We start from the raw sequence: 115,343 nt of genomic DNA on the forward strand, positions 1-115,343 counted from the left end.
TTTTCGAAACGAAAGGTCTTTCGCCGCCCTTGCCATCTGTAAGGTAAACCTTTCTGGGGATCGAACGATTCAGGTCAAAACCGACATGGACCTTGGCTTTTTTGGAACCCTTTCGATAATCGGCCCACAGCATTGAGAGGCTGCCATCAATCAGGGAGCCGTCGATCCCAACCAGTGAGCCGAGTTCAGGATGAGCGTTGGGAAGCAGATCGTGCGCCTGCATCTGAAGGTCCTTGAAAACGTGGAGCATCTGCTCGAGACCTCGGTTATTGATGGCTTCCGAAAAGCTGCTCTTTTCAATGCCCTGTTCCGGGGCGATGAATTGCCGGGCGAAATCGTCTTCTTTAAGGGCCTGAAGCAGATGCTGTGCTGAGCGGTACTCTTTAAGATGGTAATAGACCAAGATGCGAAGTTGTTCTTCGAAATCCATCTTCAGCGGTCGATTTCCACGGGAATTTAGTTCAGGGACATTTTTCAACGATATACCAATGGGTTGCATAAATTGATCGAAATGAACGGATGGTGGCAAACGTTTGGGGATCGGTCTTCGCATTTTGTATAACCTCCTGATATTATTGGCTATACAAAAATGCGGCCCACACTAGCTGCCTCTTGTCAAGTAAAAAATGAGCATTTTTTGAAATAATTTCAAATGGCTACATGCAAAAACCTAACCGGAAATTACTGATCTCACCTCAAAATTCCAATTAGGTGCAACCAGGATATCTGTCAACGGATATGCGAAAAAACCCCAGTCAAAGGAATGATTGCGACAGGTCATGTTGACTGACATTCGAGGTTGTGGATGTATGTTACCATTATTGGATTGCTGGTGAATACCTGCATGGGAAGCCGAAGGCGAAAACCAGAAACCAGGATAGAAAAAAATAAGGGGCTCATCCGGCAAAAGGGTACTTTTCATCTCAAACCCAGCTGCCTGTAGGCATTGTGGAAGCACATCTTCGGGCACACCCAAAGAGAACGAGTACATGGACGCTGTAGCCCCCCTCCCGTAGTTCAGGGAGGGGCTGGGGGAGGGTTTCAAAAAGCTGGAGGAAGGGACCGATAACACGACCCGCCCCTAGCCCCGTCCCGCCCTCATGCATGAGAGCGGGATGGGGGACCTGTTCAACGGCCCCCTCGAAGGTGTTGCTTCTCAAAAGGGACTGACAACTGATGAACTGCAAGTACGTTATTCCCGGATGAACCAAATAAGGGGTTACGCTTGAGCAGCGTAACCCCTTGTTTGTCTTGGTGCGCCCGGCACGATTCGAACGTGCGGCCGACGGCTTAGAAGGCCGTTGCTCTATCCAGCTGAGCTACGGGCGCAACCTTTTGAATTGTCAGCAGATTTTCAAGACGTAACGAGAAAGAAATCCTGCATGACAGAAACGGGCATTTAGGGAAGATCCGGGGAAATGTCAACCTGTTCCATGGATCGCTTCAGGGCCGGCTGTTTTCATCCAATCAACAGTCATGGGAACAAATCGGTCCTGGCGGGGTTGGGTGAAAGGAGAATCGTATTTGACAAACAGGGGGAGTTGGCCAACAAATGCAGGCCGTTTACGATGCGGATGCATCGTATCCAGGCCATTGTCCTGATTGAAGCTCTCATTGTTTGACATCTCTCTTTATCCCCTTTTTGCCCATGTCATCATTTCCTTGTTGCTCCACATGGGAGGCCCTGACCGCCCATCTCGATTCCCTGGGACTTTTTCGCATCAAGCCCGGGCTTGAAAGGGTCTATGCCGGGATCGAGCGCCTTGGCCTTGCCGGCTCAACCATGGGCATGGTTCACATTGTCGGAACTAACGGCAAGGGATCCACTGCAGCATTCCTGCATGCCGTTGCAACGGCCCATGGACGGTCCACCGGGGTTTTCACCTCTCCGCATTTTCTCACTCCCCGTGAACGCATTCGCGTCCGGGGAAAAATGATTTCCCGGGAAACCTGGGTGGATTTGGCCAATGCGGTGTATGGGGCCTGCCCGGGGGTCGATTTTTCCTATTTCGAACTGCTGACCCTCATGGCCATGCTCGCCTTTGTCCGTGAAGGGGTCGATCTGGCCATTATGGAGGCCGGCCTCGGAGGGACCTGGGATGCCACCTCGGCCTTTGGATACGACCTGACCTTGATCACCCCCATCGGGATGGATCATGAGCAAATCCTGGGATCGACCATCGAGGCCATTGCCAGAGACAAGGCCGGAGCCATTCAGGGCGGTGAGGTGGTATGCGGTCCGCAACACAAGAATGTTGCAGACATTCTTCGATCCAGGGCCTGTGAAAAAGGGGCAGGGTTTCATTATCCGGACCTGGATCCGGATGCAGACGCGCCAGGTGAACCCCTTTATGATTCCGAAGGGACCATCATGGATTTGACCCGGGCGTCCCTTGGTCTTGCCGGACCCTTTCAGAAGACCAATGCCCTGCTCGCCCTTTATGGCTGGTCGGTTTTCGCCCGTCTCAAGGGGTGGTCATTTTCGGCTTTGGAATGTATGCAGGGGCTCGCCAATGCTACACATCCCGGCAGAATACAGGTCATTTACAACAATCCGACCTTTCTCCTTGACGGGGCACACAATTTCATGGGGCTCGAAGCCCTTGCCGACTCCCTTGTGCAGATGGATTTTCGTCCTGATATAATGATTTTTTCCTGCATGGAAGACAAAAATATTCTGGACCATCTCTCCATGGTCACTGGATTGTGTGCCGGTCCCATCCTGGTTCCGGCCATCCCAAACAATCACCGGGCCATGGATCCGCAGCGTCTGACCGCCATGCTCGGGAACCGGGCCATTCCCTGCTCGGGTATGCAGGAGGCTCTCGATCGAATAGGGCGGACCGATACAAGGGTGCTGGTGTGTGGATCCCTCTATCTGCTGGGAGAGTTCTTCCGCATCCGGCCGGAAGGGCTCGCGTGTTGAAATGCCCTTTGGCAATGACGGAAAAATTGCAGGCCCAGGCTCCCGGTTCATTCTCACCACTGACGAACAAGGAACGCGACCGTGAACAATCTGTTCAGACTTCTTCCCTCGGTAGACAAACTCCTGCACGCATTCGCCACGCGCAAGGATCTCGATCACATCTCCCAGCCCTTGCAGCGGGAAACCATCAATCAGTTTCTGGATCTGTGCCGCCAGGAAATCAAGGATGCGGTGATCACTGATGCCCGGGATCTGGAATGGGAAAAGATCGCTGCCCGGGCTGCCGCGTTTGTCCGCTCCCAGTCCCGCCCCCATTTTCGCAGGGTACTCAATGGGACCGGTGTGGTTGTGCATACCAATCTGGGGCGTTCCATCCTGGCAGATACCGCAGTTGCAGCGGTAGGCGAGGCCTGCCGCCATTATTCCAATCTGGAATTCGATCTGCATACCGGAAAACGGGGCATCCGCTATGCCCATGTGGAAAAACTCCTGTGCAGGCTCACCGGTGCCGAGGCCGCCCTGGTGGTCAACAACAATGCCGCAGCCGTTCTGCTCATCCTGGATACCTGGGCCAAGGGCAAGGAGGCCATTGTCTCCCGCGGGGAACTGGTGGAGATCGGGGGATCGTTTCGTATTCCCGAGGTCATGGCCAAGAGCGGGGCCACGCTCCGAGAGGTCGGGGCGACCAACAGGACCCATGTGCGCGACTATGAAAACGCCATCACCGAGAACACGGCCGTGCTCATGCGGGTGCATACTTCCAATTATCGGATCATCGGCTTTCACAAGGCGGTCAGCCAGGAGGAATTGGTGGCCCTGGGACACAAACACGACCTGCCGGTCATCGAGGACATGGGCAGTGGAAATTTTTTCGATTTCTCCACCTACAATATGATGCCCGAACCAACGGTTCAGCAGACCGTGGCTGCCGGGCTGGACGTGATCTCCTTTAGCGGGGACAAGCTTTTGGGCGGCCCCCAGGCAGGGATCATCATCGGCCGGAAGAAATACATCGACCCCATCAAGACCAATCAATTGAACCGGGCCCTGCGCATCGACAAGATGACCCTGGCCGCCCTGGAGGCCACGCTGCGCCTCTATCTCGATCCGGAACTGGCCCGAACCCATGTGCCCACCCTGGCCATGATCACGGCCGATCCCGCATTCCTCAAGTCCAAGGCCCGGCGGATGAAACAGCGGCTGGCACGACATTTCAGTGATCGCCTGGAGCTGACTCTTCTGCCCGGTGTGTCGCGAGTGGGCGGCGGGGCCTTTCCCGAGCAGGACATCGCCACCACCCTGATCGGCATCAAGGGGCATTCCTGGTCGGCCGACGAATTGAAGACCGCCTTGCTCAGCACCGATCCTCCCCTTGTGGGACGGATCGAGGATGATTATTTCTGTCTCGATCCCCGGACCATCGATCCCCGGGAGATGGGGTTGGTGATCAGGGCGCTTGAAGAAGCGGTAGAAGAGAGACGGGAGGCAGGAGACGGGAGGCAGGAGACGGGAGAACGGACACCCGTAGGGGCAGATTCCATATCTGCCCTTCAGGGCGGCAGGATGACCGGCGGCGGGAAACCGGAGGCAGGATGACCGGAGGCGGGAAACCGGAGACCGGAGACCGGAGGCGAAAGAACGAATATTTTGGTAGAGACAAGGCATGCCTTGTCTCCGTGGATTCTGGCACATAGTCCGGTTGGCAGCATTTGTTCCAATTTTTTGTCTGTCAGTAAACGCAGTGCCGAGCAGACGCTCGGCGTTCCCAGGAAAAAAAATAGGCGATTCGCCCCCTACAGGTGTAGCCCATGGAATAAAGACACTCCGCCAGACAATCTCACCCCTTAACCCTTAAAACCTAATGCGGCCAAGCCGCAGTTTCAAGTTTTAGGTTTTAGGTTTTAAGTTCAAACGGTTAGAGAATTTTCTTGTTTTTTACAACTGTCGAGTCCTAAAACCTAAAACCTAAGTAACTATTCAGGTGCATTTCTCAAGAATCAGAATTACGAATTTAAGAAATTTAAGAGATTTAAGAAATTACAAGCGGTTAGCGTCCAGGTCCTCAATTTCTAAAATTTCTGAAATCCTTAAATCTCTGAAATTTACGGGCTGGCACTCAAATCTAACGATATATTCCAGCCTGTTGCTCCTGCTAAATTTTGACCTGAATAGTTACAAACTTAAAACCGTATTTCCGGAGAATATATGGAACCAAAAATGAAATGCGATCCCAAGAGCTGCTGGGAGATTTTTGATACCCCCACGCATCGCAAGGCCATGAATGAAATCTGTGACCGGTACAGGGAATTTCTGTCCACGTGCAAGACAGAGCGGGAGGTCGTTGCCTGGGGGAGGAAGATTCTTGAGGAAAAGGGGTTTTCCGAGGATTTCTCAAAGGATCTGGTCATGCGGGATCACCGGGGCAAGACCCTGTTCATGGCCCGCAAGGGCAGACGTCCCCTGGCCGAAGGTATCAGGTTGGTGGGCTCCCATGCGGACAGTCCGCGACTCGATTTCAAGCAGCATCCCCTGTATGAAGAGTGCGAGGTGGGTCTGGCCAAGACGCACTATTATGGCGGCATCAAGAAATACCAGTGGTTTTCCAGGCCCCTGGCCCTGCACGGGGTGGTCGCCAAGACCAATGGTGAGACCGTACACATCGCCATAGGCGACGATCCCAACGATCCGGTTTTTGTGATTTCCGATCTGCTGCCCCATCTTTCCCAGAAGCAGGCCGAGAAAAAGGTCAGCGAGGCCTTTGAGGCCGAGAAGATGAATATCTATCTGGGTCATGCCCCTCTTGAAACAAAGGGAGGTAAGGACGACGAAGACAAGGAACCGATCAAGAGCCATATTCTCCATCTCTTGAACGAGAAATACGGGATCGTGGAGGAAGATCTGTACAGTGCTGAAATCCAGGTCGTGCCTGCGGGGCGTGCCCGGGAGGTCGGGTTGGACCGGTCCATGATCGGCAGTTATGCCCAGGATGATCGCATCTGCGTGTTCACCTCCATGGAGGCCTTTCTGGCGTCGGATCAGCCCGAGTACACCCAGGTGATCCTTTTCTGGGACAAGGAGGAAATCGGGTCGGACGGATCCACAGGAGCCCAGTCTCTTTTCTTCGAGTATTGCATGAGGGATTTGATCGATGCCTGGGAACCTCAAACCAGATTCCGCCATGTCATGCAGGTGACAAAGGCCCTTTCTTCGGACGTTCATGCGGCCCTGGACCCGGATTATCAGGAGGTGCACGAAAAGCTGAATGCCTCGAAACTGGGCTATGGTCCGGTGTTCTGCAAATTCACCGGCCATCGGGGCAAGTACGGGGCCAATGACGCCCATGCCGAATATGTGGCCTGGATGAGAAAGATCCTCAATCAGGCCGGCATTCCCTGGCAGATGGCCGAACTGGGCAAGGTCGATCTGGGCGGCGGCGGCACTGTTGCCAAGCATCTGGCCATCTACGGCATGGACATTATTGATTTCGGCCCCGGCGTCCTGGCCATGCACAGTCCCTTTGAGATCTCCAGCAAGATGGATATCTACGCCACTGTGCAGGCGTACAAGACGTTTCTGAAAAACTGATGCGATTGGGGGTTGAGTGCGCAGTACGCAGTGCGCAGTGCGCAGTGCGCAGTTCGTGTCTGATGTCCTGTGGATCTGTGTCTTGAGCGAGCTTGGGACTGTGTTGACGTACGATCATCTTTGAGATTTCTACATCGACTCACACCTGTTTTTCCTGCGCACTGCGAACTGCGAACTCTATACTGCGTATTGCGAACTGCGTACTTTCATAAAATATCAAGGAGCCTTTCATGCCTGTCATCATGGGCACTGCCGGTCATATCGATCATGGAAAGACAACCCTGATCAAGGGGCTGACCGGGATCAATTGCGACCGGTTGGTGGAGGAAAAAAAACGCGGGATCACCATCGAGCTCGGATTCGCCTTCCTCGACCTGGACACGGATCTGCGTCTCGGGATCATCGATGTTCCCGGGCATGAAAGATTCGTCAAGAATATGGTTGCCGGGGCAGCAGGGATTGATTTCGCCCTGCTGGTCATTGCGGCCGACGAAGGGGTCATGCCCCAGACGCGGGAGCATCTGGAGATCTGCACCCTGCTCGGTATCACGACCGGACTGGTCGCCCTGACCAAAACGGACATGGTCGATGAGGAATGGCTCGAACTGGTCACCGAGGATGTCGAGTCCTATCTGGAGGACACCTTTCTGGAGGGAGCACCGATCATTCCGGTCTCCGCCCATACCGGTGCGGGTATCGACACATTGAAACAGGAGATCGCCCGGCTGACCCGGGAATTCAAACCCAAACGGCGGTCGGATCTCTTTCGTCTCCCCATTGACCGGGTCTTTGTGATGAAGGGGTATGGCACGGTGGTCACGGGAACCAGTTTTTCGGGCCGGCTCAGGGTGGGGCAGGAGCTTGTCCTCTATCCCTCGGGACTGACCACCAAGGTCAGGGGGCTGCAGGTCCACGGCGACAGCCAGGACGAGGCCGAGGCGGGGCTGCGAACAGCCATCAATCTCTACGGTCTGGAAAGGGCGGAGATCACCCGGGGAGAAATCCTGGCCCAGCCGGATTCCCTGTTCCCAAGTACGGTCTGGGACCTGGAGATCACCTGTCTGGCTTCAGCCAAAAAAGGCATCAAACACCGGACCCAGGTGCATTTTCATCACGGCACCCGGGAGATTCTGGCCCGACTCTATTTTCTGGATCGGGACATTCTCGAACCCGGGGAGAAGGCCGTCTGTCAGGTACGCTTTGAAACACCCCTGGCCGGGGTCTACGGAGACCGATGCATCATCCGATCCTTTTCGCCCCTGCAGACCATTGCCGGCGCCTCGATCATCAATCCCCTGGGACGGAAGGTGAAACGGTTTTCCAAGGATTTGAAGATCTTGGAGACCCTGGCCTCGTCCGAGGAAAACGATCTGGTCATCCACCAGCTCGATCTGGCGGGCACGCAGGGCCTCAGTTTCGCCATGCTGCGCATCATGACGGATATCGAATCCAAGGGGCTGGAGAAAATTCTGCAGACACTTGGCGGGCGGCAGCAGGCCTTTCTGGTGGACAAGGAACAACGGATCTACGTGTCCGGGGAATTGGTCCAGACCCTGTCTGAGCAGGCCGTCGAATACTTCACAACCTTTCACGCGAACAATCCCATGCGCCAGGGGCTGTCCCGGGGGGAACTGGCTTCCTCAACCTGGGGAAAAAATCTCTCCCCCAAACTCTTTCACTTCATTCTCGAGCGACTGGTCAAACAGGATCACATCGAGGTGGATCAGGAATTTTTCCATCTCCCCGGGCACAAGGTCTCCCTGGCCTCGGATCAGGACAAGCTGCACAAGGAGCTCACGGCCCTGTATGAAAAGGGCGGTCTGACCCCCCCGACCTTCAAGGTGGTCCAGGAAACCCTGGGCGTTTCTGCCAAGGATATTCAGCCCCTGATGCGCCACCTGGTGGAAGAGAACCAGCTCATCAAGATCAGTGAAGACCTGTATTTCAACGCCAGGGCCATCGAGGGACTCAAGGGCGATCTGACGGATTTTTTTGCCGCCAAGGAGGAGCTCACCCCGGCTGATTTCAAGGAACTGACCGGGTTGTCGCGAAAATTTGCCATTCCCCTGCTCGAATTCATGGACAAGCAGAAATTCACCGTACGTATCGGCAACAGCCGCAAGATGCGGGGCCGATAGGTTGCAGCTCAGCTCACTTCCCAGGACAGATATTCGTATCTGTCCTTTTTTTTGGCACAAAACATGATAGTTACCGGCTTGCGTTCCAGCATGTTTCAAAAAACCAGCTGAAATGATGACATCTTTTCAGCACATAGGATGACGTTTGTGTCAAGTTTTTTGCCGTTCCGTTAAGTTTTTAGCACAGCGGTACATAACATGCTGTCTGACAGCTTGCACAGACGTCATAAAAATATCATAAATACCAACAACTTGATGGTATATTGCAGGGATTCATTCCTTGGATCCCCATCAGCCGGGGGAGTGAGTAGAAAAGGGCTGAAGGCCATCGGGTTCAACCGCAAGCAGGGAGAGCAGTATGAAAAAGGGGATTCACGTATCTTTCCGGGCTCGGGTCATGATCATGATCATACTGGCCATGGTTGCAGTCAGCGTGGGAACCGTGATTTCTGTCGGTTTCGAGATGCAGCGCATTATGATCGATGCAAACAAGGAGAATATCGCTTCCACCAAACAGATCATTGATTCCCGGGTGACCAGGGTCCTTCAGGAAATCGAGGGATATGCCGTCTTGATCTCCAAAGACAACCGGATCATCCAGGGGTTGGTCTCAGATGAGACGGCCGATCTTCAACAATTCGGACGCGATATTGTATCAAAAATGCGTCTGGATTTCATCACCCTGGTCAATGCCGACGGCAGGGTGGTGGCACGGGGGCATTCTTCCAAACACGGAGACAGCCAGTCCAGGAAATATATTGTACAGCAGGCCCTTGAAGGCAATATCGCCGTGGGAATAGCTCGGGGCAATCTCGTCAAGTTTTCCTTCCGGGCTGCGGCTCCTGTGTACGATAACGGTCGTGTGGTCGGTGTCGTTCTTCTGGGCTACAATCTCTCTTCCCTCCCGTTTGTTGACGGCATCAAGAAGGATATGAATGTCCAATGCACGGTTTTCGACAAGAACAAGCGGGTAGCCACGACCATAACCGATGCTTCGGGCAAGCGGGCCATGGGAACGGTTCTGACCAACAAGGATATTGCCCGGACGGTTCTGGATCTGGGCAATCCCTATGTGGGTGAGAATGAACTTTTTGGTACCATGTTCGATACCATCTACTGGCCCATCCGGGATCTCAAGGGGAATATCGAGGGGATGCTTTTCATCGGCAAGGACCGGACACCCATTTCCAACAATATAAAATATTTAATTATGTTTCTGGCTGCGGTCATCTTCGGAATCTCCTTGATTGTGGCCGTGATCACTCTGGTCGTGGCCGGAAAACTGACAAAACCGGTCAAGACGTGTACCGTGTTTGCCAAGGAGATAGCCGAAGGCAATCTCGACAGTACCATCACGGTGAATCGTTCCGACGATCTCGGTGAGCTGGCCCAGGCCCTTCAGACCATGGTGGCCAATCTCAAGAAACTCATTCAGCAGGCGGAAACCGAAAAGGAACAAGCCCACATGGAAAAGGGCAAAGCCGATCAGGCCATGCACGAGGCCATGCAGGCCCGCGAAGAGGCTGAACGTGCCAAGGCCGATGGTATGCGTCAGGCAGCCGAAGCCATCGAGGATATCGTGGACCGCTTGACTTCAGCTTCCGAAGAGCTGGCTGCTCAGAGCGAGCAGATCACCCAGGGTACGCATCTCCAGAGTACGCGAACCCAGGAAACCGCCACGGCCGTGGATCAGATGAACGCCACGGTTCTCGAGGTGGCCAAGAACGCCTCCCGGGCATCCGAGACATCGGATGAGGCCAAGCAGAACGCCCTCAAGGGTAAGGATATTGTTGTCAGTGCGGTGGATTCCATCAACAAGGTACAGAAACAGGCCCTGGCCATGAAGTGCAATCTGGACAAACTCGGTTCTCAGGCCGACGGAATCGGCCAGATCATGAACGTGATCAGCGATATTGCCGATCAGACCAACCTCCTGGCTCTGAATGCGGCCATCGAGGCTGCCAGGGCCGGTGACGCGGGCAAGGGATTTGCCGTTGTCGCCGACGAGGTTCGCAAGCTCGCGGAAAAGACCATGCTGGCAACCAAGGAAGTCGGTGTGGCCGTGAAGAGCATTCAGGAAGGAACCAATTCCAATATCAAGGACATGGATTCCACGGTCGGAGTGGTCACCCAGACCACGGAACTGGCCAACCAGGCCGGTCAGGCCCTGAATGAAATCGTGACCTCGTCCGAGGAGATGTCCGAGCAGATAACATCCATTGCCACGGCATCAGAAGAGCAGTCCGCAGCCAGCGAGGAAATCAGCAGATCCGTGGAGGACATCAACCGTGTGACCAGGGAAACGGCCCAGGGCATGCAGCAGACCCAGGAGGCCACTACAGAACTTGCGTCCCTTGCCGCCCAGCTTGGCGATATTGTCCAGAATTTCAGATCCCAGTAATCTTTGACATTCAGCCCTGTTTGCAACAACAAAACCCTTGTGGGATCGTCACGATTCCACAAGGGTTTTTGCCATCACCGGACCACACGAACCAAGGAGCAATGCCATGCACGACGATACCCCTCAATGGCTCAAATGGGCCCGGGCCATCCAGGCGATCAGCCAGATCGGTCTGACCTACAAGAAGAATCACTATGATGAGGAGAATTTTACCCGGCTCATGCAGATAGCCTCGGAAATGGTCGCCTTTCATTCCCAGCGGTCCCAGGAGGAGCTGGAGGCGAATTTTCTGGCCCAGCCGGGATATGCCACGGTCAAGGTGGATGTGCGGGGAGCGGTTGTCCGGGACGGCAAGATTCTTCTGGTCCGGGAGCGGGTGGACGATAAGTGGACCATGCCCGGTGGATGGGCCGATGTGGGAGAGACTCCGGCCCAGTCAGTGACCAGAGAGGTGTGGGAGGAAAGCGGTTTTGATGTCCGCCCGGTCAAGGTTGTTGCCGTGCTCGATGCCAACCGGAAAGGGCGGCCCATGGAATTCTACCATGCTTTCAAGATCATTTTTCTCTGCGAGATCATCGGAGGTGAGGCCGCTATCAGCGAAGAGACGTCGGACGTTGATTTTTTTGATCTGGACAATCTCCCTGAACTCTCGGTCAACCGGACCTGCCAGGAGCATATCGCGGAGATCAGTAAGCATATTCAGGATCCATGCCGTCCAACCGCGTTTGACTGATCGTATTTCTGCTGCCTGAGCCGCTCCCGGCCGTACACGGCCTGTCCCAGAGAGATGCATCCGTCATTGGGGGGCAGGTGGTCGTGGGTCAGCACGGTCAGCCCCTGTTGTTCCAGCAGGGGAGGCAGTTCCATGCTCAATGTCCGATTCTGCATGACCCCGCCGCTCAATCCTATCACCCTCACGCCGGATCGCTCGGCTCCCCGGCCCGCCCATGCAGCCAGCCCGTGCATCAGCCCGAGATGGAATCTGCGGCTGATGACTCCGGGATCTGTTCCCTTTTCCCAATCCCTGACAACCCGGGCAAAGAGCTCCCGGGTTCCCAGAATCAGCATCCCGTCCTTTTCACGGACCGGGCAGGTGTATCCCGTGGTAACACTCATGTCCTGGATACTCTCGAGAACGATGGCGGCCTGACCTTCATAGGCAATGGTCAGCCTGAGACCGAGCAGGGCGGCCACACCGTCGAAGAGTCTTCCGCAGCTCGATGAAACAGGGGTGTTGATGTTCTTGTCCAGCATCTGGCTGATAAAACGGTCCTGACGCGCATATTCTTTCAGCCACGGCCATGGTCGGGTGCCCGGGTCGTCCCTGCCCAGATCCGCGAGCATACTCCGGGCGATCCGCCAGGGTTCCCTGATGGCCGCTTCACCGCCCGGCAGACGGAGATGATCGAAACGTCCCAGTCGCGTATGCTCCAGGGTCTGGGTGTTCACGCCGAGGAGTTCTCCTCCCCATAAGGTTGTGTCGTCACCGAGCCCGGTTCCATCCAGGGCCAGTCCCAGGGCCTGACCCTGAAAGCGGTTTTCGGCCAGGACCGAATGGATATGGGCGAAATGGTGTTGCAGGGTGAACACGGGAATATCCTGACTCTCATCTGCATACCGCGAAGAAAGATAATCAGGGTGCAGATCCCGGACAACGGCCTGGGGAACGACCTGGAGAATGTCCTGGAGGTGGAGGGCGATCTCCCGGAAAAAGTCATAGGTCTCCAGATTTTCCATATCCCCGATATGCTGGGACACAAAGGCCTGGTTCTCCTTGGTCAGACAGAGGGTGTTCTTGAGCTCCGGGCCCACGCCCAGGACGCAGGGGCCGTCATCCGCGAGAAAGATCGGCCCGGGCGTGTAGCCTCTGGCCCGGCGCATGAACTGGAAACGGTTACCATTGTTCCGGACCACGGAATCATCGCAGCGGATGAGAATGTCCCGGTTGTGGAGCAGAAAGAGGTCGGCAATGGTCGCAAGGCGCGAAAGGGCCTCCCTGTTGCCCAGACAGATGGGTTCGGAACTGAGGTTGCCCGAGGTCATGACCAGTGCCGGCAGCCGGCCGTCCCGGGCGCACAGCGCGCTGTAGTGGCGCAAAAGAATATGATGCAGCGGGGTGTAGGGGAGCATGATCCCGAGAAAATTCGTATCCGGGGAGAGTCCTTCGGCCAGAGGGGCAGCGGTTTTTTGGGCCATGACCACGATGGGCCGGATATGTCCGGTCAAAAGGACTTCGTCTTCTTTACTCACCTCGCAGATGGAGCGAACCGTTTCCAGATCCGGAACCATGATAGCCAGGGGCTTGCCCCAGCGGTTCTTGCGGGTTTTCAAAAGCTCCACGCTTGACGCGCTGGTTCCGTCGCAGGCCAGATGAAATCCCCCGAGCCCCTTGATGGCCACGATTTTACCCTCAAAGAGCGCCTGAGCCGTAGCCTCGAGGGCCTGACCATCCGGACAGATTGGTTCCCCTTTGCTATCGGTCAACCAGACATGGGGCCCGCATGCAGGACAGGCATTGGGCTGGGCGTGAAACCGCCGGTTCAGAGGGTCGCGGTATTCATGATCACACTCGGGACAAAGGGAAAAACAGGCCATGGAGGTGGTGGCCCGGTCATAGGGAATGGAGCGGGTGATGGTATATCGGGGGCCGCAATTGGTGCAATTGGTGAACGGGTAGAGATGGCGGCGGTTGGTCGGATCAAAGATATCCGCAAGACAGTCCGGGCAGGTGGCCACGTCCGGAGAGATGAGCACGTGATGGCCTTCTCCCTGGGTGCTTTCAAGGATGACGAACTCCTGGTCTTCCGAAAGAGGGGAGATCTCCTGTCGGTCGCAGGAGACGATCCGGGCCAGAGGAGGCAGCCGGGTTGCCAGCCCTTTTTCGAACAGGGCTATGGCGGCCGGATGCCCCTGGATCTCGATGATCACCCCTTCAGGGGCATTCAGGACCGAACCGGTGAGATCCGATTCATGGGCCAGACAATAAATGAACGGGCGGAATCCCACCCCCTGAACCTGACCCGTAATGGTCAGGCGGATACGCTTTGTGGACATATCAAAAAGGAGTTATTGAAAGGTTGAAAGCGTTTTGCAGATTCTGTCAGGCAAGGGGTCGTCATCCCGGAGAAGGCGGGGATGCCCCTTGCGAAAAGCCGGACCTGCATGAAAAACAACGAGTTCTGACGTTTAGTGCTTTCCCTACGCAAAGGCAAATGCTTTGGGATGGCGGCAGGAAGGCAGGAACAAAAAAATACGGCCCATGAATCAACGACATCCAAGGCTGATGTGCACGCATTGCCGGCTCACCCCGTTCCGGTCGGATTGAAACTCCCTCGCCGGCCTCGTACCATCAAGCCGTTGCTCAATAAGAGTTTGAAATTCCGAACAATGTCAGGCAACGGCTTGATGAACGATGCCTGGCTCGGTTAGACAGTCAATCCGACCGGAACGGGGTAAGCCGGCAATGCTCCGACCAGAACGGAGTGAGCCGGCCATGCTCCGGGCGGACACAAGGAGCCGCCCCCACGATCCTGCGTTGACCTTTCTTCTCTGACCCTCTAAACGTATCAGCTTTCCTGTGACCCTATTCAAGGACATGCATGCAACTCTATCACCTCGCCCCTGTGGTTTCCGGCCTTTTCAAATTGTGGGGGAGCACCCTGCGGTTCTCCCGCACCAATTATCAGGCCATGACCTCCATGGAAGAGCAGGGGCAGTCGATAATCTTTGCCCTGTGGCATGATGAGCTGTTTCCCCTGACCTATCTGCACAGAAACGAAGGGGTGGTCGCGGTGGTCAGCAGCAGCAAGGACGGGGAACTTTTGGCCAGGGTCATGGAAGGTCTGGGATTCGGTACCGTCAGGGGATCGAGCTCCCGCAAAGGGTTGAAGGCAATGCTCGCGGCCCTCAAGGAGGTTCGAACCAAAGGACGTCATGTGGTCCTGACCGTGGACGGTCCGCGGGGTCCCCGACACCAGGCCAAGCCGGGAGCCGTGTTTCTGGCCTCAAAGGCCGGGGTACCGATTTTGCCGGTCCGGGTTCGCATCAGCCGGGCCAAAATCTTTGAAAAGGCCTGGGATAAATTTCAGCTTCCCCTTCCTTTTGCCCGGTGTGAGGCCATCTACGGAGAACCCTACCAGGTTCCGGAGAAGCTGGATGCATCGACGCTTGCTGCCGAGCAGGATCGGTTGACCGCAAAACTTGAAGCATTGGCCTGATCCTTTATCAGGGAGAAGATGTTTATGCGTGATCTTGTGTATACGGCCATTGGTGCCCTTTGTTCCCGAATGACGCCCGTTGGGATCGAGCGATTCGGATCGGTGGTCGGGTGGTTGTTCTGGCATGGTCTGCCCTCCCGAAGGACAATGGCCGTGCAGACCATTCAGGCTCGACTGCAGGTCTCCCGTAATCAGGCCCGAAAGATCGCGCGGAAAAGTTTTACCCATGCTGCCCGGGCCTTTGGAGAGATTTTTCTCAGTCGCCAGGTGGACCCCCGTTTTCTGCGTGACCACGTGGTGATGACGGATGCAACCAGAAAAAAAATAGACCATGTTTTCAGTCAACAACGTCCTGTCGTGGCAGTGACCGGGCACATGGGCAGTTGGGAGCTTCTTGGAGGAATGTGCAGACTGCTGCTTCCGGATAGATGCTGTCAGGTCGTGGTCAGACTCCCCAAAGACAAGGCTTTGGGACGGCTCATGGTCAGGCTGCGAAGCATCGGCAAGCTTCAGGTTCTTACCCATCGCAATGCCACCCGAAAGGTTCTCAAGTGTTTGAAAACAGGTGGAATGACCGCCTTTCTGGTCGACCATAACTGTTCCCGGGACGAGGCTGTGTTTCTTCCCTTTCTGGGAAAAACCGCAGCCGTGAACATGGGACCGGCATTGCTCGCCCTGCGGTCCAGGGCTGTGATCCTTCCGGTTTTCATGCTTCGTAAAGGGGGGACCATGTATCGTTTTGAAGTGGGTGAATCCCTGGATACAGCCACCCTCACCGGGAGCCGGGAAGAGAATGTCCGGGCCATTGCCGCATTCTATACCCGGGCCGTGGAGCGGATGATCGAGGCATACCCGGAACAATGGTTCTGGATGCACAAGCGTTGGAAAACCAGGCCGGAAAAGGATCTTTCCTGATCCCACACACTAAAAAAAGAGCTTTGGCGGATACCAAGGCTCTTTTTTATTGGGGTGCTACCGCAGTATCTTTTCACCCTTCGTTTTTGCGGAACAGATCCATGATCAATGTTCCATCTTCGGGAGATGCCTCTTTGTCCAGATCCACGGCCTTGCCGAAGCATTCGAAGCCCTCCTGGTTCCGCTTGATGAATCCGGCGGACAGGATGGTGGAATAGGGGATCTGTCTGCGGAGTTCGTCATGGGCGATGCGGTTGGGAAAAATGATGGGCAGGGGTTTGCCGGAAAAATCTTCGAACATGATGTATTTCATGGGACCTCCTTGTGCCAGGTGTTCGTGTGTCCAGGGTGGGTGCGGTTGTGTCTTTGTCCATGCCGTCAGAAAAGGGGCATGGGCAGGGTCTGGGTGTTCTTTTTCAAGCCCTCGCTCACCGAGGCGATGCGGGTTTTGGCGGCCTCTTTCTGGCTCTTGCGGTCGGATTGCTTGAGCACTGTGGTATAAAGACGTTTGGCCGTCTCGAATTCACGCCGTTTTTCATAGATCAGACCCGCCCGGTACATGGCCGTGACCGCCCAGATGTTCTGTTCGGGGTAACTCCAGGCCAGGCGGAGATAATAGGTCAGGGCTTGTTGCGTCTGGCCCTGGGATTGAGCCCCCTCTCCCAGCCAGAACAGAATTTCGGCCCGGATGGGTTCTTTCAGGGTGGCCCGCCGTTCCCACAAAGATTCAAGGATGTTCTGGGCCCATGACCATTGACGTTTCTGCTGGCCGAGAAGGGCGAGTTTGAGCTGCTTTTCCGGGGGGATCCGCTCGGGCCGTTCTTCCATCAACACCGCGTAATCCTTGAGCGCGGCGTCTTCATGTCCCAATTCCATTTCCATGCCGGCCCTGGCCAGAAGAAATTCGATCCGGTCGTAGGGGTCGAGATCCCTGGTCTGGATCTTCTGCAGATAGGACCAGGCCAGGTTGTGATCTCCATCTGCATTGGCGGTACGGGCGAGAAAAAGCAGTGCCTTCTGGGCTGCGGGTGCCTGGGGATAGAGAAAGGCCAGGTGTGCGGCAACAGTCTGGTCGGGTTTGTCTGCCATGTGAGCGGCCAGCCTGCCGTAGCCCGTGAGATAATCCAGGGGATAGATCTTTTCCGGGTCCGGTTGCCCCCAGAAGTCTGCGATCACCTCTCCCTGCGAGGGAACCCCGGCAGCGGCCAGAAGATAACGGGTCAGGATGGCTTCGGATACCGTTTCGGGGCTTTCAGGAGTTCCCCCCAGAACCATGCGGGCAATTTGCAGGAGCAGGGGGGGGGGGGAATGTTCCCGGGAGTCGAGTTGCTTCCACTCCTTTGCAACCCCCTGGCTGTCTCCTTGCTGGAGCTTGAGGGCGCAGGCACAGATCTCAAGGGTCTGACGGACGGATTCCGGCAAAAAGAGCGAGTCTTGTTCAGTGGTTATCATGGCCAGTCCATCTGCGGTATTCAGGGACTGAAGACGACGGGCAAACGATGGCCAGGAGGGGGTTTCCGGAGGTATGAGCACCCAGCGGGTGATTGCTCTGATATCCGGGGCAAAGAGGGAAAAAAAATCGTTGCGCACAGGGTGATCCAAAGACCTTGTGCCAGACGTGCCGGCCGGACGTCCAACCAGGACGGCGAAATGATTCCAGAATCTGGATATATCGGGATGTGATACCTGATTCAGGAACGCATCACCCTGGTCCCAAAATCCCAGCGACCAGGCTGCCAGGGTCTTGCCGATCAGCTCCCGATCCGGTTCCAGGGATACGGGCAGGGCTGGGGACGGTGGAAAGAGTCCGCTTATGTTGGAAAAAATGGGACGAACCTGTTTCCAGAATCCATTTTCAGGCCATGTTGATGCACCCAGGTCGAGCATCTGTTGCATCATTGCCTGTCGGGTATCGTAGAGCACAGGATTCCGGGTGAAAAAGGACTCCCAGAACCATTGCTTCCAGACATCCTCGAACAGGAGTCCAAGGCCTTTTTCAGCCCCCATGATCTCTGGAATGTTTTGTGAATCGCTTCCTTGTGCACGGGCCAGCCAGTTGAAGATACAGGCTTGATAATCGCCTGCAAGCCGGTTGGCCCGGGCCAAAAGAACCTGCCGTCTGTTTTCCAGGGTCGGATCGGAAAAGGAGACGTTCAGCAGAGAAACAACGTCTTCGGGTTTGTTCTGGCGCAGCAGACTCTCACCCCTGGAAAGAAGATTTTCCGGGCTGTTCGTCCGGGTGGACAATTCGTGTTCGTACACGTCCCAGGCATGATACTCCTTGAGCCAGGCCGGGAAGTTCCGGTCAGCCGCCCCTTTTTTTGCAGCCAAACCAGGGACACACACAAACACGGACAGAAGACAGAGTGTCAGGATGAGATAAAACGGGTTAAAGCGCATAGTCGGCATGGGATACGATGTTTTATATTTGAGAAATTCAAAAAATTTATCAGGTAGTTACAAAAGTTTACATAATTATCATTATGGGCCTTCGGGACGATTCCAGAAATCCAAATTCGATCCCCTCTCAATCACCCAACCAGTCCCGGCCTTCAGACAAAAATTCGATATAAAATTCTGCGCACTGCGCACTGAGAACTTTGGTGCACTGCGTACTGAGAACTTTGGCGCACTGCGTACTATGCACGTTATTTTTTCATTTTCCAGTCCGCCAAAAAGGCCTTGAGTCCCTTGTCGGTCAAGGGATGGGCTGCCAGCTGATTGATGACCTTGAAAGGAATGGTCGCAATTTGCGCACCGAGCATGGCGGATTCCAGCACATGGGTCGTGCTGCGCACGCTGGCAACGATCACTTCGGTATCGAACATATAATTGTCATAAATGGTCAGAATCTGGGAAACCAGCTCCATGCCACCGTGCCCCACATCGTCCAGCCGTCCCACAAAGGGACTTACGTAATTGGCCCCGGCCTTGGCCGCGAGCAACGCCTGCAGGGGCGAAAAAACCAGGGTCACGTTGGTGGGAATGTCCTTGGCGTGCAATTCATGAACAGCCTTGATCCCTTCCATGGTCATGGGAATCTTGACCACCACGTTGGGGCCGAAACCCACCAGATCCTTTGCCTCTTCGATCATACCCCCGGCGTCCTGGGCAATGACCTCGAGGCTCACGGGACCGTCCACTTCCCTGCAGATGGCTGCAGCCACCTCACGCCAATCGCCGGCCTCTTTGGCCATGAGACTCGGGTTCGTGGTGACCCCGTCGACCATGCCCAGTTTTTTGGCCTTGCGGATTTCGTCCAGATTTGCAGTGTCGATAAAAAATTTCATGGCCCCCCCTTTTTGATGCGGGTTCAACTGACGGATTTTGGATCCTTTCCGGCCTTGAGCTGCTCCACATATTTATCCCGGCACTCATAGCTGCAAAAACAATGAACTTCTTCACCATTCTTGACCCGGATGTCTGTATCTTTGGGTACAAAGGTGCCGCAAATCGGATCCTTGACCATAACCCCATGAGAGGCAAGATCCTTGTGTTCCTTGGTCTTGACCTGAGCCTTTTTTTTCTTGTCTCCGGTCAGGAGTTTGAACAATACAAATCCGGCAAGGGCGATAATTAAAAATTTCAGCATGTTGTTTCCTTTGTTAAGGTAAAACAATAACTTTTTTGACTGCCTAGTCTTCTTTGTTGCTTTTGGAAAAAATTGTCAATTGCCGGAATCAGCCTGCCGGATAATGTTTTTGTCAACCGTATAGGAAATCATATCCAGGGCATGGGCAGGCCTGGTTCCATCGGGAAGGATCAGATCCGGTTCGATTTCCAGCAGGGGGATGAGCACAAAGGCTCGCTGCTTCAATCGGGGATGGGGCAGGATAAGTTCCGGATCATTGGTCGTCAGGTTGCCGAACAAAAGAAGATCCAGATCGATGATCCGAGGCCCCCACCTGTGGATGCGCACCCTTCCTTGCGCTGTTTCAATGCCGAGCAGGGCCCGGAGCAGGCCGCTGGAAGTCACAAACGGATCGCACTGCAATTGGGCTACCTGGTTGGCGAACCATGGCTGATCTCGAACCCCTTGGGGCTCGGTCAGGTAGACCGATGAGACCAGCGTGCAGGTGATGCCGGCAAGATTTTCAACGGCGCGCAACGCGTTGCAGAGATTGGCCCGCGCATCCCCCTGGTTGGAACCCAGTGATATATAGGCACAGGTCGGCCGGCTGCTCACATATCGTGTGGCCTGGAAATTCATTGTCGGCTCTTAGTACCTTACTCGTGAAAGTCTGCCATAAAAAACAAGAAAATTTTATAACTGCTTGAACTTAAGACTTAAAACCTAACACTGCGGCTTGGCCGCATTAGCGTGTTCTGCTGACTCCTCGTTTGCGGCGGTCCAGGTGAATGGCCAGGATTTTATTCTTGAGGGCTGTGAGATCCTGACCACCATCCTTGATAATATTGATCAGATTCTGCATCCTGTGCGGTTCTTCCTGTGCAAACGCGGAAAGAACATCCAACTGTTCGGGTGTCAATCCATGGGCCATACCATTCTCCTTTTATGAAACCGCTTGAGGGAAGATCGGAAAATATTTGGTGAACAACCGGGTATCCATGGCACATCTGTTCTCATGCAAGTACCTGAAATATGATGGCCGGCCTGGTCCGTCCGGGCGGTTTGACTCTCCGAGGGAGCCGGCCATGCGAACAAATCAACTCCGATCAGGTATCCTTTTCCGCTTGTGCCTGCAAGCATGGAGGTGTATCCGGGCACGATCATTGTCGAAGTCGAACCCTTGTTGACCGGAGCCTGCATCGTGCCGCCTGCCCCTACCGACCCGGAGAATGTGGATCGGTTTCTTGAACATCTCATTGTGGTCAAGGGATTGGCCGAAAAAACCATTGCCGCCTATCAGGCGGATCTGCATTCCCTGATCCAATTTCTTCACGCCCATGAGATGTCCCTTTATGAGGTGGAGGAAAATATCCTGCTGGTCTACCTGCGCCACTTGTCGAATCGCACAGGATCTGCCAAGACCCTGGCCAGACACCTTGCGTCCCTGCGGGGATTTTTTGCATATCTTCACGAGCAGGGAATACTTTCCACGAATCCGGCCCTGATCCTGTCCAATCCCAAAATCGCCCGGACCATACCCGATGTGCTGACCCAGGAGGAAACCGCCCGGCTCCTGGAAGCCCCGGATACGGGAACAAAACTGGGCCACCGGGATAGGGCCATTCTGGAAGTTCTCTACGGGGCCGGACTCAGGGTGTCCGAGCTGACCAACCTGCGCCCTCTTGACTATGACGCCCAGACCGACATCCTGCGTATCTGGGGCAAAGGGGGCAAGGAGCGGATCGTTCCCCTCAATCAAACAGCGGCAACCATGCTCACCAGCTATCTGACAACCAGGTCCGCGCTTTTCACGCCGCGTCAGGATGCCATCTTTTTGAATCGTTCCGGCAATCAACTCACCCGCCAGGGGGTCTGGAAAATGATCAAACGGTACGGGCTGAAGGCCCGGATCACCAAGACGATCTCTCCCCACACCCTGCGCCACTGCTTTGCCACCCATCTTCTCGAGGGAGGAGCCGATCTGCGGACCGTCCAGGTTCTGCTCGGCCATGCGGACATCAGTGCCACGGAGATATATACCCACGTGCAGACCAGACGGCTTCTGGACATCCACCACAAGCATCACCCCCGATCCTCATCATGACCAAACAACAAGCCCACACCATCATCACCTCCCACGCCAACGCGGATTTCGATGCGCTCAGCGCCATTGTCGCGGCTGGAAAACTCTATGCAGATGCGACCCTTGTCTTTCCAGGATCCCAGGAGCGCAACCTCAAGAATTTTTTTATCCAGAGCGCCACCTATCTTTTCAATTTCAAGTCGGCCAAACAGATCGATCTCTCCTCGGTGCGCCGCCTGGTCCTGGTGGATACCCGACAAAGAGACCGCATCTCCCATGTGGCCCAGGTATTGGACAATCCAGGACTTGAGATCCACATCTACGATCATCATCCCGCGTCCGATGATGATCTGGACGGGGACTTCAATGATATCAGACCATGGGGATCGGCAACTGCCATCATGACTCGCATTCTCAGGGACAAGAACGTAACGCTTTCCCCTGACGAGGCGACCATTCTGGGGCTGGGTATTTACGAAGATACAGGCAATTTCACCTTTGCTTCGACCACTTCCCATGACCTGAACGCAGCTGCCTGGCTTGTGGATCAGGGTATGGATTTCAATATGGTCGCGGACATGGTCAATCGGGAACTGAGTGCCGATCAGATCTTCATCCTGAACAGCCTGCTCGAATCGGCCAACACCCACACCATCCATGGAATCGACGTTGTCGTTGCCCATGTCTCCCTGGACCATTATGTGGGTGACTTCGCCCTGCTGGCCCACAAGCTTCTGGAAATGGAAAACATCCGGGTTCTGTTCGCCCTGGGCAGGATGCAGGATCGGGTTCAGGTCGTGGCCAGGAGCAGAACTCCGGAAGTGGATGTGGGAACCATCTGCAGCTCCCTTGGAGGGGGCGGACATCCCTACGCAGCTTCAGCTTCGATCAAGGACAGAACTCTGGAACAGGTCAAGGATGAACTTTTCGGATTGCTCTACTCCCAGATCACCCCGGATATCAATGTACGTACCCTGTGTTCGAGCCCGGCGGTGGTCATTGAAAAGAACAAGCCCCTGCAGCATGCAGCCGATGTCATGACCAGATACGGGCTCAAAGCCATTCCGGTGGTCAAGCCGGGAACCCTCATCTGCGTGGGTATTCTGGAGCATCAACTTGCAGAAAAGGCGCTCATCCACCAACTCGGGAATGTGCTTGTCAAGGAATACATGCTCAGGGATTTTGCGAGCGTGACCCTGGACATGAGCCTCTATCCGGTCATGGAAATTATTCTGGGACAGGGACAGCGGCTGGTTCCGGTTCTCGATGACCAGAAAACCATCTTCGGCGTGATTACTCGTACCGATCTCATCAATACCCTTGTCAGCGAACCGGCCCGGATCCCGGAAACGCTGATTCCTGAACGACACCGGGAACGTCGGATCAAACATCTGCTCAAAGAACGACTTCCTCGGGAATTGTTTGATTTTCTGATTCAGGTTGGAGAACTGGCTCGGGAAAAGGAGGTCAACGTCTATTGTGTGGGGGGATTTGTCCGCGATATCCTCCTCTATCTCCCTAATTTTGATGTGGATCTGGTAGTCGAGGGGAACGGGATCGAGTTTGCAAGGGCTCTGGCGCGAAAATTTGGAGGCCGCGTCAGGGAACACCGCAAATTCAAGACCGCCGTGGTCGTTCTTGAATCCGGGAAAAAAATCGACGTGGCCACGGCCCGACTCGAGTATTATGAATACCCTGCCGCCCTGCCCACGGTGGAGCTCTCATCCATTAAAATGGATCTTTTTCGCCGTGATTTTACCATAAACGCTCTGGCTGTTCAGCTCAATCCCGAAGAGTTTGGCCGATTGGTAGATTTTTTCGGAGGGCAAAAGGATATCAAAAACAAGAATATCAGGGTCCTTCATTCCCTGAGTTTTGTGGAAGATCCGACCCGGATCATCCGGGCCATCCGGTTTGCCCAGCGGTTCGGGTTTTCCATCGGCAGGCAGACCGAACGGCTGATCAAAAATGCCGTGGAATTGAACATTTTTAACAAGTTATCGGGCAATCGAATCTTCCGGGAAATCCGTTACATGCTTGCGGAGAAAAAACCCGTTGCCTGTCTCAAGGAGATGGACCGGTTCAAACTCCTCGCGGCCGTTCATCCCCTTTTGACCCTGGAACCTGCCAAGCAGCAGATCCTTGAGGAAATCGAACAGGTCGTCGCCTGGTACAAACTACTCTATCTTGAACCCTCTCCCCGTCCCTGGGTAGTGTATATGCTTGGTCTGTGCGCCGGTTTCAATGATTCTCAGGTTCAGATCCTGGTTCGCAGGCTCAATCTGACCAAGAAAGAAGCAACACTGCTTATCGAGCTCAGACATGCAGTCAAAAAGACTGTGGAATCCCTTTTTATGTGGGAGCAGAACCAGGGATCTGCAAGTGAGTTTTTCTTTATTCTCGAACCGCTCTGTCTCGAGGGCATTCTCTATCTCATGGCCAGAAGCAGCAAGGAGACCATGCGCAAGCATATTTCTCTTTACCTGACCCAGCTTCGAACCCAGTCTATCGATATCACGGGCAAGGATCTTCGGGATCTGGATATTGCTCCCGGGCCCATTTATGGCCGCATTCTCAAGGAGGTGACTGCTGCTAAATTGGACAATGGATCCCTTACCCGTGAAGAGCAATTGAAAATGGCCGAAGAGATGGCGAAAAACACCGATCAGGCAATCGGGTAATGACAATCAGTGTCCCTACCTGCTCGGTTTTCTTGACCTACCACCCGGAATAACCTAAAAAACCACATTTTGTGTTACCACAACTCTGTGAGGAGGATCACCCACAATGATGAAAAAAGCTTTGCTCACCATGGTAGCTGTTTTGTTGCTTTCCAATGTCGCCGCGGCCAAGACCATCGTCTTTGCTTCCGATGCCACCTGGCCGCCCATGGAAATGGTCGATGCCAACAAGGATATTGTTGGTTTCTGTCCTGATCTGGTCAAGGCCATTGCAAAGGCAGCCGGATTCACCGCTGTGATCAAGAACACAGCCTGGGATGGTATTTTTGCAGGTCTTGCAGCGGGCAAATACGATGCCATCGCCTCCTCAGTATCCATTACAGACAAACGTAAAAAGGTCATGGATTTCAGTGATCCCTATTTCGAGGTCAAGCAGGGGGTTGTCACCAAGAAGGGTGCGGGTATCAAGACCGAAGCCGACCTTGCGGGCAAGAAAATCGGTGCACAGATCGGAACCACCGGTTATTTTGCCTCCAAACGTATCAAGGGTGCCCAGGCTGAATCATACGACGAAGTCGGGCTGGCCATCGAGAATCTGAATAACGGTCGGATCGATGCGGTCATCTGCGACGACGCGGTTGCAGCGGGTTATGCCTTGCAGAACGAGAATTATATCGATTCCCTGACCCTGGCTTTTCTCATTGTTCCCGATGAACCCGAATATCTGGGTATTGCCGTGAACAAGGGCAACTCGGACACTCTTGCCCTGATCAACGACGGGCTCAAAAAGGTCCGGGAAAGCGGCGAGTACGACACCATCTTCAAGAAGTGGTTCCCCACCGAATAATCGAATATTCCCATGTAGTGGAGACAGGAAGCCGCAAATGCGGCTTCCTGTCCTTTCCGGCCAAAGCCAGTTTATCATACATATCCCCGGTCGACAGTATTTTATGAAGGCATTCCCATGACCCAAAAAGAAATCAGCATCAATGTCGGTGACGGTGCAGCCATCCCTTCGAACAAGGACAGGGGGTTGTTCAGTGCCTGGTGGATTTCCTTTATCGGCGCCCTGACGATCATCACCTACCTGTGCATGACCAAACCGGACCCCTATCTGGATATCCTCAAATTTCTTCCGGACGGCATCCTGGTCACCTTTCAGGTAACCGTGTATTCGATCCTCCTCTCCCTTGTCATCGGATTGGTGACTGGACTCGGACGGCTCTCCAAAAACCGATTTTTCAATCTGATCGCATCCACCTATGTGGAGATCATCCGGGGCATTCCCCTTCTGGTTCAGCTTTTCTATATCTATTATGCCTTGGGAAAATTTCAGCTTTTCAGCAATCTGCCCCCGCTTGCGGCCGCGGTCATCGCCATGGCCATCTGCTACGGGGCCTACATGGGCGAGGTCTTCAGGGCCGGTATCGATTCCATTGATCATGGTCAGACCGAGGCCGCCAGAACACTCGGGTTCAACCGGCATCAGACCATGTTTCTGGTCATTCTGCCCCAGGCCTGGCGGACCATTTTACCTCCTGTCGGCAACGAGTTCATCGCCCTGCTCAAGGACAGCTCCCTGGTATCCATCCTGGCCGTTGCGGATATCCTGCGCAGGGGTCGTGAATTCGCCAGCGAATCGTTCTATTATTTCGAAGCCTTCACTATGGTAGCCCTGGTCTATCTGGTCATTACCCTGATTCTATCAAAGGGCGTAAGCCGCATGGAACACAAACTGGATTATTATGAACGCAACTGATCCCATCATCCGCATAGAGAACATCTACAAATTTTTCGGTACGCTCAAGGCTCTGGAAAACGTCTCCCTGTCCATCAATCCCGGGGAAAAAGTAGTCATCATCGGCCCCAGCGGTTCAGGAAAATCCACCCTGCTGCGTTCCATCAACCGACTTGAATCCATTGATCGCGGGACAATCATTGTCGACGGCAAGGATGTCAATTCTCCGCACAACGATATCAATGTCATTCGTCAGGAACTTGGCATGGTCTTTCAGAGTTTCAATCTCTTTCCGCACAAGACCGTGCTCCAGAATCTAACCATGGCACCGATCCGTCTGAAAAAGATTTCTCAGGCAACAGCGGAAAAGACAGCCATGTCCCTGCTTGACAAGGTAGGTATTCCAGACAAGGCAGATGTGTACCCGGCCATGCTTTCGGGCGGTCAGCAACAGCGGGTGGCCATTGCCCGGGCCCTGGCCATGAATCCGAAAATCATGCTCTTTGACGAACCTACATCTGCTCTTGATCCTGAAATGATTGGTGAAGTTCTGGATGTCATGGTCAAACTCGCTCTGGAAGGCATGACCATGGTTGTGGTGACCCACGAAATGGGGTTTGCCAAAGAAGTGGCTGACAGGGTCATTTTCATGGATGAAGGCATGATCGTGGAAACGGGCACCCCGGAACATTTTTTCAATAATCCCGAGCATCCCCGAACCAAGAAATTTTTAAGCCAGATCCTCTAGGAGTACGATCATGCACACGCTGTGGGCTCCCTGGCGAATCGACTATATTCTTGGACCCAAACCCGATAGTTGTGTCTTTTGTCTTCCCGAACATACTCGTGAGGACCGGGAACGGCTCATCCTGTACAGGGCCGAACATTGTTTCGTGATCATGAACAAATTCCCGTATTCCAGTGGACATCTTATGGTCACTCCGTATAGACATGTACATGCGATTACAGATCTTACGGTCGAAGAAAGCCACGAGGTCATGGACTACCTGCGGATCACCAGCGAAATCCTGACCCGGGTCTATCATCCTCAGGGAATCAATATCGGGCTGAATCAGGGCGAGGCAGCGGGTGCTGGAATCCAGGAGCATCTTCATTTCCATCTCGTACCCCGATGGGTGGGCGATCATTCCTTCATGGCGGTCAATGCCTCGACCATGGTTGTTTCGGAGCATCTCAACGTTGCCTATGACAAACTGCTGCCCCGGTTCAAGGCACTCGGAAAAGACAACAGCTCGGATTGAACATCGTTTCGCCTACACGACTGTCGGAGAACATTTCAAGAATGACCTCGTAGTTTGATAGCAATCTTGCACCCTGTATCGTATATCCTTTGATCAACCTCAACGAAAATCAGCACCTGTCATTGACCGTGGCCGTTCTGACGACTACGATCCCCGCTCAATCAACCGTTTTCAGCAAGGAGTACTAGCATGCGTTATCTGAAGGTTCTGAGTCTGGTTGCCCTGTTTTTTGTGTCCATGCTCTTCTTCGTTCAGAACACAGACGTGTTGGTCCAGACCCTCACTCTTCAACTCGGACTTTTCTCCTGGAAGGCCACCAGTGCCCCGGTTCCACACTATCTGCTCATCCTGCTCGCCTTTGTGGCCGGAGCGATTTTGCCCTTGCTCTACTTCATGTGCGAGAAAGTCCGGTTGTCCAAGGATCTGCGTACGGCCCGAAAAACCATTCAGCAGCAGGAAGAAGAGCTCAACTCCTTGAGAAACATGCCCATTCAGGAATCTGATTATCAGACGGAAACGATCTCTACTGATACTGAATCCATTCAGCAATAGCCTGATTTTTTTACGAATTGCTCCTTGCCATCTCCTCGGGGATGTTCATGCGGATGCATTTCGTCACCTGCCCTGATTCTGTTGGGGCAGGTGCCCTTTTTTGCCGAGACCAACCCAATTCCGGTCCCCGTGCCCGCGCATCCGGGGGAAGTTCCGGACGGAGTCATGTGATCTTATGGCATTGTGGAACACGATCCACTCTCTGTTCACCAGAAAACCATCACCTGCGGATGGTTCCCTTTTTCCGCTCGAACTCGGAGACGGCCTGTCGGACAGGGATACCCTGGCCGCCATCGGAGAGCTGAGCCGGGTCGTCAAGAATAATTCCGACAGCGTCGAGACCTATTTGGCCCTGGGTAATTTGTACCGTTCCCAGGGAGAACTCGAACGGGCCATTCAGATTCGCCAGAATCTGATCATCCGGCCGGGTCTTGATAACGACTTCAAAGGGCGGGCCTATTTCGAGCTGGGCAAGGATTACAAGCGGGCCGGATTCATGGATCGTTCCCAGGAGGCCCTGGAGAAGGCCATGAAGCTTTGCGGCAAGGATCCTTCGATCATTCTGGAAATGGTCGATTTGACCGCCAGGACCAATGATTTCCTCTCCGCTGCCAAATACTGCGCCGCCCTTAAATTTTCTCTGGGACAGGCCCACTATCTGGTTCTTCATGCCCGCTCCCTGCTTGCCGGCGAGTCCAACCAGGAACGCGATGAAGCCGGCAAGTGGCTGTCCAGATCAATCAGAATCTATCCCCAATCCATCGAGGCATGGCTTGAGTATCTGCTTCTGGATTACGAACGGGCCGACTGGAAGCATTTCAGCAGACGGCTTGAATCGGGTTTGGAAAACATCTCCAAAGAGCTCCGTTTCGTACTCCTGGAGGGGTTGATCCAGCACGGCCTCAAAAGCACTTCCCAGGACGACCAGGAACATCATGTCCATCCTGAAGCCTGTGCACAGGCCCTGGCCTGCATCGAACCCTATGCTGACGATCTTTTGCTCTACTACTACGGTGCCCTTCTGCACATCCAGGCCGGAGACACCGAAGCGGCCAAAACCTGGCTGGAGAAATCCCTGTTTCTGGACTCGGATTTCTGGCCCTCCCGACTGGAGGTCCTGCTTCTCTCTCTGCCGGAGCAATCTCAGAATCCTGTGTTCAGCGTTCAGCTTGAATTTTTTCTCAAACGGGCCAGAAGGGTCAAACGGTTTGTCTGTTCTCATTGCGGGCTCAAGCGCGAACAGATTTTCTATGTCTGTCCCAGATGTCAGGCCTGGCATTCCATCCGATTCAGAAAATCCCTCAACGACTGATTTGTTTGTATGAACACACCCAAACTCACCCCCATGCTCGAGCAGTATCTGCGCATCAAGGAGGAGTATCCTGATGCCCTGCTCTTCTACCGCATGGGCGATTTTTACGAACTCTTTTTTGAAGATGCGCAAAAGGCTGCCCGGGAATTGCAGATAGCTCTCACCTCGCGCAATCCCAATGCCGAGCAGCCGGTTCCCATGTGCGGCGTACCCCATCATGCTAAAAACGAATATCTCAAACAGCTGATTGAAAAAGGGTATAAAATTGCCATTTGCGATCAGGTCGAGGATCCCAAGGAGGCCAAGGGGCTGGTCAAGCGGGAAGTAACCCGTGTGCTCACTCCGGGAACCATCGTCGAAGACCTGGTCCACGAGCAGGGTGAGAGTCAATATCTTGCTGCCATGATTCTGGATGACACACAGGGCGGCGGTCTGGCATGGGCCGATTGCACCACCGGTGAATGGACCGGGCTCGCTTCCAGAGATCCCGATTTTCTCTGGCAGTGGGTGGCCAAGGTGGCGCCCAGGGAATTGCTCCTGCCTCGGGAAACGCAGGTTCCAAGCCAGTATGGTCAGATCAGGGCCAATGTGACCCATGTGCCTACCGCCGGCTATTTCGACCCGAACGGCTCCCGTGACAGGGTACTCCGCGCTCAGAAGGTAGCCACACTCGATTCTCTCGATCTGGCGGACAAGCCCATGCTTCTTCGGGCCTGCGGGGCTATCGTCGCCTATCTGACCCAGACCCAGAAACAGGATCTGACCTGTCTGGCCCCGTTTTCGCCCCTGAATCTTTCCAGCCAAGTCATGCTCGACGAGGTGACCGAAAAGAACCTTGAATTGTTCACCCGCATGGACGGTCGCAAGGGCAGGGGCACCCTCTTCCATGTCATGGATCAGACCATGACCCCCATGGGCAGGAGGCTTCTGGAAAAACGGCTTCATCAGCCTTTCAAAGAACTCGGTCCCATCCAGGCCTATCAGGATACTGTTCGTCTGTTCTTCAATGATCCCGATTTGACCGGAAAGGTTCGCGAAGCACTGGATAAAGTCTATGATGTCGAGAGGCTGTGTACCAGAATCTATCTGAACCGTTGTTCCCCCAAGGATTTTATCGGACTTCGCCAGAGTCTGAGCCGGTTTCCCACCATCCAGGAATTGCTCGGAACAATCCCCTCTCCGCCTCGACTGCTCAAAAAGATGCTTGCCGCCTGGGACAATCTGGACGCTTTGCACGATCTTCTGCAACGCTCCCTGCTCGACAATCCCAACCATCTTATTACCGAGGGCGGACTTTTCAAACAGGGGTTTGATACCGAACTCGACGAGCTCATCGAACTGACCGAACACGGGGAATCCACCCTGGTTGCGCTCAAAGACAGGGAACAGCAGAAAAACAATCTTCCCAAACTGAAAATCGGGTTCAACCGGGTTTTCGGGTATTATTTCGAGCTGAGCAAAGCCCATACAGAAACCCTTCCCGATCATTTCATCCGCAGGCAGACCCTGGTCAACAGCGAACGATACATCACCGAGGAGCTCAAGGAGCTGGAGGAAAAACTCCTGTCCGCAGCTCAGAAGCGCAAGACCCGGGAATACAATCTGTTCATGGATCTGCGTGAACAGGTTGCTTCCATGCGCGATAGGTTCATGGCCATGGCTGCCATTCTGGCCCGGATCGATTACTGGCAGGGACTTGCTCATGCAGGACGCAGATGGTCCTGGGTGGTTCCCGAACTGCATACCGGCCTGGAATTGTCCATCACCGGGGGCAGACATCCGGTTGTGGAGGCTGTCCAGGGAAGCGCCAATTACATTCCCAATGATCTGCACATGACCGATGAAGGCAGGGTCCTGCTGGTCACCGGGCCGAACATGGCCGGTAAATCCACGGTTCTTCGCCAGACCGCCTTGATCATGATTATGGCCCAGATGGGATCATTGGTCCCGGCAGACAAGGCCTGCCTGGGATTGTGCGACCGGGTTTTCTCCCGGGTCGGGGCCTCGGACAATCTGGCCCAGGGTCAGTCCACCTTTATGGTGGAAATGAATGAAACAGCCAGAATTCTGCGTCAGGCGGGTAAACGAAGCCTGATCATTCTGGATGAGATTGGTCGGGGCACATCCACCTTTGACGGCCTCTCCCTGGCCTGGGCGGTCGTCGAAGAACTGGCCCGGCGGCAGGGAGGGATCAGGACCCTGTTCGCGACCCATTATCATGAACTGACCGCCCTGGAGGGGGATATCCCCCAGATCAGGAACATGAACATCGCTGTCAAGGAATGGAAGGGAGAGATCATCTTTCTGCGGCGCCTCGTGCCGGGCCCTGCGGATCGCAGTTACGGGATCGAGGTGGCCAGGCTGGCCGGGGTTCCCATGTCCGTTGTCCAGCGGGCCCGGGAGATACTCGATCATCTGGAACGCTCCTCCAAACGCCAGCATGGACAGGCGGTCAGGGAGATAACCACCCGGGAACCCATGCTGCCGGGATTGGTCCCGAAACAGCCGACCGCCAAAGAAACCGAATATGAACCCTCCGCTCTCCACCCCATTGTCCGGGAATTGCGCGACATGAACATCGACGGCCTCACCCCGCTGGAGGCCTTGACACTCTTGAACAAATGGAAACAGGATGCCTACAACGCCTAATGCATACCGATTGTTCGGTACCTTCGCAGTAATCCTTGTGCTTTGCGTGACTGCAGGTTGCGGACTCAAGCTCTGGCCCGAGCCCCGGGCCGAAGAAGACCGGTTCGCATGGGAAGATATCGCCTTTACCTCCAGGGAGACCTGCCTGGAAATCCGGGCCGGTCTCACCGGTGCCTATGGCAATCTGGTCCGGGTCGAACTCGAACTCGCCCCGAGCGATGAAGACTGCCCCTCCTGTCCCTTCCAGCCGCAGCAGACCCTTGCCTTTGAAATGGATGACCCCGAAATCACCCGCACGGGATCGTCCCTGACCCTGCTCTATTGTCAGCTTTCCGAATCCACGGGCTTTCGATGGCGCATCGTCGGGTACAACGTGCATTCGTCGCTGCAGCCGGTTCCGTCAAAGGTGATGTATGTCGGGGAGAAGGAATAAAAAAAAGAGTGCGCAGTGCTCAGTACGCAGTGCGCAGATGGTATGATCCCGATTCATATCGCTAGAAATTACGTATCCCTTGACCGGTGAACGCTTTCACACAGAATAATGCGTGAATTGCATCCACGCGGCAACGTCCGGGAACACAGGCAAGCAAACATCATAACCTGCGCACTGCGTACTGAGCACTGCGCACTTCCCCCTGGAGAATGTATGAATTATTTTGAGTATAAAGACGGCGAACTCTATGCCGAAGATGTACGGATCAGGGATTTGGTTTATGAGTACGATACTCCTTTATATGTCTATTCTGCCAAGACATTGCGGCGGCATTACAAGGCCTTTGATTCGGCCTTCGAGGGCATCGACCACCTGATCTGTTATTCGGTCAAGGCCAATTCCAATTTGTGCGTGCTGGATCTGCTCAAAAAAGAAGGCTCCGGAGCGGACATCGTTTCCGGCGGAGAACTTTTCCGGGCCCTTCGGGCGGGCATGGACCCGAAGAAAATCGTCTATTCAGGGGTGGGTAAATCGGTCAGTGAGATCCAGGAGGCTTTGTTCGCTGGCATTCTCATGTTCAATGTGGAATCCGAACAGGAGCTCGAACGGATCAGCGAGGTGGCCAGTGAACTGAAATTCGAGGCCAAGGTGAGTCTTCGGATCAATCCGGATGTGGATCCCAAGACGCATCCCTATGTGGCCACAGGACTCAAAAAAAGCAAGTTCGGCATTCCCATGGACCAGGCAATGGCCCTGTACGTGAAGGCAAGGGATCTCCCCGGAGTCGATCCCGTGGGCATCGATTGCCACATCGGATCGCAACTGACGACCATTGAACCCTTTTTGGAGAGTATCGAACGGCTTAAAAAACTGCACATTGAACTGGCGGACAATGGAATCACCATCAAGTACCTCGATCTTGGCGGGGGACTGGGCATCACCTACAAGGAAGAGGAACCACCCCATCCCAGAGAATTCGGATTGGCCCTGAAAAAGGCACTCCAGGGCATGGATCTGACACTGATCCTCGAGCCTGGACGGGTCATTGCCGGGAACGCAGGCATCCTGATCACCCAGGTCGAATACATCAAAGAGGGAAGTACCAAGGATTTCGTGATTGTGGATGCAGCCATGAACGATCTGGTCCGTCCGTCTCTCTATGGTTCCTTTCATCGCATTGCCGAAGTCGAGCCCAGAGGGAGGACTGAAAAAAATGTAGATGTTGTCGGGCCCATTTGTGAATCCGGGGATTTTCTGGCCCAGGATCGGGATCTTCCCCAGGTGGAACAGGGAGAACTTTTGGCTGTTTATTCCGCAGGCGCCTATGGATTTGTCATGTCCTCCCAGTACAATTCCCGCCCCCGAGCGGCCGAGATCCTCGTGGACGGAGACTCCATCCGGGTGATCAGAAAACGGGAACAGTATCAGACGCTCATCGCCCTGGAAGAGGATTGTCTCGAGGAATAGAGACCTTCGTACGGGTTTGGTTTTACCTTTCAGAAGGTAGAAGAATTTTTTGAATAAGGTACTTGATCCTCGGACCATGCTTCCCGGGAGCGCGGGCGTCCCGCCCGCATTGTACCTGTATGAGCCATGTTCCCGATCATCCCGCACGCATTGAAACGCCATAAACCATTGAGACGGCGCGCTCCAAGTGCAGATGCATCGCCATACATGTATTGTATAAAGCCCTTTTTCTTTGACATAGGATCCTGGTTGAAGAAAAAGGGCTTTTTGTCATCTTTTTCAACATTGTGCTTCCCTTTTCCATTCACTTTTCGTGCAGGAGACCGGATGAAACTTGACGAACACACCAGCAAACAGCTTTTTGCCCAACTGGGAATCCCTGTTCCCACGGGATACGCCCTGACCACGGCGACCGGTAACGAGGACACGATCGCAAAAATCGGTTTTCCCATGGTCGTCAAGGCACAGGTGCTCGCCGGAGGCCGGGGCAAGGCCGGCGGGGTCAGGGTGGTGGCTGACATGCAGGAACTCGAAGATGCCCTTGCCTCCATCCTCTCCATGCGCATCAAGGATCTTGCGGTTCCCTACGTACGCATCGAGCCTGCGGCATCCATTGATAAAGAATTCTACCTGAGCGTGTTCATTCAGCGCGAGACGAAATCTCTCATCCTGGCATGCAACCGAAGCGGTGGCGTGGATGTGGAATCCTCCACTGACGATACCCTCATGGCCGTGAATGTGGATTTTTTGACCAACAGTTTTGAACATCGCATCCAGGATGCCTTTTTTCATCTCGGACTGCCCAAAACAACCTGGGCTGAGTTTCATGCCATCTGTTCGGCACTTATCCACATGGTCACCACTCACGGGGCACTGCTCGCGGAGATCAATCCCTTGGTCCTGACCGCCGAGGGAATTTTGGTCGCCCTGGACGGCAAGGTGGATCTGGACGACAGCAAGATGGCCCTGCTCCCGGAGGTCAAGAAAACTCTCAGCCGTCCGGAACACGAACGTGCGGACGAGATCCGGGCCCGCGAGGCGGGACTGAGTTATCACCGGCTTGCGGGGTCCGTGGGCATGATGCTCACGGGGCAGGCGGCGTTTGACGCGGCCCGGTTGTGCCTTGAAAAAATTCATGATCTGGATCCCGGGGCTGTGGGGAACGTCCTGCCCGGGCCGGAACTGTTCACGGCATATCCATGAAAGGCACGTTGGCTTTCCGGTTCCGCCGGTTTCGATTCCGGGGGACACAGGTATTCGCAGGCCTGGGCATTCTTGGACTGTTCCTGGCCTGGCACCAGGCCTCCTGCGCCTTTTCCGGCCTGGTGGTGCCCGGGCCGTGGGAGACCCTGGAAGCAGGGGCAAGACTCCTGTCCGACACCGGGTTCCGGGACGGGCATTTATGGGTGAGCCTCCGGCGCATGGGCCTGGCCCTGGGGGCCGGTATCCTTGCCGGGGGCTTCCTGGGGCTTGTGGCCGGGCTGGTGCCCCAGGTCCGGGCCCTGGTGGAGCCGGTGCGCTGGATACTGACCACGGTGCCGGGGGTGGTGATCGTCATTGTGTTTATGCTCTGGTTCGGCATGGGGGATGTGATGGTCATCTCCATTGCCGCCAGCATGGGTGCCCCCATTATCTTTGTCAACCTGGCCGATGCCCTGGGCCGGGTGGACCGCCACCTTCTGGAGATGGCCCGGGTCTACCGGTTCAGCCTTAAAATGCGGCTGGTCAAGGTTTATGCCATGGCAGTGGCAGGTCCATTTTTCTCGGCCCTGGTCATTGCCGGGGGCAATATAGTCCGGGTCTCGGTCCTGGCCGAGGTCATGGGTGCGGATAAAGGCATTGGCCACTGCATGTCCCTGGCCCGGACCCGGCTGGACACCCCGGAACTTTACGCCCTGGCCCTGATCAGCATGTGTGTGGCCGCTGCCGTGGAATTTTTTCTTTTCCGGCCCCTGGAGCGGCGGATGAAAGGCCGGGGCGCATGACGGCAAAACCTGCAGTGGCATTTGAAAATGTAACCATGGCCTTTGGCCGGCATATCCTTTTTGAAAACCTGAGCCTTGAAATCGGTCCGGGACAGGTGGTGGGCATCCAGGGCCCGAGCGGGGCCGGGAAATCCACTTTGCTGAAGATGGCGGCAGGATTGATCAGGCCTGTTAAAGGCCGGGTCCGGGTCCATGCAAGCCCCCTGGGATATGTGTTCCAGGAACCCCGGCTGCTTGGGTGGTACACGGCCCGGGAAAATATCAGCCTGGCCCTGGAAGCGGCCGGCATGTCCGGCAACGCCGCCAGAAAAACTGCTTTAAGGTGTCTCAGGGACCTGGACCTGGCCGGGTTTGAATCCCACTATCCCCGGGAACTGTCCGGGGGCATGAACCAGCGGATCTCCATTGCCAGGGCACTGTCCGTCTCCCCCGGGATGCTGCTCCTGGATGAACCCTTTACCGGCCTTGACCCTGCCCTGAAAGACCGGGTCAAAGAACAGGTCCGGGCCATGGCGGAAAAAACAAAGGCCTGTGTGATCCATGTCACCCATTCAAAACAGGAGCTTTTGCCCGGGACCCATGCCCTTTTTACCCTGGACAGGGGGCAGCTTTACCCGGAAACACTGTAAATCACTGTTCCAGTCCGCCGGGTCATGATCTCCATGGATACGGGATTATTTTCTTCATTCCGGTGACGGGGAGGGCCTGGGAAAAAAGGATTATTCTTGGCGATACCTACTGAGGAAATCACCTATTTTCTGAATTGCGCCTGACATAACCTTTGATTCTGGCAACATGACTATTCTAAAATGATCTGGTTCCGGCCAGTCAAATCCACTTCCGGCAACAAGCAGAATATGCTTGCTTTCCAGTAAATCCAGTACAAATTTTTTGTCACTTGTAATATTAAATTTTCGGGTATCAATTTTTGGGAAAAGATAAAACGCAGCCGAGTTTTTAACGTATGTAATTCCCTCAATTTGATCTAACGCTTTGATTGTTGCCTCTCTTTGTTCATAAATTCTTCCCCCAGGAGCAATCAACGCTTTTGTGCTTTCCTTATCCTCCAATGCCGCCGGAATCACAAGTTGTGTTAATGCATTGCCACACAACCGCATGGCAGCCAGTTTTGTAACAGACGCGATTAATCCCCCAATGTGTCGGCGCGGCCCGCTGATTGCGAGCCAGCCACAACGAAACCCGCATACGATGTGCGACTTAGATAACCCATTGAAGGTGAAGACCGGCAGATCCGGCGCAAGTGCCGCTGTAGAAACATGTTCCAACTCATCCATCACCAGTCGGTCATAAATTTCGTCCGAACAAATAATCAACTTGTGTTCCCTTGCAATTTGAACGATCTGCCCTATCACTTCTTTCGAATATAACGAACCCGTGGGATTATTGGGGTTAATAATAAGTATGGCACGTGTTTTCGGTGTGATCTTCCTGCGAATATCGGCCACATCAGGATACCATTCAGAAGCCTCATCGCAGCGATAAAGCACTGGCGTTGCGCCCACAATATAGGCCATATTCGTCCAAAGTGAATAACTTGGTGATGGAATAAGCATCTCATCACCGGGGTTTAAAAACGTGGTCATCGCCATATTGACAACTTCACTGACGCCATTTCCAATGAATACATCATCCATGCTAAGGTCTGAAATGCCTTTACCAACGTGATAGTCACATATGGCTTTTCTGGCATCTGGCATGCCTTTTAAGTCACAATATCCCACGGCCTTGTCCACATTACTGATTAAGGCCGTTCGCACACTATCAGGCATAGTAAACCCAAAAGTAGCTGGATTTCCTGTATTGAGTCTTAATACATCAATGCCGGCAGAAACCATTTGCATGGCTTTTTCAAAAACAGGGCCGCGTATGTCTGAATGGACATTTTCCATTCTATCTGAAGATGGTACGGGATTCATTATTAAATGCCTCTTTATATTTTTTTGTTATTTTCTTCCACGTCTTAAAACTGGATCATCGCGTATAAAATAGGTATAGTAATTATAAAGGTCTACACAACACGCCAGTACTTAAAGCAGACAGTGGCGGTCGGCATTAACGTCATGGCTGCAGCCGGATGTGTAGCACCGGATTTGGAAACTACCAGAATTATTTTATGAAAGCAAAAATTCGTAAAATTTAATTAACCGGATTACTCTTTTTTGTTGCAGGATGCAGTCATTTGGCCTATCTGGGCGTCCATGGCGCTTCCATCCGGCAGAAATGGGATGTCCATGCCAATGTCGGGCAGACCGATGCGCAATGTCTTGAATGCCATCATCCTGACAATGCAAAAGGGCCGGCCACTCCGCATCCGGAGTTTACCGGCTGTTTGAAATGTCATAACGATTAATGAAAATTTCAAAATTGTATCAAAAACCGGACGTACACCCTCTGGTTTGAAACCCGCTTGTTACCATAAATGATAAACTTGTGATGCAGCCAGGAAACGGCCCGCATCAAGAAAGGCATCTGGAATTTTATGAAACCGCAACAACAGTATTCACCCCGTTTCTGGATTATTTTTATCCTGGCCCTGGCAATGGTTTCCGGTCTGGGGTTTTTCTATCTTTTGTTTCAACCTGCGAAGGTATCTTCCCCGGCAGTCCATAATTCTTTAAAGGACGTTGCCGAGTTTTTCGGAGGAACCGGCTTTTATGTTCTCATCGTCATATATCTTCGCAGTCTGTTAAAAATTGTCTTGGGCAAAGGCCCTCTCCTGCATCGATTCATACCGGATGACAATTATGACCATTCCATTTCCATCGCAAAAAAAGTCCTGGGTTTCCTCAACCGGACACACCGATATGTCGGTGCCGCAGCAATTATAATTATTGCGGCCCATGCGCTGATGATGGGCGTCCGGATGTGGAATCCGTTTCTCATTATGGTCTTGATACTTCTGGCCTGGCAGGGGATTTTCGGACTTTTTCTGATTCTCAAGTTTACCCCGGCACTTTTGAAACGTTACGGTTATCTGGTTCATGCCCAGCTTTTTTCCGGCGTAATGATTGCAATTTTTGCCGGATTCGGCCATCTGCTGGTCCAATAGGCGCTCTATGTGATCATGTGAATTCAAAAGTCGGCTGATCTTTCCAGGGAATTATTTTAGGATAAATTTTTGCAGAGGTAAAATATAGAGGACTATTTCCCATTGATTCAATCGTTTTTTTAAGATAGAAGAAGAAAAATCCTAATGCAGGCATGAAGCTTGTGGTTCACATTAAATTTCATTATTTTTTTCGGACCCGGCCAAGAAGGTTGAGAATTTAAGCTGGCAACGCTGTTTTGCGTATTTTTTAATACTTCTAAGGATTCACAGGAGAAAAACGATGAAAAAATCACTGATTGCATCAGGGCTCATGTTTCTTGTTCTTATGTTTACTGCCGTAAGTGTCCAGGCACATTACGGAATGCTCATCCCTTCGGACAACATGGTTATGCAGGATGACGACCGCACCGTTCATATTACGGCCTCTTTTTCCCACCCCTTTGAGGGCGTCGGGATGGAACTTGTCAAACCCAAAGTATTTGCCGTGCGGGCAAACGGCGAGGCGCAGAATCTTTTAGGCACGTTGAAACAGGCAAAGGTTATGGGTCACACGGCCTGGAAAACAGATTACAAAATCAAAAAACCCGGCGTTTACATGTTTTACATGGAGCCCGTACCCTATTGGGAACCTGCCGAAGATTGTTTTATCATTCATTACACCAAAACCGTGGTTACCGCTTTTGGTGATGACGAAGGATGGGACCAAGAGATCGGGCTGAAAACAGAAATCGTACCCTTGTCCAAACCGTTTGGACAGTATGCCGGCAACGTGTTCCAGGGCATCGTAAAACTGGACGGCAAAGCCGTGCCTTATGCAGAAGTTGAAGTGGAATATTACAACGAGGATGGTAAATCCGAAGCGCCCACGGATTATATGGTGACCCAGACCATCAAGGCTGATGCAAACGGTGTATTTACCTATGCCGCACCCAAGGCCGGCTGGTGGGGTTTTGCTGCGCTTAATGAAGCTGATTTTACCCTTAAAGCTGATGGACAGGAAAAAGGTGTTGAGTTGGGTGCGGTGATCTGGGTAAAATTCGAAGACTGGAAAACCAAATAGGGTTTGAATAAAAAAATGAAATAGAAAACACCAGCCGGGATGATTGTCAGATGATTCTCATTGGCCCGGCTGGACAGTGATAAGAAGGTATTATGCATATTTCTGAAGGTATTCTTTCCGCGCCGGTTTTAGGGGCCGGGATGGTGCTGGCCATTGCCGGCACTGCCGTGGGCTTGAAAAAACTTAAAGAAGATAAAATTCCCCAGGCTGCTATTTTGTCGGCCGCTTTTTTTGTGGCGTCCCTGATCCATGTGCCCATCGGGCCTTCCAGCGCCCATCTGATTCTCAACGGAATTCTTGGGCTGATGCTTGGCTGGGTCGCCTTTCCCTCCATTTTGATTGCGCTTCTGCTCCAGGGTGTACTGTTCCAGTTCGGCGGAATCACCACTTTAGGGGTTAACACGGTTATCATGGCCACGCCTGCTGTGGGCTGTTATTACCTGTTTTCAGGATTTGTCCATAAACCCGGCGCGGTATCCTATGCTGCCTCCTTTGCCTGCGGATTTTTAAGCGTTTTTTTCAGCAGCCTGCTTGTCGGGGCCGCCCTGATGTTTACCCAGGAAAATTTTCTATCGGTGGCCTGGGTCGTTGTTCTTGCCCATCTTCCGGTCATGATCATCGAGGGGCTTGTGGCGGTTTTCTGTGTCAGTTTTCTTAAAAAAGTGCAGCCCGAACTTCTTCCCCAATGGTCTGGGGCACAACAGCAGGTTCCATTGGACGGCAGAACGGAACTGGCGGAAAAGCAGGTATGATCTCCAGATTATAAATGCTTTTTATGTATGGTGAACAATAATGATGTATCGAAAATATGTTATAAAACTGTCCTGTCTGATGCTCTTTTTCATTCTTTCAGGCGGGAATGCCCTGGCGCATAAAGTTACGGTATTTGCATGGGTGGAAGGCGACACTGTTTTAGGGGAAAGTAAATTCAGCGGAGGCAAAAAGGCCCAGAACGCGGAAATTATCGTCCGGGACTTAAATGGAAAGGAACTTTTGCGCACACAGACCAATGAAAAGGGAGAATTTTCATTTCCGATCCCTGAAAAAACGGCCATGCGCATCGAACTCATTGCCGGAATGGGACACAAGGCCGAGTGGACCATTCCCCTTGAAGATTTTGGAGAAACTATTGCAGCCGCAAGCGCCCGGGATGAAGGAACACCCGCGCCAGAACCTGCGGCAAAGCCGGATTCCGGACAGGCTGTACAGGCAGCCGCGTCCATTGATCCGGCCCAGTTAGAATCCATTGTTGAAAAGGCCGTGACAAAGGCGTTAAATAAAAAAATCACACCATTGACAAAAATGGTGGCGGATTTGGAGCAGAAAGGCCCGTCCATGAATGAAATTCTTGGGGGCATCGGATACATATTCGGCCTGATGGGGGTGGCCATGTATTTTTCATCCCGCAAGAAGAAATCATGATAAAAACATTCCATGATTGAAGAGATCTTTGCTTGCGGCCATTCATTTATTCACAAAACTGATCCCAGGTGCAGGGTGGCCGCAGCCACCCTGCTGTGTTTTGTAATCGCCCTTGGCCGGAAAATGCCCATGCTCTGGGCAGGCCTGGGACTTTCAGTGATTCTGGTGCTATGGGCCCGCCTGAACCTTGCCGAGGTACTCAAGCGCCTGGTGTTCATCTGGGGCTTTCTGGTATTTTTCTGGGCCATTCTGCCCCTTACCTATGACGGGGATGTGGTTTACAGAATAGGAAAACTTGGGATCACCCGGCAGGGCATTGACCTGTGTACGGCAATCAGCATTAAATCCAATGCCATCCTGCTGGTGTCCATGGCCCTGATTACCACCATGGATTTGGGCACCCTGGGTTATACTTTGAATTTTTTCAAAATCCCTGGAAAGTTTGTGCATCTGCTATTGTTAACCTACCGGTATATTTTTGTTATCGAACAGGAGTACCGGCGCCTGGTCCGGGCCGCAAAACTGCGCAGTTTCCGCCCCCGGAACAATATGCACACCTACCGGACCTATGCCTATCTTTGCGGCATGCTGTTTGTCCGGGCATCGGCCAGGGCCCAAAGGGTTTACAATGCCATGAAATGCAGGGGGTTTTCAGGCAGATTTATCTGTCTGCATGAATTTGCCCTTTCCCCTGCAGACATAATCTGGACGCTGGCGGCCCTGGCCGCTGCCGCCTGCCTGGTTTTTATGGAGATTTTCCTGTGACAACACCCCCTGCCATCCTGCGCCTTGAAAACATCAGTTTCAGCTACCCGGGCCAGGGCCGGGTGTTAAACAATCTGAACCTTGAGATCAGCAAAGGGGACCGCATCGGTTTAGTGGGGCCCAACGGCAGCGGGAAAACCACCCTGTTTCATATCGTCATGGGCCTGCTCACCCCGTCTTCCGGTACCATTGAATTTTTCGGAAAACCTGTCAAAACCCAAAAAGATTTCAGACAAGTTTACAAAAAAGTGGGCCTGTTGTTCCAGGATGCCGATGACCAGCTGTTCAGCCCCACGGTTCTCGAAGATGTGGCCTTTGGGCCGCTTAACCTAGGCAAATCTAAACCCGAGGCCCGGGATATTGCCCAAAACACCCTGGAACGTTTAGGCATCGCCCACTTTGAAAACAGGGTCACCCATAAACTGTCCGGCGGGGAAAAGCGTCTGGTGGCCCTGGCCACGGTGCTTTCCATGGAGCCGGAACTGCTGCTTCTGGACGAACCCAGCACAGGCCTTGATGAAAAAACAAAAGCCATTCTGGTTGAGGTATTGAACCGCCTTGAACTTTCCTATATCCTTATTTCCCATGAAAGTGATTTCATGTCACAGATTGCCAATGCCATGTTTATGATGGAAAACGGGCAGTTGCAAAAAGATGTTCATATCCACCAGTATATCCATAAACATCCCAACCCCGGGCAGCGCCATTGATTCGTTCGTATTCACCGTCATAGATCGTGTTCATCCATAGTTGCCACAATATTGCAGAACAAAAAAATGAAAATTATTGCATGAATGCTCATGCCAGACTATATCCGCATCGGTAGAGCCGTATCCTGGCTCCATGTTCTGCTGATCCTGGTTATTCTGATCCAGGTGGTGCTGCGCTATCTGTTTGCCTTCAGCTGGGTGGCGTTAGAGGAGCTGCAGTGGCATCTGTATGCCGTGGGGATCATGGCTGGTCTATCCTATGCACTGACCTGTGATACCCATGTGCGCCTGGACCTGTTCCATGGCAGATTTCGTAAAAAGACCCGGGCCTGGATTGATATCATCGGCCTGATCGTACTGGTGCTGCCCTGGTGCTATGTGATCATATGGCACGGCTTTGATTTTGTGGCAGCCTCCTGGCGGGTCAGGGAAGCATCTGCCTCTCCCACAGGACTTGGCTGCTACTATATTATAAAATCTGTGATTCCCGTAAGTTTTAGTTTACTGACCCTGGCTGCCCTGGCCCGTATTTTTAAACAGATTCTGGTGATTTCCGGAAAAGATGGTGCCCCATGACCCATGAAGACATCCTGGTCATTGCCATGATGACCACCTTTATCGGGCTGCTGTTCACCGGTTTTCCGATTGCACTGATTCTGGGCGGGGTATCCATTCTTTTTGCCGGCATCGGCTATGTCTCGGACCTTTACTTTGATACCATGACCGGCCTGGATTTCATGTCCATCGGCATGGAGGTCAACCGGATATTTGCCATCATGAATAACTGGATCATGGTGGCTTTGCCCATGTTCATCTTCATGGGCCTGATGCTGGATCGGTCCGGCATTGCCGAAAATATGATGCAAAGTATCCAGGTCCTTTTCGGCCGGGTCAGGGGCGGGCTTGCCATTACTGTGACGCTCATCGGCATTATCCTGGCTGCCAGCACCGGGATCATCGGGGCATCGGTGGTCGGTCCTTTTAGGACTTTTATCCATGCCTGTAATGCTCAACCAGGGATATTCCAAATCCCTGGCCTGCGGCACCATCTGCGGGGCCGGCACATTTCTAGGCTCCATCTCGTTCGGCATGGCCACGCCAACGGAAGCCAGCGGCATCGGGGCTCTTATCGGGGTCGGACCAAGACAACTATCTGCAATGCTTGACTAAGATTCCCTAAATAGGGTCTTTTTCACGCTTAAAACCCCCTTTTTGCCACCAAAATCATCACGCAAACGGGAAAACATCGATTCACCCAAAGGAAACACATTTTGCTATAGAACTTTACCCGTGGTTTCACCATCCCCTTCTACCCACCCGACAGGAGCAAACCGCAAACCTGGAGCCCCCTCTTGAAAATCTCAACCATTCTCGACCAGATCGACGCCGGTTTCATTGCCCTGCCTGAGTTTCAGCGGGGCTACGTCTGGAATCGGGATCAGGTTTGGGCTTTGATGACCTCATTGCACAAGCGGCATCCTGTGGGGAGTTTGCTTGTGTGGGCCACGCAGTCGAACACCCGGGCGCACTGGATTCCCAATGGATACCCCGGGATGAAACCCTCTGGGATAGAGACAATTACCTGGATTTTCTCAAAGAACGTCGCAAACTCCTGGCAGATGCGGCAAATGCTTTCATCAGCACACTCCTCCCCTCCCCCGCTTTTTCGGCGTGCAGTTCGCCATGCAAAGAATCACCGCCCCTCTCATCGACACCCCAAGCCCCCGGCGGAATTGTATCGCAGGAAGAAGAGGCCGCTCTGGTCGCACTCAATACCTGGATGCTCGAACATGGTTTCCCTGCCGGAACATTCAACCACGAAGTGATCGATCAGAACACCGGACAACCCGTAGTCATCCTGGACCTGGCCTGGCCTGATGGGATTCAACAGGGATTCAGTCAGCCGGTCGCTGTATTGCTGGATGAAGAGAATGCAACGCTGAAATTGGCGAATGACTATGGGTTCAGGTATTTTACCGGGGTTGGGGAGTTTAGGGAGTATGTTGGAAGAGCGTAACTGTTCAGGTGAATTTTCAAGAAAGTGATATCGGATTATACCGAAAATATGTACTGGCGATCTGGGATCGATAGAAAAGAGTATCAGCAATATACCGACTTCACTGACGAATCTCCCATTTTTTCTGGTTCAGGGAGGGGTTGAGGAAAGGTTTTTGACTGGCGGAAGATATGCAGTTTGTGCAAAAGTTGCACTCTTTGGTTGACGATGAGAAATAGTTGCACTAAATATGGTTATCATGGGGACGTTATGGCCCGGATCAAAAAGTTCAGCAATACCGATATCAGGATCAATGCCGACGATCATAATCCTCCCCACTTTCATATTCTCGGTCCCGGCTTTCAGGTTGCTGTTGACCTTGCAACCATGGAAATTTCTGCCGGAAAGGCCCGCTCCAAAGACATTCGAGAAGCCATGGAATGGGCCATGGAAAACATCGATTTTCTGAAGAGCGAATGGAAACGACTCACTGCCAGGTAAAGGAAGTGCACCATGCCCAAAAGAAAAAATCCCCCGGTCATTCACTCTGTGGAGGCCCTTTCCCCCTATATGCTGCGTCTCACGTGGAAAAACGGCGTTGAAGCCGATGTGGATGTATCCGAGGTGATCACCACGTATCAGATTTATGAACCTCTTCGCGCGGACAACGAATTATGGGCCAAGGTCCGGGTTGCAAGCTGGGGGTGGTATGTTCAGTGGACCGAAGAGATCGACATGAGCGGGGAAACGATCTGGAGATTGTATCAGGAACAAACAGGGGAGGTCATGCGGCAGGCGGATTTTTTTCTCTGGCGCAAAAACTTCCACCTCTCTCAGGAAAAAGCCGCCTACATACTCGGCATCAGCCGCAGAACAGTCATCAATTACGAAAAGGGAGAGCAGCCCATTCCGAAATATATCCGCCTTGCCTGCAAAGGTGCTGAGCAGGAAATGAATTCCTGAGTAATAGGGAGGGGTTCAATACGTGCGTGCCATGCGGCCTATTCACCACCTCGCAACCACATTTTCTCCCGCAAAAATACACCAGGTTTCAGTGTCAATGCGGAGATTTATAAAGATCATCGTGGGTCAGGAGGCGGAGCAATCGTATCGGGGATGTCCAATCCGGAGCTCCCCCGGGGAGGATGGATTCCGGTTCAAATGAGATGCGGTATTTTCGGTCAACCCGGGCGGACCATGCACTGGGATCGTTCACAATACGCTCGATATGCAATCCGGGGTGGGCGGGATTCTCTTTCAGCAGGGCCATGATTTTGGCCATTTTCTTACACAGGACGGGGTTATTCCGTATTTTTTCAAGATCCTTGACAAACTTTTTATTCGCTCTCAGCTCCGGCATGGTCCATGTCCTTTTCAAACCAAAGGGGTAAAGGTGCGGATTCAGCTTCCCGAGCTTGCTCGAGCTTTTCACGGCCAGAGGCGTTTACACGGATTTTTCTATATATTTCGACGGGGTAAAGAGCGATATTCCCTCCCGGCTCCAGAACGATCTCAAAGGGGGTTCCGGGCTCGGCTCCCAATTCTTTGCGGATGGATATGGGCAGATTGATACTGCCCCGCTTGTCCACGGTTACCAGCATGGCGTATTCTCCAGGTTGAAATTGATGGTGTCGTTGATATTGAAATAATGACAATATGACTTATTGTCAAAAACATAAAGGAAATGACCGATGATATGCCCCTACCCTACCCCCATCCCGCCCTCATGCATGAGAGCGGGATGGGGAACCCACTCGATGCCTGGAGCGAGAGGTTTGAACTGTACCGGAATACCGTTCTTCCAAGCAGGGAAAGGTTCAAAAGGATAACAACAACATCACGATTTAATTGACGAATAAGCCCCCCTCCCTAGTTCAGGGAGGGGTTGGGGGAGGGTTTCCACCAAGCCCACAATCCGGATCATCTCATTGACAAGAGAGAATTCCCGGATAACAAAATACCGGACAAAGAAGCACCATGATCGCCAACACCGGAATGATCGCAATTGGTGGATACCGGCAATCATGCATGCAAAACAGAGGAGACACCATGCATTCGGAAACGATCGCTCATGAAATCGATAAGTTGAGCATATCCCAGAAACTGCTCCTTACCCAAGACATATGGGATTCCATAGCCCGCGAGGGACACAAGGTGCCTATGCCTCAATGGCAAAAAGAGCAGCTGGAAAATAGATATGAGCTCTACAAGGAAGGGGATATGGAACTTCACGACTGGCAGCAGGTTCATGAAGAACTGAGAGCTCAGGGAAAATGAAGGTCGTCTATACAACCAAAGCAAAAAGAGATCTTCGTCTCGCATTTTTGTGATATGTGTTGCGTGCGGGATCTGTTCAATGATCGGGAAGATCTTGACATGGCATTTTCAGCGACCTATTAAAAGACCTAAAAAAAGATCTTTAAAAAGGAGATTGCCATGCCTTCCCGTATCCTGGCTGAATCCGTTGCAAGTGTTTCCGAACTCAAGAAAAATCCTATGGCCACAGTAGCCGCAGGCGAGGGGTTTCCTGTAGCCGTTCTCAACAGAAACGAACCGGTTTTCTACTGCATCCCTTCAAAAACATTTGAAAATATTATGGAACGGCTGGACGACCTTGAGCTGGCTGCGGTGGTCAATGAACGGAAAGATCAACCTGAGGTCGAGGTCAGCTGGGATGACCTTTAAACTCAGATTCAAGAAACAGGCTAAAAAGGAGTGGGATCGGCTCGACCCTGTTGTACGAGAGATGTTCGTCAAAAAACTCAAGGAACGAAGGGATCATCCCCGCGTGGAGTCGTCCCGCCTTCACGGAATGAAGCACTGCTACAAGATCAAACTCCGATCCGCCGGATACCATCTGGTTTACGAAGTCCGGGATCAGGAAATCGTCATCGTGGTCATAGCTGTTGGGAAACGAGAAAAGAACCAGGCATATCTCCATGCCCGGCAGAGATCGTGACCCGCGTGCGCCCTCTTCACTCCACGCTGCGTTGCATCACTCCGGCTCCCTGAGCCTGGTGCCCTGTTGCTTCCTACTCTCCGGCCGCCGATTTCTCGACAGGCGGCTGTGGTGTTTCTTCTTCTTTCCCCCGCTCCTGCTCAAATTCATAGCGCACCCCGCGCAAGAGACTGACGCACAACAGCAGCATGATTCCGGTAAAGGGAAGTGCTGCGGCAATGGCCATGCGCTGGAGTCCTTCCAGCCCGCCGGAAAAAAGCAGGATGGCCGCGGTTGTGGAAACCGTCACCCCCCAGATGATTTTTTTGCCGGCCGGCGGTTTCTCCTGCCCCCCCGAGGTCATCATGGCCAGGACAAAGGTGGCCGAATCGGCCGAGGTGACGAAGAATACGACCAGAAGCACAACCGTCAGAATGGTCAATACCCCGGTCAGAGGATAATAGGCGTAGAGTTTGAAAAGTCCGGTCGAGACATCCTGGGCCACTGTGGCTGCGATATCGGCTCCCTGGTGAAGTTCCAGGTGAAAGGCCGCTCCTCCGAAAACGGAAAACCAGAGAAAGGTTAAAAGCGTGGGTACCATGAGCGAACCGGTCACAAATTCCCGAATGGTTCGTCCCCTGGAGATACTGGCGACAAAAAGCCCGACAAACGGGGACCAGGATATCCACCAGGCCCAGTAGAACAGGGTCCAATCCTGGGTCCATTCGCTCCCCCTGAAGGGATTGGTGGACAGACTCATGGTGAACAGGGAGGAGGCATAATCGGCAAGGGTGCTGATGAACACGTTCACGGAAAAATTGGTCGGGCCGACCACGAGCATGAATGCAAGGATCAGAATGGCCAGCATCACATTGGCCTTGCTCAGGATCTGAATGCCCCGGTCGAGACCGGTCATGCTGGAGATCATGAACAAAACGGTGATCATACCAATGATCACCAGGGTACTCGTGAAAGTTGCCGTAAACGGGAGCACCGAGGCCAGACCGCTGTTGATCTGCATGGCCCCGAGCCCGAGGGAGGTGACGATACCGAAAACCGTGGCAAACACGGCCAGGGTGTCGATAAAGAATCCGGCGATCCCGTAAATCCTGTTTCCGAGCAACGGATAGAAACAGCTGGAAATGAGCGGTGGCATCCCGCGTCTGAAGGAAAAATAGGCGATGGCCAGGCTCATGACGATATAGATGGCCCAGGGATGGATGCCCCAGTGAAAAAAGCTGTACCGCATGGCGAATTTGGCCGCCTCGGGAGATTCCGGCTGAATATAGGGCGGCGGGCTTAAATAATGACTCAGCGGTTCGGCAACCCCCCAGAAAATGAGTCCGATACCCATTCCAGCAGCAAAGAGCATGCTGAACCATCCAAAATAGGAAAACCTGGGTTTTTCATGGTCCTCTCCAAGCTTGATATCACCGTATTTGCTCAATGCGATATACAGACTGAAAACCAGAAAAAGAAAGGCGGAAACCAGGTACGCCCAGCCGAAATTCCTGATGATGGCCTTATGCAGACTAACGGTCCATCGATCCAGGAATTCAGGGGAAACCACGCCCACACAAACCAGGACCATGACAATGAACAAGGACGCGACAAAAACGATATGTTTCTTTATCTTCAAAGGGCTCATGAGGGATTCACCACAGAATGATCCGGTTCGGAAAGCGCACAGATTGCCGGGATGATAAACACGCTGCACGGCGCTTTATGGGGCAGGTTTTCCGCTGTGGAACCGATAATCCGACTCATGGCGTCCTGACGCTCAGACTTGCCCACAACAATGAGGTCGACATTGTTCGACCGGGCGTGTCGGATGATTTCCTTGCGGACAAAACCGATTGTATCGATGAGTTCGATTTTCTCGTAGGCATGTTCGCATTCCCTGCCCAGTCTTTCCAGATTGCATCGCACACTCTCTATGCGTTTTTCTTCTGTCACGGGATCGGGCGCCCTGCTCCCCACATGGAGGAGATACAAGGTGTGGGCCCTGAATCGTTCATTGATCAGATAGGGCATGGCCGCCCCGTCGGTGAATTTGAAATCCGTGGCATAGAGCACACTTCCAAGTTCCTTTACCGGACGAAAGAGTTTGTGATTGTGCACGAGAACAGGAAGTGTGCTCAAACGCAAAATGTCCGAATCGATGCTTCCCAGCAATGCCTGGGCAAGCAGGGGTTTGGGCATCCAGTAGATGGCCACGTAATCCACTTCCAGCTTTCCGGCCAGGTCCATGAACGCGGACGCTGCATGGCCGATTTTGATGTGCGCCTGTGCCGTGAACCCTTGCGCCTCGATCTCGCTGCGCAGGTTTTCCAGACGTGTCTCGACCTGTTCCTGGTCACGAAAGTTGGTCTTGGTTCTGATATGAACGAGATGGATTTGTTGTGTTCCATACTGGTGCAGCAGCGAAACCATTTCGAGAAGTTTTTTCTCGGGTTCCTCGAGGCTGATCTTCAGGGCGACTGTATTGAGCATGGCAGGAGGGGTAAAAGGTTGGCCAAAGGGTTCGGGCCTGCCTACCTGAGCCGAACAGGGGCGTCAACAGATTCCGTACCATACACAAATTCCTCTCCCCGGATCCCGGGAAGAGGAATTTGTGTATATGTATGTGCATACGAGGTAAGTTTCATCAGTCATATCTGATGAGGGAATAGGCAGGTCATGGTTTTCGTTGGTGCATTTCCCAGCTCTCGACCTCCCCTTCCTCGACCTCCTCCCATCCGGAAAACATGGCCGCGATATGGGCGGTCAGGGTGTGGCCGGTGGTGGTCATGTAGATGTGGACAATGACAAAGGCCAAAATGGCAAATCCGCACAGGACGTGGATGATTGCCAGGACACCCAGATCCAGGAATCCATCGATTCCCCAAGCCGTCCATTCGTTGTAGTAATAATAGAGAAATCCCGTGACCATCTGCAGACTGAGGAGCACGGCCGTCAATCCGAGATAGGTCAGCCGCTGCAGGGGATTGTGCTTGGCTCCTTTGCTTTTTTGCACCGGATGGGACTGACCCTTGAAGATGCCGGACGAATAATAGCGCATCACCTCGAAGAGTTTTTTGGTCGTGGGCACATACTGCCGCCATTCTCCGGTGGTAAATACCCAGAAGACAAAAAACACAAACAGGATGATCCAGGTGATCCCGAAGAGGTTGTGCAGGGAGACCGCCTTTTCAAACCCCAGCAGATCAAAGGTTCCATGGACCTCGAAACCGGTCAAGAGGAGCATGAAGATGAAAATGGCCTGCACCCAGTGCCAGAATCGTTCGAACCGTGTATACAGATAGATTTTTTTCATGGGCTTTTGACTCATCTATTCCTCCTTCTTCCGCAGCCGGAAGGAAAAAATCCGGGCCAGGGCGTGAATGGTCACACCGATGAGCGATGCCGCAACCAGGGTCCATCCACCCATGTCCAGGGCCGTGACTCTGTCCCTTCCGGGCATGTAAAAGCCGGTCAGATTGTCCAGCCGCCCGTTACGGGTATGGCATTCCGCACAGGCCACGCTGTCGGATTTGGGGGCGACCATGTGGCTGATCGGGAAGGCGTACACACTGTCCAGAAAACCGTATTCACCGCTGTATGGCAATCCCACATATTCCATGCCCGCGGTGATGGCCTTGTTCCAATCGTATTTCTGCCAATATGCGTCAGACCCCTTCTTGCCGAAGAGTTTGGGGATGACCACGTTGTTGTTGATCGCATCGTAGGCTGTCTTGCCGTGATGCACCTTGAAGGGGAAGATGCGCGCATTCTCCATGTCCTTGTTCCCCATGGGCCAGGTCAGCCGCACAACACCCGAGGGATCCACGGTCTCTTCGGCGCTTCGGATCTGCATGGCCCCGTTGTACCAGTGGTATTCGGGAATGACCTCCTTTTCCCAGACAAAGGTCCCTTTTTTGGTGTCGTAGATATTCTTGTTGTAAGGTCCCTTGACCGTATAAGGCTTGCCGTCCTTCATCTTTCCGGCCGAGGTCCAGTCCCAGACCATCTTGGTGGGATTGACCCGGGCGAACGCCGGAATGTGGCAGGACTGACAGGCCACCTTGTCCGTATGGTCGTTGGGCTTGGTCCCTTTTTTGTGGGGAGTGGTCGAATGACAGGATTCGCACATGATTTTGGCGCTCAGATCATCCTCGATGAGACTCTTGCGATGCTTGGCCGCAGGGGTGGAATAGACCCGGCCGGCGATTTTATGCAGCTCGGTGGAGTGGCATCGGGTACAGGTAAAATTCTGCCCGTCCACGCCCATGTGCACATCCAGCTTCTTGTTGGGTTTGAACAGTGAAGAATCCAGGTCCCCGTGTTTGACCGCGTCTCCTCCACCGCCGTAAAAATGGCAGACACCGCAATTGGCCCGTGACGGGCGGGCTTACCGATTGGGCAACCTTGTTCCAGTCAGGGGGCAGAAACATCTTTTTACCGAATTTCGTGGGGGTTTGGGCGGGATGTCCCGCGCCCGAAGGAAATTTTTCATAGGTTCCGGTCTGCTCATGACAGACCAGGCAATCCACCAGGGTGGGGTCACTGAAATCGAAATTCTTGTCTTTCCAGCCGTATCCCGCATGACATGAGGTGCAACGAGCCTCGTTGCTGTTGATGTTGATTCAGAAGTTGTTGAGGGTGATACCCGCCTTGCCTGTCTTGCCGCTGTCGTCACTGGGATCCTTCCAGGTCCAATGAATGGTCTTATGAAATTGGAGGGCCGCCTCTGTGTGACATTTCAGACAGGCCTCAGTCACTTCAGGACCCGAGGTAAAAGGCTGCTGGAGCTGTTTGAACTTGGCATGATCCGCCGTGATCCAGAGTTTTTCGTCTTCCATGATCGTCTGCTTGGCCAGGGTGCGTCCCGGGGCATCGGGTTCCTCGGCCGCCCAGGCCGTGCAGGCAAGGCACCAGAACAACAAAAGCGGCACGGGCAAAGCTTTTACAACGAACAGATACCGGCGATATTCGTGCATATCGTCCTCCCTTCCGTTTGTAGGGTGAGTGTACAATGGTTCATGCTATCCTGAAGATTGAAAAACTCACCACGAGATTGACGGATCATAATAGGAAATCATGAGTTTCATCAAGAGGATTTGTGGAAAATAGTCATGTTCTGCGGCATAAATGTGCCTGCCCTTGGTTCGAGTCAGTTTTTTCCAGAAACAATCTGAAAATGTTTAGAGTGTATCGATTTTTTTAAAAGTTGATTCCTGCTTCCTTTTACAGGATGGGCGCAGCCAGGGCCGCTACACGTACTGCAATCCGGAAAAGAAAATTTCGATCGACATAATCCTCAACCCGGACCTGTTTGCATCGGGTGAGGTCATCTTCAAGCATGGCCACGACCTGGTCGATAAACGGCCGGCTGAAATTGAGAAGCATCATCTCGAAATTGAGCCGAAAGGAACGATTGTCCATATTGGCCGTGCCCACGGCAGCAAAGGCCGAGTCAACCAGAACAACCTTTTGATGCATGAACCCCTCCTGATACCGATAGAGCCGTATGCCCAGGGGGAGAATCTCTTCGTATTTATCGTGAGAAGCCAGATACACGGCCAGATGGTCAGCCTTCTGGGGCAGGAGAATGCGTACGTCAACGTTGCGCAGGGCAGCCAGCTTGAGGGCGGCCAGAACCCGCTGATCAGGCACGAAATAGGGGCTGGCGATCCAGATGCGCTTTTTGGCCTGATTGATGGCCTCGACAAAAAAAAGACCGCAGGTATCCACACTATCTGCAGGACCTGAAGCGATGATCAACCCCTTGTCCTTCCCCTGGTCAGCCTTGACCAGTTTCCAGCTCAGGTCATCGGGAACCACCCCTCGAGCCCAGAACCAGTCCTCCACAAAGGAAAACTGGATCGCCTTGACCAGGGGGCCCTCCACCCGAACATGGGTATCCCGCCAGGAGCCGAATTTGCAGTGGCGGGAAACATATTCATCACCCACATTGTGACCCCCGATCAGGGCCACCCTCCCATCCACTACAACGATCTTTCGGTGGTTGCGAAAGTTGATCTGAAATCGATTGGCTTTTCCCTTGGTCGTATGAAAGGACGAGACATGAACGCCGGCCTGTTTCAGTTCATCGGTATACTGTCTGGGCAATCCCTGACTGCCGATCTCGTCATATAAAAAACAGACCTGGATCCCCTGTCTGGCCTTGGCAATGAGAATATCCTTGAACCGTTGTCCCAGAGTGTCATCCTTGACGATATAAAATTGGACCAGAAGATAGGTAGTGGCCTTCTCCATGTCGGCAAACATGGTTGCAAAGGTTATTTCTCCATTGATAAGCAGATCACAGGTGTTGTGCTGCATGACCGGCATATCCGACAATCGGACCAGAACTTTGTATTTTTCGGAAATTGTCTCGTCAAAGAATGCCTCCTCCCTGGCCTGGGAAGCCACCCGCTCGACCACATGATGGACAGCCCTGTTCTTGGAGGTTCGAAGACGGACATATCCGTTGAATTTGTTTCGTCCGAAAACACCATACAACGGAAGACTCACCCAGGGAAACGTGACCAGTGAGATGGCCCAGGCAATGGCCCCCTGTGACGTACGCGTCCGCATGACAGCATGAACGGCCGTGAGAATGCCCAAGACTTCCACAAAGGTGACCAGCCAGGCAAACAGGGTAAGGATATCTTTTTCGAACATATTTTGATCTCCGATGGAACCTATCTTCCGAACCAGCGCAGTCGCAGCCCGTTGGTGACCACCGAGACCGAACTCATGGCCATGGCCGCGCCCGCGATCATCGGGCTCAGGGTGGGACCGCCAAAGACATGAAAGAGCCCTGCGGCAAAGGGGATGCCCACGACATTATAGGCAAAGGCCCAGAAAAGGTTTTCCCGGATGTTGCGCATGGTCGCCCTGCTGAGTTCCAATGCGGTAAGCACACCGGACAATCCTTCGCGCATGAGCACGATATCCCCTGATTCAACCGCCACATCGATGCCCGATCCCATGGCCATACCAAGATCCGCCCCGGCCAGGGCCGGGGCATCGTTGATCCCGTCCCCCACCATGGCCACGATCTTTCCCTGCTTTTTGAGCCGCTCGATTTCAGCAGCTTTTCTGTCCGGCAGAACCTGGGCAATAACCTCATCGATTCCGGCCTGTTGGGCAACGGCCCGGGCCGTGACCTCGTTGTCTCCGGTGAGCATGATCACTTTCAATCCCTTTTTGGACAATCGAGCGACCACTTCGGGTGTTTCCGGTCTCATTGTATCGGCAATGGCGATAACTCCCTTCAAATCGCTATCCACGGCGACCAGAACCGGAGTTTTTCCCTGATTGGCCATTTGTCCGGCAAGAGTTTCGGCCTGGTCCATCCCTGTAAGGCCAAGAGACCGCATATGGTCGAGATGACCGATGTAAACCTCGCGTCCCTGAACATCCCCCCGTACCCCTTTTCCCGGCAGAGCCTTGAAACCTGTTGTCTCCCGGACAGGGAGCCCCCGAGCCTGGGCCGTATTGACGACCGCCCGGGCCAGAGGATGTTCGGAGGCGTTCTCCAGGGATGCGGCCAGGGAAAGGAGCTCGTTTTCGTCCATTGTTTCGTCCACACGACGAATATCGGTCACGCTCGGCTCGCCCATGGTCAGGGTGCCTGTCTTGTCGAAAACGATGGTCTGGATTTTTTCGGCCATCTGCAGGGCCTCCCCGCTCTTGATAAGTACCCCGAGCTGGGCGCCCCGCCCCGTTCCGACCATGATGGAGATGGGCGTGGCCAATCCCATGGCGCAGGGGCAGGCAATGACCATGACCGCGACAAAGATGCGCAACGAGAAGGTAAAGGGCTCGTGGCCCAGGAAATACCAGGCGAGTCCGGCAGCCAGGGCAATGAGCATGACCGCTGGAACGAACCAGAAGCTGATCCGGTCGGCAAGACTGGCAATGGGGGCCTTGGAACCCTGGGCCTCCTGGACCAGCCGGATGATTCGGGCGAGCATGGAATCCTGTCCCACCCGGGTTGCCCTGATGGTCAGGGAACCAGTGGCGTTCAGGGTCCCGCCGACAACCTTGTCTCCGACGTGTTTGGAAACAGGCATGGATTCACCCGTGAGCATGGATTCGTCCACGCTGGAATCGCCCGCGCTCACCTCTCCATCGGCCGGGATGCGCGAACCCGGTTTGACCAGGAGCAGGTCACCGGGTTCGATTTCCTGAGTGGCAATGGTAACATGCTCCTCACCGTCCCGGGTATGTTGAATACGTACGGCCTTGTCCGGAGTGAGCTTGATCAGCGATCCAATGGCCTCGGAGGTCCGTAGTTTGGACCGGGCCTCGAAATACTTGCCCAGAGAGATCAGGGCGATAAGCATGGCCGCGGATTCAAAATACAGATCCATGGCCTTTTGCACCGGAGAAATTCCCAGAAAAATTTCTATCAGATTCCAGGTGGAATAGAGCACCGCTGCCCCGGTGCCCATGGCCACCAGGGAATCCATATTCGGTGCCCCCCTGAAAAAAGCCGGGATACCGCTGGTATAAAAACGCCGTCCAGCCCAGAGAACCGGAAGCAGAAGCAGGGCCTGGGCCAAGGCAAAGGTAGCTGGTGCGTGCATGGGATCGAGAAACGCGGGCAAGGGAATGCCCATCATGTGGCCCATGGAGATGAGGATGATCGGCAGGGCAAACCCGAAGGCTGGAATGAGATCCCTGCGCATCATTGCCAGCCGGGCGAAATTCTTTTCCTGACGCTCCTTGTACATGGTGGCCGCTGCCGTTTCCACGCTGCTGGAGAATCCGAGTTCTTCAATGGCCTCCCTGATATCCCGGACCTTCACCCGGTCCGGATCAAAGACAAAACTGCCCGACTCCGTGGCCAGATTGACCCGGGCCTCGCTGATCCCTTCCATGGCCCCGAGCATCCGTTCAATCCGGGCCGAACAGGCGGCGCAATGCATACCCTGGATGGACAGGGACAATCTGGAGAATTCGGATTTTTTTTCATCGTGACGGGGATGAGACGACGATTCGGTCATGGCAGCTCCTTGATTACCGGCGGATAGCGAGTGATCACATCAACCAAGTGCATTTTTTTTGCGGACTACAGATTGTCCAAGAGAGTGTACGGTCTGCCTTGATGATGAGCAAGACCGGGACATGTCTGCCTTTGCGTCCGGATCATCTCTTCCAGCCTGGTCATGGACAATTCCATGCGATGATCTTATTGAATTGAATTACTGTTGCAAAACAACCCAGACCACAAAATCGACCCGGCCTCATGTAACATGTCAGATTTTTTCATCACTGTCTTGGGCTGGATATCAACATCATGCATAAGGAACACATTTTGATCCTGGATTTCAACCCCATTTCCCTGAACGAGCAGGCTGACTACGGACATTTTTTGAAACAAACCCCTCAGATCACCTCTGATTACAGCTTTATCAATCTCTGGGGCTGGCAGGAAGAGTATGATCTGTCATGGGCTTTTACCCCGGATGCGGTGTTTATCCGGCAATCCCGACCGGTTTCCTGTCTCTGGGCTCCCCTGGGAAACTGGGAGAGTATGGACTGGCAGGCCTATGGGACGGCCCTTTCCGAATATCCGGCAATGATCAGGGTTCCAGAACAGCTCAAGGATATCCTGGTCAACCGCTGGTCCGGCCTGCATGTTGACGAGGCCCGGGGGCAATGGGATTATCTCTATTCTATCCCGGAGCTCATAGAACTTGCAGGTCGCAAATATCACAAGAAAAAAAATCTGGTGAATCAATTTATCCGCAAACATGACTACAGATACGTCGCCCTGACCGCCGCGGAAATCGAAATGGCTCTGACCCTGCAAACTGAATGGTTTCTATGGAAAAATGCGGAATCCGACTCCACACTGGACAAGGAAAACCGGGCCATCGTCAAGGTCATGCGCGACTGGGACCAACTTGAGAATATTTTAGGTGCCGGCATCGTGGCCGATGATAAAATGGTCGCCTATACCATTGCCGAACACGCCCCCAACGATCAGATGATCATCCATTTTGAAAAGGGGTGTCCCAATTACAAGGGCATCTACCAGGCCATGAACCAGCTTTTTCTCAAAAACACCTGTTGCGATATGGCTGTTGTCAACCGGGAACAGGACCTCGATGACCCCGGTCTCCGCAAGGCCAAGGAGTCCTATCATCCCATCGATTTCATGAAAAAATATGAGCTGCGCGGGTTCACGCTGTAAGTCAGATATGGTACGGGTTTCGAGGTTCATAATCCGGATCCCGGATAGGCAGGGTCTCGATTCATGTATCGATTCGACCGGGATTTTCTGCGCACTGCGCACTGTGAGCTGTGCGCAGTGCTTCGCACCAAGTATTTTCTTTATTCTCTAGAGAGGTGTCCATGCGCTTTCTTGTCATTCTGATCATCCTGCTGCTTATAGCCATTTTTTTGAAGCCTTCGAAGTTCAAGAAATTTTTTCTTATCTATACCCTGATCATCGGCAGCATCGGATTGCTTGTCTATGAGGGAAATCGATATCTGGACACCAGAACATCATCCGAGATTCAGCCCTCGCAGGTCGGGCTTGAAAATTTCCGGATGGATACGACCCTGCAGCTTTTTCTCAAGGGAAAAATCGTCAACAATGCCGACAAGGGCACGATCAAGGAGCTGACACTGCGATTGACCGTGTATGACGCTTCGAAAACAACCAATGGAACTGATCCTGGGGTTTTCGGTGTGCAGGAATTCACGGTCGTTACCCGGATAGGCCCGGATGAGCATAAGGAAATTATCCAGAAGGTCTCCATTCCCGGGCTGAATCTCGCCCAAATCCCCGAGTGGGATCTCGAAGTGGTGTCCGTAAAAACAGCATTTTTGTGACCCCATCCGTCTCTTTTGTATGCACGGCCGATCTGTTCTCATCCAACTGCCAGCCTCGAGAACACGTTTGCCTTTCCTCTTCGTGATATTGGAGTTTTCACGCAAGGCAAATTTGTTCTTGTCCAAGTACCTGGAATAGAGTGGCCGGTTTGCCCCATTCCGGGCGGTTTGACTGTCTGACCGAGCCAGGCATCGTTCATCAAGCCGTTGCCGGACTTTTTGCCGAAAAACCATGATCTTATGGAGCAACGGCTTGATGGTACGAGGCCCGCGAGGGAGTTTCAAAGCGCCCGGAATGGGGCAAGCCGGCCATCAGAACAAATCAGCCCTGAGTTTTCACGTTATGTCTCTTGCTGTTATTTCCGACATTCACGCCAACCTCGAGGCGTTTGAAGCGGTTCTCCAGGACATCGATGGTCGTGGCATTGCCCGGATCGTCTGTCTGGGCGATCTGATCGGTTATGGTCCCAATCCCGAAGAGGTTGTCCGTATGATCCGGGATAGGGCCATCCCCACGGTGGCGGGAAATCATGAAATGGGGGTGCTGCACGACAGATCCCTGTCCTGGTTCAATCCCAAGACCCGGACCAATGTTCTGCGCATGCGGGAAATGATTTCAGGGGAATCCAGGACGTTTCTGGCCACCCTGCCCCGGAGTCTGGTCATGAACAACGCGCTGTTCGTGCACGGGTTTCCTCCGCAATCCCCCTTTGTGTATCTGTACCAGATCCAGGGGAAGACCCTTGCCAAACGGCTGTCCAACTTGTCCGTGCCCATCGCCTTTGTCGGTCATACCCATGAGCTCGTGCTCCATGGATTGGTCGATGGAGAGGTCGAGTCCCGTATCCTCAAGCAGGGAACCATTTCATTGGACTGGGACAAATGCATCGTCAATGTGGGCAGTGTGGGCCAACCCCGGGACGGAGACCAAAGCGCCAAGTATGTCATCTGGGATACCGGGGCAAAAACCCTCGAGGTCTGCTTTGTTCCCTATGATGCCCAAAAAACAGCCGACAAGATCAATGATCTCGGGCTGCCTGAATATTACGGAGAACGACTTCTGGGGTGATAGTACAAAAAATACGTGCGGAAGGTGACCGGATATACGCCCCCAGCCCTTTCCGGCAGAGTCGGAAAGAAAAATCCTTTCCTCTGCGTCACTGCGCCTCTGCGCCAAAATGCCGTTCATCTTTTGCCTTTTTACCATGAAATATATCGGAAACTACCAAATCATCGGCCTCTTGGGCCGTGGCGGCATGGGCAAGGTCTATAAGGTATTACGACCCGAACTCGGCAAGATCATGGCCCTCAAACTGCTGGAACCCAATGACCTGCTCGAAGATCTCATGGGCAGCGAGGAAGTCGAACGTCAATTCGTCGATGAGGCCAGAATCATGGGTCATCTCTCCCATCCGAACATTGCCTCGGTCTGGGACATGGGTCGTGATCACCGGGGGCGACTCTTCATGGTCATGGAGTACTACTGTCAGAACCTGGGAACCATTATCGGTGAAACCTACCAGGTGGAAGACCCCAGTCGTGCGCTGGGACCGTCCCGGGTTTTCAGATACGCCCGCGACCTGCTCGATGCCCTGGATCGTCTTCATCATGCCGGAATCATTCACAGGGACATCAAACCCTTCAACATGATGATCACCGGTCAGGACAGGATCAAGCTCATTGACTTCGGACTTTCAAAATTGAGAGGCGAAAATCAGCATAACGCTCCCTCCAACCTGAAAATCGGGTCCCCGTATTACACGGCCCCCGAACAGGAGGACGATCCCCGCACGGCCGATCACCGCTCAGACATCTATTCCGCAGGCATGGTCATCTATCGGATGCTCACGGGACAACTGCTCATGGACTATACGGACCGGCATGTAGACGGTCTTTTGCTGGGCACAAAATGGGATGCGTTTTTCACCCGATGCCTGAATCATGACCCGGTTAAACGATTTGCGAGCATTGCGGCCATGAAAACCGCCTTGGAAACATTGCGTCTGGACTGGGAAGAACGTCAGGAAAATATATGTCGGCTGCTTCCCGAAACCGAATCAACGCACCAGGCAGATGATTATGGAAAACTTCGCTCCTTCCCGATTCGAACCGGACCGGTATCCGGAGACAAGGCGTTTGAGGTGGATCATCTTGCCCGTCCACTCCACCATGTGGTCAATCATTTCGATTCCCTCTCCCATGGGTGGAAGGACCAGGCGACCGGACTCGTGTGGTCCAACTCCCCTTCTCCCTTTCCCTTGAGTTGGGATGAGGCGGGAACCTATCTCGACCAACTCAATGAAGATCGACCTGCTTCAGAAAGTCCGTGGCGACTTCCTACCGTGGATGAATTGATCACCCTGATCCAGCCAAAAACAACTCCCGAAGACCTGTGCACCCCTGCGATTTTTGATACAGACAGAAAATGGTTTTGGAGTGCGGACACACGTACCTTTACGGCGGCCTGGTTCGTGGATCTGGAAAACGGCTATGTTGCCAGCCAGGACAGAACCTGCCTTTTTCATGTCTTGCCGGTATGTTCGTAAACAAAGCATTAAAGACACAAACACACAGCATCCCCAACGATTCAAAGTCCTCCCTGTCACAGAGAGGACTTTTTTTTGCTCTTCGCCCAGACCCTGCCGGACATTTGAAACGCCCACCAGGACGGATGGATATCCTGATGGGCGATGGAAAAGGTTTCCCGTAATGGAGGAGGGAGGCGCGTGCGGGGTTACCGCGAGGGAAACCTGAGGGTAAACGTTGTTCCAGCCCCCTGCTGGCTGCTGACTTCCATGGTTCCACCCATGTTTTCCACCAGGCCGAAACATACGGATAACCCCAGACCGGTTCCTTTGCCCACAGGCTTGGTGGTGAAGAAAGGAGAAAATATTTTTTTCTGATTCTCCGGACTGATTCCCCCGCCGTTGTCCTGAACCCGGATCTCCACAAGTCCTTCCGGAGTATGAAGGCCGGTTATGGCGAGCCTTCCCCCTTCACTTCCATGGCGTTCGACAATGGCATAGATAGCATTGTTGAAAAGATTGATCAGCACCTGCTGAATATGTCCAGGGTCCGCGTAGATGTTCAGGGAAGGTTCAGGTAAATCGCTGGCCAGTTCGATCCCGTTTACCACGGCCTTTTTTTCGATCATGGAAACGACTTCCGGGATAAACGTATTCAGATCGATATCCTTGTATTCGGGCTTGCCCTGACGCCCGAAACTCAGGATCGAACGGGTTATCTTGGCGCATCGTCCTATCTGCTTCTTGATCTGGACCAGGGAATTCTCGAGTTCCCTGCTGTCTTCGCCTACCGCGAGGTCCCCCTTTTTCTTCATGTCCTCCAGAATCAGTTCCATATAGGCATGATCGCTTTTCATGACCTGCAGGGGGTTGTTGATTTCATGGGCGAAACCAGCGGCCATTTCTCCCAATTCAGCCAGCCGGGTGGCTCTGACGAGCTGGTCCTGCAGGGACTCCTTTTCCTTGTCGGTAACGCGAAGCTGCTTTTCGATCCGTCCACTCAGGAGAAAGGCCAGAAAAACCATGCCCATACCGCTGACAATCGCAATGACCAAGGTCAGCCATGCTGCCCGGTTGAATGCGGCAAAGGCGTCATCCTTGTCCTGCCTGACCACGAGCAACCATTTGTGGGGGATGATCCAGGTCGTTGCGTAGAGAGAGGTCATCCCTCGTCGGTCTTCCTTGACGTAGGTTCTGATTTCCCCGGGTTTATCCGGATATTCCAGATCCTCGCCGTCCTGTTCGAGAAATCCACCGCCCGACCTGCGCTGCGTCTGAAACACTCCGTCCTTGTTGACGATATATGCTTCACCGGTCATTCCGATGCGGATCTTTTCCACAAATTCGCTGAACCGGTAGGTGTCGATGGTCGCCCGGATGACCCAGGGGTGCCCCTGGTAGGTTCCAGACAGGGCAATGACAAAATGGGGAATGTTCCGAAACCCCAGAAACACATCGCTCAGATAACTGCCCTTGGCCATGACCTCCTTGAACCAGTTGGCATCCTTGTACATTTTGCCTCTCAATTTGTACGGGCCCACATAGGCCACATGGACTCCCTGGGAATTGAATATGCCCAGGTCCACAAAGGTCGGTGATTCCTTTTGCAGGTGCTCGAACACTACCGCCAGAGTCTCGGGATGTTGCAGTTCGCCAAAGTTGTGTTCGGCCAGCAAAAAGTTCAGATCCGCCCTGCGCTCTTTGAGAAAAGAGGTGACCATGTCCCGATGGTCACGGACGATCCGCTGCATGGAAGCCACAGTGTTGTCCTTGATGGACGTGGAAAAATAATAATACCCGACCCCGATGATGAGCAAAAAGGGGATCACCGGAACGAGGATCATCCCGCTTAGGATCTGCTTGCGCAGTGTCGTGTAGTATCGTTCTTCCATTGTCGTGTGACGTCCTTGGGGTTAGTATCTTACTCGTGAAAGTCTGCCATAAAAAACAAGAAAATTCTCTAACCGCTTGAACCTAAAACTTAAAACTGCGGCTTGGCCGCATTAGACCATGAATTGCCGTAGAAAAACCAGCACCGGACTCATGGATGCCAGCATGACCAGCAGGATGACCACCCCCAGAACAATGGAGGTTATGGCCTGGATCCATTTGAAGGAGCACCATTTCACCAGCCCCACCGCCACCAGACTGAACCGCCAGGTTTCGGTGAAGATTTCCGTGGTCGGCAGCCAGGAGACCATCATGGTCACGCCGGTGGCATAGATGTATATGATGGCGAGGTGCCTGTACGAAGCCAGCCTTCCGAAAAAAAGTCCCATGATCATGAAGGTGAATGCGGCCAGGACAAAAGGCATGCCCAATGCGTTGATGGCCAGGGTGAGGGCCTGGAACAAAGAATGGTCGGAAAAATAGACATAACGCAGACTGACCCAGAACAACCCGGAAATGGCCAGAAAAACCATGGGTTTTTTATAGCCCATCTCCGTGTCCAGATCGGTGAAAAAAATGCGCGGGGACGTGAGCAGGGTGAGGATGGTCTGAAAATAGGTCTGCCTGGGTGGTCCGGCTTCAGCAGTCCGCTGTTCCATTTCCCGGGTGGATAGTGTTTCTGTGGTCATGGTTGCTCCCTGGTGCGAGAAAAATGTGCCATTGGATTATTTGGCCAGATACGTGATGACCTTTTCCCAGAGCCCCCATCCCAGCATGATCAGGGTCATGATGAACAAGAGGGTCCGTTCGAAGTTCTTGGTAAAATAGGTCACACTGCCCTTCTGGACGACCTGCTTTTTGGAGTGTTCGTTCATGGTGTCCTTCCTTGGTTGGTGTTCCTGAATCAGGAGGGTGAACCGTGTCGTCCTCGGATCTTTATGGAGACAGGGCTCGACCTCGTGGTTCAGAACTGTCCTCTGCGGGGGGACGAATCCCCCCGCATCGGGACAGGCTGTCATGGTCTGCTAATAGCCGGGCAATCCCGGAAATCCCATGATACCCCAGAGTATGGCAGTGCACAGCAAAATGACGATATTGGCCACAAACCACATGGGGATACCCACACGGAGATAGTCCTTGGGCTCCAGGTAGCCACTGGCGTAGACAATGGCATTGGGAGGCGTGCCGATGATCAGACAATAGGCAAAGGACGACGCCACAGCGGTACTCATGGCCATGAAGGGCAGGAAGGTCGTGCCCGGATGGACCAGACCGGCCATGTTCAGGGTGATCGGACCAACAGCCGCGGCAGCGGGACCATCGGCCATGAGGTTGGTCAGAATGGCGGTCAGACCGTTGGCCGTGGCCATGAGGGGAAGACCCTCGGACATGCCGAAGGGAGCCAGAAAGTCGATGACCGAACTGGCCATCCAGTAGGCGGCACCTGTCTTGTCCAGGGTTCTGCCGAAGATGATCGCCCCGGCATAGAGCCATACAACACCCCAGTCGACCTTTTGCTGATAGTCGCGCCAATTGACGACCCCGGCCATGATATAGGCCACGGCACCGGCCACCGCGATGACACCGATTCCCAGACGCACGGGATAAATACCCATGTTGTAGAAGGCCTTTTCCGTGAACCATCCGAAAACCATGACCAGGAAGATGATAATAGCCCAGATCTGATGTCTGTTCCAGCTGCCCATCTTGCCGATTTCCTTTTCAAGATGCTGCATGGCCGGCTTGAGAGACTTGATCCGGGGCTTGAAACGCCAGTTGACCATGAACCAGGTGATGGGAATCATGACAAACAGGAAGGGGAAACAATAGGTGACCCATTGGAAGTACCCGATGTCGAACCCGAACATATCGTTCAAATAGGTCATCATGATGACGTTACGGGCACCACCGGATGGAGCACCCGGGCCGCCGATATTACAGGCCATGGCAATGGCAATCATGAGCAGCTTTGCCAATTCCTTGTCCTCGGGCACTTCCTCGGTCAGGCTGTTCTGATAGAGGAGCATGCCAATGGGCAGGAACATGGCCGCCAGGGCATGGTCGGAAATAAAGGCTGCCAGCGGCGTGATGATCAGGAAGAAGATCAGGGTGATCCATCTGACATCGGGCACAGCCAGCTTCTTGAACATCATCATGCACACGCGCTTGTCCACGCCCGTTTTGACGAAGGCTGTCGCAAACATCAAACTACCCATGATAAACCAGCATGCGTCCGACCAGTACAACATGGCCACATCCTGTCTGGAAATCACGTTGCTAAAGACCAGAATCAGTCCGATGCAAAAGGCAACCGCCGGGAGCGGAATACACTCGGTGACAAAACAGAGGACAACGAAAACCATCATGGCAATGGAAACCTTGATGGCCCAGGTTCCCTTATCCGCGGCCTGCCTGTCCTTTTCCGACAATGTGGTGTAGTCCAGAACCTCTGTCCGGTACGTATAGGCCTTTTCCATGACTGCCCGGAATTGCTGATCATCCAGGTTGGTCTCGATGAATGCATGGGCCTTCTTGAAATTGCTGTCACTGCATGCCAGCTTGTACTTCTTGCACCACTTGGCATCCCTTTTCATGAAACGGTCCTTGCTCAGGGCGCCCATCCGCATGTTCTGTTCCATGATTTTGGCAGTGAGCAACTGCCACTGCTCCACATCGGAACTGTTTTGCTGAAACAATTCTTCGGTCAACAGATTAACAACGGCTTTGGGACCAACATTGTACTGGGTCCCGACCTTGACCATACTGTTGGGTGTCGGCAGAACAAGTACGACGAAAAAGAGTACCACTGGAATGATGAAAATCTTCCAGTCCACATACTTGTCGTATCCTGTGGGCTTATTCTTTTCCTGTGTCATATTTACCTCTACGTGGTTTTCAAATGGGTAAGGGGAGAGACTCTTTTGGTTCGTTTGGTCATGAGGCTAGAATGATCTTTGAAATTTCGTAGAAGAGTTCCTGCTCGCGGATGATGCCGACAATCCGTCCATCCTCCTTGACGACCACACGCCTGCGCGCTTCCGAATACATTGTTTCAGCCACTTCCATGAGGTTGGCATCACCGGCAACTTCAGGAGGACACTGTCTCATCACGTCGCGGATCTTTCTGTCCTTGAGCTTTTTGACCTGAGTGGAAAAAAGTCCGGTCCAGAACATGGTGGAATACTGCATTGATTCTGCCATGGACGGTTTGGGAGCCGAAAGATACTCGGGACGGATGGCTTCGAGAATCTTTTGCATGGTCAGAACGCCAACCACCCGGTCGCCTTCAAAAACGACGATGGCCCGATGTCCGCTTTCCATGATCTTGTCTGTGGACAAGAATTTTTCATAGGCGGTCTTGAGCTTCTCGATTCCTTCCTTGAGCGTACTGTCAGACTGTACAAACGTATAATCCTTGATGGGAATCATGACCTCGGCAGCTGTTTTTTCCCTGGGAATGCGTGTGTGGACAAAGGCATATGCATCGTTAATTTTTGCTGACAGGAGATCGATGTCACAGGGTTTGTTCAAATAATCAAAAGCCCCCTTGACCAGAGATTCCCGGGCCGAATCCTCTCCCCCATGACCAGTCAGCATGATCACCTGAATGTCAGCGTCGATTTCCTTGATCCTGGGAAGTACCTCTTCTCCACTCAGCCCCGGCATCTTGATGTCCAGAACAACCACATCGTGGGTGTTTTTTTTCAAAATATCCAAGGCTTCCTCCCCGCTCCCGGCAATGGCCACCTCGTATCCTTTTCGTCCCAGGATCTTGGAGGTTGTCGAGCGGAACCGCTCTTCATCATCAACCATCAATACCTTGATTTTCTTCGCCATTATTTACCTCCTTTTTGCTCAACACGTTGTAATACTACTTGTTTTTTCAGATATCATATCTCACGGGCCATGATCAGATTCCAGGTGACGACCACAGGCCTGAATCGCCTTGTCCAGCAGTTCGTGCAGATCCACGGGTTTGACCAGATAGCCTGCAGCCCCCAGCCGCATTCCATCGGCTGCAGACTCCATGGTGGCGTGACCTGTAAGCAGGATCACCTTGAGTTCGGGATAGTTGGCATGCATTCGTTCAAGGGTTTCGATCCCGCCGAGTCCAGGCATTTTCACATCCAGAATGACCACGTCCACGGGATGTTCAGCAAGAATTTCAAGGGCACGTGTTCCCCTGTCAGCTGTCAGGACGGTAATCCCCCTGCGCTGGAAAACCTTGGACGCGCTGACAAGAAAATGTTCTTCATCGTCCACGAGAAGAAGGCGCAATCCCTGTTCATCCCTGTTCACGGCTATCTCCCCTTCCGCGTTTTGATCCATGCCTGCCGAATTTTGTCTATGAGTTCGTCTATGGAAACAGGCTTCATTATATAATCGAAGGCTCCCAGGGTCATACCCCGTTCTCCCGAACGGATCGACGCATGCCCGGTGAGCATGATCACCTCGATTTGGGGATAGGTTTTTCTGATTTCCTCGAGAATTTCCAATCCATCCCGACCGGGCATCTTCACATCCAGGACAACCACATCGATGTCATGGTCGCGAAGATACTCCAGTCCCTTGTCTCCATCCGGCAGACCCGTGGCCTGAAGATTCCGTCTGTTCAATCGCTTGACCAGGGTCTCGAGAAGATCCGGTTCATCATCAACTATGAGTACTCGAATGGCATCCATGGAGCTATCCTTCCTGAACGGTCAAAGGGAGGGTTATGATGAACGACGCCCCTTTGCCGTTTTCATTTTCAAGGCGGAGCATACCGCCGAGTTTTTCAATGATGCTATAACTGATGGCCAGCCCGAGACCGGTTCCTTTGCCAACATTTTTGGTCGTGAAAAACGGGTCGAAGATCTTTTTTTCAATCTCTTTGGGAATACCGGGGCCGCTGTCATGGATGGATACCCGGATCTCCTTTTTACGCAGATCGGCCTGGGTGGTTATGGATATGTCCCCGCCTTTGCCGATGGCATCGATGGCGTTGTTCAGGATATTGAGGAAAACCTGTTGTAATTGCGAAGTATCGCTCAGGATGCGGGGGAGATTCTGCTGCATCTGGCTGGTGATGCTGATGTTTCTGTATTTGGCTTCATTCTCCAGAAAGGAAAGCGTCTGTTCGATAACCGCGTTCACGTCCACGGATTCGCGCAGGGGCTCCATCCTTCGGGCGAATCCGAGAAGCCGATGCACGACCTTTTTGGCCCGCTCCACGTGAATCTCGATTTTATCCACGGCATCCTTGAATTCCTGAAAATTTTCACTTTTTCTGACATCCTCCTCGTCCAGAAGATCGTGAATCCAGCCGGCCTTTTCCTTGATAACGGCCAGGGGATTGTTGACCTCATGGGCAACACCAGCGGCCATTTTCCCCAACGCGGCCATTTTGCTCGACTGCATCAGGCTTTCGTCGAGCATGGCCTTTTCCTCTTCCGCACGCATGAGCTGACGGATCATGAGCCGTGAGAGGAGCAAGGTGCCGGTGAAAATAATCAATATGCCCATGATTCCGGTGGCAATGACGTAATGTTGGGTTCGAAACAGGGGGGTGAGTTCTTCTTTGGGATCCTCACGGACAATAAGGAGCCAGTCCTTGCGTTCGAGCCATTGAAGACCAAAAAGATCGTCTCCTGTATGGGACGATGGTTGGATGATCCGTGGACCGGAAAAACGAGAGGGAGTCCCCAAAACAGTCTTCAGGGATGAGGTCTGCCCGAACCGGGGGGTGGTCTGAAATTGCATGTCTGCGTTGACCAGATAGGCATCACCACGAGTGCCCTGCTGGATGGATCGCACCAGGGATTCAAAAACCCCGGAATCAATGGTCGCCCTGAGTATCCAATTGGTTTCCCCCTCGCGGCGCAGGACAGCGATGATAAAATGGGGAAATTTGCGAAAACCCAAATAAACATCGCTTACGTAAACCCCCCTGGCCAGGACTTCGTGAAACCATTTTTCGTTCTTGTAATTGACCCCCTGCAGATTGTAGGGACCGCAATAGGCAACGTGATTCCCCTGGCCATCGATGACCCCCAGATCGATGAACGATTCCGATCCCTGCCGGATGATCCTCAATATGTTTTCGAGATGATCGGTTTGACTGACTGCGGTATAGGATTGCGTGCCGGCTATGATCCTGAGCTGAGCGACCCGCTCATTCAAAAAAAGATCCAGGGCATTGGCCTTGTTCGTTACCAGGGTGGACAGGCTCTCCGTGATCTTGGTCGTATAGGTCCCACTGAACTGATAATAGATGGTAACGCCGAGAAGGAGTAAGGGGATGACCGAGAACCCAATGGTGAGCCCTGTAATCTTGGCCCCAAGTTTTCTGAATTGGTTGTTTTCCATGATCGGGTGATGATCCTGTGCAGCGTGCATCGGTTTTGTGAAAATCGGAACAATTCGGATCGTATTGAGCAACCAGCATGCCAATGAGGTGCAGGAAGAGGCACGACACCCTCAAGAGGGTGGAAACTATTTTCATCCTGTTGAAATGCATGATTTTTTCAAACGGCAGGAGATGCTGCAGCACTGTAGAAAGGGCATGACAAAAAGGGCTGAAACCGAGCAGATGGTGCAAAGGATATGTCGCCCAGGATGAGCAGCGCCGAAGGGATCAAGGGCTGGACCTCAGGCATGACAGGAGATAGTGCCTGAAAAGGGGAGAACGAGGGTGTAAAAAACATCCTGAACACACCGATCCAGGGCTTTTACAGACTGTAAAAATAGCTGACAGAAAAAGCGAGGTCCCTGGTTCGACTCAGCGGGAACACGACCACCAGGGACCGGGCTGGACGATCGTTTTCTCATCCCTCCAACCAGGTTGGTTTGTGCGGCACAAAATTGGAAAAGAGAGACATTTGTTATCCATCCATCACCTCCACCGCCACTTCATTACCCCGGACAATCGCCATGCACCCACTGAACAAATTGAAGCAGCGTATAACCGCCCTTTTTGCCGGAAAATCACAGGCCCCCCCTGATCTGCTTGACGAGGAATCCCATACCCATGTCTTCAAAGCCCGTTATCATGCCTTCAGACAATTGCTCGCGGCCAACAACCGGACCCTGGATCTGATGACGGACATGGAAGAGGCCCTGCAGGGGAACCGTCCCTTTGGCATGTCTTTTATCAGGTCGCGTTGTACGGCCATTTCGACCAATGTCTACAGGATCATTCACAATCTTTGTGAACTCAATCCTACTGATTACCAGGGGCTGAAAATCGTCTTCAAAAAGATACAGCACAACGTTTCAGAATCTTTGACAGGTGCAGATCCTGTTGTCGGAGATCGGCTCATCCTGGACTTCGAAGCGGTCACCAAGGAATCGGCTGATCAGGTCGGAAGCAAGATGGCCAATCTCGGTGAACTCAAGAATCACCTGGGATTGCGGGTTCCCGACGGATTTGTGGTCACTACCCGTGGCTATCACCTGTTCATGAACCACCAGGGATTGCAGGACCGGGTCAATTGCCTCATCCAGGCCACTCCCCTCGAACCAGTGGAAGACACGGCCATTCAGGAAGATGAGGCAGCCAACGCCTGTGAGATCGAGGTCAAGGGATCGAATTTCTTCGAGATCTGCGCCCAGATCCAGGGACTCATTGCCAAGGCCCCTCTTCCCGAAGAATTGGAAAATGCTATTCTCGAGAGCTATGACCGTCTGTGTGAAAAAACCGGTGGGGTTCAAAAGGTTTCCCTGCGTTCCAGTGCCCTGGGCGAGGATATGGCCGATACTTCCTTTGCCGGACAATACCGATCCGAGCTCAATGTGGAACGGGAAAACGTCATCCAGGCGTACAAGGATATCGTGGCCAGCAAATACTCGCACAGGGCACTGACATATCGCTACAATCGCGGCATTCGAGATGAGGATGTTCCCATGTGCGTGGGATGCATGGTCATGGTTCCGGCACGGACGGGCGGGGTCATGTATACGAGAAATCCCCTGGATATCAGAGATACGAATGTCTTCATCAATTCAGTCTGGGGACTGGCGAAATCCGTTGTCGACGGATCCGTGGCAACGGATCAATTCGTGGTGAGCAAGGCCCCCCCCTACCAGGTGATTCACAAGGAAATCCGCTCACAATTCCAACAATTGTCCTGTGATGAAGGCGAAGGTCTCTGTCGTGAGGATCTCGATGGGGACATCTGCGACCTGCCTTCGGTTTCCGATGCACAGGGAAGCGAACTGGGCCGACTGGCTGAGATCATTGAATCCCATTACGGTCAGCCCCAGGATGTGGAATGGTCCATCGATACGAATGGGTTGATTTTTCTGCTCCAAAGCCGTCCTCTCAGACAGCATGAATCTTCTGGTGCGGATTCAGCCTCCTCACGGGTTTTGCCCGGAGTCAAACCTCTATTTACCGGAGGGACCACTGCCAGCACCGGGGTCTGCAGCGGCAAGGTGTTCATCGTTCAAAAGGACGTAGATATCCTGCTCTTTCCGCGAGATGCCATACTCGTCTCTTCTCGATCGCTTCCCAAATGGGCCTCTGTACTGGGCAAGGCGCAGGGGGTGATCACGGAACACGGCAGTGTGGCCGGTCATCTGGCCAATGTGGCCCGGGAGTTCGACGTGCCTGCCCTTTTCGGTGTTCGGAATGCCACGACCATTTTGAAAAACGAGCAGGAGATAACTCTGGATGCCGACACCCGGACCGTTTATCCCGGACGAATTGAAGCGCTTCTCAAGGATAGCAAACCCCATAAAAATCTGATGCAGGGAAGCCCGGTCTACAATACCCTCAAAAATGTCTCCCGACACATTCTCCCCCTGAATCTTCTCGATCCGGATTCTCTTGATTTCAAACCGTTATCCTGCCGAACATACCACGATATCACCCGGTTCGCCCATGAAAAATCCGTTCAGGAGATGTTTGATTTCGGCACAACCAATCTGTTTTCTCCCCGGTCGAGCAAACAGCTCAAGGCGAACGTGCCCATGCAATGGTGGATCATCAATCTGGATGACGGGTTCAATCAGGAAGTTCACGGCAAATATGTCAACCTGGAGAACATCGCCTCCATCCCCATGCTTTCCATCTGGAAGGGCTGCGTGGCCATACCCTGGGAAGGACCGCCCAGTCTGGACGGCAAGGGATTCATGAACGTAATGATGCAATCGGCTACCAATCCCCATCTCAATCCGGCCGTTGCCTCGGATTTCACCAACAGGAACTATTTTATGATCTCAAAGCATTTCTGTAACCTGCAGTCTCGCTTTGGCTATCATTTTACCAGTATCGAGGCATTGGTCGGCGAGCGGGTTCAAGAGAACTATCTGCGGTTCCAGTTCAAGGGAGGGGCAGCCGATTACCAAAGAAAGGTCAGGCGGGCCGAATTCATCGGTGACATTCTGGAACGCTACGATTTCGAGACCAGGGTCCGCGAGGACGCCATGTTCGCCCGGATGGACAATTATGAGCAGTCTTTTCTGGAGACCCGATTGGTCATCCTCGGGTATCTGCTCATGCACACCCGGCAATTGGACATGATCATGTCCAACGACAGCGTGGTTGAACATTATCGAAAAAAGATCATCCGGGATATTGAAAAGGTGCTCGCGATGTATGGTGACGAGGAAGGATGAAAAAAAAGAGACACGATCACAAGTATCGTAGAGGCGGATCCTGTGTCCTTGATCTCGACATATTGTGACCGGATCGGCGGAGAATAGAAGTGCGCAGGAAAATTTCCTGTGCAAAAAGGAAGGAGGAGAGTCTTTCTGGACACCGGCAATCCGATGACCTAGAGGTGTTTATGCGTTTGACACTCGAGTTGGACGGATACTCCTTTAGAACTCATAAACGGTATGGGAATCAATCATGCAGCAAAATAAAGATCTCGGACAGGCCGTCATGCGCGGTCTTCTTTTAGGGGGCTCCATCGGTCTCATTGCGGGATGGTTCGGCATGCATCCCCTGCGTGCTCTTTTGACCGGCTTTCTGTGCGGCATTCTGGCCGGCATAACCAAATATCGTTTGGATACCAGGAAAAAATAGTTTTCAACGATCACTTTCAAAAACTCCACATTCCGTATGGTGTGCCCGTTTCCTGTTTCCACCGGTTAATGATGAATTAAAGACCGTTTCTTGCCATTGTCCCTTTCAAGGGCTATGTGGAAACAGTACGCATGGATTGATTATGTGGGTTTCCTGTTCAGGTCATTACCCCTGAATCCACGTCCATACTCCTCGAGCTCTGCACATGACTGATACAATGAAACCAGCCAGTATTTCCCATAACGACTTCTGTCTTTGGGAAACTGAAGACTTTGAATTTCGTATCGGACTTCTCGGATCGGGTGCCGGGTTCACGACCATCCTGGACCTCATCGCTGCCAGGGAATACCAGGATTATCTCCCGCCTCTTCGGCTCGTAGCCATTACCCTTCCAGGCGACAGCGATCTTTCCACAAAACGATCCTATCTCCAGGGCCTTGATGTCCCCTTGTTCACGTCCTGGGAAACCATGTTGGAGAAGCACCCGGAGATCAATCTGCTTGTGGATGTTTCCGGATTCAGTTTCAACCCCTCCCACATTCGCAAAACCCTCCCCGACCATGTTTCCTTTCTGGACCATGACACGTCCATTTTTTTCTGTGGACTGCACAATATGTTTCAGACGGCTTCTCACTGCAAGGTCGATCTGGACCGACGCAAGATTCTGCTGGATGCAATCATCGGCAACATCAGAGAAGATATCCTGCTTCTGGACAAGGATTACCGGATCATGGATCTCAATGCCAATGTTTCCAATAGGATCGGAAAAAGCAAGGAAGAGGTTCTCGGCAAGCACTGCTGGGACGCGCAGGCGTTACCCGGGGGAAAACTTTTTTGCAGCCAGCGGGATCAGCAATGTCCGGTGGCAACGACTCTTTTCACCAAAAAGAAAGCAGAGGCACTGATAACTCGGGTCAGCGATGACGGCCATTTGCTCTATTACCGGGTCTATTCCTATCCGGTATTCAATACGCACGGTGAATTGGCACAGGTCCTGGTCATGCGCAGGAACATCACCTCGCGAACCCATAAGGAAAAACAGGCTCTGGAAAAGGAAAAGCTTTCCATCATGACCTCCATGTCCATGTATCTGGCTCATGAGATCCGCAATCCCTTATGTGTCATCGGAGGATTCACCAAATCACTGCTCAAATCTCCCCATCTTTCTGAAAAGGAGCGGGCCAAAATACAGATCATTGATGAAGAAACCACCAAACTCGATACCGTTCTCCAGAACATCCTCAATTTCACCCGGCGGGATGAAAAAGAATTCGGAGAGATCGACATCAACGAAGTGGTCAAGGAAACCCTCGAACTTATCGAGATTGGATACAATGATCGCGGGCACAGGTTTCACGTCCAACTCACCGAAGGAATTCCCAAGCTCAAAGGGAAAATGGACATTCTCAAGCAATGTGTTCTGAACATTCTCAAAAATGCCATGGAAGCCACACCAGACGGTTCGGAAATAGACATTGCCACCGGCCTGGCCCGGGATAAGGTCTATGTGACCATCACGGATACCGGGATCGGCATGACCGAAGATGAAATCGAAGCGGCTTTCAGCCCATTTCACACCACAAAATCAAAAGGCTATGGGCTGGGCCTCCCCATGATCCGAAAGGCTGTGGAGGAATTTGAGGGAACCATTGACCTGCAAAGCCAGAAAGGTGTGGGAACAACCGTGACCCTGGCTTTTTCACCGATTCTGAATCTGGTTGACGAAATCCCCTCCATCCTTTCCTTTTGAGTGTGACTTCCGCGCAACTCTCACCCTCCTGACCGCAGCCAGTGATCAGGATCTCCTCCCGTTAGTATCTTACTCGTGAAAGTCTGCCATAAAAAACAAGAAAATTCTCTAACCGTTTGAACTTAAAACCTAAAACCTAAAACTTAAAACTGCGGCTGGGCCGCATTAGTATCTTACTCGTGAAAGTCTGCCATAAAAAACAAAAATCCTTACAGCGCACTTCCAGCCACCAAGGGTGGTCGTGCGCGTTGCCCGATATTTATAAAGTAAAAGATGAACAATTAAGAAAACTAAAACTGTAAGTAAAAAATTAACTTTTTAAAAAAACCAGCAGAAAACCGGTCAGCGCGCCGAAAAAAATGCGTACGCACTTGGCAACGTACCAGGATCACACCTTGAGCATGGAAAGGAAATAAATGTTTATTCAATAAATACAATAAAAAAGAGCCAGATAATCGACACGAACAAGGGTGATGATTGTGGTGGCATGAACCAGTGGAGGCGTATGGTTGATACACAGGCCGTCTCTTCAAAACCTTTATTCCGTGTATCGACGATAAACTTGATAAAAAATGTCGATTTGAAAAAACAAGTTAACTTGAAAAAGGTTAATTATACGTCACGGAGTTAACTTAACTACATACTGTTTTCCTGGAACAGGCGATTTCAGCATTGCTGCCGAACAGATGGTCTGAGATATCGATTCACTATCGTTGTCAATTGCGTCATGTGACCTTTTCTCCCCAAGAGGATAGCTGGTCCTTGATGGTGTTTTCTGCAGACAAACTTGAAGTGATAGGTGAATAAATAAACTTCAAGTAAACTATCGAGGTTGACACTAACCTCTTTGAATACCACCAGGTATCATCGGATCCCCTCGTTATACCCACCCAAGAGACTCCTTGAAATACCCGCCCGGCCAGGTGCCCTGTACTGCTCTCACCAGAGGTCTATCCCGGCGATACTCGAGCCCTTTGTTTCCAAGAAATACCCCGGATCGCACCCGCTCAAGGGGGTCGATCAAGAGGGGCTGTGCAGGATGCAGAACTCCACCTCAGGCTGTTTGAGACAGGTTCACAGCAATGCGGAACGTTCGCCTCCTTGGTTCCAATTTTTGAAATCTATCCGATGCACACCCTTGCACAATCTGCTGAATACCATGCACACGCAGGGCTGCGTTTCACTCGGTTGGACAAGGACACCCCTCCTTGGATGCGTCGCGACGTTTACTTGATTCATTGCGTTGACTTAACTTAATTCATTGTAATAATTTAAGTTAACAAGTCGCCAACGACTTAACCTTGACGCTTGTTAATCAAATAAACTTTATGGTTGATAAAGTTAATTCATTACGGTATGCACTCTTCATCATGGTGTGCACGAAGTGTTTTTGGACCGCCATTTCACCCCATCCCCTGGTAATTATGACAACCACATCTTTCCATCAGACCTGGCAGCGCATGCTTGGGGCCATCAATGCGCAAACCGATTCGGCTTTGGCCCAATTTCTCTCCATCACCCCTGCCGGCGTGAGCAGTGTAAAGAAAAAACAAAAAATCCCCTCCTCCTGGTTCGATAAAATCTGCCAGGAGACCGGGGTTTCCAAATCGTGGCTGGTCGGCTCTGAAACCGGCGGACAGACTGCTGCAACGTCTTCAGCCTCTTCTCACCCTGTCCAGAAGCCTTCTTCTCGCTCTGTACCCAAATCTTCTCCCAAGCCACAACCGCGTTCATTCAATGTCGCTGAAATCATTTCCCAGGCCATTGCGATCCTCGAGTCCGAGACCGACTATGCCCAATCGTTGGAGAATATCATCCACACCCTGCACCGGGCCATGCTGACCGAAAAACAGATGGCCGCCTTCAGCAGCGAGATGATGGAGGCCTTTGCCGCCTTTCAAAAGCGCCAGGACCACGAGTGAAGCACTCTTAAAGCCGGCTTCCCCTCCCCTGCTCCTCTCTCTTTTTCGCACTTCAGCATGCATGATGTGCGAACTCAAACCTCATGTAATGCTTACACTTTGAACCGCGTCGATCCATCCACTCCTGACTGGCATATTTGCATCTATTCAGCAGGAAGGACGGATGAGCCACCCATAAAAACACTTCAGATCTTCGGATCACCCCGGCACTGCTTACTATTCATTTGTCATTAACGATTTACATTCTCCACCGGTTTGTCTATGGCTGATTAGGTTTTTTCCAAGCCGCCCATGGAATCATCTTACAACAATCAGCGGAAAGGATCATGTCACCCATACCTTCTCAGTCAATGAGCTTGCGTAAGACGCCTCCCATCACTGACTCAGAGTTTCACGCCCTTCGGGATTTTATCTACAAGCTGACCGGGATAGATGTTCCGGAACGTCGAAAATATCTCTTGGAAACCCGCCTCGGAGCGAGGCTGAAGACACTGGGTTTGAAGAATTTCGGCGAGTATTACAACTACAAGTCGTCACCTGAGCGAAAAAAAGAGCTTGATTTTTTATTTGAAAAAATCACCACCAACGAAACCAGCTTTTTTCGTGACATCAAGCAGCTCGGTGTGTTCAAGACCTTCGTACTCAAACATGTTCTTGATGCGCAGGCCAAATCCAATAACAAGCAACTCAATCTCTGGTGCGCGGGATGCTCCTCGGGAGAAGAACCCTACACCCTGGCCATTATGCTCCACGAGATTCTGAAGATGTCCATCATTGGCTGGAAGATCAATATCTTTGCCAATGATCTCTCCCCTGCCATGATCACCAAGGCCAAGCGCGGTGTCTACAACGATTATTCCCTGCGCAATACCCCCAAGGAAATCATTGCCAAGTATTTCATGCCCCAGCCAGAGGGATTCAAGGTCCACCCCAAGGTGCAGAAACTGGTCACCTTCCATGTACTCAATCTGAACGATTCTCTGGCCATCAAGCGTATTCAGAAGTCACACATTGTTTTTTGTCGCAATGTGATCATTTATTTTGACGACGATATGAAGCGCAAGGTTGTCAATCATTTCTACGATAACCTTTTGCCGGAAGGATATCTGGTCATCGGACATTCAGAAAGTCTTCACAAATATGCTCGTTTTTTCATTCCCCAGGCCAAACCCGGGGGTATCATGTATCAAAAAGCAAAATAACTCCCCAATTGCTAAGCTCGAAACGGAGGGAAGTTGTGCATAAGATCTGTACAGAGCATCTTCTGCCTGAAATGGTGCTGGCCAAAGATGTTCCTGGAGCCGACGGCAGCACCCTGTTCGCCCGAGGACGCTCGTTAAGCGATGAAGATATAGACATTCTGCGAGATTTGGACTTTGGATACGTACACATAGAATCCATGGGCAAACTCAAGGATAATGACGATTTGCTACGTCGTTGTGACGATTATACGTATCAATTTTTCATGTATGTCAATCCTGAAAGCACCCTCTTCAATGAGCTCTATCGTCTCTGTTTGGCGAAGGTTCTCTCCAAAGCCACTGTAGATTGGAATCTTCCCTGTGGAAAAGATCTGCGTGCGACCGACGTGGAATTCATGCGCGATCTTTTTTTCAAGGGGGAAGGATCGCCCAGTGATATTGTCAGTCATGAAACCTCCCTGGTTTCATTCCCGGACATCTACTTCAAGATCAAAGAGGTTCTGGAAAGCAAGACATGTTCGGCATCGAATCTGGCGAAAATCGTATCCACCGATGTCGGATTGACCACAAAAATTTTGCGTTTGGTGAACAGTTCCTTTTATAATTTCTCTTCCAAGATCGATTCCATTGATCGGGCTATTTCCCTCGTGGGCAACAGGGAATTGAGCACCTTGGCACTTGGGGTTTCCGCGATCAATTTTTTCAAGGACATTCCACCGGAACTCATCGATATGCGTACCTTCTGGCGGCATTCTCTGAGTTGCGCCATTTTCAGCAAGCTGATCGCAGCACATATGGGCGTTGCCGCAGAGAGTTTCTTCACCGCCGGTCTGCTCCATGATGCAGGAAGATTGATCATCTTCAAAAACATGCCCTATGGTTCCGTGCAGGCCCTGTTGACGGCTCGCAGCGAGATGCTTCCCCTGGTTGAAGCGGAACGACAGGTTCTTGGATACGATCATACCCAGGTCGGCGATCTTCTTTTTCAGGAATGGAAGATGCCCGATTTTCTGCGTGACATCATTGCCAACCATCATTCACCGGCAAATGCCACCAATCCCAAAAACGCCGCTCTGGTTCAATTGGCCGACAATCTGGCCAATGCCATGACAATTCCCTCTGGATCGACATTTGTCCTGCCCGGAATGCTTGAAGATGACTGGAAGCAGCTTGGTTTGCAGGACAAGCACCTCCAGACGATTTGTCACGAGCATGATCAATGCATTGATCAGGTATTGGAAGCATTCCTTTGATTCAGTCAGGAGGAAACATATCTTACCGGAACGAATGATAAAACATGTCATCCTATAACGTCGACTTTATCAATCCACTGCTTGAAGCCGTGTTGAATGTGCTCTCGACCATGGCCAATGTCGAGGTTGAACCAGCAGCCCCGTTTCTCAACACCCAAAGAACAGCTGTTGGAGACATCACCGGTCAGATCTCTATCAACGGATTCGCCCAGGGGATCATCGCCCTGAGTCTGAGCGAATCCGTTATCTTAAAAATAGTCAATAACATGCTTTTTGAGAACTACACGGAAATCAACGATGAAATAGCCGATGCCGTCGGCGAGTTGACCAACATGATCTCCGGACAGGCTCGAAGCAGTCTTTCTGAAATGGGCATGTCCTTCCAGGCCTCCACCCCGTCGATCATCATCGGGAAGAATAAACCCATCGACCATATTCCCTCCGCCCCCATTCTGAGCATCCCCTTCACGTCTGATGACGGAGATCTTGTCGTGGAAATCAGCCTTGCTGATGCCGAATAGTCTGTTTTGTTCCTCATCGATGGACAACCACCGCTCCGCTCAAGATCGCTCACGAGCCATGTCTCGCCTTGTTCAAGGCAGTATCTGAAACTCCCCTGCAGTCTCTACCCTTCAGGATGAATCGGCCCAAACCGAGTGATCCAGGCATGAGAACACATTCGCCCCGCCAAATTCGGGTCAAGACTTGTGCCGAATCAGAAGATCTGCCATGGTCTTTGTATACGTTACTGACTCCTCTTCTTGCAAAGGACGTCTTTTATGAACCCGACTTCATACATTCTTGCCGCTGATATAGGCGGGACATCCAGCAGGTTCGGATGGTTCTTCATTGACAACGGCCGCCTTGAACGAATCAATCAACTCCATTTGCCGACTGCCGCGAACACATCTTTCCGGGAAATGCTCGAACAGGTCGATGCGGCAGGACCAGATGGTCAGGTTCGCATGGCGGTCTTTGCCGTTGCCGGAGCCATCGAGCAGGATGGATCGGTGCGTCCTCCCAATATATCCTGGAATATTCATCGGGATATGATCACCCCCTATTTTCCCCACCATACCCTTATCAATGATTTCCAGGCCCAGGCCTTTGGATGCCTGACAGATCTGGCCCGTCAGGCAATGACCATTCAGACGGGAACTCCCGAACCAGGCAAGGCTCTGGCTGTCATCGGAGCTGGTACGGGACTGGGACATTGCATGCTCGTACCTGATGGCCAGGGTGATCATGTTGCCGTGGCATCCGAGGCCGGTCATGCCGCCTTTCCCTTCTACCATGACCAGGAACTTGCTTATCAGGCCTTTCTTCATAAAGAAACCGGTTGCAGGTATCCGATCGGAGATATGATTGTCTCGGGGTCCGGACTGGTCAATCTCCATGCCTTTCTGACCGGAACCCGGCTCTCCCCTGCCGAGATTGCACAGGACTTTGACCGGTTTCCCGAAACCCTCACCTGGTTTGCCCGTTTCTACGCCAGGGCCTGCCGGCAGTATTGTCTCAATGTCCTGCCGACTCAAGGACTGTATATCAGTGGCGGTCTGGCAGCCAAGCATCCGAAAATAATCACCCATCCACCATTCATCGCTGAATTTGTGGACTCAAAAAATTACAGCTCCCTCCTGAAGAACATTCCGATATTTTTGAACCGAGATGAAGATATGGGACTTTGGGGCGCGGCCCAATACGGCCGCCAGCAGGTCAACACAGCACGTGTGCTGTGAAACATTTTTTTCAATCGGTACCCGGACATGGAAAAAATTTTCTTGTTTTTTATGGCAGACTTTCACGAGTAAGGTACTAATGCGGCCAAGCCGCAGTTTTAGGTTTTAGGTTTTAAGTTTTAGGTTCAAGCGGTTAGAGAATTTTCTTGTTTTTTATGGCAGACTTTCACGAGTAAGGTACTACCAAGATTACGGATCAAGTCGGGGATGACGATCAAAAAAGACCCGCGTCTTTTGGGCTGCTTTTGAATGGTTGCAAATTGCAAACGCTGATCAGTGGTCAAAACCACGTGATTACCGAGTACACGGAGGAAACACATGGCTTCTTTTGACTACGATATCGGCATCATCGGCGGGGGTCCTGCAGGGCTGACTATAGCGGCGGGGTGTGCCCGAAGCGGGGCCAAGACACTTCTCGTGGAGAGGGAACCCGAACTCGGCGGGGACTGTCTGCACTACGGGTCTGTGCCCAGCAAGACACTTATTCATGCAGCCCGAGTCTATCATCTCCTCGGACAAACCCGGTCCCTGGGACTTCCCAAAATGGATCTTCCTCCGGTGGAATTCAACCAGGTTTCCCGACGAATCAGGGAGGTCATCAGCCGGATCCAGCAACACGATTCCAGAGAACGGTTCTGCAAACTGGGAGCTGCCGTGCACACGGGAAGTGCGACCTTTGTGGACGAGCACCAGATAACCTTTGAGGATGGAACCCGCTTTTCAGCGGAAAAATGGGTCGTGGCGACCGGCTCGAGCCCTGCCATTCCACCCGTGCCCGGACTTGGCGATGTGGATGTTCTGACCAACCGGGATATCTTTTCCCTGGATCGCCTCCCCGCGTCCATGATTATTCTGGGGGGCGGATCTATTGCCGTGGAGATGGCCCAGGCCTTTGCCCGGCTTGGGACCCTGGTGACCATTATCCAGCGCAGTGGTCAGCTCCTTTCACGCGAGGATCCGGACATGGCATTGATCGTTCACCAACGTCTGGAACAGGAAGGGGTCATTGTGCGCACCGGGTTATCCATTGCCCGGGTGAGCGCAGAGGGGGAAATGATCAGGATCAAAGCCACGGACGGTCAGGGGAAGAATCTACTCTTTGAGGCAGAAAAAATCCTGGTGGCTCTTGGCAGAACACCCAACATCAAGAATCTCGGTCTGGACCAGGCAGGTGTGGACCACACCTCCATGGGAATCGTCGTGGATCAATGCTTGCAAACCAGCCAGGAGCATATCTATGCGGCCGGAGATGTTACCGGTCAATTTCTGTTTTCCCATGCGGCCGGATACGAAGGTGAGATCGTTGTCTCCAATGCGGTTTTTAATCTGTCCCGCACGGTCGATTATACCCTCATGCCCTGGTGCACGTACACGGATCCTGAACTGGCAGGCATCGGGTATACGGAAAAACAGGCCCGATACGAAGATATCAAATACAATGTCATCACTGAATCATTTGTCCATAACGATCGATCCCTGACCCAGAACCAGGAGACCGGTTTGCTCAAACTGATCCTGGACCACACGGAAAAGCCGCTTGGGGTGCAGATCGTCGGCCCGCATGCCGGAGAACTTTTGAACGAATGGGTGGCCCTTTTCACCGCAAACATGAACCTCTCGACCCTGGCAGCTGCGGTTCACCTCTACCCCACCTTGTCGGAAATCAACAAACAGGTTGCCGGTTCGTATCTCGCTCCCAAGAGTTTCCCTGAAACTACAAGTAAAGCATTAACTTTATCCTTTCCGTTCAAGGGGAGGACAGGTTCGCTACCGGATGAAGGACGGGGGGAATGATCGGAGGCGGGAAAAAAAATGCGCAGTACGCAGGGCGCAGAAAAGGCGAATGGAAGGTGAATGTCCGTTTGGTCGAACCTTGTGTTCGCCCAAACCGGAAGGAGCAGGAGGAAAAGAAAGGAGACAGGAGAATCCTCGACAATCAGGCCTCCGACCTCGGGGGCTCTGCCTTTTCGGTCGCACAATGTTTCAACCCGGGAGAATGTCATGGATATAGCGATTGTCGGACTTGGACGCATGGGCCGTAACATAGCCGGACGGCTTCTGGATGCAGGACACCGCGTGATTGTCTGGAACAGGACACGTTCCAGGATAGAAGAGATCGCCAACCAGGGAGCGGTCCCCTGCCACCGGCTGGAGGATCTGACTGCACTGCTCCCGGCGCCCCGCATCGTCTGGGTCATGCTTCCGGCGGGCAACCCCACGCAACAGACATTGGACACCCTGGCCGACATCCTCGAACCCGGGGACATGCTCATTGACGGGGGGAACTCCAACTACACGGACGATATCAGACGCGCTCAGGCATTGCATGCAAAAGGATTCCATTACCTGGACATTGGGGTGAGTGGCGGCATCTGGGGGCGAAAAAACGGTTTCTGTCTCATGGTCGGGGGGCGAACTCCGGATTTCGATACATTGGTACCCATTCTCGAGGCTCTGGCACCGCCCGGGGGGTATATGTTCTGCGGCGATCACGGAGCCGGGCATTTCGTGAAAATGATCCACAACGGCATCGAGTACGGCATGATGCAGGCCTATGCCGAAGGGTTCAATCTGCTTGAAAATTCTCCTTTCAGGCAAGGACTCGATTATCAGGCCCTGAGTCATGTGTGGAACCAGGGCAGCGTGATTCGGTCCTGGCTGCTGGAACTTGCCGAACAGGGATTTGGCGATGATCCCAGACTGGAAAACATAGAGCCCTTTGTACAGGATTCAGGGGAGGGAAAATGGGCGCTCGAGCATGCCCTGAAATCGTCCACCCCTGCCCCGGTGCTGGCCATGGCCCTGATGGAGCGATTCAGATCCCGCGAAGCGAACAGCTTTGCAGACAGACTCCTGGCCACCCTGCGCAATCGGTTCGGAGGGCATGCCGTTGTCGAGGCCGAGACCAAAAAATGACAAGGGGAATCCCATGCATACCAGAGATGACAACCCTATCATCACCCCGGAACCCACTTCAGAAACAATCTCCTCCACCTGTACCATCGAGTCAGTCAGTGAACCATTGACCCTGGTCATCTTCGGGGCCACTGGAGATCTCTCTGCGCGTAAAGTCTTCCCCGCTGTCTATAACCTGGTTCGCAGCAAAACCATGGCCCAGCCCTTATTGATCCTTGGTGTCGGGCGATCCGATCTCTCATCCTTTACCTTTCGTGAAAAAATACGATCGAGTCTGGCCTCCGAACAGGACATGGCAACAGATGTGTGGGAGGTTCTGGCCGCATCCATTTCCTATGTGCAACTCGATTACACCTCGCTGAAAGATTATGAACATCTGAAACAAACCCTTCAGGCCCTGGACCCGGGTCGAACAACCCACGGCAATATGCTCTTTTATCTGGCCGTACCCCCGACAAGTTATGCCACCATTGCCACCCATCTCGGCCAGGTCGGTCTTTCCAGAGAGCATATGGACGGCAACGGCCGGATCAGACTGGTCGTGGAAAAACCTTTTGGCAGGGATCTGGAAACCGCCAGGGAACTGGACCGCACCCTTCATGCCTGGTTCAAGGAACATCAGATATTCCGGATTGACCACTACATGGCCAAAGAGACCGTGCAAAACGTGCTCATGCTTCGATTTGCCAACGCCATATTTGAACCGATCTGGAACAGAAGCTATATCGATCATATCGAGATAATCGCTTCGGAAACCCTGGGGGTCGAGCACAGAGCCGGGTATTATGATCAGGCAGGGGTGCTCAGGGATATGTTTCAAAACCACATGATGATGCTTCTGGCCCTGTGCACCATGGAACCGCCCTCGCTCTTTGAATCCGAACGGGTCAGGGACGAGCGGTCCAAGGTCTATCGTGCCCTGCGTCCCTTTCCGGTGGACAGGATCGATGAACAATTGGTACTCGGTCAGTACACATCCGGAATCGTCCAGGACAAGCCCGTGAGCGGATATGTCGACGAACCCGGTGTACCTGGTCGGTCCATGACCCCGACCTATGCGAAGATGAAGGTGTTTATCGACAATTGGCGCTGGCAGGGTGTGCCCGTCCTGCTCACTTCAGGCAAACGCATGACCGAAAAACGCACCGAAATCGCGGTTCAGTTCAAGGAGGTTCCCTGTTCCATGTTTCACCACCTCCTTGGGGAACACCTCCTTGGGGAACATATCGCTGCCAACAGGCTCATCCTGGGTATTCATCCCAATGAATGCGTTGATCTAACCTTTCAGACCAAGGCCCCGGGAACCAGAATCTGCCTGCGTCCCGTGACCATGCATTTCGACTACACCCAGGGATATGAAGGCCCCCTCTTGGATGCCTATGAAAAAATCCTTCTTGACTGCATGCTTGGGGACCAGACCCTGTTCTGGCGTCAGGACGCCGTGGAACTCTGCTGGAGCTTTCTGACCCCCATCCTCAAGGAATGCGACTGTCCGGAGTACAGAAAGAAGATCCATCCCTACCCGGCAGGAACCAACGGCCCTGTGGAGGCCGCACGGATCAGACCGTGACCCGTATCCGCATCCTGTTCCACAGACCATGACAGTATCCAGGCAACACGGAGCACCTCTCATGCACACCCCAGCATCCTATCAGCGACTCTCCTTTTCCCACTCCGATGAAATGGTCGATTTTGCCGGTGAACTTATCGCACGACGAGCCAGGGATTGTGTGACCAGAAACGGCGTCTTCCGGCTGGTTCTCTCTGGAGGAGATTCGCCCGTTCCCTTGTACCGACGATTTGCCGATGCCGAGAATCCCCTGGATATTCCCTGGGAACAAACGGAAATTTTCTGGGGTGATGAACGAATGGTCGAGGCTTCCTCGGAAAAGAGCAATTATGGACTCGCTGCCTCCACATTCCTGAACAGGGTTCGCCTCGGCCCCAAAAATATCCATCGCATGCACGGTGAATCCACAAACCCTGAACTGGCCGCGCAAAACTATGAATATACCATAGCCGGCTCTTTTGGTTTACCTGCTTTTCCCGCCGCATGGGATCAGAGCGGTCCCCTCATGTTTCCCAGCTTTGACGTGGTTCTGCTGGGCATGGGCCCGGACGGCCATACAGCGTCTATCTTCCCGGGGTCTCCGGCCCTTGAGACCAGACGGTGGGTGCTTCCGGTCCCCAGCCCGGAAATCCCCCCCCGCATTCCCCGGCTGACCATGACACTCCCTCTGCTTTCCACGGCCAGGACGGTAATCTTTCTCGTTAAGGCCAAGGGCAAGGACGCAGCCCTGGAAAGAGTCTTCTCCTCAAATCAACGGACCCTGCTTCCAGCGGGCCGCATTGGAGCGGATAACGAGTTGTTCTGGTTGATTGTGCGATAACACTATCCGGTTATACTTTCTCAACTTTTTAACATTCAGCCTGTTGAATCGACATACAACGCGCCTGAACAGGTATCCTGTAGGAATCAAAAAAAAATCCCGCATGCATGTACATGACTGCGGGATTTTTTTATCTGTATGATTTTCAGATCAGGATACAGCGCCGGACAGTACTTCTCGAAAGAATGCCCCCGCCCGTTTTTCCAGCCAATAGACATTGTCTTTACCGGGTAAATGAAAGCCCACATGACCTCCATACCGGGGTATCTCCACAAAGAGATCCGGGTTTGTTTGTGCCTTGGCTACGGGATAGCATGAAGACGAAAGAAAAGGATCGTCTTTGGCCTGAACAATGAGGGTTGGAATGCGGATATTTTGAAGGAACTGGTCGCAGGATGCCTTGTGATAATAATCTTCGGCACTTTCAAAACCATGAAAAGGGGCCGTGTACCGGTCGTCGAACACGGAAAAGGTTCGGATGGCATCGAGCCCTGTTGTATCGACCATGTCCGGAAACATGGCTGCTTTGGTCCGCACCTTCTGCCGGAGTCCTTTCATGAAATATTCCATGTACAATCGGTTTGCCGGCCTCCCCATCATCCTACATGATCCGGCCAGATCGCAGGGCACGGAAAACACGACTGCCCCTTTGACCTCATCGGGAACCATGCCCGGGTCTTCACCCAGATACTTGAGGGTCTGATTACCCCCCATACTGAATCCCACCAGCAGCACATGGTCATATTCTCCCTGATCGAGCATATGAGAGATGACCGTGTGCAGATCATCGGTCACCCCGCTGTGGTAAAGACGCAGCAACCGGTTGGGCTCCCCGGAACACCCTCTGAAATTCAGACATACGGCATCGTACCCGATACGGTTCATCTCCCTTGCCATGCCCAGGGGATATTTTTTTCGAGCGTTCCCCTCGAGACCATGGCTGATGACAACCACGGTGTGGGAATTGTTTCCCGGAGCGCGATGTCTATCGATGTCGAGAAAATCACCATCCGGGGTGTTGATGCGCTCACGCCGGGGAGCGTTTACCGGCGTGGGTCTGAACAATGTGGGGAATACGGTGTGCACATGGCCGTTGGTCAACGGCCAGACTGGTCTGTAATCAGGAATGGGTAGAAGAGGCATGGTCGGGTAAGGTGCAAAAGGTCAAAACAAGGGGGCCGCCGGGCGGATTATCCCGAACAGCCCCTGTAAGACGCTTGGCCGCAAAAAACAATAGAAGAACGCCTATCGGCAGGGCTGAGTTGTTCTCATGGCCGGCTTGCCCCGTTCTGGACGGTTTGAAACTCTCTCGCCGGCCTCGTACCACCAAGCCGTTGCTCAATGAAAATAAACTGTACGGGCAAAATGTCAGGCAACGGCTTGGTGAACGATGCCTGGCTCGCTCAGACAGTCAAACCATCCAGAGCGGGGCAAGCCGGCCATCATATTTCATGCATGAGAACAAACGTGTCCTGGCTACCGGATCTTTTTCTCGTTCATGAACATGTATCCAAGGACCAGAATGATGAGGGAAATGACCAGGAAATGGATGAACATGTCCTTCTGGATCGCCCCCCAGATGATGTACAGGGAACCCGCTCCCGACAGGAGGGGACAGAGGTAGCGGCTGAATCCGCCCAGATCCGTGAAGGTCCGCATCACCCAGATGTAGATGGATATGTAGATGACATAGAGAAAGGCGATGGGCAGTTCGGAGATGTCCATGAACTGGCCCCACCATCCGGCGAAATTCCCGTACCAGACCACCAGCCACATGCAGGAGAGGACATATCCGAACAGGGCGGAATGAATGGTGCTGTTGGTGTGGGGATTGACCACGCTGAAGAATTCGGATTTCGGACCCATCTTCCGGGAGGCGATGGAATACATTCCCCGGGCCGAGCCCATGATCAGACCGTTGAGCGTTCCCAGACAGGAGATGATCACGAATACCGTGAGCACGGTCCCGCTGAGTCGATCGAAGATCAGGGCGATGACCCTGACCGGGGCGGCGTCCGCTTCGGCCAGGACCTGATCGTTGGTCAGCACCCCGGAAATACCGATATAGTACAGCATGTAAAAACAGACCACGGCAATGGTCCCGACCACCAGGGCCTTGGGCAGGGTCCGCTTGGAGTCCCTGAGTTCCGCATTGATGCAGGTGGCAATGATCCAGCCCTCGTAGGCAAAGGCCGTGGACAGGGTGGCGACGGCCAGGCCGCCTCCGCTGGAAACGGTCTGTGCGGCCTGGGTGAAGTTTTCCAGGGTCTGTCCGCTGGTGAGCCCGGCAATGCCGCCCACAACGGCCACCAATGCCAGGGGGATCAGTTTGATGACCGTGGAGGTGATCTGCCATTTCCCGGCCAGCACAGGGGAATAATAATTGAGCAGAAAAAAGCCGGTCAGGTAGACGGCCGAGATGATCCACACGGAATCGGGCATCCCGATGAGGCCGGCGGTATAATTGGCAGAGACCCAGGCCAGAACCGCCACCAGGGTGGGGTAGTAGATGAAGGTCAGAAACCAGGCCACCAGATAACCGGCCTTCCTACCGTAGGCCTCTTCGAAATAATCGACCACACCGTTGACCCGTTCGATACGTGTGGCGATTTTCGAGAACACGTAGGCAGTGACCACCATGATCGAACCACCGATCAGCCACGCGAAAAGGGCCGTACCCAGATCGCCTCCGGAGGCCTTGAGCACGTCATCCGCCTTGAAGAACACTCCCGAGCCGATCACGATCCCCACAACCATGGCGGTTGCTGTCCAGAATCCGTACTTTTTCTGCAGATCTTGTTGCATAACGTTGTCACACCTTGTTGTTGATCAAAGCCAAGATTTTCACCGGCTGTTCACCATTCCCCTGCCGTCTTTCCCCAGCCTACGACATTTTAACCGTCAGGGCCTATAGAGACAGGGCAAACGTGGTGCGCACCAACCAGTCAAAGCCGATCGCTCTGAAATGCATGAACCAGAAAGCGGGCCATCCCTCTGCACGTAAGAGGACAACAGATTATAAACCGGGTTTTTTTGCGCCCTTCCCGGTTGAATGTCCAGAACCTTTTTCCATGCCCGTCAGGGAGTTGTAAGCGTAGAGAAAAAATGTGCCCTTGCAAAACAGGGCTGATTTGTTCTCATGGCCGGCTTGCCCCGCTTGGGGCGGTTTGACTGTCTGAGCGAGCCAGGCATCGTTCATCAAGCCGTTGCCTGACATCTTGCCCGTACGGCTTGTTTTCATGAAGCAACGGCTTGATGGTACGAGGCCGGCGAGAGAGTTTCAAACCACCCCAAGCGGGGCAAGCCGGCCATCATATTTCAGGTAGTTGCATGAGCCCAAATGAGTCTTGGAGTCACAGATCGTTCTTTACAAGGTCGTGCCGCCGTGACATGAAGTTTTTTTTGGCTAGGGGAGCCGCAAGGCTGAGAAGGGCACGGCCCGACCCTTGGACCTGATACAGGTAATGCTGTCGTAGGAAAGCCGGTTGCAGACATTGTCATGCCATGAACCGGACTTGCCCTGAGGCAAGTCTTTTTTTTGGGGAATTCATCAAGAACCAGTTCGTTTTCCTCTCACTTTCTTTGACCAGCATCGCCCCCCCCTCTTTGGACAATCTGTATCCGGACCTCTTTTCGCTTTCCCCCCTGCCTGTGTGACGCCTCGCTTTCATGCACTCGATGCATGTGGTTCAGGGATATCCCTGCGCTCCAGCATGATCTGTGCGTCCATGTTTCCAGCTGTTTCATCTATCCCTGCGCAACCTCTACCCTTTCAGGAGTCTGCCATGTCCTTTACCACCCAAATGGATGCCGCCCGCAAGGGCATTGTCACCCCCCAGATGCACACCGTAGCCGCCAAGGAGAACCTGCGGGTCGAGGATCTCATGGAACGCATGGCACGGGGTACGGCAATCATTCCCGCCAACAAAAATCATTCTGGTCTGAAAGGTGAAGGCGTTGGCGAGGGGTTGCGCATCAAGGTCAATGTCAATCTGGGGATCTCCAAGGACTGTCATGATCTGGAAACGGAATTGGACAAGGTCAGAGCGGCACTGGACATGAACATCGAAGCGATCATGGATTTAAGCTGTTACGGCAAGACAGCGGAATTCAGACAGCGACTGGTGCAGATGTCTCCGGTGATGATCGGAACCGTGCCCATCTACGATGCCGTGGGATTCTACGACAAAAATCTGCAGGACATCACCGTGGATGAATTCTTCAGGGTCGTGGAGCAGCACATTGCCGACGGGGTGGATTTTCTGACCATCCATGCAGGATTGAACCGGGCTGCTGCGGAAAAGGTCAAAAAGCAGGACCGGATCACGAATATCGTCTCCCGGGGAGGGTCCCTGCTCTTTTCCTGGATGGAATTAAACGATGCGGAAAATCCCTTTTACGAGCACTATGACCGTCTTCTGGATCTGTGCGAACAGCATGACGTCACCCTGAGTCTGGGGGACGGGTGTCGTCCCGGGTGTCTGCACGATGCCACGGATGCCTCCCAGATACAGGAACTCATCACCCTGGGAGAATTGACCAAGCGAGCCTGGGAACGCAATGTCCAGGTGATGATCGAGGGACCGGGACACATGGCCATGAACGAGATTCCCGGAAACATGATGATGGAAAAACGGCTCTGCTTCGGAGCCCCCTTTTATGTGCTCGGCCCGTTGGTCACGGACGTGGCTCCGGGATACGACCATATCACCGCTGCCATCGGCGGTGCTATCGCCGCCCATCACGGCGCTGACTTTCTGTGCTATGTCACCCCGGCCGAACACCTCCGCCTGCCCACCCTCGAGGACATGCGGGAGGGAATCATTGCCACGCGTATTGCCGCCCATGCAGCGGACATCGCCAAAGGCATCCCGGGTGCCCGGAAATGGGATGATGCCATGAGCCGGGCGCGAGCCGACCTGGACTGGGAAGCCATGTTCAAACTCTCGCTGGATGACAAACGTCCCCGGGAATACCGGGAATCCTCCCTTCCCGAGCACACGGACTCCTGCTCCATGTGCGGGAAGATGTGTGCGGTCAGGAACATGAATCGCGTCCTGGCGGGCAAGGACATCCAGCTGGACGATTGATCATGCCGGAAAAATCGATGCCGAAACTTTGTACTTGACCTTGAACCAGGTCTTGGCTATCAGCTTTTCTTCGATTTTCGCCGGGCTAGCTCATCTGGTAGAGCAACGCTCTCGTAAAGCGTAGGTAGTCGGTTCAAGTCCGATGCCCGGCTCCATCGACATTTTAAGCCCCTGATTTTTCAGGGGCTTTTTTTGTTATTACCCCACCGGGGTAGTTTTTGACTCGTGACTGGGGTATTTTGTGGGGTAGTTTTTGGACGCATTCATTTTCAGATCAGACGCCCGGACGCGTCCCTATCCGATGGGTTCTCCCGTGGCGAATGAGGGTTCGTGCAGGGGGATGATGATGTCCGCGCTCTCCTTGATTTTTTTGACAATATCATAGGCCTCATACGCATTGACGTGGGTTCCCGGGGGAATGACCTCCATCTCCATGCCGGTGATCGCAGGCGGGGGAAAGAAGTTTTCCATGATCAAACAGAACCCGGTGATCACAGCGGTTCCCTGTCCGGTTTCCACGAAAACGCTCATCCCTCCCGGGGTATGGGCCGGGGTATGGACCATGCGGACCCCGGGCACGATCTCCCGATCCTCAGTGAGAACCTCGATCTGCCCGTTTTCCTCCACGTCTTCGATATAATCCTCCAGATATCTGAAATCCAGGGGGTGGGGATCATGGATGCGCTCGAGTTCCTTTTCGTGCACGTAAAATCGGGCGTTTTCACATTTGTAATCGTTTTCGCAATGATCGTTGTGCAGATGGGTATGGATGACCATGTCGATGTCCCCGGGGGTGAGATCGAATCGTCCCAGCCCCTCCTCGAAGGTATATATCTTCCCCCCGATGGCTGCCTCCCGTTCCTCGGACTGGATGGGGTGCATCTCTCCCGTATCCACCAGAATCTTCTTGTCTCCGCCTTCCAGGTACCAGGAATAAATGGGAATGGTGAACGGCCTGCCGTAGTCATGCTGAAAGGTCATCATTCCCTTGTCGAATTGTTTGGTTCCCAGGACAATGGGATGGATGCGAAAAACGCTCATGGTGTTCTCCTGGTTGTGGTATACGCATGGATTATTTTGTATCTTTTTGGAATGAATGATTAAATTTTGAACCCTTTATTTTTGAAGGCATACAGGTTAGGAGAGCCGTTTTGTGCACGGATTGTCATCCGAATCCGTACGAACCCGTAGTTAGTGATGGAATCAAGCAGCTAATGGAGTGATTACGTGGCCTCGAAAAGAAAAAACAAACAGCACAAGGCACTTGAACGACGACTTCGCAAAAAAGCCACTGCCATCCCGGTACTCGATGGCCTGGGCAAATACTTTCAGGAATTTCTCCTCAGATCCGTGTATATATATAGTCTGCGTCATGGTCAGGAAAGCATTCCCGTGGTGACTTCGCGTATCAAGTCGCTGTTCGAGGCCAAGCGATTCGACAAACTCGCTCTTCTGCTCGGGGTGGACAAGATGCCTCTGGAAAAGGCCCAGATCCTGGCCTATCGGGCCATGGGCACCAGGGACGCTGTGCGGGGAAAGCAATTGGCACTCAAGGCCCTGGAACACGATCCGTCCAATATCGACGCACAGAACTGGCTGGCCCGGTATGATTTTGAAAATTCGAAAAACAATTCTGCAGAAATCCTCGCCAGGATGCAAGCGATCGTAGATATGGGTGCCCGGATGCTTGGACCGGAAATCGAAAACATGCAGGGCAGAGTCCATGAAATACCTGTTGCCCGACCCTATCTCCGGGCCCTGGACACCTTGTTCACCACCCTGATCCATTGCGAAAAATATCAAGACGCCCTGGCAGTGGGCCAGAATCTTCTCGCTCTCTGTCCTCCTGATATGTTCGATATTCACAATCGACTGGAAGTTCTCAGGCACAAGGTCGGATTGCCCCGGCAGCTCAATGAATCTACCAGCGAATCTCGCCCCGATCAAACAGAGTCCCAAAAGACCATCCAACCCATTCGGTTGTCCCCGGAGAGGGGTCAGGTACTCAAGGAGATCAACGGCCTTCTGAAAGAATTCTGTGATCATCGGATGGACAAGGATTTCATGCAGTTGACCCTCACTGCCGCCTCCGAACTCTGTCAGGAAGCCTCCTGTCCGGTTCACAGGGGTAAGCGGGAATCCTGGGCCAGTGGCATTGTCCACGCACTCGCACAGGCCAATGGCATCCTCGGTTCAACCCAGACAGGATCGATCCAGCCGGTCGATATTCATACCTATTTCAAGGTCTCCTCATCCACGACAAGCAAGAAATCCTCCCAGATCAAAAAAATTCTGGAAATAGGGGCTGACAATCGGCAGTGGTTGCTCAAAAAATAAGCATACCTCTGCCTCAACACCCGTTTTGCAACCTTGAAACCCTCCCCCAGCCCCTCCCTGAACGACGGGAGGGGGGCTACAGCGTGGTTATATCCCTTCTTTCTCTGATACGCCGGACGATCTCCTCCTTAGCGGGTGTTCACAGCCACCTGGGTTCTTGATGCAAAAAAATCCCTGTTTCGGGAGGGCGGACGTGCCGTCCGTTGGTTGACACGTCTGCCGGACGATAAAAAGGGTTGCAGAAGATTTTTTCTGCAACCCTTTTTTCGTCTGCAACAGCCTTTCCGGCCATGTTATTTTCAGGCGGCTACAAATGTCTTGACCGTATCGAGGAGTTTGAAAATATCCATGGGCTTGGCAATGGATGCGTCCGCTCCGAGCCTGTCGGCCAGTTTCAGATAGGAGTCGGGGCCGATGCGTGCCCCTCCGGAAATGGCGATCACCTTGAGATCGGGCTGTTGCTTTCGCAATCGCACCATGAGTTCCAGACCGTCCATGTCCGGCATGACCACGTCGGTTATGACCAGATCCGGCTTCTTCGTGGCGAATTGCTCCAACGCCTCGAAACCGTTTGAAACCGCACAGATTTCATAGCCCTCACGTTCCAGAAGTTCACTGAGCATCAAACGGATCTGGGGATCGTCGTCTATGATGAGAATTCGGGTCATCTAGGGTACTCCTCACGATGGTGGTGTAAAAGCTTTTGCATCTCGCGGGTCAATTCCTGTGACGAATAGGGTTTCTTCAATGTGCTGACCATTCCTGTGTCAACGAATTTTTTCACATCAAAAGACGCGAGATGCCCGGAACACATAAGCACGGGAACCTTGTCGGTTACTGCAAAAATCCGTTCGATCAGCTCCGTGCCGTCCAGATGGGGCATGGCCAGATCCGTGATAACGAGATCATACCGTTTTGGATCTTCCTTGAACCACTGCCAGGCCTGTTGGCTGTCAGTGGTTGCCGTGACATCGTATCCGAGAATTTCAAGCATCTCTTTGGCCACATAAATCACGTCCTGCTCATCGTCCACAAAAAGAATCCGTTCCCTGCTCCCTGGTACGTTTTCCAGCGACGCTTCGTTCTGCTCGATATCGCTCTCGCTTTGGATGGGAAAAAACAGGGAAAACTGCGATCCCTTTCCCGGTTCACTTGCTACATGAATAATTCCACCCAGCCGGGTCACAATACTGTGGACGACCGGCAATCCCAGCCCTGTTCCTTCACCCGGCTCCTTGGTGGTAAAAAAAGGATCAAAAATGCGTTCTCGTATCTCAGACGGCATACCTGTCCCGGTATCACACACCTGGAGACAGACATACCCGGATCGATGGGGAGACAAATGATAGGTGGTATAGTCCTCGCTGGTTGCCCGACGAAGAATGACATCGAGAGTGCCCCCGTGTTCCTTCATGGCATATCCGGCATTGGTGCACAGATTGATGACGATCTGATGAAGCTGCCCGGAGTCCGCATGAACAGGAGGGACCTCCGTGTCGATTTCCTGATGCAAAACAACCTTGGAAGGCAGGGAGACCGTGACCAGACTCAAGGCCTCCTTAACGACCGTGGGCAGATGAACACAAGTCACGGAACCAGGTTCTTCCTTGTGTGCGCTGTAGGTAAGGATCTGATCGATGAGATCCTTGGCCCGTTTTACAGCCACAAGGATCTGATCGAGATAGGTATGGGAGCGGGAGTTTTTGTCCACATTGAAACCGACCAGCTGGGTGAATCCGGAAATCGAGGTGAGAATATTGTTGAAATCATGGGCTATGCCCCCGGCCAGAGACCCCAGAGCCTCCATCTTGCGTGAGAGTTGCAAACGTTTGCCGATTTCCACTTTTTCACTGATATCTCGTCGGATGCACACATAATTGACGACATGTGCGTCACTGTCCGTGACAGGAGCGAGCATCACATCCAGAACCAGGTCACTGCCATCACTACGGCGCCAACGACATGTTTCGTTCCATGATTCTCCAGAGCTTACAGTGTGCCTGGCCTGTTCTGCCAGACGGGGCGTATCGAAGAGATCTTCAAGCCCCTGTGCCTGCCCGGTATTTTTATCCCGGATCACACCGATTCTGTTTGTAAAAGCCGGATTGGTGTAAACAATGGCCCCTTTAGAATCCATGACCACGACATCATCCTCGAGTTGCTCGACGGCAGCGGTGAGCATCTTCTGTACGGACTCGGCCGCCTTTCTCTTTTGCTGCTCGTCTTCCAGAGCTGAGAGCATGGCATTGAGGTTGGTTGCCAGATTGGCGAGTTCATCCCTGCCGGAAACAGCAACGCGCGTGGAGACATCGCGCTTTTCGGTAATGGATTGAACCTGCCTGATGATTGATTTCAAGCGGTTGAGCAGGGATCGATCGAGCAGGACAAGAACCACCACCAGAAAGACCAGGCTGCTGAGAATGAAAAAACCGGCCGCATACCAAACCGCCCGATGCCCCTGTCGGGATATGGAGCGATCAAGATCGATCCGCAATGCGCCTACTGGTGCATGAAAAATATCCCGCAAGAGCACGTATCCCCTGGCCAGTTCGCTGGAAATATTTTCAACCAGTGAATCGCCCTGGTTGAATTCCTTCAAGGTTGGACCTGAAATTCCGAAAGAACTGCCGGAATCATTCCGGGAAACCAACTCAATGGGAACCTCGAGCAGCCTGCTGATCCCCTGCACATGATCGGCGTCGAAAAAACGGGCCACGACAAACATTCCCCTGGCTGGAAGTTCTTCGGACGAATCAAGAATGGGAACAGCCGCGAACATGCAGATTCTTCCTGTTTCATCCCGGATGAACCCCTGGTGAGTGATTGATCGGTCATGAAACCATGCATGAAAATCACGGCTTTGAAAAAAGTTGGACAAACTTTCCGGCAGAATCATTTCTTCATGGGCCGCCAGATCGTAACACTTGGCAAAGCGGATTTTGCCTGAGGGATGAACAAAGAGCATGGCATCCACATCCAGGGTTTGCAGCGACTCAAAATTGAGATTCCCCGTGATATAATCATGATTCAGATCCTTGATGAAATCATAGGTCGCATCCCAGCTCCCCCAGTCTCTTCCAATTTTTCCCAGATTGTCGAATTCCTTGGCAAGGGTATTATGGGTCCGGTCGAGGGAGGCGGCAAATAACTGTTCTTCAATAGTCACAAATCGGTTGTAGGTGACCGTTTGAAAAAACCCCACGCACACGATGACCAAAAGGGCGAGGGTAATGCAGATAATGACAAATGCCTTGGTTCGAACTTTCATGGAAAACCATCCATTTGAATGCATGAATCCCGTTTCATCCGTGCATGCGAGACAAACATATATGACCGGATAGTGTGTAGCTCCCTGAAACGCACCCGAAGAGCAAGCATATCCTGCACTTCCCCACACACATCATGATTCGTACCAAGACACGTGGCGGCTTACAAGCTCAAAATCCCCCTCCATCAAGGCATATTTGTTCTCATTACCTAAAATATGATGGCCGGTTTGCCCCGCTTAGGCACGACAGATCGTGAAAATGTTCCTCATCCGTGAAAATCACGGCCCCGGTGAAACCCATTCAGTTTCCATTACCGACCTTCCACCGAGCCCGGTCGTGTTTTTTCTTGCTCTTGCGCCAGGTGAGAGCTACACGTTCTGCCCATATCAAACGTTTGGAACGCACCGAACCGGGTCGAACCGGGCTATCGCGGACTGAATCATCACCTCCATTCCTAACAAGAAGGCCGTATCATGCGCAGAAATATTGAACATGTCGGATGGGGACAACTCACCTATGAGATCAGGGGAATCGTTGCGGTTGCCCATGAGCTTCAGCGGATGGGGGTCACCATCACCTGGGAAAACATTGGAGATCCCATTGAGAAAGGGGAAAAGCTCCCTGTCTGGATGAAAGAAATCATCAAGGAGCTGATCGAGGACGACACAACGTATGGCTATGTGGCAACAGAAGGGGTTTGGGAAGCCCGCGAATTTCTGGCCGAACAGGTCAACAAGCGCGGCGGCCACCAGATCACCCCCAGAGACATCGTTTTTTACAATGGTCTCGGGGACGCCGTAGCCAAAATCTTCGGATTTCTCCGCAGAGAGGCCCGGGTCATTGGTCCTTCCCCTGCCTACTCGACCCATTCCTCGGCCGAGGCCGCGCATTCCGGCTACGATCATCTCACCTATGAACTCAATCCGGACAACAATTGGATGCCCGACCTGGAAGATCTGGAAAACAAGGTCAAATACAACGATTCCATTGCCGGGCTGCTGTTGATCAATCCGGACAACCCCACCGGTGCTGTCTACCCACGAGAAATTCTGGAAAAGATGGTCGATATCGCCAGGCGCTACGACATTTTTATCGTCTGCGATGAAATCTATGCCCACATTGTATTCAATGGGGCCGAAACCTGCCATTTAAGCGAGGTTATCGGCGATGTTCCGGGCATGGCCCTGCGTGGAATTTCCAAAGAATATCCCTGGCCCGGTGCCCGGTGCGGATGGATCGAGGTCTTCAATCAGGACAAGAATCCCGCCTTTCAGAAATATATCGCCAGCCTGTTGAACGCCAAGATGCTCGAGGTCTGTTCCACGAGTCTTCCCCAGTACTCCATCCCCAAGGTTATTGGCGATCCCAGATACCTCGATCACCTTGAACACCGCAAAAAGATGTTCGAGGCCCGGGCCAACGAGGCCTTCGAGATCATCAACTCGTACGACTACATCCATGTGACCCGTCCCCACGGGGCTTTTTACATGGCCGTGCTCTTTGACGAGGATGTCCTCAACGACCGCCAGACACTCAAGGTGGCCAATCAGGAAATCAGGGATTACGTCGAAGAAAAGGTCAAAAACGTGGCCGTGGACAAACGATTTGTCTATTACCTGCTGGCATCCGAAGGTATCTGCGTGGTCCCGCTTACCGGCTTCTGCTGCAAACGCCAGGGATTCAGGATCACCCTGCTGGAAACGGATGACGAAAAACGGCGCAATACCTGGCACCGCATCGGCAAGGCAGTCAAGGCGTATGTGGAGTCAAGTGCGTGAAAGTCTAATGGGTTAAGATTTAAGAGTTACGTTTTAAGGGGGTAAACGGTAAAAGCGAGAGATACGTTGTTATCTATTATGTACCAATTACAAAAGGAGGCTTGAAAGCCTCCTTTTTGTGTTTGTACAACTGAGCATACGTACAACGATTCCATATTAAGATAACCCGAAATTTCGTAGATATTCTGTTCAAATGCAAGAATTTCTTTGTCTGTATTCTGTCATCTGCATACCATTGCTGGAGGATTCCAGCGAGGACCTCATCAAAATTTATCAGGGATCTATGCTTGCTTCCACAGGCTGGAAATGGGTACGGCATATAGATTGCTGCCAAAGGAAACCAACGAGTCGCCATCGTATAAAATCACCCCGGCGGCAAATCTGTTCTCAGCTGCCTTCTGCAGCTTTCGCAATCCATTAAAATCATCATTCATGACCGTTGCCCCGGCCTTGATTTCGACACCGGCAATCCGTCCTGCTGATTCCAGCACCATATCCACTTCGATTTTGTCCTTGTCCCGAAAATGGCTGAATGATACGGTATCTTCATGCCAAGCCTCCTGCCGGCGCAATTCCTGATAGACAAATGTCTCGACCATACGTCCGTACAAGGTACGATCCTTCCAGAGTGCTTGCGCATCCATCCCAAGCAGCGTGCAGGCCAATCCAGTATCACCCATGTGCAATTTGGGGCTTTTTACCAGTCGTTTGAGCCTGTTGTGATGCCAGGCAGGCACCTCTTCCAGCAAAAAGATATGCGACAGCAGGGTTAGATAGTCACGAATCGCCTGACGACTCATCTGAAAAGGAGCCGCCATTTCCGATACGTTCATCAGAGTCGATGTCTGCCCTGCTGCAAGCGCCAAAAGCCGAGGCAGAGCATCCATTGACCGGATTTGGGCCAAATCGCGGATGTCACGCTGAATCAGTGTTTTTACATAATCCCGATACCAGATTGCCCTGCGTCGAGACGAAACCCGTGCCAGAGCAGCAGGATATCCGCCGGCAACAACCCGCTCGGCCAGTTCCAAGCCCAGACGGTGCCCGGGAATACCGGGCCGAAAAGAAGTTTGGAATAACGCCTCCAGAAACCAGGGCTCTCCTCGTTTCAACTCGACCTGGGACAAGGGATGCAGACGCAGGATCTCCATCCGCCCTGCCAACGAATCCCCCAGTGTAGGCACCAGAAAAATATTGGCCGAACCTGTCAGAATGAAACGACCGGGTTCCCGTAATTCATCGACAGCCGCTTTGAGGGAAGTGAACAGCTGGGGCACCCGCTGAACCTCGTCCAGAATCGCCCTGTGGGGCAAATCAGCCACATAGCCGATCGGATCAGCCAAAGCCGCAGCCCGCTGAACATCATCATCAAAGGTGAAATAGGAAAATCCGAGGTCTTTACCTACCCACCGGGCAAGCGTGGTCTTGCCGCTTTGCCTGGGCCCATGAATCAGGAGCACCGGTGTGTCGGCCAAAGCCTCCAGCACTCGTGGATGGAGGTATCGTGGATGCAGCAGATCTTTGTTCATAGCATCTTTATGTAATCATTTGAGCGGCTATTTGCAAATTTATTATCGTCCAATCGTAAATAAAAGTCCGTCTAATTGTCGAAACATATTCGACCAATAGTAAATAAATTTTCGTTCATTTGTCGAAAAAACAATCGTCAATTCAAAAATTCACAAATATTTACAGATAGATAGGATAATTAAAGCAGCAATTAATTCCCGTTTACAACTAGACACTTTTAAATCGAAGTTATGGTTCTAGCATGGGAGAAATATCCCTTGAGCAGGCTTTGATTTCAAAACACGTGATATGGCCAACCGAATCTGGTTCAGAATTTCTTGATCAGTACGACCCCGGTAATCAGGAAAATGACCCCGAGAACCCGCCAGGGGTTGAGTTCCTGATGGGGAAAGCCAAGCACGCCGTAGTGGTCCAGGATGAGGGATGCCAGCATCTGCCCGGCGATGAGGTAGGTGAGCATGTTCACCGCCCCGAGCCTTGGGGCGACAATGACCGTGACGGTGACGAACACGGCTCCGAGCAGTCCTCCGGACCAGTACCACCAGGGGACTTCGGCAAAGGTCTGCATGGTGGGAAAGGGAAAGCGGAACACCAGGCACCAGATGAACAGGGCCATGGTTCCCACGGCAAAGGAGATCAGGGAGGCCATGTACGGCCCGCTGGTGGCCTCGGAAAGCAGAGAATTGATGCCGGGCTGGATGGGCATCAGACACCCGGCAACGAGCGTTATAAAGATATAGACGAGTTCCATGGGGGAAAAGCGGTTTTAGGTTTTAGGTGTTAGGTTTTAGGTTTTAAATTCTAGCTGGTATTTCAAAGCGTTATATAAATAAAAAAATCTTCTCACGTTCCATCAACTGCGCACTGCCTCCTGCGCACTTCCTCACTTCCTCACCCCTTCCCCCTGCAAATCTCAATGAACCGCCTTGACCGTCCCGTGTGCTCGAAGGGGAGAAAATGCTCCAACGCCTCACCGAATCGGGCCTGGTTCATCAGGGCGATGCCCATGCATTGGTGGAGGTTTTCGTCGTTGGGGAAATGCTTGAGTCCCCTGGCCACGATATCCTGGCAGGACTGCATATCCCGATTTTTTTGGGCGAGCATGCCAAGGCCGAGATAGGCCCGGGCCGAAGGGGCGAAAGACAGGGAACGCTCATACAGTATTCGTGCGGTTTCCAGCTTGTCCGGCACGGCCTCGATGGTTGCATAATCACCGTGAGAAAAGGTCATGGCCAAACGGGAATAAAAATCCGCGAACTCGGAATGCAGGTCGTCACATTTTCGAAGTTTCAAGGAGGTGGCGAAACCGGGCAGATGGGCATGAAAAAAAATTCTGAGCTGTTTGCCCCATGTAAGCACCCTGTCCGCATCCATGGTCGGATCGCTTTCAAAATAGAGAATATCTTCGATGCGGTCCTTCCAGATCTCATCCCCCACCTGTCGGCTCTGTTTCCACTCCTCGTACATGGCCGTGCCCGGAAAGAGATGCATGATGTAAAAAATGACGCTCAATGGTTTGATCCGCTGGATCAGCCGGAGGTGTTCCCCGATGGTTGCTTCGGTTTCGCCGGGACAGGCATAGATGAAATAGGCCCGGGCCAGAATGCCGAACGACTGGGTCAGATCAAAGGCCCGTACGATCTGCTCTTCGGCGATGTTCTTGTTCAGCAGATTGCGGATTTTTTCCGAACCGCTCTCCACCCCGAAACTGATCTGAATGCATCCGGCCTTGCGCATCCAGTACAATATATCCTCATCCACACAATCCACCCGGGAAATGGCATACCAGGATATGTCGAGTTCCCGGTCCAGAATCTCCCGGCAGACTGCGATGACCAGGGATTTCTTCATGGTAAAGGTGTCGTCGGATACGTAGAAAAACCGCACGCCCTTACGGTAGAGCATTTCGAGCTCATCCACGAAATAGCGGGCCGAGTGGAACCTGACCCTGCGCTCCCAGAATCTAGGAGACCCGCAAAAGGTACAGTTTCCAGGGCATCCCCGGCTCAGGGAGAGGTGGTCGTAGGTGAAATACCTGGCTGGAATGGGCAGGGAGTCGAGATCCTGGATAAAGGGCCTGGAAGAAGTCTTGACCAGGGATCCATGCAGCCTGATTGCCAATCCCGGGATGTCTGCGAGAATCTCGTTCAAATTCCTGGACGTTCTCTGGTCGAGCCCCTCGACCAGTTCCAAAATGGTCGCCTCCCCTTCTCCCAGGACGACACAATCCAGATCCGGACAGTCATCCAGCAGATGTTCCCAGAGAAAGGTGGCTGCGACCCCGCCGAAAACCGTAGTACATTCGGGCAGAATCTCCTTGGCCGTCCGGGCCCATTCCATGGCCCCGAAACGGTTTGCGTTGAACACGCTCATCCCTACCAGATCGGGCCGTTTTTCCTCGAGCACCCTCTGTGGGGTGGTCTTTGACGGATCAAGACCATACTCGTTGACAACAGTCACCTCGTGCCCCTGTTCCATCAGAACGGCGCCTATGGAAAAAAGCCCCATGGGAACAACCGTGTCATCCTGGCTGGAGACCCGTTCCTGCAGACATCTGGGATAGACGAGAAGAATGTTCATGGCAAAAAAAACCGGGCAAGGAGAGCGAATCAATCTCCCCTGCCCGGCCGTGTGGTTACATGATGGTCATCAAGGCTGAAAATCAGTCCTGATCGCTTGGACCTCTTCCAGGGAACAGGGGAATCGCTGCCAATCGATCACCCGATGATCCTGACACTCCAGGTCCACCCGCACATAGGTTCCGGTTTCAAGATCGTGTTCGATCCAGATCATGGATGCGGGTTCATATCCATACCAACGGTGCAGGGTCTGGGCGATGATCCCGGGGCCTTCACTGACCGGCAATCCGATATCCCGATTGTCCTCACGGTCAGAAACGATGATCAGGGCGCTGTCGTTCCCGGCAAAGATATCCAGATCGCACTTGCTGGCCACGGAAAATTCCGGAGATACCCAGGTCATGGGTTTTATCTCGATGTGCTTGCCGCTCATGACTGATCTTTTTTGTCCTCAATGGCCTGCTTGAGCAGATCGCCCAGATTGCCCATGGATGCCGGGGCTGCGGGTTTGGTAAAGGATTTCCAGTCACCGCTTTCACGGGCATCACCCGGGGCCAGACTGATCTTGCGATCTGCGGGATTGACGGATTCGACCCGCACGGCAATGGTTTCCCCGACATTTTTCTTTTCCAGTTTTGAGGCGTTTTCCGACTTACGCAGCAACGACAACGGCAAAAGCCCGGTCACTCCAGGTTCAAGCTCAATAAAATAGCCGAAATTTTCTTTCTTTTCCAGCGTTCCCTGGACGGCCTGACCCTTGGCGTATTTTTCAGCCACATCTTCCCAGGGATCTCCATGGGTTTCCCGGATACTCAAGGAGATGCGCCGTTTTTCCGGTTCGATCCCCTTGATGATCACGGTTACGGTTTCGCCCGGGCTGACCTCGTCCTCGGGTTTCAATACCCGTTTGGTATAACTCATCTCGCTGATATGCACGAGTCCTTCCACACCGGGAACGAGTTCCACAAAGGCACCAAACGGGGCGCAGCGCATGATCTTGCCGGTGATCTTGTCCCCGATCTTGAACTGCTCGGCAACCTCATCCCAGGGATCGCCCATGGCCTGTTTCATGGACAGGGAGAGCTTGAGCTGCCCGTTGTCCAATTGGTCGATCCCCAGAAGACGGACCTTGACCCTATCGTCCAGGGCGACCACATCTTCAGGGCGTTGCACGCGTGACCAGGAGAGTTCGGAGATATGGACCATCCCCTCCACTCCGGGAACGAGTTCCACAAAGGCCCCGAATTCCTTGATCCGAACAACCTTGCCTTCGAGGATATCCCCGACCGCGACCTTTTTCATGAATTCCTTGGCCGCTTCCTTCTGCTGCCGTTCCAAAAGCTTGCGCCGGGAGACAACGATATTGCGGCCTTGTTCCTCAAATTTGATGATCAGAAATTCATAGGTATTGCCGACAAACCCGTCCGTGTCCTCGACATAATGGGTATCCATCTGACTGACCGGACAAAAGGCCCTGTGCTTCATTATCTGGACATTGAAACCACCTTTGCAGGTATCCATGACCTTGCCCTCCACAGGGACACGATTTTCAAAGGCATCCGTAAGCATGTTCAGGCCACCGATACCAGAGAGGGCCTTGGATAAAACGATCTCATTTTCCGTACGCTTGACCACGAACAGGGTCAGGGTATCGCCCACTTCACAGGTGAGAGCGTTTTCATCGTCAAGGAGTTCTTCCTTGTCCACGATGCCGTCGATTTTGGTTCCGGTATCAACGAATACGTTTTTCTCACCAATGGAAATGACCTTTCCCTGCAATTGATCCCCGATCCGCACGGCATCCCCCGCGCCTTCACTATAGGATTCGAACAGATCTGCAAAATTTTCTTCCTGCTGTACGGGAGTCTCGTTTTTTATGCCCTCAGACATGGATTCTACCTCTAGCTGCGTTTTTCTTGAAATGGTTGCAATGGGTTCCCAAACCTTGGCCATGGCGGTTTTCCGCAATGGTGAGGCCGGTAGCACCCCCCGGGACAGAACGTCAAATGGAATTTATTGAGAAAATTCAAAAAATCAACTAGGAACCGCTAGTATTCCAGGGCTGATTTGTGCCCATGGCCGATTCATCCCGCTCAGGACGGTTTGAAACTCCCTCACCGGCATCGTTCAGACAGTCAAACCACCCGGAACGGGACAATTCAGCCATTATATTTCAGATAGGTACATGAGAACAAGTGAACTCTGGCCTGTACTCGTTTCCTGTGCAGCTCGAATTCCTCATAACAAGGTAAAGATGTCATGGCCCCCAAACTCCTTCATATTTTCCGCAATACCCCCATGGGCAGGGAAACCTTTCTCCAGTCCGTGTACTTTTGTCGACACATGCATCTGGATATGGACATCTACATTCCCGAGCAGAAAAAATTCCTCATGTATTTCGACCAGAACGTCGTTCAGATCGATCTGGATGATTCCTATCTCTTTGCCCCGGAAACCGCCAAGGAACATGCCCGGGCCCTTGTCCACCACAAAGAGATAGCATACCGTTTTCTGACCCCCACGGAACGAACCGCTTCCACCCTGCCGGACATTCCTTCGGACTATATGTACATGTGCTTGCCCAGAAGCGTGAGCGACCGGATATCCAAAATCGGATTGGGCCATCTCGGCCCCAAGGTCCGGGCCATCCTTCAATCCGCCCATTTTCCGGTTCTGATCCCCAGTTCCGTGCTCAAAAAATGGAAGAATATCATCGTGTTTTTCGGGGGATCGACCATTGCCCTGAACGCACTCAGGGTCGGTATCACCATTGCCAAAACAACAGGATTCCCTTTGACCCTCTTCATCCAATCCGAGGGCAAAACCCTGGACGAATACACATCCATCATCAGAGAGGCCGGGCTCCTGGAAGAACTTGATGACTGTGATGCCTTGTGGTCCTTTTTTCCGGAAGACAGTCTGGAAAACAACCTGTACACAGTCCCTCACGATGCCCTGGTCATTGCCGGAGCCTACGGCCAGGGGGTGATCAGGACAATCATGTTCGGAAGCAAAATGGAACTGTTGCAATCAACTCTCCCGAACAATTTTCTCATTGTCGGGCCAGGATATACCGGATGAAACGATTCGACAACATTGATTACAGTGTTTATCTGGTCACCGACCGTCCCCTGTGTCTGGGACGGGATCTTCTGGACATTGTCCGGCAAGCCGTGCAGGGCGGGGTCTCCATTGTTCAACTCAGGGAAAAAAACGTTTCCACCCGGGAGTTCGTGGAACTCGGCAGATCCGTGGTATCGCTTACCCGCAAAGCGGGCATTCCCCTGCTGATCAACGATCGGATCGATGTGGCCCAGGCCGTGAACGCCGATGGGGTCCATATCGGTCAAAAGGATATGCACTACGCAGATGCCCGAAGGATTCTCGGATACGACAGGATAATCGGTCTCTCCATTGACACCTGGGAACAATTGCAGGATGCGACCGCCCTGGATGTCGATTATCTGGGTATCGGCCCGGTCTTTCCCACGACTACCAAAACGGACACCTCGGATGTTCTGGGTATCGCCGGAATCAAAAACGCCCGTCAACAATCACCCCACACGTTCGTGGGTATCGGCGGAGTCACCCGGGACAATGCCGCTCAGATCATCGCAGCAGGTGCGCACGGCATAGCCGTTGTCTCGGCCATCTGTTCGGCACCCCGGCCTGGTGAGGCGGCAGCCGCGTTGCGTCAGGCTGTTGATCGGGCACGAACCGAGTAGGCGCTACCTCCCTGCTGCCCTAACTTTTTACGAACTCATCCCCATGCAGGTCATACAATGCATGCTTTACCCATTCGCTTGCGTCAGTCGCTTCTGATCATTGTTTGTCTGATCCCCGCCATCTTTGCCCTGAGTACCCAGGCCCAGTCACGCGAGATCCGCGTGGCCATGTCAGCGGCGTTCACCGGACCGAGCCGGGATCTTGGATGCAAACTCTACCGGGGGGCCATGGCCTATCTGGACCATATCAACAAGAAGGGTGGGGTTCATGGCAACACGATCAGGCTGTTGGCCCTGGATGATGGATACAACCCGGATCCGACGATTGCCAATACCATCCACTTCGTGGATCAGGACAACATTTTTTGTCTCTTCAATTACGTAGGCACTCCAACAGTGACCCGGATGCTCCCCCTCCTGTCCAAATACGCATCCCGCCCCTTGTACCTGCTCTTTCCCTTCACCGGGGCCCAGCCTCAGAGGGAACCTCCCTACGATCGGATGGTCATGAACTTTCGAGCATCGTATCATGACGAAGTGAAGGCCCTGATCGATCGATTCCGTCACCAGGGATGTTCCCGTTTTGCCATTCTCTACCAGGCGGATGCCTATGGCCGCTCGGGGTGGCCGAGCACGATCAGGGCTTTGGCCGAGCACGATCTCACCCTGGCGGGCCAGGCTTCCTATCAACGGGGCCGGCAATTTGAGCATTCCTTCAGTGATCAGGTGAAGATATTGGCATCCTCCTGCCCGGAAGTGATCATCTCCATAGCCGCTTCAGAAGCAGCGGCCGGATTCATCCGCGATGCCCGCGATTCTGGTCTGCAGGTTCCCATAGCCAATATCTCCTTTGTCGACCCGAACACCATCATCAACCTGCTCCACCCTCTGGGAAAAACAACAGACAAGGATTATTTCTCCAATCTGGTCAATTCACAGGTTGTTCCCTTTTTTGCCGATCCCGATCTGCCGGCGAGTCGGGAGTTTTTGAAACTGGTCGAGACCACCAAGGATATCCCGACCAAAACCGAGTGCAAGACATCCATCGAGAGTTTCGAACAGCCCGGTCCAATCAGCTTTGAAGGCTTTTTGAATGCCAAGCTTCTGGCCAACCTGCTACAATTTCTGGGGCCTGACCCCAAAGCCGAAGAGCTCCCCCATGCCTTTCACCAACTCGACGGGATCGATATCGGCATAGGGCATGTCTTGCGCATTGACGCGAATCACATGCAGATAAAAAACCCCGTCCACTTCATCTCCTTTGCCAATGCAACCATGCTCCCGGTTGCTCCCGGAGCGTTTCAGGCCATCACTCCATGAACACAACCATCAAGTCGAAGCTGTTTCACAAAACCCTGATCGTCATGATCCTCGCCTTTGGAATCATCGCCCTGGCCTGCTCCCTTGTGGCCGGATGGATCCTCTATGATCACCTGACCAGCGAATACGAATCCAAGGCCGTGGCCATAGGCAACAGCATCACCACCTCCCTTCCTGAAATTTTTCTCAAGAACGATGCTGCCACGGATCAATCCATCATTGATCAATACCTGGAAATCAAAGGGGTTGCCTACGCACTGGTCAAAACAGAAGATGGACAAATCATTGCCCATACCTTTTCCCCGGAGATCCCCGAAGATATCCTGGCCCTTGTCGAGAAAAACACCCCGCACATAGATCCCCGGACAGGGCTCATGGAAACCCAGCTGCTCCAGACCCGGGACTATCTGGACGTCTGTTCCCCCATCCTCATGGGTAAGGCGGGATACGTGCACATCGGAATGGATATGGGGTTGATCAACACCTATATCTTCGACGCCATCATCAAGATGCAGGTCATTCTTTTCGCTGTCCTCATTGTCTGCGTGATCATAACCTTCTTTTTTATCCGCCGGATTGCCAAACCATTGGCCGGTCTGGCCCATTATGCCAATCAATTGGCCGAGCAGCATTTTGATGCCCCGGTTCCCATGACATCCAATGACGAACTCGGTCTGCTCGCCCGGACCATGCAGAGCATGGCCCAACGGATCAACAGCCTGATCCAGGGACTCGAGGCAAAAATCCAGAATGCCACAGGCGAGCTCCAGGACACCAGCCTCTACCTGTCAACCCTTGTTGACAACATGGCTGACGGACTCCTGGTCACCGATGAAAAGGGCGAGATCCTCAACTTCAATCCGGCTATCCTGAAGATTTTCGGTCTGGAACACCAGGAATTGGTCCAGAGGTCATTTTCAGACCTGCTGGACACAACCACTCTGGAGCATTTGCAGCAGCAAAAAATTCTGACCTACAGCCCCCGGTTCAAAACCATGGAGTTTGATCCGCATACATTGAAGACAGGGATCTTTCAAAATGAGCTCGTTACCCATAAAAAAGATAACACGCCACTATGTTTAGAGTTTTCCATGTCATCGATCATGCTCAAGTGCGGCATTCAATGTATCATGGTCGTACGGGACATCACCTTGCGCAAACAGGCCCAGACCGAATTGGAGACCCTGAACAACGAGCTCGAAGAACGCGTTGAACAGCGAACCCGCAATCTGGAGACAGCAAACATCCTGCTCCAAAAGGAGATCCACAACCGCAAGGTCACGGAAGATGCGTTGCAGGATGAAAAAGAACTCTTTTCCACTACCCTGCGAACCATCACTGACGGGGTGGTCACCCTGGATATCAACGGCAAGGTCATTTTCAGCAATCAGGCCATGGAACGCCTTGTGGGATGGACCGCCCAGGAGGTCAGGGGCAAACAATTCTGTTCTGTTTTTCAGATCACGATCAACGGCCAGGCACTCTATCTGGACCGATCTTCCCAGGACACGATGACATTTCACCAACTGGAAAGCGAACAGGACGCCCTGGTCACCACACGGGACGGGCAGATCATGGAAATCGCCCTGCGTGTCCTGCCCCTTTACGACCGAAGGAGCGAAATCAAGGGACAGGTCCTGGTCATCCGTGACATTACGGCAAAAAAACTCCAGGAAACCGAACGTCTCAAAACGGAAAAGCTCGAATCCATCGGCATTCTGGCTGGCGGCATTGCCCATGATTTCAACAATATTCTCACGGCCGTCATCAACTATATCATTCTGGCCAAGAAAGACCCGTCTCTGGGCGATAGTGCCCGGAACCAACTAGAAAAGGCCCGCAAGGCAGGACTCAGGGCCCAGCAGCTCACCCAGCAATTGCTGACCTTTTCCAAGGGCGGGGCACCGATTGTGGAACTCACGGGCATTCACGACCTGATATTCGATTCTGTCACCTTTGCCCTGCGTGGATCCAACGTTAAAACAACCATTTCGATCAGTCCTGATATCTGGAATGCCGAGGTCGATCCGGGACAGATCGCCCAGGTTGTGGAAAATCTGGCCATCAATGCCGACCAGGCCATGCCCAAAGGCGGCCATCTCGAAATCGCTGCCCAAAACGTCATGGTCGACAAGCACTCTGGTCTTCCCCTTCAAGCGGGACAATACATCGCCATCAGCGTGACGGATGAGGGACCCGGCATTGCACCGGAAAATCTGGAAAAGATCTTCGACCCCTATTTCACGACCAAAAAAACCGGAAGCGGTCTGGGACTGGCCACGACGTATTCGATCATCAAGAATCATCACGGCCACATCGATGTCACCTCCCGTCCCGGACATGGAACCACCTTCACCATTTTCCTGCCGGCCAGCGAGAGGCAGGCCTGCGAGACGGTCGTCACGCCTCCCCCCAAGACCTCTGCGGGTCAGGGAACGATCCTGCTCATGGATGATGACGAATCCATCCGGGATGTCATGGAGGAAACTCTTGGCTTTCTGGGATATGAGGTCCTCAGCGCAAACGATGGATCACAGGCATTGGCCATCTATGAGCAGCACATCGTGGCCAAAAAACGGATCGATCTGGTCATCATGGATCTGACCATTCCCGGAGGGATGGGGGGTAAAGAAACCGTGGGCAAACTTCTTGATCTCGATCCCGATGCCAAAGTCATCGTTTCCAGCGGCTACTCCCAGGATCCGGTGATGGCCGATTATGAATCGTATGGGTTTATCGACATCCTGGCCAAGCCCTATACCCTTGAGGAAGTGAGCAGAAAGATCTCACGCATTCTCGCGCAACCCGGCCGAATATGTATATGAAACATTCACGACACAGGACGAACCTGCAACCGGCCGACCCGCCACAACTGATCAGGATCAACAAGGTCATTGCCCAGGCAGGAGTGTGTTCACGACGCAGGGCCGATGATCTCATCGGTGAAGGCAGGATCGAGGTCAACGGGTCGTTAGTCACCTCTCCCGGGTTGAAGATCGATCCGCTCAAGGATGAGGTCAGAGTCGACGGAACGGTGATCAGCGTGTCGACGACAACTTCGCACCTTTATATTCTGCTGAACAAGCCCATTAAAACCATGACCACGGTCAGGGATCCCCAGGGCCGCAAAACCGTGATCGATCTGCTTCCCAAACGCCTCAGGGACCAGAGGGTCTTTCCCGTGGGTCGGCTGGACTTTTATTCCGAAGGCCTGCTGCTGCTGACTACAGACGGGGATCTGACGCAAAAAATGACCCATCCCGGCTACAACCATCCCAAAACCTACGAGGTCGCTGTCGAGGGAGATGTCTCCGAAGAAATGCTGGCCCGCATGCGCCAGGGCATGACCCTGGCCGAGGGCGAACATCTCAGACCCGTGGAGGTGAACATCGCTCGCAGCAACGGGAGACAAACAATCCTGTCCATGGTCCTTCGTCAGGGGATCAACCGGCAGATTCGGCGCATGTGCAGAGATCTTCATCTGAAAATTCTCAAACTCAAACGGACCAGCCAGGGACCTCTTTTTCTGGGGAATCTCCCATCCGGGAATTTCCGGGAACTGACTCACCAGGAAGTGAGTCGTTTGAAAAAAAGCGTACAACACAAAAAAACTCCCCCCATCAAACGATGAGGGGAGCACTGCTTGTTGCCTTCGTCTATCGAAACCTTTCAAAAGAGCACCTTTTATTGTGAAGAAGCGTCCTCCACATCGACCCCTTCGGGCGGAACAAAGGTGAACAGATCCTGATCAAGTAGCTGATTCAACTTCAGATCACTCAGATCCAATTCATTTCCGTTGCCGAAAAAATCCACAATAAGGACCTTGCCGAGCATATTCGTTTCCGGGTGTACCCATATATAGGCCAAAACGAGGTTGCTCTCCGGCTCCCTGGGAATGAGCTTGAGCTTGATCCGGCCGTTGTCGTCCCCCTGATTCTCGATCACGAAATCCTCTTCCAGATTGGCCTCACCTGAAATGAACCGGAGCATGGTCTTGGACTGCAGTATCTGATCCACACCATACTTGTAGGCCACCTCTTCATCGGGAAAATAATCCCAGACAACATCCTTCCCCACCAGCAACAACTCTTTTTCCGGAGACACGGTTTCCCATCGAATCTGCCGGGGTTTGGCAAAGGCGATCCTGCCGGATCGAACCTCTACTTCCTTGGTCGCGGCATTGGTCAATTGCTGGACAAAAGAGGCCGTGAAGGATTCCAGGTTTTGATACTGCTTCTGGATATTCGCGGTTATCTCTCCGGCCGATCCCGTCAGGGGAAGGAGGCAGATCATCACTGTAATACACAACGTTTTCAGCATACACACAACCTGTCGACTACGCTTCGTTTTATCAGTTGGTTGATTTTCTTGCTCCATCGCCGACACGACAATCCCGATCTGGTGCACAGGCACAACAACCTAGTCAAAGGTGTTCCAGGGAAGTACATTCAACGGTTCATATCCCTCTTCCTGGGCCTTGATATCCAGAGGAATCAGTCCGATGGAGGCTATGTCCATATTTGGTTTGTCCGTCAGTTCCCTGATATCAATAGTCAGAAGATATTTCTTGCACTCCTTGCACACATAGGCCCGTTCGAACAATCTGTCTTCAAGATAAAAATACTCCAGCCCCTTGGCAGGTATGTTGTCACAGGCTGGACACGTCTGACGCTTGAACTTCCAATCGTGGCCACAGGTGGGACAATGCAGCCACCGTTTGCCCCCCTCACCCCTGAGATAGGAAACCGAGGGCAGGGAACCACAAATCGGGCAGTATCCCTGGGTCCATCCAGTAAGATCGAAATGTTCTGCCAAGGCCTTTGCCTGACTGCGGAGAAAGGGTGCTGCAAGTTGAGAAAGCACAAAACCGAAAACATCTGAAGAAATTTTCATTTGTTCGGCTGCAGCCTCAAGAGCTTTCTCATCGCCTTCCAGAAAAGATTGCATGGAGGCATATAATCCAGGTTCATCGTCTTTCTCTGCTGCTTTCCCGATGGCCTCGACAGCATCGGCAAGGGGAGGAAAACGAGTGGTAAGAACCGGAAAGAGAATCTCCCTGGCCATATCAATCTGGGAAGAAAAATCCACCAGAGAAACCATATTGAGCAGGGGCTTGCCTTGCAGAAACTGATTCTGATCCATGGTCATACCCTGCAGATCCCAGGGTCCCAGTTTTTCCTGAACGGTTTCGATAGCTTGGAACAGATCGGAAAACGGTTCAAGAGCATTGTGGAGATCAGGCTTTTGAGCGTCAATGGTTTGTGCGGTTTCCCGGACAGATTGAAAAACAATCTCTTCGGTATCGTTGAGCAACATCAACACCTCCTTGGATTTGATTCACATCAGAGTCTCTTGCTTCCTCAACCGCCAATGGTAGACATCATCCTGGAACAGACATGGGCATCCTGGTTGGCCTGAATAGCCTGTAACAACAGATAGCCCATGGGTTTTTTTGCGGTTATATCTTTCAGGAAGTGGACAATTTCTTCTCGACTTCTCCCATCTTTTCGCAACAAGGGCAAGATGGCGTATTCCTTGTCCGAAAAGAGACAGGGCCGAATCTTGCCTTCGGCGGTCACCCGCAACCGGTTGCAATCTTCACAAAAATGATCGCTCAATGCCGAGATGATCCCGATCCGCCCCTTGCCTCCGGGGATGGCAAACATCCGTGCCGGACCACGCGTGGATTCATCCGAAGGTTCTGCCACCAGGGGAGTCAGTTCTTCTATGGATTTCCGGATATCTGTTGCCGACCAGTAATGATCTTCGTCCCAGGGACAGGTTCCGCCGATGGGCATGAATTCGATAAAACGCAGATCCAGGGGATACTCTTTGGCAAAGGCTACAAAATCCTCGATCTCATCGTCATTGACACCCCGCAGGGCGACCACGTTGACCTTGGTCCGAAGACCGGCCTCAAGCGCCAGATCGATGGCCTTGCGGACATCGAGATAAAAATCCCGACCAGTGATCTTCTTGAATCTATCCCGCTTGAGGGTATCCAGAGAAATGTTCAGACCGGCAAGACCCAATTCCTTTAAAAGGGGTATCTTGTTCTTGAACAGTGTTCCGTTGGTGGTCACGTGAATGGCCAGTTCAGGATGGGTGCGGGCCAATGCAACGAGAAAGGGGGTGAAATCTCGACGCGCAAAGGGTTCTCCACCCGTGAACCTGATTTTGCGGACCCCCTCCTGCCACAGAATATCAATGAGATAGCTCATCTCCTCGTAGCGCATGATCCCCTCATGCGGTATGAAATCCCAATCGTGTACTGACCGACAATAAAAACACTGCAGATTACACCTGTCGGTGATGCTCATGCGCACGTAGGTAACCGTTCTCCCAAAATGATCTCGCAGCACGATACAATGCTCCTTATACTAGAGGGCACGAACAATATGAAAAATGTACTATCGAAAATAGGATCGTATAACTATCCATCTCCGAACCAAAAAAAATAAAATATCGATCAAAAGGCTCGCTGACAAGGAGTTACGGGCAATTTATTCGAAAAAAATTATTGTCAAAAAAAACCAAAAAACTCCTTGCATACTTGACAAAAATACCCCATAGGAAAAGTAGTTTGTTTTTGCCTAAGTGTGGCTCGTAATCATTTGAGGAGGAAGAATTTCCATGAGTTATGAAGGTACAGTGAAGTGGTTCAATGAAAAGAAGGGCTTTGGTTTCATCGAACAGGCAAACGGTGGTGAGGATGTTTTCGTGCACTACTCAGCTATCCAGAAACCCGGCTTCAAAACCCTTCGAGAAGGTGAAAAGGTCAATTTTGATATCATAGAAGGCGAACGAGGGACCAAAGCCGAGAATGTCGTCGCGGTCGAATAACCCATTCGGCCCTCTAATAGAAGCACTTCAAAAGCCTTCGAGCAGACCTGTTCGGAGGCTTTTATTGTTGCATGACTTCACCCAGTCATGCTAGCAAAATGATGAATAGACGGATCGGTAGTACATTAAATACTCTGGTGTATCCGGGGGAGGGCACTCATGAAACAAGAACTTCTGACATCAGCCGGTCTCCTCCAGCAGCCACCGGCATCCGTGGCTGGGGAATTTGCCTCCAAACGAGACAAACTTGCAGCCCGGGGCAATGAGATCATGGGCCAGCGAGCCGACCATGACAAACTGGTTGGCCGGGACAACCGCGATATGGCCCGGGACAACAATAGAAATTTCGCCCGATTCATGCAGGCCCAATTCGCGAACTACAATCCCGAGGTCATGGTCGAAACGGTCCTGTGGGTCTTCCAGGCCTATCGATCCCACGGCTTCAAAACAACCTACTGGGCCGCCAATCTGAATATCTGGATGGACATGCTCGAGGATGAACTCTCCCCTCAGGGATTCGAAGCCGTCTCACCATTTTACGAATGGCTCATCGTGAATATT

Annotated in this window: 99 protein-coding genes, 2 tRNA genes, 3 pseudogenes and 1 riboswitch (1 of these 105 running past the window's edge); of the genes and pseudogenes, 65 read left to right on the forward strand and 39 right to left on the reverse strand. The window is 52.7% G+C overall.

Going from position 1 to position 115,343, the window contains the following annotated elements:
• Both ACTVJH_RS03280 and ACTVJH_RS03285 read right to left on the reverse strand, forming a co-directional pair.
• Positions 1–553: pseudogene (locus tag ACTVJH_RS03280) on the reverse strand (IS4 family transposase); the annotation flags it as partial.
• Positions 554–1,252: 699 nt separating this feature from the next.
• A tRNA-Arg gene (locus ACTVJH_RS03285) sits at positions 1,253–1,329 on the reverse strand.
• 319 nt (positions 1,330–1,648) lie between these two features.
• Between ACTVJH_RS03285 and ACTVJH_RS03290 the strand changes: the two genes are divergently transcribed.
• The 6 genes from ACTVJH_RS03290 to ACTVJH_RS03315 all read left to right on the forward strand — a co-directional run bounded on the left by ACTVJH_RS03290 (position 1,649) and on the right by ACTVJH_RS03315 (position 11,783).
• A complete protein-coding gene (locus tag ACTVJH_RS03290) occupies positions 1,649–2,926 on the forward strand; it encodes a bifunctional folylpolyglutamate synthase/dihydrofolate synthase (RefSeq protein WP_455987432.1) in 1,278 nt (425 codons plus the stop codon).
• 81 nt (positions 2,927–3,007) lie between these two features.
• Positions 3,008–4,522 carry an L-seryl-tRNA(Sec) selenium transferase gene (gene selA / locus ACTVJH_RS03295; RefSeq protein WP_455987433.1) on the forward strand — a complete coding sequence of 505 codons (1,515 nt, stop codon included), beginning with the start codon at positions 3,008–3,010 and terminating at the stop codon, positions 4,520–4,522.
• 609 nt (positions 4,523–5,131) lie between these two features.
• A complete protein-coding gene (locus tag ACTVJH_RS03300) occupies positions 5,132–6,511 on the forward strand; it encodes an aminopeptidase (RefSeq protein WP_455987435.1) in 1,380 nt (459 codons plus the stop codon).
• A 230-nt stretch (positions 6,512–6,741) separates the two neighbouring features.
• Entirely contained in the window at positions 6,742–8,649 is a 1,908-nt protein-coding gene (gene selB / locus ACTVJH_RS03305; RefSeq protein WP_455987437.1) for a selenocysteine-specific translation elongation factor, read from the forward strand.
• 358 nt (positions 8,650–9,007) lie between these two features.
• Positions 9,008–11,050 carry a methyl-accepting chemotaxis protein gene (locus ACTVJH_RS03310; protein WP_455987439.1) on the forward strand — a complete coding sequence of 681 codons (2,043 nt, stop codon included), beginning with the start codon at positions 9,008–9,010 and terminating at the stop codon, positions 11,048–11,050.
• A gap of 106 nt (positions 11,051–11,156) precedes the next feature.
• A complete protein-coding gene (locus tag ACTVJH_RS03315) occupies positions 11,157–11,783 on the forward strand; it encodes an NUDIX hydrolase (protein WP_455987441.1) in 627 nt (208 codons plus the stop codon).
• Here the strand turns inward: ACTVJH_RS03315 and hypF are convergent.
• Positions 11,750–14,104, reverse strand: a complete 2,355-nt coding sequence (gene hypF / locus ACTVJH_RS03320; RefSeq protein WP_455987442.1) for a carbamoyltransferase HypF — start codon at positions 14,102–14,104, stop codon at positions 11,750–11,752. The genes ACTVJH_RS03315 and hypF overlap by 34 nt on opposite strands.
• Positions 14,105–14,649: 545 nt before the next feature.
• On the opposite strand from hypF, the gene ACTVJH_RS03325 reads away from it, so the two are divergent.
• Together ACTVJH_RS03325 and ACTVJH_RS03330 are read left to right on the forward strand one after the other, a co-directional pair.
• Positions 14,650–15,267: a lysophospholipid acyltransferase family protein gene (locus tag ACTVJH_RS03325; protein WP_455987444.1), complete on the forward strand. Its 618-nt coding sequence runs from the start codon at positions 14,650–14,652 to the stop codon at positions 15,265–15,267.
• A gap of 24 nt (positions 15,268–15,291) precedes the next feature.
• On the forward strand, positions 15,292–16,182 hold the full coding sequence (locus ACTVJH_RS03330) for a lysophospholipid acyltransferase family protein (RefSeq protein WP_455987446.1): 891 nt from the start codon (positions 15,292–15,294) through the stop codon (positions 16,180–16,182).
• 73 nt (positions 16,183–16,255) lie between these two features.
• On the opposite strand, the gene ACTVJH_RS03335 is transcribed toward ACTVJH_RS03330, so the two are convergent.
• From ACTVJH_RS03335 to ACTVJH_RS03360, 6 genes are all read right to left on the reverse strand, one after another.
• On the reverse strand, positions 16,256–16,495 hold the full coding sequence (locus ACTVJH_RS03335) for a hypothetical protein (RefSeq protein ID WP_455987448.1): 240 nt from the start codon (positions 16,493–16,495) through the stop codon (positions 16,256–16,258).
• Between the two features lie 65 nt (positions 16,496–16,560).
• Entirely contained in the window at positions 16,561–18,582 is a 2,022-nt protein-coding gene (locus ACTVJH_RS03340) for a tetratricopeptide repeat protein (protein WP_455987450.1), read from the reverse strand.
• Positions 18,583–18,830: 248 nt separating this feature from the next.
• Positions 18,831–19,472 (reverse strand): fructose-6-phosphate aldolase, encoded by a 642-nt coding sequence (gene fsa, locus ACTVJH_RS03345; protein WP_455987452.1) that lies wholly within the window; start codon positions 19,470–19,472, stop codon positions 18,831–18,833.
• A 23-nt stretch (positions 19,473–19,495) separates the two neighbouring features.
• On the reverse strand, positions 19,496–19,774 hold the full coding sequence (locus tag ACTVJH_RS03350; RefSeq protein WP_455987454.1) for a transcriptional regulator: 279 nt from the start codon (positions 19,772–19,774) through the stop codon (positions 19,496–19,498).
• A gap of 75 nt (positions 19,775–19,849) precedes the next feature.
• Positions 19,850–20,392: a 2-amino-4-hydroxy-6-hydroxymethyldihydropteridine diphosphokinase gene (gene folK, locus ACTVJH_RS03355; RefSeq protein ID WP_455987456.1), complete on the reverse strand. Its 543-nt coding sequence runs from the start codon at positions 20,390–20,392 to the stop codon at positions 19,850–19,852.
• A 106-nt stretch (positions 20,393–20,498) separates the two neighbouring features.
• Positions 20,499–20,684, reverse strand: coding sequence for a hypothetical protein (locus ACTVJH_RS03360; RefSeq protein ID WP_455987458.1), 186 nt, complete (start codon positions 20,682–20,684; stop codon positions 20,499–20,501).
• Between the two features lie 207 nt (positions 20,685–20,891).
• Between ACTVJH_RS03360 and xerD the strand changes: the two genes are divergently transcribed.
• The 14 genes from xerD (at position 20,892) to ACTVJH_RS03430 (ending at position 36,544) form a co-directional block, all read left to right on the forward strand.
• Positions 20,892–21,857 (forward strand): site-specific tyrosine recombinase XerD, encoded by a 966-nt coding sequence (gene xerD, locus ACTVJH_RS03365; protein ID WP_455987460.1) that lies wholly within the window; start codon positions 20,892–20,894, stop codon positions 21,855–21,857.
• Positions 21,854–24,517 carry a CBS domain-containing protein gene (locus ACTVJH_RS03370; protein WP_455987462.1) on the forward strand — a complete coding sequence of 888 codons (2,664 nt, stop codon included), beginning with the start codon at positions 21,854–21,856 and terminating at the stop codon, positions 24,515–24,517. Before xerD ends, ACTVJH_RS03370 begins: the two co-directional genes overlap by 4 nt.
• Positions 24,518–24,623: 106 nt before the next feature.
• On the forward strand, positions 24,624–25,364 hold the full coding sequence (locus tag ACTVJH_RS03375; protein ID WP_455987464.1) for a basic amino acid ABC transporter substrate-binding protein: 741 nt from the start codon (positions 24,624–24,626) through the stop codon (positions 25,362–25,364).
• 117 nt (positions 25,365–25,481) lie between these two features.
• Positions 25,482–26,276, forward strand: a complete 795-nt coding sequence (locus ACTVJH_RS03380) for an amino acid ABC transporter permease (protein WP_455987466.1) — start codon at positions 25,482–25,484, stop codon at positions 26,274–26,276.
• Entirely contained in the window at positions 26,263–27,003 is a 741-nt protein-coding gene (locus tag ACTVJH_RS03385) for an amino acid ABC transporter ATP-binding protein (protein ID WP_455987468.1), read from the forward strand. The genes ACTVJH_RS03380 and ACTVJH_RS03385 overlap by 14 nt, the downstream gene beginning before the upstream one ends.
• 10 nt (positions 27,004–27,013) lie before the next feature.
• Complete coding sequence (locus ACTVJH_RS03390) at positions 27,014–27,517, forward strand: HIT family protein (RefSeq protein WP_455987470.1); 504 nt, start codon at positions 27,014–27,016, stop codon at positions 27,515–27,517.
• A gap of 189 nt (positions 27,518–27,706) precedes the next feature.
• Positions 27,707–28,069 (forward strand): LapA family protein, encoded by a 363-nt coding sequence (locus ACTVJH_RS03395; RefSeq protein WP_455987472.1) that lies wholly within the window; start codon positions 27,707–27,709, stop codon positions 28,067–28,069.
• A 175-nt stretch (positions 28,070–28,244) separates the two neighbouring features.
• Complete coding sequence (locus tag ACTVJH_RS03400; protein ID WP_455987474.1) at positions 28,245–29,381, forward strand: tetratricopeptide repeat protein; 1,137 nt, start codon at positions 28,245–28,247, stop codon at positions 29,379–29,381.
• Between the two features lie 9 nt (positions 29,382–29,390).
• Complete coding sequence (gene mutS / locus ACTVJH_RS03405) at positions 29,391–32,030, forward strand: DNA mismatch repair protein MutS (RefSeq protein WP_455987476.1); 2,640 nt, start codon at positions 29,391–29,393, stop codon at positions 32,028–32,030.
• Positions 32,014–32,463, forward strand: a complete 450-nt coding sequence (locus ACTVJH_RS03410) for a hypothetical protein (protein ID WP_455987478.1) — start codon at positions 32,014–32,016, stop codon at positions 32,461–32,463. The genes mutS and ACTVJH_RS03410 overlap by 17 nt, the downstream gene beginning before the upstream one ends.
• A gap of 213 nt (positions 32,464–32,676) precedes the next feature.
• Entirely contained in the window at positions 32,677–33,930 is a 1,254-nt protein-coding gene (gene lysA / locus ACTVJH_RS03415) for a diaminopimelate decarboxylase (RefSeq protein WP_455987480.1), read from the forward strand.
• 327 nt (positions 33,931–34,257) lie between these two features.
• Positions 34,258–35,133: an ATP-grasp domain-containing protein gene (locus ACTVJH_RS03420; protein WP_455987482.1), complete on the forward strand. Its 876-nt coding sequence runs from the start codon at positions 34,258–34,260 to the stop codon at positions 35,131–35,133.
• Positions 35,130–35,915: an ABC transporter permease gene (locus ACTVJH_RS03425; RefSeq protein ID WP_455987484.1), complete on the forward strand. Its 786-nt coding sequence runs from the start codon at positions 35,130–35,132 to the stop codon at positions 35,913–35,915. Before ACTVJH_RS03420 ends, ACTVJH_RS03425 begins: the two co-directional genes overlap by 4 nt.
• On the forward strand, positions 35,912–36,544 hold the full coding sequence (locus ACTVJH_RS03430; RefSeq protein ID WP_455987486.1) for an ABC transporter ATP-binding protein: 633 nt from the start codon (positions 35,912–35,914) through the stop codon (positions 36,542–36,544). Before ACTVJH_RS03425 ends, ACTVJH_RS03430 begins: the two co-directional genes overlap by 4 nt.
• A gap of 90 nt (positions 36,545–36,634) precedes the next feature.
• On the opposite strand, the gene ACTVJH_RS03435 is transcribed toward ACTVJH_RS03430, so the two are convergent.
• The gene (locus ACTVJH_RS03435) at positions 36,635–37,852 is read right to left on the reverse strand and encodes an aminotransferase class I/II-fold pyridoxal phosphate-dependent enzyme (protein ID WP_455987488.1); all 1,218 of its coding nucleotides are present in this window, start codon (positions 37,850–37,852) and stop codon (positions 36,635–36,637) included.
• A gap of 263 nt (positions 37,853–38,115) precedes the next feature.
• Between ACTVJH_RS03435 and ACTVJH_RS03440 the strand changes: the two genes are divergently transcribed.
• The 13 genes and pseudogenes from ACTVJH_RS03440 to ACTVJH_RS03500 all read left to right on the forward strand — a co-directional run bounded on the left by ACTVJH_RS03440 (position 38,116) and on the right by ACTVJH_RS03500 (position 45,901).
• The gene (locus tag ACTVJH_RS03440) at positions 38,116–38,286 is read left to right on the forward strand and encodes a hypothetical protein (protein ID WP_455987490.1); all 171 of its coding nucleotides are present in this window, start codon (positions 38,116–38,118) and stop codon (positions 38,284–38,286) included.
• Positions 38,287–38,415: 129 nt separating this feature from the next.
• A complete protein-coding gene (locus ACTVJH_RS03445; protein WP_455987492.1) occupies positions 38,416–38,985 on the forward strand; it encodes a hypothetical protein in 570 nt (189 codons plus the stop codon).
• 280 nt (positions 38,986–39,265) lie between these two features.
• Positions 39,266–40,045: a DUF4198 domain-containing protein gene (locus ACTVJH_RS03450; RefSeq protein WP_455987494.1), complete on the forward strand. Its 780-nt coding sequence runs from the start codon at positions 39,266–39,268 to the stop codon at positions 40,043–40,045.
• A gap of 92 nt (positions 40,046–40,137) precedes the next feature.
• The gene (cbiM, locus tag ACTVJH_RS03455; RefSeq protein WP_455987496.1) at positions 40,138–40,797 is read left to right on the forward strand and encodes a cobalt transporter CbiM; all 660 of its coding nucleotides are present in this window, start codon (positions 40,138–40,140) and stop codon (positions 40,795–40,797) included.
• 40 nt (positions 40,798–40,837) lie between these two features.
• A complete protein-coding gene (locus ACTVJH_RS03460) occupies positions 40,838–41,467 on the forward strand; it encodes a hypothetical protein (protein ID WP_455987498.1) in 630 nt (209 codons plus the stop codon).
• Between the two features lie 12 nt (positions 41,468–41,479).
• Entirely contained in the window at positions 41,480–42,232 is a 753-nt protein-coding gene (cbiQ, locus tag ACTVJH_RS03465) for a cobalt ECF transporter T component CbiQ (protein WP_455987500.1), read from the forward strand.
• Positions 42,229–42,942 (forward strand): energy-coupling factor ABC transporter ATP-binding protein, encoded by a 714-nt coding sequence (locus ACTVJH_RS03470; protein ID WP_455987502.1) that lies wholly within the window; start codon positions 42,229–42,231, stop codon positions 42,940–42,942. Before cbiQ ends, ACTVJH_RS03470 begins: the two co-directional genes overlap by 4 nt.
• 90 nt (positions 42,943–43,032) lie before the next feature.
• Positions 43,033–43,518 carry a TRAP transporter small permease subunit gene (locus ACTVJH_RS03475; protein WP_455987504.1) on the forward strand — a complete coding sequence of 162 codons (486 nt, stop codon included), beginning with the start codon at positions 43,033–43,035 and terminating at the stop codon, positions 43,516–43,518.
• Positions 43,515–44,108, forward strand: a complete 594-nt coding sequence (locus tag ACTVJH_RS03480) for a TRAP transporter large permease subunit (protein WP_455987506.1) — start codon at positions 43,515–43,517, stop codon at positions 44,106–44,108. The genes ACTVJH_RS03475 and ACTVJH_RS03480 overlap by 4 nt, the downstream gene beginning before the upstream one ends.
• Positions 44,109–44,294: 186 nt before the next feature.
• Positions 44,295–44,405, forward strand: a pseudogene (locus ACTVJH_RS03485) (hypothetical protein); the annotation flags it as partial.
• Positions 44,406–44,440: 35 nt separating this feature from the next.
• Positions 44,441–44,959 carry a hypothetical protein gene (locus ACTVJH_RS03490; RefSeq protein WP_455987658.1) on the forward strand — a complete coding sequence of 173 codons (519 nt, stop codon included), beginning with the start codon at positions 44,441–44,443 and terminating at the stop codon, positions 44,957–44,959.
• 249 nt (positions 44,960–45,208) lie between these two features.
• The gene (locus ACTVJH_RS03495) at positions 45,209–45,439 is read left to right on the forward strand and encodes a DUF4160 domain-containing protein (RefSeq protein WP_455987508.1); all 231 of its coding nucleotides are present in this window, start codon (positions 45,209–45,211) and stop codon (positions 45,437–45,439) included.
• A gap of 12 nt (positions 45,440–45,451) precedes the next feature.
• A complete protein-coding gene (locus tag ACTVJH_RS03500) occupies positions 45,452–45,901 on the forward strand; it encodes a DUF2442 domain-containing protein (RefSeq protein ID WP_455987510.1) in 450 nt (149 codons plus the stop codon).
• A 94-nt stretch (positions 45,902–45,995) separates the two neighbouring features.
• On the opposite strand, the gene ACTVJH_RS03505 is transcribed toward ACTVJH_RS03500, so the two are convergent.
• The gene (locus ACTVJH_RS03505; RefSeq protein ID WP_455987512.1) at positions 45,996–46,298 is read right to left on the reverse strand and encodes a hypothetical protein; all 303 of its coding nucleotides are present in this window, start codon (positions 46,296–46,298) and stop codon (positions 45,996–45,998) included.
• The gene (locus ACTVJH_RS03510; protein ID WP_455987514.1) at positions 46,276–46,539 is read right to left on the reverse strand and encodes an AbrB/MazE/SpoVT family DNA-binding domain-containing protein; all 264 of its coding nucleotides are present in this window, start codon (positions 46,537–46,539) and stop codon (positions 46,276–46,278) included. The genes ACTVJH_RS03505 and ACTVJH_RS03510 overlap by 23 nt, the downstream gene beginning before the upstream one ends.
• 376 nt (positions 46,540–46,915) lie before the next feature.
• Here ACTVJH_RS03510 and ACTVJH_RS03515 point away from each other — a divergent pair, with 376 nt between their 5' ends.
• The 3 genes from ACTVJH_RS03515 to ACTVJH_RS03525 all read left to right on the forward strand — a co-directional run bounded on the left by ACTVJH_RS03515 (position 46,916) and on the right by ACTVJH_RS03525 (position 47,897).
• Positions 46,916–47,215 (forward strand): addiction module protein, encoded by a 300-nt coding sequence (locus tag ACTVJH_RS03515; RefSeq protein ID WP_455987516.1) that lies wholly within the window; start codon positions 46,916–46,918, stop codon positions 47,213–47,215.
• Positions 47,216–47,374: 159 nt separating this feature from the next.
• Positions 47,375–47,623 carry a type II toxin-antitoxin system Phd/YefM family antitoxin gene (locus ACTVJH_RS03520; RefSeq protein WP_455987518.1) on the forward strand — a complete coding sequence of 83 codons (249 nt, stop codon included), beginning with the start codon at positions 47,375–47,377 and terminating at the stop codon, positions 47,621–47,623.
• A complete protein-coding gene (locus tag ACTVJH_RS03525) occupies positions 47,613–47,897 on the forward strand; it encodes a type II toxin-antitoxin system RelE family toxin (protein ID WP_455987520.1) in 285 nt (94 codons plus the stop codon). Before ACTVJH_RS03520 ends, ACTVJH_RS03525 begins: the two co-directional genes overlap by 11 nt.
• A 73-nt stretch (positions 47,898–47,970) precedes the next feature.
• On the opposite strand, the gene ACTVJH_RS03530 is transcribed toward ACTVJH_RS03525, so the two are convergent.
• The 6 genes and pseudogenes from ACTVJH_RS03530 to ACTVJH_RS03555 form a co-directional block, all read right to left on the reverse strand.
• Complete coding sequence (locus ACTVJH_RS03530; protein WP_455987522.1) at positions 47,971–49,524, reverse strand: BCCT family transporter; 1,554 nt, start codon at positions 49,522–49,524, stop codon at positions 47,971–47,973.
• Positions 49,521–50,369 carry a universal stress protein gene (locus tag ACTVJH_RS03535; RefSeq protein ID WP_455987524.1) on the reverse strand — a complete coding sequence of 283 codons (849 nt, stop codon included), beginning with the start codon at positions 50,367–50,369 and terminating at the stop codon, positions 49,521–49,523. The genes ACTVJH_RS03530 and ACTVJH_RS03535 overlap by 4 nt, the downstream gene beginning before the upstream one ends.
• A gap of 184 nt (positions 50,370–50,553) precedes the next feature.
• Positions 50,554–51,207 (reverse strand): cytochrome b/b6 domain-containing protein, encoded by a 654-nt coding sequence (locus ACTVJH_RS03540; RefSeq protein WP_455987526.1) that lies wholly within the window; start codon positions 51,205–51,207, stop codon positions 50,554–50,556.
• Positions 51,208–52,855 (reverse strand): annotated as a pseudogene (locus ACTVJH_RS03545) (tetrathionate reductase family octaheme c-type cytochrome).
• A 247-nt stretch (positions 52,856–53,102) separates the two neighbouring features.
• Entirely contained in the window at positions 53,103–54,542 is a 1,440-nt protein-coding gene (gene cls, locus ACTVJH_RS03550; protein WP_455987528.1) for a cardiolipin synthase, read from the reverse strand.
• 20 nt (positions 54,543–54,562) lie between these two features.
• Positions 54,563–56,875 (reverse strand): heavy metal translocating P-type ATPase, encoded by a 2,313-nt coding sequence (locus tag ACTVJH_RS03555; RefSeq protein WP_455987530.1) that lies wholly within the window; start codon positions 56,873–56,875, stop codon positions 54,563–54,565.
• Between the two features lie 293 nt (positions 56,876–57,168).
• Between ACTVJH_RS03555 and ACTVJH_RS03560 the strand changes: the two genes are divergently transcribed.
• The 4 genes from ACTVJH_RS03560 (at position 57,169) to ACTVJH_RS03575 (ending at position 61,258) form a co-directional block, all read left to right on the forward strand.
• Entirely contained in the window at positions 57,169–58,068 is a 900-nt protein-coding gene (locus tag ACTVJH_RS03560; RefSeq protein ID WP_455987532.1) for a DUF2156 domain-containing protein, read from the forward strand.
• 161 nt (positions 58,069–58,229) lie between these two features.
• Positions 58,230–58,712, forward strand: a complete 483-nt coding sequence (locus ACTVJH_RS03565; protein ID WP_455987534.1) for a hypothetical protein — start codon at positions 58,230–58,232, stop codon at positions 58,710–58,712.
• Positions 58,713–59,055: 343 nt separating this feature from the next.
• Positions 59,056–59,781, forward strand: coding sequence for a metallophosphoesterase family protein (locus ACTVJH_RS03570; protein WP_455987536.1), 726 nt, complete (start codon positions 59,056–59,058; stop codon positions 59,779–59,781).
• A gap of 136 nt (positions 59,782–59,917) precedes the next feature.
• Positions 59,918–61,258 (forward strand): protein kinase domain-containing protein, encoded by a 1,341-nt coding sequence (locus tag ACTVJH_RS03575; RefSeq protein ID WP_455987538.1) that lies wholly within the window; start codon positions 59,918–59,920, stop codon positions 61,256–61,258.
• 188 nt (positions 61,259–61,446) lie between these two features.
• Here ACTVJH_RS03575 and ACTVJH_RS03580 read toward each other — a convergent pair whose 3' ends face one another.
• The 8 genes from ACTVJH_RS03580 to ACTVJH_RS03615 all read right to left on the reverse strand — a co-directional run bounded on the left by ACTVJH_RS03580 (position 61,447) and on the right by ACTVJH_RS03615 (position 69,475).
• On the reverse strand, positions 61,447–63,129 hold the full coding sequence (locus tag ACTVJH_RS03580) for a sensor histidine kinase (protein WP_455987540.1): 1,683 nt from the start codon (positions 63,127–63,129) through the stop codon (positions 61,447–61,449).
• A 111-nt stretch (positions 63,130–63,240) separates the two neighbouring features.
• Positions 63,241–63,816, reverse strand: a complete 576-nt coding sequence (locus tag ACTVJH_RS03585) for a hypothetical protein (protein WP_455987542.1) — start codon at positions 63,814–63,816, stop codon at positions 63,241–63,243.
• A gap of 36 nt (positions 63,817–63,852) precedes the next feature.
• On the reverse strand, positions 63,853–64,002 hold the full coding sequence (locus ACTVJH_RS03590; protein WP_455987544.1) for a hypothetical protein: 150 nt from the start codon (positions 64,000–64,002) through the stop codon (positions 63,853–63,855).
• A 150-nt stretch (positions 64,003–64,152) separates the two neighbouring features.
• Positions 64,153–66,003, reverse strand: coding sequence for an SLC13 family permease (locus ACTVJH_RS03595; protein WP_455987546.1), 1,851 nt, complete (start codon positions 66,001–66,003; stop codon positions 64,153–64,155).
• Positions 66,004–66,061: 58 nt separating this feature from the next.
• Entirely contained in the window at positions 66,062–66,964 is a 903-nt protein-coding gene (locus ACTVJH_RS03600) for a response regulator (RefSeq protein WP_455987548.1), read from the reverse strand.
• A 60-nt stretch (positions 66,965–67,024) separates the two neighbouring features.
• Positions 67,025–67,426, reverse strand: coding sequence for a response regulator (locus tag ACTVJH_RS03605; protein ID WP_455987550.1), 402 nt, complete (start codon positions 67,424–67,426; stop codon positions 67,025–67,027).
• Positions 67,427–67,428: 2 nt separating this feature from the next.
• Positions 67,429–67,809 (reverse strand): response regulator, encoded by a 381-nt coding sequence (locus ACTVJH_RS03610; RefSeq protein WP_455987552.1) that lies wholly within the window; start codon positions 67,807–67,809, stop codon positions 67,429–67,431.
• Between the two features lie 4 nt (positions 67,810–67,813).
• A complete protein-coding gene (locus ACTVJH_RS03615) occupies positions 67,814–69,475 on the reverse strand; it encodes an ATP-binding protein (RefSeq protein ID WP_455987554.1) in 1,662 nt (553 codons plus the stop codon).
• Between the two features lie 564 nt (positions 69,476–70,039).
• Here ACTVJH_RS03615 and ACTVJH_RS03620 point away from each other — a divergent pair.
• The 12 genes from ACTVJH_RS03620 to pgl all read left to right on the forward strand — a co-directional run bounded on the left by ACTVJH_RS03620 (position 70,040) and on the right by pgl (position 86,311).
• On the forward strand, positions 70,040–72,727 hold the full coding sequence (locus ACTVJH_RS03620; RefSeq protein WP_455987556.1) for a PEP/pyruvate-binding domain-containing protein: 2,688 nt from the start codon (positions 70,040–70,042) through the stop codon (positions 72,725–72,727).
• Positions 72,728–72,962: 235 nt separating this feature from the next.
• On the forward strand, positions 72,963–73,139 hold the full coding sequence (locus ACTVJH_RS03625) for a hypothetical protein (RefSeq protein WP_455987558.1): 177 nt from the start codon (positions 72,963–72,965) through the stop codon (positions 73,137–73,139).
• Between the two features lie 205 nt (positions 73,140–73,344).
• The gene (locus tag ACTVJH_RS03630; protein ID WP_455987560.1) at positions 73,345–74,889 is read left to right on the forward strand and encodes a two-component system sensor histidine kinase NtrB; all 1,545 of its coding nucleotides are present in this window, start codon (positions 73,345–73,347) and stop codon (positions 74,887–74,889) included.
• Positions 74,890–76,313: 1,424 nt separating this feature from the next.
• Positions 76,314–76,811: a helix-turn-helix domain-containing protein gene (locus ACTVJH_RS03635; RefSeq protein WP_455987562.1), complete on the forward strand. Its 498-nt coding sequence runs from the start codon at positions 76,314–76,316 to the stop codon at positions 76,809–76,811.
• A gap of 326 nt (positions 76,812–77,137) precedes the next feature.
• Positions 77,138–78,013, forward strand: coding sequence for a CheR family methyltransferase (locus tag ACTVJH_RS03640; protein ID WP_455987564.1), 876 nt, complete (start codon positions 77,138–77,140; stop codon positions 78,011–78,013).
• Between the two features lie 35 nt (positions 78,014–78,048).
• The gene (locus tag ACTVJH_RS03645) at positions 78,049–79,266 is read left to right on the forward strand and encodes an HDOD domain-containing protein (protein WP_455987566.1); all 1,218 of its coding nucleotides are present in this window, start codon (positions 78,049–78,051) and stop codon (positions 79,264–79,266) included.
• Between the two features lie 44 nt (positions 79,267–79,310).
• Positions 79,311–79,787 carry a chemotaxis protein CheX gene (locus tag ACTVJH_RS03650; RefSeq protein WP_455987568.1) on the forward strand — a complete coding sequence of 159 codons (477 nt, stop codon included), beginning with the start codon at positions 79,311–79,313 and terminating at the stop codon, positions 79,785–79,787.
• A 258-nt stretch (positions 79,788–80,045) separates the two neighbouring features.
• Positions 80,046–81,005 (forward strand): glucokinase, encoded by a 960-nt coding sequence (locus ACTVJH_RS03655; RefSeq protein ID WP_455987569.1) that lies wholly within the window; start codon positions 80,046–80,048, stop codon positions 81,003–81,005.
• A gap of 318 nt (positions 81,006–81,323) precedes the next feature.
• The gene (locus tag ACTVJH_RS03660) at positions 81,324–82,799 is read left to right on the forward strand and encodes a dihydrolipoyl dehydrogenase family protein (RefSeq protein WP_455987571.1); all 1,476 of its coding nucleotides are present in this window, start codon (positions 81,324–81,326) and stop codon (positions 82,797–82,799) included.
• A 207-nt stretch (positions 82,800–83,006) separates the two neighbouring features.
• Positions 83,007–83,921 carry a phosphogluconate dehydrogenase (NAD(+)-dependent, decarboxylating) gene (gnd, locus tag ACTVJH_RS03665; RefSeq protein ID WP_455987573.1) on the forward strand — a complete coding sequence of 305 codons (915 nt, stop codon included), beginning with the start codon at positions 83,007–83,009 and terminating at the stop codon, positions 83,919–83,921.
• 13 nt (positions 83,922–83,934) lie between these two features.
• Positions 83,935–85,491 carry a glucose-6-phosphate dehydrogenase gene (gene zwf / locus ACTVJH_RS03670; protein WP_455987575.1) on the forward strand — a complete coding sequence of 519 codons (1,557 nt, stop codon included), beginning with the start codon at positions 83,935–83,937 and terminating at the stop codon, positions 85,489–85,491.
• Positions 85,492–85,552: 61 nt separating this feature from the next.
• Positions 85,553–86,311 carry a 6-phosphogluconolactonase gene (gene pgl / locus ACTVJH_RS03675; RefSeq protein ID WP_455987576.1) on the forward strand — a complete coding sequence of 253 codons (759 nt, stop codon included), beginning with the start codon at positions 85,553–85,555 and terminating at the stop codon, positions 86,309–86,311.
• Positions 86,312–86,461: 150 nt separating this feature from the next.
• On the opposite strand, the gene ACTVJH_RS03680 is transcribed toward pgl, so the two are convergent.
• Positions 86,462–87,454, reverse strand: a complete 993-nt coding sequence (locus ACTVJH_RS03680) for a YheT family hydrolase (RefSeq protein WP_455987578.1) — start codon at positions 87,452–87,454, stop codon at positions 86,462–86,464.
• Positions 87,455–87,787: 333 nt separating this feature from the next.
• Positions 87,788–89,116 (reverse strand): APC family permease, encoded by a 1,329-nt coding sequence (locus ACTVJH_RS03685; RefSeq protein WP_455987580.1) that lies wholly within the window; start codon positions 89,114–89,116, stop codon positions 87,788–87,790.
• 593 nt (positions 89,117–89,709) lie between these two features.
• Positions 89,710–89,807, forward strand: a riboswitch (TPP riboswitch).
• Between the two features lie 289 nt (positions 89,808–90,096).
• On the opposite strand from ACTVJH_RS03685, the gene thiC reads away from it, so the two are divergent.
• The gene (gene thiC, locus ACTVJH_RS03690; RefSeq protein WP_455987582.1) at positions 90,097–91,401 is read left to right on the forward strand and encodes a phosphomethylpyrimidine synthase ThiC; all 1,305 of its coding nucleotides are present in this window, start codon (positions 90,097–90,099) and stop codon (positions 91,399–91,401) included.
• 79 nt (positions 91,402–91,480) lie between these two features.
• Positions 91,481–91,556: transfer RNA gene (locus tag ACTVJH_RS03695), tRNA-Thr, on the forward strand.
• A 139-nt stretch (positions 91,557–91,695) separates the two neighbouring features.
• Here the strand turns inward: ACTVJH_RS03695 and ACTVJH_RS03700 are convergent.
• On the reverse strand, positions 91,696–92,442 hold the full coding sequence (locus ACTVJH_RS03700) for an N-acyl homoserine lactonase family protein (protein ID WP_455987584.1): 747 nt from the start codon (positions 92,440–92,442) through the stop codon (positions 91,696–91,698).
• Between the two features lie 186 nt (positions 92,443–92,628).
• On the opposite strand from ACTVJH_RS03700, the gene ACTVJH_RS03705 reads away from it, so the two are divergent.
• A complete protein-coding gene (locus ACTVJH_RS03705) occupies positions 92,629–93,738 on the forward strand; it encodes a DUF6398 domain-containing protein (RefSeq protein ID WP_455987586.1) in 1,110 nt (369 codons plus the stop codon).
• A 299-nt stretch (positions 93,739–94,037) separates the two neighbouring features.
• On the opposite strand, the gene ACTVJH_RS03710 is transcribed toward ACTVJH_RS03705, so the two are convergent.
• Together ACTVJH_RS03710 and ACTVJH_RS03715 are read right to left on the reverse strand one after the other, a co-directional pair.
• Positions 94,038–94,406, reverse strand: a complete 369-nt coding sequence (locus tag ACTVJH_RS03710) for a response regulator (protein WP_455987588.1) — start codon at positions 94,404–94,406, stop codon at positions 94,038–94,040.
• On the reverse strand, positions 94,403–97,006 hold the full coding sequence (locus tag ACTVJH_RS03715; RefSeq protein ID WP_455987590.1) for a CHASE4 domain-containing protein: 2,604 nt from the start codon (positions 97,004–97,006) through the stop codon (positions 94,403–94,405). The genes ACTVJH_RS03710 and ACTVJH_RS03715 overlap by 4 nt, the downstream gene beginning before the upstream one ends.
• A 474-nt stretch (positions 97,007–97,480) precedes the next feature.
• On the opposite strand from ACTVJH_RS03715, the gene ACTVJH_RS03720 reads away from it, so the two are divergent.
• A complete protein-coding gene (locus tag ACTVJH_RS03720) occupies positions 97,481–98,785 on the forward strand; it encodes a pyridoxal phosphate-dependent aminotransferase (RefSeq protein ID WP_455987592.1) in 1,305 nt (434 codons plus the stop codon).
• A gap of 281 nt (positions 98,786–99,066) precedes the next feature.
• Here the strand turns inward: ACTVJH_RS03720 and ACTVJH_RS03725 are convergent, their stop codons facing one another.
• The 5 genes from ACTVJH_RS03725 to ACTVJH_RS03745 all read right to left on the reverse strand — a co-directional run bounded on the left by ACTVJH_RS03725 (position 99,067) and on the right by ACTVJH_RS03745 (position 104,784).
• Positions 99,067–100,314 carry an ATP-binding protein gene (locus tag ACTVJH_RS03725; protein WP_455987594.1) on the reverse strand — a complete coding sequence of 416 codons (1,248 nt, stop codon included), beginning with the start codon at positions 100,312–100,314 and terminating at the stop codon, positions 99,067–99,069.
• 308 nt (positions 100,315–100,622) lie between these two features.
• Positions 100,623–101,066, reverse strand: coding sequence for a DMT family transporter (locus ACTVJH_RS03730; RefSeq protein WP_455987596.1), 444 nt, complete (start codon positions 101,064–101,066; stop codon positions 100,623–100,625).
• 140 nt (positions 101,067–101,206) lie between these two features.
• Complete coding sequence (locus ACTVJH_RS03735) at positions 101,207–102,895, reverse strand: radical SAM protein (RefSeq protein WP_455987598.1); 1,689 nt, start codon at positions 102,893–102,895, stop codon at positions 101,207–101,209.
• Positions 102,896–102,964: 69 nt separating this feature from the next.
• Positions 102,965–103,327 (reverse strand): hypothetical protein, encoded by a 363-nt coding sequence (locus ACTVJH_RS03740; protein WP_455987600.1) that lies wholly within the window; start codon positions 103,325–103,327, stop codon positions 102,965–102,967.
• Positions 103,324–104,784, reverse strand: a complete 1,461-nt coding sequence (locus ACTVJH_RS03745) for a 30S ribosomal protein S1 (protein WP_455987602.1) — start codon at positions 104,782–104,784, stop codon at positions 103,324–103,326. The genes ACTVJH_RS03740 and ACTVJH_RS03745 overlap by 4 nt, the downstream gene beginning before the upstream one ends.
• A 369-nt stretch (positions 104,785–105,153) precedes the next feature.
• Here ACTVJH_RS03745 and ACTVJH_RS03750 point away from each other — a divergent pair, with 369 nt between their 5' ends.
• Genes ACTVJH_RS03750 through ACTVJH_RS03770 form a run of 5 tightly spaced genes read left to right on the forward strand, consistent with a single transcriptional unit; the run spans position 105,154 to position 111,570 of the window.
• On the forward strand, positions 105,154–105,975 hold the full coding sequence (locus ACTVJH_RS03750) for a universal stress protein (protein WP_455987604.1): 822 nt from the start codon (positions 105,154–105,156) through the stop codon (positions 105,973–105,975).
• Positions 105,972–106,619: a thiamine phosphate synthase gene (gene thiE, locus ACTVJH_RS03755; protein ID WP_455987606.1), complete on the forward strand. Its 648-nt coding sequence runs from the start codon at positions 105,972–105,974 to the stop codon at positions 106,617–106,619. The genes ACTVJH_RS03750 and thiE overlap by 4 nt, the downstream gene beginning before the upstream one ends.
• Positions 106,620–106,676: 57 nt before the next feature.
• Entirely contained in the window at positions 106,677–107,939 is a 1,263-nt protein-coding gene (locus ACTVJH_RS03760) for an ABC transporter substrate-binding protein (RefSeq protein WP_455987608.1), read from the forward strand.
• Positions 107,936–110,764, forward strand: coding sequence for a PAS domain S-box protein (locus ACTVJH_RS03765; RefSeq protein WP_455987610.1), 2,829 nt, complete (start codon positions 107,936–107,938; stop codon positions 110,762–110,764). Before ACTVJH_RS03760 ends, ACTVJH_RS03765 begins: the two co-directional genes overlap by 4 nt.
• On the forward strand, positions 110,761–111,570 hold the full coding sequence (locus tag ACTVJH_RS03770; protein ID WP_455987612.1) for a pseudouridine synthase: 810 nt from the start codon (positions 110,761–110,763) through the stop codon (positions 111,568–111,570). Before ACTVJH_RS03765 ends, ACTVJH_RS03770 begins: the two co-directional genes overlap by 4 nt.
• Positions 111,571–111,623: 53 nt before the next feature.
• Here the strand turns inward: ACTVJH_RS03770 and lolA are convergent, their stop codons facing one another.
• The 3 genes from lolA to moaA form a co-directional block, all read right to left on the reverse strand.
• Positions 111,624–112,259 (reverse strand): outer membrane lipoprotein chaperone LolA, encoded by a 636-nt coding sequence (gene lolA, locus ACTVJH_RS03775; protein WP_455987614.1) that lies wholly within the window; start codon positions 112,257–112,259, stop codon positions 111,624–111,626.
• Between the two features lie 99 nt (positions 112,260–112,358).
• A complete protein-coding gene (locus ACTVJH_RS03780; RefSeq protein ID WP_455987616.1) occupies positions 112,359–113,255 on the reverse strand; it encodes a formate dehydrogenase accessory protein FdhE in 897 nt (298 codons plus the stop codon).
• A 44-nt stretch (positions 113,256–113,299) separates the two neighbouring features.
• Positions 113,300–114,301 carry a GTP 3',8-cyclase MoaA gene (gene moaA / locus ACTVJH_RS03785; RefSeq protein WP_455987618.1) on the reverse strand — a complete coding sequence of 334 codons (1,002 nt, stop codon included), beginning with the start codon at positions 114,299–114,301 and terminating at the stop codon, positions 113,300–113,302.
• Between the two features lie 271 nt (positions 114,302–114,572).
• On the opposite strand from moaA, the gene ACTVJH_RS03790 reads away from it, so the two are divergent.
• Entirely contained in the window at positions 114,573–114,782 is a 210-nt protein-coding gene (locus ACTVJH_RS03790) for a cold-shock protein (protein ID WP_455987620.1), read from the forward strand.
• 159 nt (positions 114,783–114,941) lie between these two features.
• Positions 114,942–115,343, forward strand: partial view of a hypothetical protein gene (locus ACTVJH_RS03795; protein WP_455987622.1) — the 5' portion only. Its footprint extends 51 nt past the window's final position; only the first 402 of its 453 coding nucleotides appear in the window; it begins with the start codon at positions 114,942–114,944; its stop codon lies off the right edge, out of view.

Source organism: Desulfoplanes sp. PS50, assembly GCF_053851535.1.

Excerpts from the sequence above, each read along its gene's own strand:
- ACTVJH_RS03765 (WP_455987610.1), top strand. The coding sequence starts at position 107,936 with ATGAACACAACCATCAAGTCGAAGCTGTTTCACAAAACCCTGATCGTC.
- gnd (WP_455987573.1), top strand. The coding sequence starts at position 83,007 with ATGGATATAGCGATTGTCGGACTTGGACGCATGGGCCGTAACATAGCC.
- ACTVJH_RS03515 (WP_455987516.1), top strand. The coding sequence starts at position 46,916 with ATGATCGCCAACACCGGAATGATCGCAATTGGTGGATACCGGCAATCA.
- ACTVJH_RS03435 (WP_455987488.1), bottom strand. The coding sequence starts at position 37,852 with ATGAATCCCGTACCATCTTCAGATAGAATGGAAAATGTCCATTCAGAC.
- ACTVJH_RS03600 (WP_455987548.1), bottom strand. The coding sequence starts at position 66,964 with ATGGCGAAGAAAATCAAGGTATTGATGGTTGATGATGAAGAGCGGTTC.
- ACTVJH_RS03625 (WP_455987558.1), top strand. The coding sequence starts at position 72,963 with ATGCAGCAAAATAAAGATCTCGGACAGGCCGTCATGCGCGGTCTTCTT.
- ACTVJH_RS03520 (WP_455987518.1), top strand. The coding sequence starts at position 47,375 with ATGCCTTCCCGTATCCTGGCTGAATCCGTTGCAAGTGTTTCCGAACTC.
- ACTVJH_RS03760 (WP_455987608.1), top strand. The coding sequence starts at position 106,677 with ATGCATGCTTTACCCATTCGCTTGCGTCAGTCGCTTCTGATCATTGTT.
- ACTVJH_RS03525 (WP_455987520.1), top strand. The coding sequence starts at position 47,613 with ATGACCTTTAAACTCAGATTCAAGAAACAGGCTAAAAAGGAGTGGGAT.
- ACTVJH_RS03400 (WP_455987474.1), top strand. The coding sequence starts at position 28,245 with ATGGCATTGTGGAACACGATCCACTCTCTGTTCACCAGAAAACCATCA.
- folK (WP_455987456.1), bottom strand. The coding sequence starts at position 20,392 with ATGAATTTCCAGGCCACACGATATGTGAGCAGCCGGCCGACCTGTGCC.
- ACTVJH_RS03450 (WP_455987494.1), top strand. The coding sequence starts at position 39,266 with ATGAAAAAATCACTGATTGCATCAGGGCTCATGTTTCTTGTTCTTATG.
- ACTVJH_RS03710 (WP_455987588.1), bottom strand. The coding sequence starts at position 94,406 with ATGACCCGAATTCTCATCATAGACGACGATCCCCAGATCCGTTTGATG.
- ACTVJH_RS03620 (WP_455987556.1), top strand. The coding sequence starts at position 70,040 with ATGCACCCACTGAACAAATTGAAGCAGCGTATAACCGCCCTTTTTGCC.
- ACTVJH_RS03570 (WP_455987536.1), top strand. The coding sequence starts at position 59,056 with ATGTCTCTTGCTGTTATTTCCGACATTCACGCCAACCTCGAGGCGTTT.
- ACTVJH_RS03290 (WP_455987432.1), top strand. The coding sequence starts at position 1,649 with ATGTCATCATTTCCTTGTTGCTCCACATGGGAGGCCCTGACCGCCCAT.
- zwf (WP_455987575.1), top strand. The coding sequence starts at position 83,935 with ATGCATACCAGAGATGACAACCCTATCATCACCCCGGAACCCACTTCA.
- ACTVJH_RS03590 (WP_455987544.1), bottom strand. The coding sequence starts at position 64,002 with ATGAACGAACACTCCAAAAAGCAGGTCGTCCAGAAGGGCAGTGTGACC.
- ACTVJH_RS03740 (WP_455987600.1), bottom strand. The coding sequence starts at position 103,327 with ATGAGCGGCAAGCACATCGAGATAAAACCCATGACCTGGGTATCTCCG.
- ACTVJH_RS03535 (WP_455987524.1), bottom strand. The coding sequence starts at position 50,369 with ATGCTCAATACAGTCGCCCTGAAGATCAGCCTCGAGGAACCCGAGAAA.
- ACTVJH_RS03330 (WP_455987446.1), top strand. The coding sequence starts at position 15,292 with ATGCGTGATCTTGTGTATACGGCCATTGGTGCCCTTTGTTCCCGAATG.
- thiE (WP_455987606.1), top strand. The coding sequence starts at position 105,972 with ATGAAACGATTCGACAACATTGATTACAGTGTTTATCTGGTCACCGAC.
- ACTVJH_RS03585 (WP_455987542.1), bottom strand. The coding sequence starts at position 63,816 with ATGACCACAGAAACACTATCCACCCGGGAAATGGAACAGCGGACTGCT.
- ACTVJH_RS03475 (WP_455987504.1), top strand. The coding sequence starts at position 43,033 with ATGCCAGACTATATCCGCATCGGTAGAGCCGTATCCTGGCTCCATGTT.
- ACTVJH_RS03445 (WP_455987492.1), top strand. The coding sequence starts at position 38,416 with ATGAAACCGCAACAACAGTATTCACCCCGTTTCTGGATTATTTTTATC.
- ACTVJH_RS03310 (WP_455987439.1), top strand. The coding sequence starts at position 9,008 with ATGAAAAAGGGGATTCACGTATCTTTCCGGGCTCGGGTCATGATCATG.
- ACTVJH_RS03640 (WP_455987564.1), top strand. The coding sequence starts at position 77,138 with ATGTCACCCATACCTTCTCAGTCAATGAGCTTGCGTAAGACGCCTCCC.
- ACTVJH_RS03325 (WP_455987444.1), top strand. The coding sequence starts at position 14,650 with ATGCAACTCTATCACCTCGCCCCTGTGGTTTCCGGCCTTTTCAAATTG.
- ACTVJH_RS03340 (WP_455987450.1), bottom strand. The coding sequence starts at position 18,582 with ATGCGCTTTAACCCGTTTTATCTCATCCTGACACTCTGTCTTCTGTCC.
- ACTVJH_RS03730 (WP_455987596.1), bottom strand. The coding sequence starts at position 101,066 with ATGGAACTCGTCTATATCTTTATAACGCTCGTTGCCGGGTGTCTGATG.
- ACTVJH_RS03650 (WP_455987568.1), top strand. The coding sequence starts at position 79,311 with ATGTCATCCTATAACGTCGACTTTATCAATCCACTGCTTGAAGCCGTG.
- mutS (WP_455987476.1), top strand. The coding sequence starts at position 29,391 with ATGAACACACCCAAACTCACCCCCATGCTCGAGCAGTATCTGCGCATC.
- ACTVJH_RS03560 (WP_455987532.1), top strand. The coding sequence starts at position 57,169 with ATGCATAAGGAACACATTTTGATCCTGGATTTCAACCCCATTTCCCTG.
- ACTVJH_RS03510 (WP_455987514.1), bottom strand. The coding sequence starts at position 46,539 with ATGCTGGTAACCGTGGACAAGCGGGGCAGTATCAATCTGCCCATATCC.
- ACTVJH_RS03430 (WP_455987486.1), top strand. The coding sequence starts at position 35,912 with ATGACGGCAAAACCTGCAGTGGCATTTGAAAATGTAACCATGGCCTTT.
- thiC (WP_455987582.1), top strand. The coding sequence starts at position 90,097 with ATGTCCTTTACCACCCAAATGGATGCCGCCCGCAAGGGCATTGTCACC.
- ACTVJH_RS03385 (WP_455987468.1), top strand. The coding sequence starts at position 26,263 with ATGAACGCAACTGATCCCATCATCCGCATAGAGAACATCTACAAATTT.
- ACTVJH_RS03375 (WP_455987464.1), top strand. The coding sequence starts at position 24,624 with ATGATGAAAAAAGCTTTGCTCACCATGGTAGCTGTTTTGTTGCTTTCC.
- ACTVJH_RS03540 (WP_455987526.1), bottom strand. The coding sequence starts at position 51,207 with ATGAGTCAAAAGCCCATGAAAAAAATCTATCTGTATACACGGTTCGAA.
- ACTVJH_RS03720 (WP_455987592.1), top strand. The coding sequence starts at position 97,481 with ATGCGCAGAAATATTGAACATGTCGGATGGGGACAACTCACCTATGAG.
- ACTVJH_RS03425 (WP_455987484.1), top strand. The coding sequence starts at position 35,130 with ATGAAAGGCACGTTGGCTTTCCGGTTCCGCCGGTTTCGATTCCGGGGG.
- lysA (WP_455987480.1), top strand. The coding sequence starts at position 32,677 with ATGAATTATTTTGAGTATAAAGACGGCGAACTCTATGCCGAAGATGTA.
- hypF (WP_455987442.1), bottom strand. The coding sequence starts at position 14,104 with ATGTCCACAAAGCGTATCCGCCTGACCATTACGGGTCAGGTTCAGGGG.
- ACTVJH_RS03780 (WP_455987616.1), bottom strand. The coding sequence starts at position 113,255 with ATGTTGCTCAACGATACCGAAGAGATTGTTTTTCAATCTGTCCGGGAA.
- ACTVJH_RS03480 (WP_455987506.1), top strand. The coding sequence starts at position 43,515 with ATGACCCATGAAGACATCCTGGTCATTGCCATGATGACCACCTTTATC.
- ACTVJH_RS03635 (WP_455987562.1), top strand. The coding sequence starts at position 76,314 with ATGACAACCACATCTTTCCATCAGACCTGGCAGCGCATGCTTGGGGCC.
- ACTVJH_RS03700 (WP_455987584.1), bottom strand. The coding sequence starts at position 92,442 with ATGAGCGTTTTTCGCATCCATCCCATTGTCCTGGGAACCAAACAATTC.
- ACTVJH_RS03335 (WP_455987448.1), bottom strand. The coding sequence starts at position 16,495 with ATGAAATACATCATGTTCGAAGATTTTTCCGGCAAACCCCTGCCCATC.
- pgl (WP_455987576.1), top strand. The coding sequence starts at position 85,553 with ATGCACACCCCAGCATCCTATCAGCGACTCTCCTTTTCCCACTCCGAT.
- ACTVJH_RS03505 (WP_455987512.1), bottom strand. The coding sequence starts at position 46,298 with ATGCCGGAGCTGAGAGCGAATAAAAAGTTTGTCAAGGATCTTGAAAAA.
- ACTVJH_RS03770 (WP_455987612.1), top strand. The coding sequence starts at position 110,761 with ATGAAACATTCACGACACAGGACGAACCTGCAACCGGCCGACCCGCCA.
- ACTVJH_RS03575 (WP_455987538.1), top strand. The coding sequence starts at position 59,918 with ATGAAATATATCGGAAACTACCAAATCATCGGCCTCTTGGGCCGTGGC.
- ACTVJH_RS03315 (WP_455987441.1), top strand. The coding sequence starts at position 11,157 with ATGCACGACGATACCCCTCAATGGCTCAAATGGGCCCGGGCCATCCAG.
- ACTVJH_RS03500 (WP_455987510.1), top strand. The coding sequence starts at position 45,452 with ATGCCCAAAAGAAAAAATCCCCCGGTCATTCACTCTGTGGAGGCCCTT.
- lolA (WP_455987614.1), bottom strand. The coding sequence starts at position 112,259 with ATGCTGAAAACGTTGTGTATTACAGTGATGATCTGCCTCCTTCCCCTG.
- ACTVJH_RS03565 (WP_455987534.1), top strand. The coding sequence starts at position 58,230 with ATGCGCTTTCTTGTCATTCTGATCATCCTGCTGCTTATAGCCATTTTT.
- ACTVJH_RS03725 (WP_455987594.1), bottom strand. The coding sequence starts at position 100,314 with ATGAACAAAGATCTGCTGCATCCACGATACCTCCATCCACGAGTGCTG.
- ACTVJH_RS03395 (WP_455987472.1), top strand. The coding sequence starts at position 27,707 with ATGCGTTATCTGAAGGTTCTGAGTCTGGTTGCCCTGTTTTTTGTGTCC.
- ACTVJH_RS03745 (WP_455987602.1), bottom strand. The coding sequence starts at position 104,784 with ATGTCTGAGGGCATAAAAAACGAGACTCCCGTACAGCAGGAAGAAAAT.
- ACTVJH_RS03360 (WP_455987458.1), bottom strand. The coding sequence starts at position 20,684 with ATGGCCCATGGATTGACACCCGAACAGTTGGATGTTCTTTCCGCGTTT.
- ACTVJH_RS03595 (WP_455987546.1), bottom strand. The coding sequence starts at position 66,003 with ATGACACAGGAAAAGAATAAGCCCACAGGATACGACAAGTATGTGGAC.
- xerD (WP_455987460.1), top strand. The coding sequence starts at position 20,892 with ATGGAGGTGTATCCGGGCACGATCATTGTCGAAGTCGAACCCTTGTTG.
- ACTVJH_RS03680 (WP_455987578.1), bottom strand. The coding sequence starts at position 87,454 with ATGCCTCTTCTACCCATTCCTGATTACAGACCAGTCTGGCCGTTGACC.
- ACTVJH_RS03655 (WP_455987569.1), top strand. The coding sequence starts at position 80,046 with ATGAACCCGACTTCATACATTCTTGCCGCTGATATAGGCGGGACATCC.
- ACTVJH_RS03410 (WP_455987478.1), top strand. The coding sequence starts at position 32,014 with ATGCCTACAACGCCTAATGCATACCGATTGTTCGGTACCTTCGCAGTA.
- ACTVJH_RS03390 (WP_455987470.1), top strand. The coding sequence starts at position 27,014 with ATGCACACGCTGTGGGCTCCCTGGCGAATCGACTATATTCTTGGACCC.
- ACTVJH_RS03615 (WP_455987554.1), bottom strand. The coding sequence starts at position 69,475 with ATGGAAAACAACCAATTCAGAAAACTTGGGGCCAAGATTACAGGGCTC.
- ACTVJH_RS03495 (WP_455987508.1), top strand. The coding sequence starts at position 45,209 with ATGGCCCGGATCAAAAAGTTCAGCAATACCGATATCAGGATCAATGCC.
- ACTVJH_RS03300 (WP_455987435.1), top strand. The coding sequence starts at position 5,132 with ATGGAACCAAAAATGAAATGCGATCCCAAGAGCTGCTGGGAGATTTTT.
- ACTVJH_RS03790 (WP_455987620.1), top strand. The coding sequence starts at position 114,573 with ATGAGTTATGAAGGTACAGTGAAGTGGTTCAATGAAAAGAAGGGCTTT.
- ACTVJH_RS03610 (WP_455987552.1), bottom strand. The coding sequence starts at position 67,809 with ATGGATGCCATTCGAGTACTCATAGTTGATGATGAACCGGATCTTCTC.
- ACTVJH_RS03460 (WP_455987498.1), top strand. The coding sequence starts at position 40,838 with ATGATGTATCGAAAATATGTTATAAAACTGTCCTGTCTGATGCTCTTT.
- ACTVJH_RS03715 (WP_455987590.1), bottom strand. The coding sequence starts at position 97,006 with ATGAAAGTTCGAACCAAGGCATTTGTCATTATCTGCATTACCCTCGCC.
- ACTVJH_RS03735 (WP_455987598.1), bottom strand. The coding sequence starts at position 102,895 with ATGAACATTCTTCTCGTCTATCCCAGATGTCTGCAGGAACGGGTCTCC.
- ACTVJH_RS03380 (WP_455987466.1), top strand. The coding sequence starts at position 25,482 with ATGACCCAAAAAGAAATCAGCATCAATGTCGGTGACGGTGCAGCCATC.
- ACTVJH_RS03555 (WP_455987530.1), bottom strand. The coding sequence starts at position 56,875 with ATGACCGAATCGTCGTCTCATCCCCGTCACGATGAAAAAAAATCCGAA.
- ACTVJH_RS03370 (WP_455987462.1), top strand. The coding sequence starts at position 21,854 with ATGACCAAACAACAAGCCCACACCATCATCACCTCCCACGCCAACGCG.
- cls (WP_455987528.1), bottom strand. The coding sequence starts at position 54,542 with ATGTTCGAAAAAGATATCCTTACCCTGTTTGCCTGGCTGGTCACCTTT.
- ACTVJH_RS03350 (WP_455987454.1), bottom strand. The coding sequence starts at position 19,774 with ATGCTGAAATTTTTAATTATCGCCCTTGCCGGATTTGTATTGTTCAAA.
- ACTVJH_RS03750 (WP_455987604.1), top strand. The coding sequence starts at position 105,154 with ATGGCCCCCAAACTCCTTCATATTTTCCGCAATACCCCCATGGGCAGG.
- ACTVJH_RS03420 (WP_455987482.1), top strand. The coding sequence starts at position 34,258 with ATGAAACTTGACGAACACACCAGCAAACAGCTTTTTGCCCAACTGGGA.
- ACTVJH_RS03685 (WP_455987580.1), bottom strand. The coding sequence starts at position 89,116 with ATGCAACAAGATCTGCAGAAAAAGTACGGATTCTGGACAGCAACCGCC.
- fsa (WP_455987452.1), bottom strand. The coding sequence starts at position 19,472 with ATGAAATTTTTTATCGACACTGCAAATCTGGACGAAATCCGCAAGGCC.
- ACTVJH_RS03580 (WP_455987540.1), bottom strand. The coding sequence starts at position 63,129 with ATGGAAGAACGATACTACACGACACTGCGCAAGCAGATCCTAAGCGGG.
- ACTVJH_RS03530 (WP_455987522.1), bottom strand. The coding sequence starts at position 49,524 with ATGAGCCCTTTGAAGATAAAGAAACATATCGTTTTTGTCGCGTCCTTG.
- cbiM (WP_455987496.1), top strand. The coding sequence starts at position 40,138 with ATGCATATTTCTGAAGGTATTCTTTCCGCGCCGGTTTTAGGGGCCGGG.
- ACTVJH_RS03630 (WP_455987560.1), top strand. The coding sequence starts at position 73,345 with ATGACTGATACAATGAAACCAGCCAGTATTTCCCATAACGACTTCTGT.
- ACTVJH_RS03660 (WP_455987571.1), top strand. The coding sequence starts at position 81,324 with ATGGCTTCTTTTGACTACGATATCGGCATCATCGGCGGGGGTCCTGCA.
- selB (WP_455987437.1), top strand. The coding sequence starts at position 6,742 with ATGCCTGTCATCATGGGCACTGCCGGTCATATCGATCATGGAAAGACA.
- cbiQ (WP_455987500.1), top strand. The coding sequence starts at position 41,480 with ATGATTGAAGAGATCTTTGCTTGCGGCCATTCATTTATTCACAAAACT.